The sequence below is a fragment of the Mycobacterium sp. Panama NTM2 genome, assembly GCF_054355555.1.
In genome coordinates this window covers 1-112,750 of sequence record NZ_JBTHXC010000002.1, presented here as the reverse complement: position 1 = coordinate 112,750, position 112,750 = coordinate 1, and the positions used below count along the sequence as shown (strand labels likewise).

The following is a 112,750-nucleotide window of genomic DNA, read 5'->3' as shown; positions in this document are numbered from 1 at the left end:
AGCACCTTCCTGTCACACATGAATGTATAGAACTGTTCACGTACTGACTCATTGTGTACGGTACGTCTGAGTAAGTGCAACCCTTTCCGCGTGTCGCTAACAGTTAGCACCGCTCCGGTCTGAAAGAGTCTGAGTTTATGGCGATTCGCAGCACACACAAGGGCGACCGAGCGCAACTCGGACCCCGCGTCGATCGGGTTGTCTACGACGCAGTGGCCGCCAACAGCGGTCAGTACGGAGCCGACGGCATACCCATGTCCCAGTGGGTTGCCGACCTCCTAGCAGCCATCGTTGGCCACCCCGAACTCATGCGCGAACTCGACGGCGAAGACGTCGCCCAGATCCTGGCCCGCGCCCTGGACAACCCAGAGCTGCGGCGCACCCACGGCCGCCGACGCGAGGAGGGCCTGCCGCTGGCGATGTAACACACCCAGCCCCTGACTAAAGAAACCTCGTGGCCGGCTAACAGGGGCTACACCCGAACATCTGAATACCGGATCGCGGTAAACCCCCGGAAATGACAAAAGCCCCCGAAGGGGCTCTGTCCCGGTTTCAACCGAAGTGTGCAGCTTCGGTTCGGATTACCGATATCCACATCCCCTCTGGAAGGGACTAGTCTTGATGGACTCGTCTCACGATAGCGCATATCCAGACCTTGTGCCAGACCCGGCACAGGCTGCGTTGGCAAATCGTGATCTTCGTAAAATCAGCCCCACTGGCCAGCTACCCACCCGCCCCGCGGCCGGTGATGCGCGGCCACTATGAGCGCTGCGCTACACACCACTCCCGCAGAGGTGCACCCCGCCGAGGTATGGGCTGGTCTGGCACCTTTAGCTGCGGCTCCAGGCCGCCACCAAATGCGCCTGTGGACCCCCGATACCGGCAAGTTCTCCCAGACCGCCAAACTCACCGCCAAATGGCCCACTCAGCCAGCGGCCGTGTACCTCTACTCAGCAAACGCAACAACCGTCCTTCTAGCGCTAGATTTCGACACAAGCCGAGGCGACGCCGCCGCCGTCGAACGCGACCTGCGCACCGCCGAAAACTGGCTCATCCGCTGCGGTGCCCGCGTCGTCACCGACTACACCGACGACGGCGGCCGCCACCTGCTGTGCCCCCTCGCCATCGGCACCACCGCCTCACTGCCCGAAGTCACCGCCCTCATGCGCGTGCTCGCCGGCCACCTCCCCACCCTGGACATCGCTCCTGCCCTCAACCCCGCCCAAGGCTGCATCAGCCTGCCCGGCACCCTCACCAAACGCGGCGGCTACCGCCATCTCGATGGCACCCTCACCGCCGCCCGAGCAGCCTTCATCGAGCGTTCAGAACCCGGCATGCTCCCCCGGCTCTACCAGCTCCTCGGCATGCTCAAACCCGCCACCCCAGACCCGTCACCTCCCGAGGAGCCACACGACGCCAGCGCGGCCGGCTACACCACCGGGGAAGGTGAAGACCGCCGCCTCACCCCCGCCTACACCCGCACCGACCCCCTACCCGACAGCATCGCCGCCTTCGCCACCCGCGGCGACACCGCCCCCACCGATCGCCCCCACTGGAAAAGTCCAAGCGAAGCCCGCTTCGCCACCGTCGTGGCCGCACTCGACCGCGGCCACACCGCGGCAACGCTGCGCGACCTCATCGCCCCCGACGGCCCATGGCACGACGGCCTCGGACACGCCTACAAACGCTACGGCCACGGCGCCGACCGAGCCCTACTCCGCGACATCGACCGCGCCTTCGACTGGCTCATCGCAAACCCCCTTCTATACCGACGCCCGCAGCACAAGCAGAAGTACACACAGGGGGGTTCTTTAACAACCGCTACTCACAAGAGCGGGTTCACAGGCCCCCCCGAGCTACGCCACTGGCTGGCCAACGCGTTCAGATGGGCCGACCTTGAATATGCTGGGCAGCGTTACCGCTGGACCGTGCACGCTGTGTTGCAAACTCTCGCCGTGCACGCCCTCAAAGCCGGCGACAAAAGCACGGGAACCTGGGTGGTAGGGGTCGGAGGACGAAGTCTTTCCCTCGGCGCTGGGCTACTCAGCCCCGACGCTGTGTGGCGAGTCCTGCGAGATCTCAGGGACCGTCAAGGATCACCGATCGTCCTCGTGCGCAGCCACATGGGTCTAGAGGCCGACTACTACGCTCTGACCAGCCAGAACAACGTAATCAGAGGCCTCAACCACCACTGCGAGCGTGTACGAATCGAAGCAGTCCACGACATATGGCACATCCTGGGACACCACTTACGCCGAATCTACGAACTCATCGCCCACCACGGCCTGACCCATCGCGAAGACATCTACGCCGCCGCTGCGGTATCCCGAAGCACCGGAGACGACGCGGTGCGCCAACTACAAATCCACGGACTCATCGCAGCCACAGCGCCCAAAATGCTTGGGCCAGGGCCAATCACCCCCCACACCCTGGCCGAAGCACATCAACTCCCCCACCTACGAGAACAACGCCAACAGACCTACCGTGAACAACGCGCGCAATGGCAACAATGGCTCGATATCCGGGAACGCCTGAAAAACGCGGACGTCTCTTTCGCCGCTGCGAGCGCACCGGGAGGCGACGCAGACCAATCATCTCCGCCGTACAACGCATTCGCTGACACTAAGGACTACCTGGAGTCAGTTCTGCGCACCGGACCTCCAGAGGACATCGAACGTTTAGAAGATCACGCGATCGGCCTGATCGAAACCATCATGGGGGCAACACTGCTCACTCGACGCGCAGCAGCCCCGCCGAAACCGTCACAGTGACGATACGCGGCCCTTGGAGATAGACGTGCCCAAACCATCACGAGGCGAGGGCATGCGACTGCGCAATGGGCTTGTCGGACGCCTGTGCGAGCATGAGCGCCAGAAGCTAAATGCTAAATGGGGAAAGGGGGTCTCACAGTGGACACCATCGTGATCGCCGTCGGGATGCCGTTTTGTCTCGCATTCTTGGACCAGCCCATCGATGAAGTCGTGACCCTCTGGGAGTCGTGGGTCGAGTCAGGCGAACTTGTTCGCGCGCGCCACGAAGACCCGACCCGCGATGCCGTCATACGACTACGGCCCGCCGTTCTGGGAGCAATGATCAGAACCTGTGGATGAGCCTCGGCGAGGCGGCGTGAAAGTGGGCGCACCTTCCCGAGGATGATCTGAAAGTCCAGTAGCTCTGATCAAGACCGGCGTTGGCGCGCTGGTTGGGAAGGTACGCCCATGCTCACCGTAGTTCACGATGCCCGGGAGGCCAACGACAAGACGGCCGGCCACCGGTCGTTGCTCGATGAGATCGTCCGCGACGGTGCCCGCCAGATGCTGGCCGCGGCGCTGCAGGCCGAAGTCGCCGCCTATGTGGAGCAGTTCGCCGACCAACTCGACGAGGACGGCCGCCGGCTGGTGGTGCGCAATGGCTATCACCAGGCCCGCGAGGTGCTGACCGCGGCCGGCGCCGTCGAGGTCAAAGCACCGCGAGTGAACGACAAACGGGTCGACCCCGATACCGGTGAGCGGCAGCGGTTTTCCTCGGCGATCCTGCCCGCGTGGGCGCGCAAGTCTCCGCAGATGAGTGAGGTGCTGCCACTGCTGTATCTGCACGGGTTGTCGACCAGCGATTTCGGGCCGGCGCTCGAGCAGTTCCTCGGGTCCGGCGCCGGGCTGTCGGCCACCACGATCACCCGACTGACCAGCCAGTGGCAAGACGAGGCCCGTACCTTCGCCGCCCGGGATCTCTCCGGCAGCGACTACGTCTATCTGTGGGTCGACGGCATTCACCTCAAGGTGCGTTTGGACCAGGAGAAGCTGTGCCTGCTGGTGATGCTCGGCGTGCGCTCTGACGGCCGCAAGGAGCTCGTCGCGATCACCGACGGTTATCGGGAGTCCACGGAGTCGTGGGCGGATCTGTTGCGCGACTGCAAGCGTCGCGGGATGACCGCCCCGGTGCTCGCGGTCGGCGACGGCGCACTGGGGTTCTGGAAGGCGGTCCGCGAGGTATTCCCGGCTACCAGAGAACAGCGCTGCTGGTTCCACAAACAGGCCAATGTGCTTGCTGCGTTGCCGAAGTCAGCGCACCCGGCCGCGTTGGCGTCGATCAAGGACATCTACAACGCCGAGGACATCGACAAAGCCCAGGTTGCCATCAAGGCCTTCGAGGTCGACTTCGGCGCCAAGTATCCCAAGGCGGTCGCCAAGATAGTGGACGACGCCGATGTGCTGTTGGAGTTCTACCACTATCCGGCCGAACATTGGATCCACCTGCGAACCACGAATCCGATCGAATCGACCTTTGCCACAGTGCGTTTGAGGACGAAAGTTACCAAGGGGCCTGGATCGCGTGCGGCCGGGATTGCCATGGCCTACAAGCTGATCGATGCTGCCCATGCCCGCTGGAGGGCCGTCAACGCCCCACACCTGGTCGCCCTCGTGCGCGCCGGAGCGGTCTTCCACAAAGGAAAACTGCTCGAACGACCCACCGACATCACCCCACCACAACCGACCTCAGACGGCGATCAGCATGCCGGAACGGAGGTCGCCTGAAACACCCGATCCACAGGTCTTGACAATTTCTCCGTTCTGGGTGTCGCGGAGTTCATCGCGAACGAGCCAGCCGGTCGACTCTTTGCGGACCGGATGCTCTGGTCGCTGCCATCCCTGATAGCGCTCCCTGGCGCTGCTGACTACGCACCGCAGAATTCCCACTATTGGACGCTCCAGATGAACGGATTTGCGGCGAGACCAGAAGTCGCCGCAGACGGGTCGACCGGCCTAGTTTTGTGCAGATGGGACTTCGGCCGGCTGTAGCCACGCGAACCAAGCGCCACGCTGAGGTGGGTGGTTCACCTCCAGCTCAGCCAAGGCCTGGCCCCTCCGCTTGCAGGTCGACTCGTTGCGTGCGGACCTGGCCACCCACCGACGGCAGGCTGACATAAGCCGTCGATGGCGGTCGAATTGCTCTTCGGGCGTCCCGGGCGGACGGGAACCGAGGGGAAGCGACCGAAGAGCTTGTCCGGCCCTCCCCCCCGTGCGGGCGCCGGGGCATCGAGGATCAGCAACCTTCGATCATGTCGCGCACGGGGCCCAGGTCTCGCCCGGAGCCCCCCCGGATCGGCCGAACTATGATCGGGGCGACCTTGGGGCTGGACACCGCCGGTGTGGACGCCTCCGGGCCGCCAACCTCGCCGCATGGGGCGCTGGAGGCGCTTGACCATCGGTCGCTCAACCAGCAAGTCGTGCGTCCCCATCTCTGGCCACGTTGACCCCCCACCCCAGCAGAAGGTTCCCCCCCGATTTCGCTCTCGGTTGGTACCTAAACAGCTTCGCTATCAAAATCCTCCGTCGCACACCGGTAGGCAACGGGTTAGGCGCTATAGGGCCACGTCATCGCTTTGCACTAGGCTCGCATCGCTCCATACTCGTTACTAACGTCACTGTGACGTAAGCCGCGCTAGCTAACTGTTGCCAGCGGCATATCTCCTGGTAGTCGCTGTTCACCGTGCCGTACAGCCATTCTACATTAGAACGCTAGAACGGTTGTACGATACATTCGTTAATTATTTAACGCTTCCAACGTACTATCGTTTCAGTCTTCAACTGTGATAGGCTTACAGCGTTTGATCGGTACAGCGTTTGATCGGTACAGCGTTTGATCGGTACAGCGTTTGATCGGTACAGCGTTTGATCGGTACAGCGTTTGATCGGTACAGCGTTTGATCGGTACAGCGTTTGATCGGTACAGCGTTTGATCGGTACAGCGTTTGATCGGTACAGCGTTTGATCGGTACAGCGTTTGATCGGTACAGCGTTTGATCGGTACAGCGTTTGATCGGTACAGCGTTTGATCGGTACAGCGTTTGATCGGTACAGCGTTTGATCGGTACAGCGTTTGATCGGTATCTCAATGCTTCGATAGAAAGACACAAACCAATGGCGAAGATTCTCGTCACCCACTCACGAAAGGGTGGCGTCGGAAAAAGCACCAGCGCGTACGAAGTCGCATATTCGCTCGATGCCGTCCTGGTGGACCTCGAGCACGACATCGCCGGCGTCACGTCGATATGGGGGGACCGGCCACTCGACCGAGCCAGGGTTCCAATCCTGGACGCACTTGCGACCGGCCGGACCCCGAAACCCCTCAAGGGGTACCGCAAGCCTCGGCTTGTGCCAGGGCACCCGCACCTTGACAAGGAAGCGCCCAGCCGCGAGCAGATGTCAGAGGCCCTGCTGAAATGGGCGGCGGAGTGGGACACCGATTGGGTCGTTGTCGACACGCATCCGGGGGCCGGTGAGCACACGCATGGTGCCCTTGCTGTGGCAGATGTCGTCCTGGCGCCTACAACCCTAGATCTCCTGGATCTTCGAGGGTTGGAGCAGCTGGTGGACGAGATGGTCGACTACCCGATTGTGGTGCTGCCGACCAAGGTCCGCGCAGTCCCGGCCGCAGTCGGGCTGAAGAAGCTTGAGCAGATCACCGCTGGAACTCCCGTTCAGATCGCACCGCCGATCCCGTTGGTCGCCGACCTGCCCAAACGAACCAAGCGGATTGCTATCACGTCTGAAGAGCCGCCCGCTAAGCCGTTCCGGCTCCTGGCTGAGCGCTACAAACTGGTGTGCGAATTCGTGAAGGAGTACGTGAATGAGTAACGGGATGGACATCCTCAAGGCGCAGCGGGACAAACGCAAGTCGGTGGGCAACGAGATGCCCAAGCCGATGCACGGCCCCCGGGCTACGCCGGTGAGCATCCCTGTCACGAGTGAAGGGGCGGGGGAGCCCACGTCGCCGTCTGTGCCGGCGGCGACGGAAACGCCCGCTTCGTCAGTGGCACTGTCGGCCCCGTCGACTGAGCCTGCCGTGACGCCGAGCGCCAAGGCGAAACGTCCAGCAGCACGGGACAAGTCGGACAAAGCTGCGCCGAGCCAGCCAGCTAGCAACAGCTCCGAGCTTTACCCGACAACGGCGTACCTGGAACTGGAAGAGGACAAGTACATACGTCGTGCGCTTGAAGCCGGGCGATACGGCAAGCCCAAGGTCACCTCGGCAAGCGCGGTCATCCGCTATGCGGTGCGTCACTTGGCCGAACACATGACTCCCGAACAGGTTGTCGCCGCGATCCGCGAAGCTGCGCCCGAAACGTCCAACCAGGGGAGAATCCGCCTTTAATCGCTCTACCGTTCTATCGATAGAACTCGCCGACGCGCCACGATCATCCATTGTGCACTGTTGCGCTATATGTATGCCAACAGTGCATGTAAACTCTGCGGCAACGTGGCGGCGCGGGCACTCACCACCACGTCCACTAAGTGACCACTGCGCAAGGGGACTGGGAGGCGATCATTACGGCCGTCGTGGACCAGGACCACCCCGGCGACCCCGATGTCGCCCTACTCGCACGCCACGTCAAAGCACGCCTACGTCGGCAGGGAATGTCGGTGCTCGCCGCATCGGAGTATGGAATCCTGTCGCGCTCGACGCTGACGGCCATCACTCAGGGTGCCGACCGGGTGCCGAGCTACCGGACGCTATCCAAGCTCGATGACCTGCTGAGCTGGGAGCCTGGATCAGCAGAGCGGGCTCTGCATGGCGGAGAACCGGTACCGCGCGAGGACGGCGTCTACGGCAAACTGCCGGCCCCACCTACCGACGCACCGGAAGAGGACGTCGCCGCGGCGACGGCAGCGCTCAACGATGTCTTCGACACGAGTTTCGAGGACCCGGCCGGCTGGGACTATAACCACCTGCTCCGGTGGATTGATCAGCGCCTACGCGAACTCAACATGACGAAATCCAAGTTCGCCGCCATTGGGGGACCGGCCCGCGCGACGCTGGCGACTCTAGGTAAGCGGGGCTTTGGCCCGAGCGCAGAAACCCTTGATCGGATCGACACATTCTTGCTGTGGGAGCGTGGATCTGCACTCACAGCTCTTCGCGGCGGCACGCCGGTGCGCAAAGGCCCCAAGGTGGCGCCGAACCCGGCACTGGTCCCGCTCAACGGTGCCCTGGACACACTCAATGCTGTGAAGGTGCGTCTGACCCGCCAGAGTCAGAGCCTTTCTCAGCTACATTCGGATGTAGACGAGGCGCTGGAGCGTGTCAGCGTCGCGATCAGTGAACTTGGTGACAGAGAACGCCTTGATGCGTTGCTGTTGTCGGAGATGGGCGACCCCGAACAGGGTGATGCCGCAGGAACGGGAGAAATCCATGACTAGCGGTATTGCAGTAGGGGAGCGCCGACTATGGCCGACACCGAGGACCAGGGTCTGTTCAGCGTCGAGGAATCGGAGCACAGTCACAGTGACCGAGTGGATGCGCCAAGCCGTCGAACAGGTGTACCGCCAACAGATCGGGACACCTCCGGGGTGGTCCCCGGAGCAGACAGAGCTGTTTCTGAGCCTGGTGACCCAGCGGCTGGACGATCAGGCCGCGGCCCTGGCACTGGAGCTGGGGGAGCAGGCGGTGCAGAGCTGGACCCAGCAGCACAACGGCCAGCCGGACCACGAGACGACAGTCGGCCTGCACGAGACGGCTCTACAGAACGCACGCGAAGCGATCGTGCGCCAGAGCCTGTACGACCTCATTCCGCAGCCACCGGAGGGACGCGACAGCCCGCCGCCAACACCGGCCGATATTCCCTGGACTCAACGGTGGCGGCATCTGATCTATCGGGCCGAGCCGAGCGAGCAGATCGAGGAACTCGCAGACCATCTGTGGCCGGACCGCAGCGCGATGTTCCGGGTCAAGGCGGCATTTCTGCTAGCAACCCGGCTGGAAGAAAACCGGGCGATTCCCACCGCCCCGGGCCAGCGCCTGACCCACGACCTGGGAGTCGAGGTCGCCGAAGCGATGACAGCCGAGGGGTATCCGGGCGAGTAGCCCGCAGGCGTAAAGCTCAACCTCTGGCCGAGGACGATCCGCAACTTGCGCTGTTCGCCGAGGACTCCTTCGACCTGCCGACCGATCCGCGCATCATCGACCCCGGTGGCGCTCCACTGCCGCCGCTCATACCGGCAGCACCCGACCAGGACAGCGCCCAACCCGACCACGGGCACTCAGCCGCTATCGATGCCCTGACCCTCAAGCGGCCCGCACGCACCGTACCGATCGGCGACGACACCACCGCCACTACGCTCACCGCTGCCTCACTGGCCACCGCCCCGGCCGCGACGGCGCAGCCTCCCGCAACCCCTACCGTCGCCGCCAGCGACGCGACCGTCAGTGACCCCGAGACGGGCGCATTGCCATTGCCGCCGGCCATCGACTACCGGCCCGGCACCACCATCGCGGTCCCGTCAGGCGCCAAGGCCCGGCTCACCGCCAACCTTGCCGCCATCGACACGCTTATCGCGCTCCAAGGCCAACAGCGCCACGCCACCGCCGCCGAACAAGACACCTTGGCCCGCTGGTCGGGGTGGGGCGCGATCCCCGAGGTCTTCGACACCCGCACCGACACCTACGCGGCCCAGCGCGACTACCTCAAAGAGGCACTGGGCACCGACCAATATCAGGCTGCCTCTAGAAGTACGCTCAATGCCCACTACACCGACCCCGCCATCGCTGAGCAGATGTGGAAAGCGTTGCAGCACGCCGGATTTACCGGCGGCCGGGTCCTGGAGCCCGGGTGTGGCGCGGGAACGTTCATCGGCCTGGCGCCCGAGGCGGCGCAGATGGTCGGCGTAGAGAAAGACCCCATCAGCGCCGCCATCGCCGCCCACCTCTACCCCTCAGCTCAAGTCCGAGCCGAAGGCTACGAAACAACCAACGTCCCCAACGGCTCCTTTGCCGCGGTAATCGGCAACGTCCCGTTCGGAAACTTCGCCCTACGCGACCCCGCCTACAACCCTCGCCGACTGTCCATCCACAACCACTTCATCGTCAAGTCCCTGGACCTCACGGCCCCCGGCGGCTACCAGATCGTTCTCACCAGCCGCTTCACCATGGACAACGCCGATCCCAAAGCGCGCCGCGAAATCCTGTCCCGCGCCGATCTCCTCGGAGCAATACGTTTGCCGTCCAACGCCTTCCGGCGTGTGGCGGGCACCGAAGTAGTCACCGACATCCTCGTGCTGCGCCGCCGCGAAGCCGACCGAGTTATCGAAGACGGCGCTGACGACTGGCTACACACTGCACCGCTGACCGTGGCCGCCGATGACGGCCCCGACACCGAAATCGACATCAACGCCTACTTTCACCGCCACCCCGACAACATCCTCGGCCAGCCCAGCCTCGGCCACGGAATCCACGGCCATCAGACCCTTAACGTGGCTGCCGACGAATCCAGTCCATTGGCCCTGCAAGTCGGGCACCGCCTGCGCGCCATCATCGACGGTGCACTGGATCGCGGCCAAGGGCTCACCGCCACCGCCGCCACGTTGACCGAGGTCAACGACGTCAGTTTCGATCCCGGCCTCATCACCGCCGCTACCACAAGGCTCCCGGCGCGCGACACCCTGCGATTCGATGAAGCATCCGATGAGTTCCAGACCTGGACAGAGGACACCTGGAAGACCGCGAAGGTCTTCAACACCCGCAAGCAGGAGACCATCCACCTGCTCAAGCTGCGTGACGTCGCCAACGCGGTCGTCTCATCGCAACGCGCGGGCCAGCCCAGCGATGTCCGTGAACAACTGCGCGGTGAACTCAACCGGCTCTATGACACCTACGTCGCCAAACACGGACCTATCCAACGCTTCAAGTGGAGCAAGCCGTCAGTCATCACCCAGGACCGCCACGACAAGACGCTAGCGAAATCCATCGAACGGTGGCGGCAGAAAAACCCCGAGCAGCACACTGTGCCCGCCGAGCTCCTCGAAACGTGGGACGAGCAGGCATGGGAAACACCCAGCCAGTACAAGATGCGCCCGCACATCGTCACCGCGCTGCGCAACGACCCCGGTTGGACCACAGTTCTGGCGTTAGAGGGCTACGACGAACTCACCGGACAGACACGCAAGGCACCGATCTTCTCGGTAGACCTGCTGAGCCCACCGCAGGTCCGAGACCGCGCTGAGACCGCCGAAGAGGCCCTCGCTATCAGCCTGGATCAAAACGGTGGCGTGGACATCCTGCACATCGCCGCCCTGCTGAACATCGACCCTGCTGCCGCGCGAGAAAAGATGCGTGGTCTGGTCTTTCCCTCCCTGCGCGACCCCGACATTCTCATCCCCGCAACGCAGGCACTATCCGGCAACGTCCGCCAGCAGCTACGACAAGCACAGGCAGCCGCCGAACACGACCCGCGCTTCCACGAGTACGTCGCTGCGCTGCGCGAAGTCCAGCCAGTCGACCGCGAAGCCAGCCAAATCAGCGCTCGCCCCGGATCACCCTGGATCGACGCCAAGTACATCGCCCAGTTCGCCAGCGAGACCTTCAAAGCCGCTGACGCGACACCAGTGGACGTCAAGGCCGACCACGTACAGGGAGTCTGGTCGATCGAATGCCAAAGCCGAAACACTGCCGCCATGACCGAGACCTGGGGTACCCGGTTCCCTAAACGCGATGCCATCTCCTTGCTCGAAATGGTCTGCAATAACCAAGAAATCGCCATCCGATACACAAAAGAGGAGACCGAAACCACCGGCCGGACCGGTGTCAACCGCAACGCCACCGTCGCCGCGCAAGCCAAAGCCACCAAGATCAGCGATGCGTTCCAGAACTGGGTATTCGCCGATGACACCCGCCGCACCGAACTAGTTGCCACCTACAACGAGCGCTTCAACAGCCTGCGCGCACCCAAGTACAGCGGAGCAGCATTAACGCTGCCCGGTCTGTCACACCGGTTCACCCCACACACCCATCAACGCGACGCGGTAGCCCGCATCATCGCAGAGCCCAACGTTCTTCTCGATCACGTTGTGGGAGCAGGGAAATCGGGAACCATGTTCATGGCAGCCATGGAACTGCGCCGCCTCGGACTGGCCCGCCAACCCTGGATCGTGGTCCCCAACCACATCATCGAACAAGTTGGTAAGGAAGCCAAGTGGTGGTACCCCGGCGCGGAAATCCTGCTCGGCACACCCGGAACCGATGCAGTAGGCCGGCGCCGATTCGTGGCCCAATCAGCCACCTCGGACTGGGATATGGTGATCGCCCCCGAGTCGTTGTTCATGGGTATCCCCGTCGGCCACGACGCCCAGCGCGACTACATCGCCCGAGAATCCAAGATGCTGCGCGAATCACTGGAGAACATCACCGGAGATAACGCCACCGCCGCCACCGTCAAACGGCTCGAGGCGGCACTGCAACGCTACGAATCCAAGCTCGAGAAACTCACCGACCAAGAAGGCAAAGACACCGGACTTCTGTTCGAACACACCGGGTGTGACTACCTGATGATTGACGAAGCCCACATGTACAAAAACCGGACCCGCCTGAGCCCCGTCAAGGAACTCGCCTGCCCGGACGGCTCCGACCGCGCCGACGACCTGGCCATGAAAATGGAACTCCTACGCAACCGCCGACGCGAGGACGCCATCGCCGCCGGCCGCACACCCACCCCCGCCGACGAGCGAGTCGCCACCTTCGCTACCGGAACCCCGATCGCAAACTCCCTCGGCGAGCTATACGTCATGCAACGCTACCTACGCCCCGACCTGCTCGAAGACGCCGGAGTGCTGCACATCAACGACTGGGCAACGACGTTCACCGCCACCGTCAACACCGTCGAAGTCAACGCGACCGGCACACAGCTCAAGCCAGTCACCCGAGTCGGAAAATTCTGCAACCTCCAAGAGCTGCTGCGTATCTCGTCGGTCTTCACCGATGTCATCACCCGCGACCAAATCGGCTTGAAACTGCCCGAACTCAGCAACGACGGCAAGCGCACCATCGTCAGCATCCCCGCCGACCAAACCCTTCGGGACTTCATCACCGACCTCGGCTACCGAGCCGGCACTCTCGATCCGAAAAACCTTGCCCGCGACAACATCCTGAAAATCTCCAACGATGGCCGCGAAGCCAGTCTCGACCCGCGCATGGTCCACCTGCCCGAACCAACCCACTCTCGGACCGCCGCAGTCGCTGAGAACATCATGGCCGTGCACCAGCAGTACGCCGACACGATCTACAAAGACCCCCAATACGGTCACGACATGCCCACACCCGGCGGGCTGCAAATCGTCTTCTGCGACCGCGGCACCCCCAGCAAAGGCAGCAAGAAAAAGAACGACTTCAACATGTACGGCGCTATCCGCGACGACCTGATCGCCCGGGGGATGCCCGCCGAGAAGATCCGCTTCATCCACGACGCCGAAAAAGCCGAAGACAAGCTGCGCTTGTTCGATGACTGCAACCGCGGCCAGGTCTCGGTGCTCATCGGCTCCACCGAGAAAATGGGCACCGGAACCAACGTCCAAACCCGCGCTGTCGCACTGCATCACGTCGATGTTCCATGGCGGCCGGCCGATCTCGAACAGCGCGAAGGCCGCATCATCCGGCAAGGAAACCAAAACGAGACCGTCAGCATCTTCAACTACGTCGTAGAAGGCTCCTATGACGTGGTGATGTGGCAGAAAATTGAAGCCAAATCACTGTTCATCGCGCAGGTCAAACGTGCCGACATCAGCGTCGATGAAGTCGATGACATCGGTGGCAACGAAATGACTGTCGCGGCCGCCGAAACCAAGGCGCTGGCCACCGGAGACCCCCGCTACGTCCGCCAGGTCCAGCTCCAAGACGACATCGAACACCTCGCCGCTCTCGAACGGGCCTACCACGACGGCATGGCGGCCCGCGACCGCGATATCCGACAGCGCCAGCGCCAACTGGACATCACCACCTCCCAACTTGACGCCCTCACACCCACCGTGGACGCCATGGCGTCCCGGCCCGCCGACGCCCCCGTCGACATCGTGGTCGAAGGACGTCGCTACCCAGAACGCAAAGACTGCGCCGCCCCCTTCGCCGAAGTCTGCCGCCGCGTGTACGGCTCGTTGAACAACTCGGCATCCTGGGATAGCCAGCCCCTGAACACCGCGATCAACGGCATGGCTCTACACGCCCGCCGCGACCACGTGGGCGATCGGCTCTGGATCACCCTCGAAGGCCCCTCGGCAGAAATCGCGTTCACCATCCAAGACCTGCACGACAGCGCACCCAAGGTAGGGGAGACCAACGGGGCCAGCAGCGCCAAAGCGCGCGGCCTGCTGACCCGAGTGGAAAACCTTTACAAAGACCTTCCCGCCCATCGCGATCGACTCCAGCTCCAGCACGACCACCTCACCCACGCACTCACCGATCTCACCAACACCGAGGTCGAACCATTCGACCGCGGCGACGAGCTGGCCGCCAAACGCGAAGAACACACCACCCTGACCACACTGCTGCAACTGGAGGCCCAGTCCGAAGCAGCCAAGGCAAAGGCCGCCGAAGCACAGCAGCGATTGTTGGCCGCCGGCCGCCAACCAGGCTGGTCACTGCACCTGAACCCCACCCCATTCCTGATCGGAGAATCCGGGCTCGCCACCGCCGACCAATACCGGTTCGCGCAAGGGCTCGCTGAACAGGCCCGCGCCAGCGAGTACCGAGACGCCCAGCGTGAGGACCACCAAGAGCGCAGTGACGATGGGAGGACATTGTGAGCGCCCCAACGCCGCCCTCAGCAGATCCATGGTGGAGCTACGCGGTCGGAACCGCCGCCGCCCTACGGTCAGGCAAGGAACCGCCGACCGTGGCTGTACACGGCCCATTCCTGAACTCCAACGAGGTCGCCCGACTGAGCAGCCCCGCCACCTACAGCCGTCTCGCCGCCGGCGACGGCAACTATGAACGCGCCCAAGCACCGTTCATGGTCAACCCGGTCCTGATGGCCGCCGCCATGGCCGGCCAAGGTGTCGTCAACAGCCGACGACGACGTGACGCGGACCGCAGCAGTCAACCCCAATGGACCAACTACCGCGACGCCGCTGTCTTGACCACCAACCAGCGGCTGATGTGCAGCCGCCCCCAAGGCGGGTGGACATCGTTCTGGTACAGCGAAATGGCTGAGTTCTACCCCGATCCCCACCGCCGGGCAGTCACCATGTCCTTCGCCGACGACCACACACCGCCACTGCAACTAGCCGGGCCCGCGGTCCCTGCTATCGCGCTCTGGGTCGGACACTCCGTCTACGGGGACCGATGGCACGAAGACCCCCGCTTGGCCGCCCTGCTGCCCAGCCAGGCATCCCAGGAGACCACCACACCCCAGCAGGCCGCCGAGCGCCCCGCTGCTGCAAGCGAGGACGGTCTCACCGCCGAGCAGCAGGCCTGGTGGGAGCGTCACCGCCCCCGCCACAGCCGCCACCACAGCTCCCAGGGCGGGCTGGAGCTATGAGCACCCGCACCCTGCCGCCGCTGGTCATCGCCGCCGAGCTAGGTCGCTACGCCAGCTCCCGATTCGACCACCTCACCGACGGGCGTCCGCTCTACATTCCCGGCTTTCGCGCCGAAGCTGACCCTGTGGTGGCCGCCGCGCAGGCCTCGCTCTACCACCACCCATACAGCGTCAGCCAACTACCGCTGCTTACAGTCCACTTCGACACTATGCTCGACCCCGAACCCGCCACCGCGTGGTTGGTCAGCCTGGCCCACCTTGCCCACCACGACTGCCCCGCATGCGTGAGCACCTGGACAGAAGCCGAGCGCTGCGCCCAGGAACTACCAACCGCCAGCCCTCAGTTTCACGTCGTGGAAACCCCGACCGCTGTCGTGCTGCTGCACTACGAAGACCACCCCTAGTTAGCGGTTCCCACCTTCGGGAAGATACACCGGATGCGACTCCAGCCCACGCGATGTGACAGCACAGCTGCATACTGCGCACCGACCTGCTGGGAGGCATCCGACATTCCCGGAGACGGCATGGACATCACGACCCCTTTCCGCTGGCCACCTTCGCCGGCAACACCACATCGACAGGAGAGCCATCGTGCGTTCGCCAGGTCGCAGTCATGCTGTCAGCGTTCACTTCCAAGATGCTGGAGATCTGCCCTGACAAGGCCGAAAGCCACGGTCCCTCCATTTGTCGCACGTTGAGGACAGCGTGCAGATCCAAGCTCCGCCCTTGCCGCAGCAAACGATTCAACATGGAGACCGTCTCCTCGGACTCCGCTCGTGCCACATAGCCTTCGCGCGTTAGAACTGGCGGGAAGCCGTCAATCAGGTGATCGTCAATGTCGACAACCACCACTACCGCAGGGACGTTCTCGCCCAGGTCGCGCTGCTCACCGGCGCGCGGTCTGTGCAATTCAGCGAAATCCCTTGCCCCAGCCTGCAATAACGTACGCGCTCGCTCTTCGATCAGGTGGTTGACCTGTCCAACTTCCCCCTGTGTGGTCAGCACCTCAACCCCACGCCGAGGAGGCCGTGCGGCCAGCGACTCGACCATCAGCTCGACTGCCCTGCAACGACCGAACCGCGACGCACCGATCACCGCCACGTGCGGACCGTCCCCCCCGGCAGCCATCTCCTCGATACCAACCCAGCAAGGACGACCAGCGGCCTTGCCGATCACGACCTGGAGGGCGCTGTCAGCGTGAGTGACGGCACGCAGAGCCACCGGATACGGCGTACCCGGGAACCGTCGTTGATGGTCGCGCGCTGCGCGTTTGCGTGCATTCGATGACGCCATGAAATCACGAATCCCTTCAAAGACACGTGTGCGTAGCTGCCCACATCAACCGACGCACGATCTTTGTCGGGAGCGCGTGACCCGGTGAGTCTGGTCCCCGGAAAGTAGTTCGGTTCGGTGGCAATTCCGATGTGGGCGGAACTGCGACGCGACCGGGGGAGTCCGCCTTCGCGCAATGGCGTTGCCTGCCAAGATACCTCATCGACTGCCTAATCTGGCGCTATGCGGTGGAGCCGTCGAGGGCCTGCTCCAGTTCGTCGGCGTAGTCGGTGATTTTGTCGCGCTCCGCGCCCAGCGCCCGCATCACGGCGCGGGCTTCCGCGCTCTTGAGGACTTCGGGCATCCGTGTCACCACGGCTCCCAACTGCTCGGCAGCGTTGCGCAGCCGGTATGAGCGCATCCGCGGGTCGGTCTCTAGCGGGAATACGAGGCTGTGGACCGGGTCCACCTCGAACTCGACGGGCGTCTCTTCGTTATGCCGAGGGTCATCACTACCGGCGATGATGCGTGCATAGGTGTGATCTAGGACAATCAGCCGCCGCATCTCGGACTCCATCCGCGCGACGAGGATCAGCAAGGTTCTCGGAATCTGCACATAGACGTCACTGACGGCATTTTCAGGTGAAAAGCCATACGCCCGAACCGTTTCGGCCGCCTCTCGCACCTCAGCGATCAGGTATCGCACACCAGCGACGTCACACCGAATGACATTCCCACCCTCGCGATCTCGGCGGATCTGCTCCACTGTCTCGCGACTCCATCCCTGAAAGCGTCCACCGACGACAGCATCCGGGGCAACAAAACGGCCCGCCCTGATCTCCGAGTTGAGTGCATCCCTGCTAATCCCCAGCTCATCAGCTACTTGCGTGCTGCTCAAATAATTCTTCATGGGCCAAGTATAGAGCTAAACACATTTGTGCGCCACAATTGTGCGACTACGTTGTAGTGTGTCCTCCACTCGGAGTGGTCGTTGCCGACAACCGAGCCCGAGACCTCGGTAAACGACAAATCTGCATCAGATCAAATGAGAAAGCCATGCTGTCCCCAGGCGTAGCGAGAAGGCCCCCGGGCAGATGGGCGACCGGGCATGCATGTCCGCCATGCCGACAGCTCGCGCCGCCCCCGCGGACGTTGCGTCACTGTGACGTTTTGGCCCAGTTTCAGTGCGTGCGGTAGGCGTGTGCGCGATGCTCGATCCGGCCGACGTAAAGCGTGTGGTCGTCGGGGAGTAGACGAAACGTCACCCGGTAGCTTCCTCGCCGCGCTACACGCCAGCCTTCCAGTTCGAACCGCAAGGGCTTGGACATGAGGTACGGATCTGTGGGCAACGTGGCGGTGATGAACTCGGCCATCGCTGCGGACACCTTGTGTGGCAGGCGGTCTAACGCGCGCATCGCGCCCGGCGACAGCTGAACCAACCATGGCTGTGGTTCGCTCACCGCAACCCGTACCGTTGCCGCAGGTCCGCACCTGACACGGCGTTGCCGGCCGCATAGTCGGCATCGGCTTGTCGAAGTTCCTCGACCAGTCCAGGTGTGCGCAGCGCGTGCAAGGTTTCATTCAGTGACTCCAGGTCGTCGGCAGACATGATCACGGCCGCGACCCGTCCGTGACGCGTGATCTGGATGATCTCGTGCGTCGTGTCGGCTTCCTCTACGAGCGCCGACAGCTTGTCTTTGGCTTCACTCAGCGGTACATTCCTCATGCGTCGAGTATAGCCAGGTTTCTGGCCTGTGACTAGCCTGATATTTGGCCGATAACATAGATTATGTCAGCCGAAAGACCGCGTATTGCATCCTGTGAATCAATCGGACGCTGCCCCATTTGAGCATAAGTAGCTCTGCCTCGAGGCAGCAATCCGTCTGCCGCGCCCCCGACCAGCGGCCATGGAACTAGGTACCAATTATCCGCTGGGACCGCTTGCCTGGGCTAACCGCTGGTCACCGCGTTACGTGCTGGAGATACTCGATTCGCTACACAGCGAATACGGCGATTCCCGATACCGCGCCAGCCAGCTGATTCGCTCGTCGAACCGCAGTAAACGCGGCCGCCTCATCGGGTGTGATGGAGAACGGAAACTCAGCTGACGACACTGTGTCCACGAAAAGTTAAGCGACGTAGGATAACACCCGGCGCCTCCTAATTCCGCGCCCAGTCCAGGCGTGCTCTCGTGGGCGAACGACGATCAGGAGTGCGCAAGTTGTCGGCTCACCATTCCGAGATTCGAGAGCTCTTTCTCGCCTCGGCGGATGCGTGCGCGAATCTCATCGACCACCCTGGCGTCGACGCGCCTGGCTGCGGCCTTCGGTCTTGCACAGCGCTTCGTGTGGCATATGGGCCTTGACCCCGGAGTGTGGACACGGGATTTGTATTACGCGGCTTCGGGCAGCGTAGCGGGTGTGTGGTTGTTTTCGTAGGTGGCGGGGCTGATATAGCGGCATCGGGAGTGCCGTCGTTTGATGTTGTAGCGGACCAGCCACAGGAATACCTCCCGGCGACAGGTGCTGGCCTCGGGCCAGGCGCTTCGGTCCTGCAGGACTTCGCGTTTGAGGGAGGCGTTGAACGATTCGGCCAACGCGTTGTCGGCACTTGACCCCACGCCACCCATAGACTGAGTGACTTCCAGCTCCTTGCAGAGTTTCGCGAAATCGGTTGAGGTGTACTGACTTCCGTGATCTGAATGGAACACCGCACCGGCTAGACTTCCGCGTAACGCGTCAGCGGCTTTGAGTGCATCCTCGACGAGTTCGGTGCGCATGTGATCGGCGATCGCCCACCCCGCCACCCGGCCCGAGTAGCAGTCGATCACTGTGGCCAGATACAGATTTGAGCCGGTCGCCAACGGCAGATAGGTGATATCGCCGACATAGCGGCTGTTGACCTGCTCGGCGGTGAAATCCCGTTTGAGCAGATCAGGGACCTTCTGCTTGGCGGGATCCGGCGTGGTGGTCTTGACGCGGCGTCTACGTCGATACCCGGCGATTCCGGCGCCCCGCATCACCCTGGCCACCCGCTTGTGATTGACCCGTTTACCGTCGGGCGCACCGTCGTTGAGTTCGGCGGTGATCCGCGGCGCCCCATAGGTGTTGTCCTCGTCGTGCACGGTGCGGATACGCGCCTCGAGCGCCTCGTCGGCGGCCTTGCGGGCGAGGCGGCCCTGGGCACCGGCCAGCCAGGCGTAGAACGACGAACGCGCGATCTCCACGACCGCGCAGAGCCACTTCACCTCAAAGGTGTGCAGGTGGTCGGCAACGAACTGGAAGCGGCTCACCAGTTCGTCTCCCCGGCGAAATATTTGGCCGCCGACCGCAGAATGTCGCGTTCGGTGGACAACCGGGTCTTGTCGGCACGCAACTGTCCGACCTCGGCGCGTAGTCGGGCCAGCTCCTGGTCAGCGGCCTCCACGCCTGCTGCGGGCCCACCGACTGCGGTGGGGTTGCGGTGCCGGATCGGCACCCCGGCGGCTTTGCACCAGGCCGATAACGTCACCCCGCTGATGCCGAGCTCAGCGGCGATCTGGGTGATCGTCGCGCCGGCAGTGTCTCGATAGAGCGTGACTGCGTCACGTTTGAACTCGTCGGGATAATTTTTCCTTGCCATCGTGGTGGATCATCTCGCTTCCCCCGCCAATCTTGCGGGATTAAGCGTGTCCAACACACGGGGCCAAGGCCCTATGAGTGTCAGAGCCGGACTATCACAGCCTTTGACTGTGTATAGCTGTGAAGCGCCTCGATCCCTTTCTCACGCCCATAGCCCGACTTCTTGAATCCGCCGAACGGCACTTCGACCCCGCCGCCGGCGCCGTACGTGTTGATGTACACCTGGCCTGCGTCGATGCGCGACGCGAGACGATGAGCGCGCGGCAGGTCCTTGGTCCACACCGAGCCCATCAGCGCATACGGAGTCCCATTGGCCAGTTCAATCGCCTCGTCGTCGTCTGCGAACGAGTTGACCACGAGAACGGGTCCGAATATTTCTTCCTGCGCGATGCGGGACGTCGGGTCCACACCATCCACCAGAGTAGGTGCAAAGTAGGCGCAGGACGGGAGCCCGTCATGAGGAGCGGACCCGCCCGTCACGACGGCACCGGTCTTCAGATCCTCGAAGAACGACTCGACGCGGACGCGCTGTTTCACCGACACCAACGGCCCGAGATCTCGATCGTCAAGGCCGGGACCGATCGTCGTGCGCTCGAAGATGCGGGCGACCCGGTCGACGACCTGCCGGCGTCAGCCGCATCGTGGAACGGTGCAGGCCGACGACGGTGCAGGCGCGGCGCTCAGAGACCCCGAACCGCTCACGCAGCGCTATGACGGCGCTGCGCTTGCGATTCGGGGTCAGAAGTTTCCCGCCGAAATCTCCTTCAGCATGTCGATGTCGAGGGCCTGGTTGGCGACCAGCTTCTTGAGCCGGGCGTTCTCGGCTTCGAGCTCCTTGAGGCGTTTAGCCTCGTTGGCCTTCATGCCGCCGTACTGGGCAATCCAGCGATGCCACGTCGACTCGGTGATCTCCAGGTGCCGGCACACCTCAGCCAGCTCCTGGCCGGTCCCGAGCAGCTTGTTGCCCTCGGCGAGCTTCCGGATGATCTGGTCCGGGGTATGCCGCCGGCGCTTGTTCGATGCCATGTCGTTGTCGATTCTTCCTTGCCCGCAGACCGGGCAACAGAGTCGCATAACAACTTGATCTGGCCCCGCCGTTTCGAGCCGTGGTTATGCGAGTTGAGGGATCGAATTGGTGGACATATAGAGCGCTTCGAACTCTACGGGGCTGATGTTACCGAGATAGCTGTGGCGTCGTTCGACGTTATAGAAGTTGTCGATGTAATCTGCCATGGCGGCGGCCAATTCGATGGTGGTGGCCCACTTGCAGGTGTTGAGTAGCTCGACCTGCATCCGTGCCCAGAACGACTCCATGGCGGCGTTGTCGAAGTCTCCCACGGTACCGAATGAGCCGAGCAGTCCCCACCGGCGCATGTTCTCCCCGAAGCTCCAGGACGTGAACTGACTACCGTGGTCGGCATGCAGAATCGTTGGGCCACTTCGGTTTCTGCTGTCGGCGGCCATGTTGACGGCGTTGTTGACCAGGGCGGTGTCGGGAGTGGTGGAGAAGGTGCGGGCCACGATCATCCGTGAGAAGCAGTCCAGGATCGCGCAACAGTAGACCTTGCCGTCACGCGCGGGGTGTTCGGTGATGTCGGTGCACCACAGTTCGTTGGGCCTGGTGGCGGTGAACCGCCGGTTGACCAGGTCAACAGAAGTGTAGACACCGATCAGGTTGGGTTTACGTCGCCCGGGACGAGGCAGCCCGTAGAGGCCGTGCTCGGACATGATCGAGTTGACCAGCTTGTGGTTGACGTTCATCTCGTAGTCGGCCAGCAGCGCAGCACGGACCCGCTTGCGTCCGTAGGTGCCGCGTGATCGCTGATAGATCTCAGTGATCGTGTCGGCGACGATCAACCGCCGCACCTCACGGTCCGGAACTGGACGCCGCCGATGGTATTGCAGCAGTGATCGCGCTAATCCCGTTATACGACAGGCGGACCGGGCCGAGTGTCCTCGCGCGATCAGCCCTTCAGTGATCGCGCGACGGCGTTTTGGGGGCACCACCGCCTGCTCGTCGAACAATTCGCACGCGTCCCGGGTCAGGACCAGCTCTGCCTCGAGCTGCGCGATGCGCTTGTGCGCCGCGGCCAGCTCGTCGGCCTCTATGCTCGGGGTGCCCTCCACGACGCCGGCGTCAATGAGTGCTTGGCGTTTCCAGCGGAACAGGGTCGCTTCGCAGATCCCGGTTTCGACCGCCACGCCGGCTACCGGTTCACCCGCTCGCAGCCGGGAAACTATTTGCCGACGCACCGAGGATGAGTACTGACGGGGCATGTGACCTCCTGCTGATCACTCTGCCCTCGACTCTCACAACCATGGACCAACAACACGGGTACAGATCAACTGGACCACTCCGAAGGGCTCACCTCAGTAGACCCGGCGACAGTGCATAGCTTTTCGTGTACGTCACCCGCTCAAGTCACTACGCCACTCTCATATCATGGATAATTGCTATTATCCATGATATCCGACGGATGCCACTACCACCTCTCTACGCACCTAGAGCCCATTGGAGCCGTAACCGGTTGTTGGGCAACATGTTCCGCGAACGTGAAACTACGATAGAGGCCCACTCGGTGGGTCGCACCAACTCCTGTCAACGCTCGCAATGACGGGCGAGCGGACGAGTGCTCGCGCCACGTTCCTACTCGCCGGCACGAGCCTCGACGAGGCCTCAGGGGACGTCGGCGGCCAGCTTGGAGATGTCGGCGAGGGCGCCGACGTCGACCAGGCCCCAAAGTCGTAGTGGAGGCAATCAAGGAGATTGAATTAGACTGTGCCACTTTTATAGAAGATCTGCTCACCGGTCCGCTGATCGTAAATAATTGCTGTCACTTCGGGCGTGCCACCTGTTGCCTCCGTCCGCTTCGGCGCGGAAGAAGTCGCGGAATGAAATGACGTGCGGCCGGTTGACGAGGAGCTTGAGCGTCGTCCCCCAAAACCCACCCGGAGCGGTCATCGATGCTCCGGCGTCGATTCGCGGCCATTGATGTACTGGTCGAGGGCATGCGCAGTAGCGACCCGCAGTGCGCGACTCGGCGTCTCGAAGGCGGCCGCCTGTCCGACGATCTCGACGATCGACGCGTGGGCTGATGCGATGTGACCGGCGTCAGTGGCGATCGAGCCCGCAACGACGAGTGTGGGAATTCCGTGCTTGCGTGCTTCCGCTAGCACGCAGCCCGGCCCCTTGCCGTTGATGGACGTGTGGTCGAACGCCCCCTCTCCGGTGATGACGAGGTCGACCTCCCGCAGAACCTCCCACAGCCGCAGGTAGTCGGCGACCACCTCGACACCGTCGCGGATCGTCGCGCCCGCCGCGTACAGCGCGCCAGCGAGACCGCCCGCCGCGCCTGAACCCGGCACGTCGCGTACGTCGATTCCGAACCGGTCGAGCCACTCGACGGCATCCGCACTCAGCCGGCGGGTCAAGCGCTCGATGAGTTCAGAGTCCGCTCCCTTCTGCGGCCCGAACACCTCTGCGGCCTGCAGGAAAGGGGTGGACGTGTCGACCAGTACCTCGACGGTGCCGTCGGCGAACGGAACGTCGGACGTCAGCGCCGCCAGCGCGCCCCGGCCTCCGTCGGTTGTCGCCACGCCACCCATCCCGACGAGGATCTTGGTGGCTCCGAGTTCAACTGCTTCCCTGATTAGTTCGCCGGTTCCGATGGTCGATGCGGCCCACGGATCGTTCTCGGCCGCGCCGCCGACGAGCACCAGGCCCGAGGCGGCTGCCGACTCGATGATCGCTGTACGGTCGTCGAGCCGCCATAGCGCTCTCGCCGTACGGCCCAGCGGATCGGTCACCGTCGAGGTCTGGTTGGCGCCCCCGAGTACGGCTACCGTGCCGTCGCCACCGTCGGCGATCGGCAGCTGCTCGATGACGACGGTGCCTGCCCCAAATACGTCAGCGACGGCCGCCGCCATCGCATCCGCCGCCTCGGCGGCGGTCAGCGTGCCCTTGAACTTGTCGGGTGCGATGAGCACCCGCATGGGTTCAGCTGGAGACATACATGACCTTCACCTGAGCAATGATCAGAACCTGTGGATGAGCCTCGGCGAGGCGGCGTGAAAGTGGGCGCACCTTCCCGAGGATGATCTGAAAGTCCAGTAGCTCTGATCAAGACCGGCGTTGGCGCGCTGGTTGGGAAGGTACGCCCATGCTCACCGTAGTTCACGATGCCCGGGAGGCCAACGACAAGACGGCCGGCCACCGGTCGTTGCTCGATGAGATCGTCCGCGACGGTGCCCGCCAGATGCTGGCCGCGGCGCTGCAGGCCGAAGTCGCCGCCTATGTGGAGCAGTTCGCCGACCAACTCGACGAGGACGGCCGCCGGCTGGTGGTGCGCAATGGCTATCACCAGGCCCGCGAGGTGCTGACCGCGGCCGGCGCCGTCGAGGTCAAAGCACCGCGAGTGAACGACAAACGGGTCGACCCCGATACCGGTGAGCGGCAGCGGTTTTCCTCGGCGATCCTGCCCGCGTGGGCGCGCAAGTCTCCGCAGATGAGTGAGGTGCTGCCACTGCTGTATCTGCACGGGTTGTCGACCAGCGATTTCGGGCCGGCGCTCGAGCAGTTCCTCGGGTCCGGCGCCGGGCTGTCGGCCACCACGATCACCCGACTGACCAGCCAGTGGCAAGACGAGGCCCGTACCTTCGCCGCCCGGGATCTCTCCGGCAGCGACTACGTCTATCTGTGGGTCGACGGCATTCACCTCAAGGTGCGTTTGGACCAGGAGAAGCTGTGCCTGCTGGTGATGCTCGGCGTGCGCTCTGACGGCCGCAAGGAGCTCGTCGCGATCACCGACGGTTATCGGGAGTCCACGGAGTCGTGGGCGGATCTGTTGCGCGACTGCAAGCGTCGCGGGATGACCGCCCCGGTGCTCGCGGTCGGCGACGGCGCACTGGGGTTCTGGAAGGCGGTCCGCGAGGTATTCCCGGCTACCAGAGAACAGCGCTGCTGGTTCCACAAACAGGCCAATGTGCTTGCTGCGTTGCCGAAGTCAGCGCACCCGGCCGCGTTGGCGTCGATCAAGGACATCTACAACGCCGAGGACATCGACAAAGCCCAGGTTGCCATCAAGGCCTTCGAGGTCGACTTCGGCGCCAAGTATCCCAAGGCGGTCGCCAAGATAGTGGACGACGCCGATGTGCTGTTGGAGTTCTACCACTATCCGGCCGAACATTGGATCCACCTGCGAACCACGAATCCGATCGAATCGACCTTTGCCACAGTGCGTTTGAGGACGAAAGTTACCAAGGGGCCTGGATCGCGTGCGGCCGGGATTGCCATGGCCTACAAGCTGATCGATGCTGCCCATGCCCGCTGGAGGGCCGTCAACGCCCCACACCTGGTCGCCCTCGTGCGCGCCGGAGCGGTCTTCCACAAAGGAAAACTGCTCGAACGACCCACCGACATCACCCCACCACAACCGACCTCAGACGGCGATCAGCATGCCGGAACGGAGGTCGCCTGAAACACCCGATCCACAGGTCTTGACAATTTCTCCCTTCACCTTGGTGAAGAAGTCCTGTGCCGCATGCCCGATCGAGTAAGGGCCTAGTCCGCTGGCGCCGGCCCCTCCGAACGGGACGTGCGCCTGACTAGAGGTGCCGTGGTTTACGTGAACCATGCCGGTGTCAAGTTGGTTCGCATAGCGCAGCGCGGTCGCGATGTCGCGGGTGAAGATGGACCCTGCCAAGCCGTACTCCGAGTCGTTGGCGACTCGGATCGCCTCACCGGCATCAGCGACCCGAATCACCGCGAGCACGGGGCCGAAGACCTCTTCCCTGGCGACGGTCATGTCGGGCGTCACCCGGTCTAGGAGCGTCGGCGCGAGGTACGGGCCCGACGGCACCTCGGTCCGCTTGGTGACCACTTCCGCGCCCTCTGCGATCGCTCCGTCTAGGTACGCGGCGACCGATTTCCGCGCGTCCTCCGAGACCAGCGGACCCACGTCCACGGAATCGGTCCCGGGGCTCGGATGCATTATTTCGACGAGGGATCCGCCGATGGACAGGTGGTGCTGCTGTTGCACGGTGAGCCATCGTGGTCCTACCTGTACCGGCACATGATCCCGGTGCTGGTCGACGCCGGCCTCCGCACCGTCGCGATCGATCTCGTCGGATTCGGGCGAAGCGATAAGCCAGCAAGCCGTGAAGACTACAGCTACGCAGCGCACGTCGCGTGGATGTGGGCCGCGTTGGAGGCGTTGCAATTCAACGCGATCACGCTCGTATGTCAGGACTGGGGCGGCCTCATCGGGCTACGCCTGGTGGGTGAGCACTCTGACCGATTCGCCCGGGTGGTTGCTGCCAACACATTTCTTCCGACCGGTGACCACGCTCCCGGCGAGGCCTTCCTAGCGTGGCAGCACTATAGCCAGACCGCACCGGAGTTCGCCGTCGGCAACATCGTTGACGGCGGATGCGTGTCCCAACTAACGCCCGCCGTGCGCGCCGCCTACGACGCGCCGTTTCCGGATGACAGCTTCAAAGCCGGTGCCCCGCAGTTCCCGCTTCTCGTGCCGACGATGCCCGATGATCCCGCCGCCCAGGCTAACCGTGCGGCGTGGGAGGCACTGCGCCACTATGACCGCCCGTTCCTCTGCGCGTTCTCCGACTCCGACCCGATTACCCGCGGCGCCGAACAAGCACTCCGCGAACACATTCCGGGTGCCGCGAGCCACCCGCCGGTCACCATCACCGGTGCCGGTCATTTCCTGCAGGAGGACAAGGGCTCAGAATTGGCGCGGGTCGTGGCGGACTTCGTTGCCAGCACCACGGATGATTCCTGACCTAGACTGAGTAGCAACCAATTCGGACCCGGGTTCGGAAACGCCTGCGCCCATCCACGCCAACCCGGATGCGTAGTTATCTACGTGTTGTTCCAGCCGCTCAGCGCGTCCAGCAGGCGATTACGAAAACCGGCTTCGAGCTCATCAGCATGGAGCGCTCCCAGCGTTCGCACGGTCACCCGGAACTGCTCGAGATAGTTGCAACACCCATCGCAGTCGACCATGTGGCTGTCGAAGCGGGCTTGCGTTTCCCGGTCCATTGCCCCGTCGAGGTAATCGGTGACCAACTCTACGAATTCGTTGCAATCCAACGCTTCCCGGCTCATTCATCCCCTCCTTTGAGGTAGCTTTCCAGGGCTTGGCGCACCGCCGCGCGGCCACGGTGTAGTAGCACGCGCTGATTACCGGCGGTGATGTCCAGCATCTCCAAAACTTCTGCCGAATCAAATCCGAGCATGTCGCGCAACGTGACCACCATGCGCTGCGCTTCGGGGAGAAGATCGAGTTCGGCACGCGCCACGGCCATGAGTTCACCACTGAGAAGAGACCCTTCCGGTGATTCCGGGAAAGGCGAAGGTGTCTCGGTGTCCTTCCAGTGGCCGGACCACTGCTCACCCTCGGCGCGGAACCGTGCGGGATCAACTGTGCCGCCGGTGTATGCCGCGATCGCGGTATCGCGATCGCGGCGTTCGCGGACTCCGCGCTTCTTCGCGATGTTGATCATCACGGTGAAAAGCCAACTCTTCAAAGAGGACCGGCCCTCGAAACCGGCGAGCCCCTTGATGAGCGCGATCCAGGTGTCCTGGACGACCTCCTCCGCGATCTCGACACTTGGGACATAGCCGCGCGCCACACGCAACATCGACGGGGCATAAGCGTCGACGAGATCGGCGAAGACACGTTGGTCGCCGTTGCGCAACGACGAGATCAACGCCGCTTCATCCACTGTCTTACTCATCGATCACAATTCTAACGTGAAGCCAGACGCTGGTAGGTTTTTAGCTCGTCCGTTCTTGTGACCGATCCAGTCTTGAGGTGCCGCCGCGTAACCGCCCAATAAAGGCATCCGAACCCAGCAAGTGCAGGCACAGCATGACGTAACCCACCGTCAGCATCGTCATCACAGTCACCACCGCGATTATCAACGGACTGACCGCCGCTGCGGCGATTGGATGTCAGGAGTTCGCTGAAGGTTTACAAAGGACTACTTCGAGTGCATGGTTGAGTGATATCTCGAGCGACTTTGTATCGTCATGCACTGCGGACATGAGCACTCCACCTTCCGGCTTCGCCCGCACCCGAGTCTTTTTCGCTAAGTGCGGCTGCGCCGAAGAAGCGCGGATCCGCGACTACTACGAACCTCCGGCGACGATATGATCCTGTTCCGCAAGGACCTAACCGCTTACACACATGACCGACCTCGCCGTTCAGGACGCTCTCCTCATCGGCCTTGGGTTGCAGGTCGCCACGAGTCACCGATGACCGATGACCTATTGACTGCCCTGGGTCACTGGGCAACGAACGTCAAGCACCGTGGTTGGAAGGTAGTTGGCTGGGAGACGGCTTCTTGGCCGTGCACGGTTGCTTGTGCCTCGGCCCCGTTTCTACCTGGTGGACGCCGCAGTCGGGCTCGTTGAGCCGAGACTCGGCTACCGAGGCCATCAGTGGCCAACCGATGACCCGCTCTTGACCAGGCAAAGTCCGATCTCTGTCCGTGTGGTTGTAACGGTCGGCGGTCGCGCAACCACGACCTCAGGAGAGCAAGAAAAACCGACGACGATGCCGCTGTCTCCCGAAGCCTTCGTCGCACATCCAGAGAGGGAAAGCCGATGTCACGTCCACACCGCCTAGTCAGAGCTGGCTTGTTTGCATGTCGTCACATTGAGCACGCGGAGGTCGGGCAAGGATCGGCACAAGACAACGGCGTCGTTCGCTGTCAGGAGTTCGTCGAACTCGTCACGGACTACCTCGACGACTCCCTCGATGCGCCCGCGCGACAGCGCCTTGACGGCCATCTCGACGATTGCGCGCCCTGTAGCGCCTATCTTGAGCAGTTTCGTTTCACCATCGCCGCTATCGCCCGTGTCGAGAACCCACCGGTTGATGCGTTGAGAAGTCGCCTCCTGGCCGCGTTCTCCGTCGTGAATGACCGGATCTGACCAGTACCGGCGCGTCTTCGCGAACGGACCACGGTGTGGATATCGTGACAGGTGGCTCATCGCGCTTCTCTTTCACAGCGAGTGCATTGCAGCCTCTACATCCTGAGTGGACTATGGAGTACAGTGACGGTGCGGCAGCGGCCGAGCACAGAGATCGACAACGGCGTTGGGCCCTCTGAGTTAGGCCGTTGTGTCTAAACCGATTGTAGTGCTTCCCGTTCCGGAGGCGATCGTCTTGCAGGCGGCGCTGCTGGCTCCGCGTATCCATGACTAGAGGAGAGTGAGTCGTCGTTGATCGAGGAGCATTTCGACATCGTCGTAATCGGTGCCGGCCCTGGCGGCGAAGTCGCGGCCGGGCGCCTCGCCGAATCCGGTCTCACCGTGGCGATCATCGAAGCTGATCTCGTCGGTGGCGAGTGCTCCTTCTGGGGATGTATGCCCTCCAAGGCATTGCTGCGGCCTGCCCAAGCGCTGCATGAGAGCATGCGGACTGCCGGGGCGCGCGAAGCGGTGAGCGGCTCGGTCGCCGTCGCCGGGGTACTGCGCCGCCGCGACGAGCTGGTTGGCCATCTCGACGATGCGGGCCAGGTGCCCTGGCTGGAGGCGCGTCAAGTCAAGTTGTGGCGCGGACGAGGTGTGATCGTCGGGAAGAAGCAGGTCCGCGTCGGTGATGCCCTGCTGAGCGCCAGGCGCGCGGTAATCGTGGCCACCGGCAGCTCGGCTGCGCTACTGCCCATCCCAGGTCTGGCGGACAGCCAGCCCTGGACGAACAGGGAAGCCACCACCACAGCGACGATTCCGGACAGCCTCGTCGTCTTGGGCGGTGGAGTCGTCGGCAGTGAGCTTTCTCAGGCCTTCCAATCTTTGGGCTCCGCAGTGACTTTGGTTGAACCTGGCCCACGATTGCTGGGCCGCGAGGAACCCTTCGCCGCCGAGCAGGTCGAAGCGGCCCTCGCCCGCGACGGTGTCGACGTCCGAGTTCAGACGACCGCCACCAGCGTGCACCGCACCGAAGCCGGCGTCACCGTAGAACTCTCCGATGACAGCACCGTCACCGCCGAGAAAGTTCTTGTCGCGGCCGGCCGCCGAGCGAACACCGTCGGGTTGGGGCTCGAATCAGTCGGTCTGAACCCCGACGGACCGATCGCCACCGATGTGCACCTGCGCGCGATCGGCGCCGAAGATTGGCTCTACGCCGTCGGTGACGCAAACGGACGGGCGCTGCTCACCCACCAGGGCAAGTATCAAGGCCGCATCGCCGCCGACCACATTCTGGGCCGCTTCAACCCGTCTATCGTCTACGGCGGCGCGCTATCACCTCGCGTCGTGTTTACCGAACCTCAGGTCGCGGCGGTCGGACACACGTTGGCTTCCGCACATGCCGCGGGTATTGACGCACGCGCAGCGGATGCGGACATGAATTCCACTGCGGGATCTGCATTCGTCGGCCGCGGTGAACCCGGTACAGCCCGGATCGTGGTTGACGAGAATCGCCGGGTTCTGGTCGGAGCGACCTTTACCGGAGCCGAAGTGACGGAACAGATCCACGCTGCGACCATCGCCATTGTGGCCGACGTCGCCATCGACCGTCTCTGGCACGCGGTGCCGAGTTTCCCTACCCGCAGCGAGATCTGGCTCAAGCTGTTAGAAGCCTACGGCTTGTAACAGTTTGCCGCCGACCGGGTCAGTCGCAACCCGGTCGGCGGTCGGCGGGAGGCCCGCCGCTTCACTGCTGCAGGGGCGGCGGCACGAAGATGGCCTTGCGCGAGCGGAGCAGCCCCGCCAGCATCAGCGCACAGTAGGTATACGGAAGCAGCATGACCGGCTGGCCGGTGGCCTCGAAGAATCGGGTCGCCATCGCCGCGTCGTGAATGCCCACCCACACAAGACAAAACGCCAAAAACCACCACGCCCACCGATGCCCGGCGCGAAGGCCAAACCACGCCACCACGCTCACCGCCACGGCAGCGGCGACGACGTTCACGCCGCCGACAGAGCCCGTCAGCTCGACAAAAGGTTGCGTCTGGGTCCCCGCCTGCCTCAGCGACGTGTACGAGAAATCCAGGCTCCCCGCGCCGGTCCACCAGAAAGTATCGGGGCGCGCGACCGCGAGCCAGCTGGTCACCAACGTCATGACACCCGCGATCAGCGGAACGAAACCTGCTGCGAAGTTCAATTTCCAGCCCGGGGTCGGCGTCCCCCCCGTTGCGGCGACTCGACTGGCCCCGTCCGTCCTCATCGACTTGCTCGGCATCATGGTCATCCTCTCGTCAGAAACCCGGGGCGCGTTCAGCACCATGTGACGGGTTAAACCGTTGTGTCTAACGGCTACTCAAGGACGTGTCGCGTCGAGAGCTTGTCGTTACGGGCTGAGGCCCTTCAGCGAGAGTCAGCTTCAGCGCTTTCAGACCCGCGGAAACCCATTGAGCGAGACCACCGTGCGCGCCGTACGGCAGTTGCCGCGACGTAGCACACCACACTGATCAGGTAGAAAGCCGCGACAAGCATCAGCCACCGACCCCGGTAAGGCTCCTGTGTCAAACCTGTCGCGGCCTCGTAGGTGAACGCGCCTTGTCGGATGATCCCCGGCAGAAACATCAGCAACAGCAGGCCCGAGGCCATAGTCGGAACGCGCACGTAGTTCACGACGGGAACACGAAGGAAACTGGCTGCGGGCGCTTCACCCATGCCCCGCTTCGCGGCGCGGGGAATGAGCCGGTCAAGCAACGAGTACAGGGGGAACAAGACCAGATCATGGGCGATGACAGCCACCGCGAACCAGACCGCTATGGATTGCCACCACGTCGACGGATTGAACAAATTGTCGATGCCGAGCGTAGCCACAGCGTAGACGCCGAAAGCCAATGCCACCAACACGACGAACAGGTGGAACAGGCGGTCGCCGTAGAGTTGCCCGGCCCGATCGACCAGTGCGCGCATCACGTCGCCCGGAATTCGATGCCGGACACCCACTTGGTGCAATGCACGCCAGGCAACGCCGGAACGATGATTCTTGCCGGATACCCGTGATCCGGGGACAGGTCGGCACCGTTGACTTTCAGGGCCAGCAACGAATCCGGGTCGAGAACCTGGTTGGCCTGCAGCGTCGCCCGGTTGAATGCACCGTAGCGTTCGACCGACGACACGAAGGCTGAGCTTGGTGCCGGGCGACCGGCCGCAGCGGCCAGATCAGCAAGCCTGACACCCGTCCACGTCTCTGTCGTCGACCACCCCTCGACACAGGCGATAGGAAGAACGGCAGTGTGCTGGGGCATCGCCTCCAACGCCGCGCGGTCCAACACGATCGGTTGACCTGCGCCTGTCAGCGTGAGCCGCCATTTTTCCCCGGTGAGTTCGGGTGTGATGCGTGCTGACCTAGCGGTTCGGTTCACTTGGAAGTCATTGGGGCCGTTGCCATAACTTCGGCCACGCGGAAGCAGCACAGCCGCGTCGCGCGCGAAGCCACCCAGGGTCTGCCCCGCAGTGAGGATGGCAACCAGCAGCGATCCACCTCCCACCACAGCGAGAACGCCACGCCGACTCAACGTCGGCGGGTCGGGATCGGCAGGTACTAAGCCGTCTGCGTCGGGTGGTTCCGGAACGGTATCGGCCCGATTGGTCGTCAACACGCTGCGCATGCTCCGTGAGCGCAGACTACGGATCATCGTCGGCAGCTTGAGGCAGACGTGGGCAACAAACCCGGCGATGAACACCCAGGCTCCAAAATAGTGAGCGGTGTAAAAGCTGAACCCAAAGATGTAGTCGTACTGGATGTTTAGAACGCCGGTCACGATCTCGAACAGAATGCCGCCCACCAGCATCAGCAGCGTGATCCGTTCCAGCACTTGGGATACCGAGCGTGCGGGAGGCCAGACGAAGAGCTTCGGAATCACCGACCACAGCTTGGCCAGGACCACCGGTATGAGGATCAGCCCGACTCCGACGTGAAGCCCCTGGGTCAGCCGGTAGAGCCACGACGGCTGCGTCGGCCAATCAAAGGTCGGAAGCTTCAGCCAACCCACGTCACGCGGGATCGCCTGCCCGAAACCCGGACCGTAGGCAATGTAGGACAGCAGGCCGGTGATCGTCACGATCGGCAGCCCTATCAACAACACCAGCCCGAACACCGACGTCAACCATGGTCCCCGCAGCGGACTGCGCCACCGAATACGGGCCAGTCCCGGAGGCGGGTGACTCTCCAACGTCCTCCAGAGGCCCCCCGGAAAGCCCACCCGTGGCTGTGTGTCCGTGGGCGGAGGTCCATCGGCGTGTTCAAGACTGGCGCCGTCAACCGACGGTGTAGCGGGTGAATCGCCGGGTTCGGTGTGGGGTGGCGTCATCGTATGGGTCGTTCCTCCACAGCGGATTGTTTGGCACCAGCGTAACCCGGGTGGCACTGGTCGGCTCGATGCACGATTAGTGCCACGATTAATGCTCCGAGGGAGGCTGTCACTGTACTCAGAGGTACACTACCCTTTCCTGCACTGGGTCCGCTCAATTCACGGAAAAGCGTCCAACTTCGTCAACTCTCCGCCTCCGCTTCGGTGACCACGCTTCCATGGTTTGACGTGACCACGGACAGAAGATCGCCGGTACAGGCGGCAGACTCGGTCGCGGCGTTTTTGACTGAGAATCGCAAGCTCTATTTGCGCCAAACTATTTGATCGATCCGGGGATTTGCCGCTCGACCAAGCGCTGATGCAACCAGAGTTGGGACTTCGCCGCGATTGGACTGCCCCTCCTTCGATGCCTTGGCCACACCGGTCAATAAGGCTCGAGAACGACACCGGTGGCGGCTCGACGTGGCATGCAAGCCAGGCGTTGACGACGAGTTCACGTGCTTTGGACGCCCCGCTTCCACGAATGTCGTTGCGCGGCAACGGTCGCCGCGATCCCGGACATACGACCGGGTTGCACATTGGGTTCGATCAGGTCGAAGCGACCACCGTGGCAGCGTTACTTGTGTACTGTGCGGTACAGAGGACCCGACACTCGTCGGTTGGTCAGCCCCGCCGGCACGGCCAGGTACGTCCCACTAGGCACGGAAACGAAGGAACGCCATGACCGAGTTCGCCGTCATCGATCCCACCTCCGGCGACACGCTGGCGACGTACCCCACACTCAGCGACGACGAGTTGCAGGCAGCCGTCGCCAAGTCGGCCGACGCGTACGAGCGGTGGTCGGCCACCAGCATCGACGATCGGATTCGCATCATCGGCGAAGTCAGCGAGTTGCATGCCGCCCGAAGTCGGCAGTTGGCCGACATCATCGGACGCGAAATGGGCAAACCGGTCACGCAAGCGCTTGGCGAAGTCGAATTGTGAGACCGCAACCTGCGATGTTGTCGCTGTGCTGGTAGCTCTACTCGATAATGACCGCTCGCCTGTCGTGTTTTGTGATGACAAGTTCGGCGTGGTCGATACCTGCGGCGCGCAGGTGAAGTATGCCACCGGTCATGTAGGACAGAAGTTCTTGTAAATCCATGCCGGTTAGCTGAATGCGGGTCACCGGCAGAGCGCGGCGGGTGTCGGCGGAGCTCATGAGTTCGCGGACCACGTCCCCGGTCGGGCTGATGTCGATCGAGCGGAGGTCGACGACATCGAGATATATTTCGTCCTGGGTGCGGTTCCGGCAGGCTGGTACCACAACGAGGCCTACTGCGATCCAATCTTGAGGGTTCAACCCTGCTAAACCCTCAAGGCATTGCCCACGTGAGATATCCACTTGCACGGCCGCGGTACCGAACCAGTCGTGAAATCCATTGCGGTGGTTTGTAAATCGGTTCGGGTGCAATGTGTCGGGTCCTTCTCGCATTAGCTTCAACTGCCCAGCTCGCGTGGCCCAGACGGCGACAGCCCGATCTGCGTCGTGGCGGACCGGGCTGTCGTCGCGGGTCATGCTCTACTGGTGGGACTGTTGGCGTGCTTCTTCGACTTTCGCTTCGCCGCCGGCCTTTTCGGCTTCGGCCTCTTTTTCGGCCGCCTCGCGTTGGACCTCGGCCTTGTCCTGCTGGGCCTTGCCCTCTTCGGTCAGACGTCGCGCCCAGTGACGGTGCCAGTGACCTCTTTGGCCTTGCCCTTGACGTCCTCGACGGCACCCTTGATGGCTTCGGTGGGGCCACTGTTCTGATCAGCCACTGCGTGTTCTTCCAATCATCTACTGGGACGGCATGCACGCCGCTCAGGCGCGGTGTTCCCGGTTTACCGAGTTCGCAAAACTCGTCGGTGTGAAACGCCTTGCATAGGTCGAGCACGGTGAGACCCCCCCGCGGTGAGACCGTATAACGAACGTTGAATCCGCCCTGTGATTTGGCCACGGGCCGCGCGGCCGAACAGGGCAGATGCTCGGACCCGCCGAGGGCTGATCGGAGCGCCGGTCGTCGTTACAAGGTCGTAGTGGCCATTAGGGATCGTTGGACTCTTTGCCCCACCCCTGTTTTTGAACGCGGCACTGCTAGGCGTGATGCCTCAGATCAAGATGCCCGCGAAATCTGATCCATGCCTCAGGTAAGAATGCCCGCGAAACGGCGTTGGGTCAGGAGGCCTTGATCCGGATGCCTTTGCGGGTGTCGGGTAGGGCGGTGGGGATGCTGGCGAGGTAGAGCTGTTCGGTTTTCTCCTTGGCCAGCTGGAGAAGTCGGTTCTGCAGGTCGGCGATCTGGCGTCCCATCGCGGCCGGGTTCAGGCTGTCGCGGTAGGTCAGGAGCTCCGATTCTTGGGCTGGTGAGAGGACGCCGGCCGCCAGTAGCCGGTCCAGTGGGGTCTTGGGCTGGTCGTAGAGACGGCGGCGCCGGCCGTCACCGCTGCTGGCGTAGCCGATGGGTTTGATGGTGGGGGTCAGGTAGTTGAGCCGGTCGTTGACCAGAGGCCAGAGCCGGTTGAGCACCGCACGTTCCTCGTCGGTGTCGTAGCGGTAGTAGAACCCGTACTTGCGGACGAGATGGTTGTTCTTGGACTCGATGGTGGCCTGGTCGTTCTTCTTGTACGGCCGGGAGCGGGTGAAGAAGATCTCCATCTGCCCGGCCCATTTGATGACGGCTTTGTTGAGGAACTCGGTGCCGTTGTCGAAGTCCAAACCAGTTACCTCATACGGTATTTCATGCACACCTGCTTTCAGGGCGGCCAGGATGTGGGTGTGGGCGTTGTTGCGCACGGTCCGCGTGAAAGTCCAGCCGGTGTGCACATCGGTGAGGTTGAGGGTGCGGGCGAACTCGCCCTTCAACGTCGGCCCGCAGTGCGCGACGGTGTCTCCTTCGAAAAAGCCTGGCGCAGCTTCGATTTCGTCGGTGGCCTTGCGAATCTTGACCGACGAGCGCAACAGCGGCGAGGGCTTGGTGGTGGACTTGCCCTTGATCTGGTCTTTGGCTTTCACCGGCGCCAGATAGCGGTCGATTGACGCCGCGCTCATCGCCAACAGCTCCTCGCGCACCGTCGGGCTGTAACGGTCACGGCCAAAGACCAACTCGCCGTGGCGCTCCAACCCGTCGAGCTGCAGGGCCATCGAAGCAGCCAGGTACTTGCCGCACTGCCCACCCGAGGCGGCCCAGACCTTCTGCAGCACCTTACGGGTGTCATAGCTGTACTTCGGCGAGCGCGGTTTGCGCGGCCGTTTTGCGACACTGCGGCCCGCACCCGGCGGGCGCCTGGCCGCTACCGTGAGCCGCCGGCGGGCGTTATCACGCGACCAGCCGGTCACCTCGACCACCTGATCCAGAATCCGGCCCCGGTCCTTCTTCGAAGCCCTCACATACGCCTTGGCGTACCTGGCGGTGACCTCGGCACGAGACGCCATCGACAACCCACTTCCCATGCTCCACGACGATCACCATTTCGCGGGCATTCTTACGTGAGGCACCGAGGGCGTTTCGCGGGCACTTTTCGTGAGTCAAGCCGCTAGGTGGCGCGCTGCCTCGTCTGTAGGGCATTATGGCTTCACGCCGTGCCACGCCAAGGGCGATGACGCATCCTAGTGCCGCGCCGTTTGAACAAGCTGAGTCCCCAGCCGCCGCCATCGTCGGTGGTGTCGTGTGAACGCATCACCCGTCCCGGGTTGGCGCCATGGCGCGACGAGCCGACCGACACGAAGGTCAGATATTGACTGAGGACCTGCCAGCAAGCAATACAGATGCCGTCTCGGGTCGAGATGGGCTCGGCGTCGACGACCAGTGGTTCGATCAGGTGGTGGTGTTGGCCGTCTCGGGCTCAGTGGATGCGCTGACCGCCCCCCAGCTCGCGGTGGCCATCAGTGCAGCCCTCGGAAGCTCCCCAGCCGGGATCATCATCGATTTGTCCAAGGTGGACTTTTTGGCCTGCGCCGGGATAAACACCCTCCTCGCTGCGCACGCCGACGTCACGCCGGATACACGATTCGGGGTCGTTGCTGATGGCCCCGCCACCAGCCGCCCGCTCACGTTGCTGGGTGTGGACCGGGAGCTCGGCCTGTACCGGTCCCTCGACGATGCGCTGAAGGCCGGCAGGGACGATGTGTCACCGATGTAGGTTGTGGTTTTGGAGCGGGTACACAGGCTGTGTGCACGGTCAATGGTCAGGTGAACCGCTGACGGCCTTCGGCCGCCGATCCCGCTACGACCGCACCCTGACCGCGGACGCAGCCAGTGCCACCCACACCCGGATTGACTTTGCTGCCTGGCTACAACGACATTTCTGGCTTCGTGAGCAACAACTCAGCGACATGGTGCTGGCCGTCAACGAAGCGCTGGCCAACGCCGTCGAATTCGCCTACCTCGATACTGCAGGGGCCGGCACCGTTGCGCTGGCCGCCACCTACACCGACGACACCGACACCCTCGCCGTCACCATCACTGACGGCGGCCGCTGGGCGGCCAGATCCGCGACGCCGAGGCCAGGTCACCGCGGCCGTGGACTCATCCTCATGCGGGCGCTGGCCGATGACACACAGATCGACACCTCCGCCTCAGGGACCCAGGTCTTGCTGAGGTGGACCCACCTAGTCACGCATGGCTCGTGACGGTTGTCATGGTCATGAGCGCCGGGGTGGTTCCGGGGCAATCCACGCACAGCCCCTTCAACCGGGGCCTTTCAAGTTCGGGTGGGACGTTGCAGATGAAAGGAATACATGACAGGTCATGACGGGCGAACGATGTCACACCGTGCCACCAGCCGCCCTTGGCATCCGATGAGCCGCGCCCCGAGGCGACCTGACCCGCGGGCCAGTCGCGACGCCAACTGGACGGCGGTGAGGACAGTTGTCGACGGCGGCGTTACCTACAGAATTCTGTGATCAGCCGAGTACTGCGTGTACATCGGGCTGTGCGACTCATACCCACAGTTGTCCTGGCGAGCGGAAAACGAAGATGATGCACTCAACGGAATTCGCCGCCAAGCCAGAGCGCGACCCGCGCAGCGATGAACCATGAACAGGTACTCCGAGAAAAGTCCGCTGGCGTACCTCAGTGGTTACGGTAAACCGAACCCCGTCGCATCGAGTCCCCCTCATGATGCGGCGGGGCCCGCGCATACGCCGAGCGGTTACGTCTGTACCGAAGGCTGCGTTTCGTCAAGTGATTTGGCCCCACCGCCGTCAGGCGGATTCCAGTCAGCGTCGCAACGGGACGGGTTGCACACTAGTCGGGTGAGTGTTTTGCCGGAGACTGACGTGGCCCGAGTGCAGCGGTGGTGCCGTGACAGGGTGCCCGAGCATGTCCGTGATGAGGTTCGGGTCGAGGTGGATGTCGCCGCACGGCATGTGACAATCGTGGAATGCCGGCCGCCGTGGCGGGCGGACATGGGTGAGGACTGGACCCGGTTCCCCATCGCCCGACTGCGCTATGCGAAAACCACCGGCGTGTGGTCGTTGTATTGGCGCGACCGCAACCTGCGGTTCCATGCCTACGATCGAGTGGCGTCTACGGCCAGCGTCGAAGAGCTACTCGCTGAGGTGGATCGCGATCCCACGGCGATCTTTTGGGGTTGACCGGCTCTCGTTCACGCCGTCCTGATGGACACACCTGCGATCAGGGCTGCGGGCCGGGCCCAGCCCAGTGTCTTGCGGGGTCGGTCGTTGAGTTCGTCGGCGACGTGCTGCAGTTCCGCGGGCGATATGGTGCTCAGGTCCGTGCCTTTGGGGAAGTAGTCGCGCAGCAAGCCGTTCATGTTCTCGTTGCTGCCCCGCTGCCACGGTGAGTGTGCGTCGCAGAAGTACACCCGTGCGCCGGTGTTGGTGGTGATCTGCTGATGCAGCGCCATCTCCTTACCCTGATCCCAGGTCAGCGTCCGCCGAAGGTGAGGCGGCAGGCCACCCAAGGCACCGGCGATGCCGTCGCGCATGTTCTCAGCGGCCGGCCGCCCCGCAGGTAGGTGGACGAGTATCAGGAATCGGGTCGTGCGTTCGACAAGAGTGCCTATGGCCGAACGGTTTCCGCTACCCATGATGCAGTCACCTTCCCAATGCCCGACCTGTACCCGATCGTCGACCTCGACGGGGCGATCGGCGATCATCGTCATGTTGGTGATCCGACCCCGTCGCTCCAGGCCCTGGACGTGACGGCGGCGCCGTCGCCGCCGCCGCTTGGCCGGGCGGTTCACATCGATCCGCGGATCGTAGATCGCCTGATAGATCGACTCCACACACAGATGACGCTCAGGTTGATCAGGAAAGTGCGACCTGAGTTCGTGGCTGACTTGCTCGGGGCTCCACCGCTTGCCCAACAACGCAGTTACGACACCATGAAGCTCGTTGTCGCGCAACATGCGTCGCGTCCGCACCGCCCGGGATCGCCGCTCAACGCTGAGCCGCTGCGCGGTGGCGGGAAGATAGCGGCCACGACCATCAGCGTTGCGACGAAGCTCCCGCGACACCGTGGAAGGTGCCCTGCCCAGCTCCTCGGCGATACCGCGCACTCCGACGCCCGCACGGTGCAGATCAGCAATCACCGTGCGCTCGGCCAGTGACAGATATCGAGGATGAGGCGCTGTAGGCGCTGTGACTCTCACTGGCAGATAGTGCACTGCCTCACCAGCGGTGTTGCGGATGGTGCGCCCGTAACGCCAGCGGATCCCCGTTTTGCGGTGGATTCCCACGATCCGGCACGCCTCGGCATTACTCACCCCCTGCGCGACCAGCCGAGCGAACCACTCCCGCTCTTCCACCAACAACACGCCACCGCGAGTCTTCCGTACAGCAACCACCGCAACCTCCCAACAATCACGATGTTGCGACGTTCACTGGAATCTGCCTCACGAATTTTGGCCCCACCTGGTTTAGATGCCGTGTTTGGTTCGGGTGGTGGTCTTGCTGGTGCGTAGTCGGTAGGACTTGGTGCCGGTCTCGATGATGTGGGCGTTGAAGGTGACACGGTCGACGATGGCTGCGACCAGGCGGGGATCGGGGAACACGGTGCCCCATTCGCTGAAGGGCAGGTTGGTGGCGATCGCCACGGAGGCGCGTTCTTCGCGTTCGGTGATGATCTGGAAGAGCAATTCTGCTCCGCGAGGGTCGATTTGGACGTAGCCGAGTTCGTCGAGGCAGAGTAAGTCCAGGCGTCCGTAGCGGGCCACGACGCGGGAGAGGACCCGGTCGTCGGCTGCCTCGACGAGTTCGTTGACCAGTTGGGCGGTGGTGACGTAGCGGACTCGGCGGCCTTGTTCGCAGGCCGCCAACCCCAGGCCTATGAGCAGGTGGGACTTGCCGGTTCCGGAGTCGCCGAGCAACACGACCGGCTCGCCGGCATCCAGGTAGTGTCCGGCGGCCAGATGTCCCAGGATGGCGGGCGCAACGCCGGGCACGGCGTCGATGTTGAAGTCCGCCAACCGTTTCAGCCTCGGGAACTTGGCATCGTTGATGCGCCGGGCGCGGCGCCGTTCGGTGCGGTCGTCGACCTCGGCGGCCAGCACTTCGGCGAGGTAACGCAGGTGGGTGTGGCGTTCCCGGCTGGCGATCTCGGCCAGGCGGGCTGCTTCGGTGCGCACGGTGGGCAGGTGCAGCTCGCGTGCCGCGGCGCCGATCGAGGCTTGTGCGGCGGCATCGACGGTGGCCGGCTTGCTGCTGGTGGTGGTGGTCATGATTCGCTCCCGGTGAGCAGGTCGTCGTAATCGGTCAGAGACGGTGGTGGTCGGTCGTAGCGAGCCAGACCGCCGATGGGGACCGCGGGTGTGAGGGCACTGATGTGGCGGCGGGCGTCGATGATCACCGTTTCGGGGTCCAGGCATCCTGAGGTGACGGCCCGGTCCATCGCCGTGATCAGAGCCGCGGCAGCCATGGTGCGGTGCGCCAACAGGATGGCGATCAGAGCGCGGGTTCCGGCGGCGTCGCCGCGGGCCCGGCGGGCCGCGTCCCAGTAGGACTGGTGGGTGATGGTGAACACCCCGCGGGCCTTCGCTTGGGCCAGCGCGGTCGCCCCGGGTAGTCCACCAGGTTTGGTCTTGAGAACCTCGAGGTAGTGGTCCAGGCACAGCACTTCGACGTAACGTCCGACCGCCCGTTCGTGGGAGGCCACCAGCCGGGGCCCGTCATATATCTCGACGGTCCGTGCGGCCAGGCGCACTGGTAGACGTCGCCCGGCGTAGCGGGCCGGCACAGAGTAGAAGCATTGCCGCACAGACACTCTGGACCGGTTGTCGACCCGAGCGTGGAGCAGCCTTGCGCAGTCGAACGGCTCGGCCGGCAAACCCATCAACATCGGCGTCTCGGCGGCGAACGCGGCGCCGATGGTGATCGGGCGGCCGGTGATCACCCGGGTGTCGTCGACCAGGTCGGCGTCGGCGATCAGATCGTTGAGCTCTGCCAGGGAGGCGACCGTGGGGACCGGGACGAGGTGGCGACGTCGGAAGCGGCCGATCTCACCTTCCACGCCACCCTTCTCATGCGCCCCGTCGATGCCGGGGCGGCAGAAGAAGGAGTCGAACCCGTAGTGGCTGCGCAGCGCGGTGAACCGTTCGGACTCGGTGCGGTCGCGTCCTTTGAGGACCCGGATCACGGCGGGTTTGAGATTGTCGTAACGGATCCGGCCAGGGACGCCGCCCAGATAGGCGAAGGCCAAGACGTGGCCCTCCAGGAACGCCTCCTGCGCTTGGGTGGCGAAGGCGACGTGAAACGCTTTGCCCGAGTGCGACAGTCGCATCACGAACATCCAGCACTTCACCACTAGTCCGGCGATCGTGGCGTAGAACTCGCCGAAGTCGACCTCGGCCTCCGCGCCGGCCTCATGTGTCTGCGGGATCGACACCTCCTGCCGGAGCAGTCCCAACTCGATCCGACGGCGCGCGACGTGACGCGACACCGTCACCTCCGAGCACGTGGCCTGGTGCTCGGCGACCAGTCGCTGCCAGATCCGCCGGGCGGTGTGTCGTTGTTTGCGGGGGGCTTTCTCGTCGGCGATGAGCCACTCATCGATCACCGCCACGTACTCGTCGATCGCTGGGCGTGGGCGCGCCGGATAGGCCTTTCGCGGCGGCGGGACCGCGTCCTCGAGGGCTTGGCGCACCGTCCGACGATGCGTGCCATGACGATCCGCCAACTCGCGGATCGACACCTCACCGAGACGGTGGTCTCTTCTGATCTTCTCGAACAGCTCCACGCGTGACCGCATCCTGACCGACCTCCCTGACGGCCGCCAGAGACGACGGACGACAGGAACGATCTGAACGAGGGTGGGGCCAAAATTGGTGACGACACACCGCGCCCCACCTGGCCGGAATGATCACCACCCCGGGGCCAGAATTCGTGAAGAACGACGACCGAAGTGGGGCCAAGTCAGGTGACCACACGCAGAAGGCAATATTCGTACCAGTTGGCTTCGCAGCGTCGCACGCCAGACTGACCCAGTCGCCTCGTCTGGCCGCCACCGGTGAACCCGTCAGCGGGGGCTCGTTCGGCCGGGCGACGACTTACCGCTATTGGCCCTGGATGCCGAATTCGGAACCGTTCCATGACCGGCGCACCGCCATTGGGCTTCTCGGGTGGGATGATGGTGTGACCGCCCCCACAGCCACGTTGGAACCAAACCGGTCGAGGTGCTGCACCAGATCTGTCGGACGTTCCGGTCGCCAGCCCGGTGCCCGTTGCGATGCACCGGGCACTCGCCGTTGCCCTGGTAACGCCGGGCGCCGGTCGCCTCGGTGGCCTCGGCCTCGATCAACGCCTGAAGCCTGGCGCGGATCAGCTCGGCGAACACCTTTCATCCCAGTCGACTAGGGCAGATGCCGCGGCCTGTCGACAGCGCCGGTCACCACTGTGCTTCACAGCACGCGCTAACACTCGTCAGCCGCCGGAGAACGCCCAGTGGGTAAAGCATTTTCCCCTCGGTTAGCGCTGCCCCCGTCTTCCCTATTTCGTCACTGTGACGTTTTTGGCGTGACTCAGAGACGTGCGCCCCTCTCGCAGATATCTCATGGATAATCTTCATTATCCATGATATACTGGCCGTGTGAGAGTGCGCTCTTCGACGACCGACGTCGACGCGGATGCCACTCGGCCGGCATGGTTCGAGGCATTCCTGGCCGACCGCGGCACCCGCAAACCGTCGGTCCACACCATGAAGGCCTACCGCCAAGACTTCGACGCAATCGCCGCACTCATCGTCGGTGACGAGCAGCCCGTGGCGGGCATGCCCATGAGCGCGATCACCACCGATCTGCTGCGCACCGCGTTCGCCCGCTATGCCGCCACCCACGAAGCAGCCTCCATTCGTCGGTGTTGGTCAACGTGGAACGTGCTGTGCACCTACCTGTTTACCGCCGAGCTGATTCTCGCGAACCCGATGCCTCAGATCGGTCGACCCAAGACCGCTAAGACCATGCCAAAAGCGTTATCCACCAACGTTGTCACGGAGCTGGTCGCGTCAATGGACGACGAGATCGAGCAGCGCCGCAGCGACTGGCCCGAACGCGACCGGGCCATTGTTTTCACCGCGCTGCTAGCCGGCCTGCGATCCGAGGAGCTCATTAACACCAACATCGGCGACATCCGCCGCAGCGCCGACGGCGCAGTCATCCACGTGCGCGGAAAAGGCATGAAGGACCGACGCGTTCCCATCGAACCGGCGCTCGTCGAGGTCATCGACGATTATCTCAACAGTCGCCATACTCGATTACCGCCCAGGGCTAAACGTCGCTCCCCCAGCGAGGGGGTGACGGCGTGGTCGCCCAACGCGCCACTTTTCGTGGGCACTGATGGTGAGCGTATTACTCGCGGGACTCTGCAGTATCGGGTTCTGCGCGCCTTCAAGAAGGCCGGTATCAATGGAGAACGAGTCCGCGGCGCCCTAGTGCACGGATTGCGGCACACCTTCGCTACCGAACTCGCGAACTCTGAAGTCAGCGTCTATTCGTTAATGAATCTCCTTGGGCACGAATCGATGTCGACATCGCAGCGCTACGTCAGCGCCGCCGGCAACGAGACCCGCCATGCAGCCGCCAAGAACCCCCTCTACGGGATACTTGACAAAAGCGAGTGAATGCACACAGCCGCAATCGCACTCAAAGATCCGTACAAGTCGGTCTGCCAGAATCTGCCGGCAAGTAATGGCGCGCCCGCGGATTGGAGAGACTTTGTAAACACCGGATGATTGGTGCCGTCGACCCGAATACTCCAGATCCTCCCGGCTCAACACAGTTGGTGGCGATTGAGTGACGCCCTAAAGGTTGATCGCCGATAGCGCGGCGCTCGAGTAGTCAGAGGCACGCCGAAGGGTTCAGCCGAGGCTCCGAGCTCTCCTTTGCGCCAGACCCACGCTGTCAGCTTCTCAGCCCAGGAGCCACCCATAGTTGCTTTCCTGGAACGATGGAGTGCGGTCAGCCTCTCCAAACCCACACAGGAGTCATCATGCCCGAACCTCAAATCGTGGCATCTTTCGAACACTTGCACGAGTCGCCCACGGTGCGAGCACTGATTGAAGCTGCGCTGGAGAATGCACGCTCGCTGATATCGACCCGATAGCGTCCCGTGGAGTGGTGGACTTCGGATCTGGCGTGGTTCACGCGTTGTGATCAACGAGTCATGTTGAACGCTAGGCGATTTGGTGTTGTTTGGCAAGTGCTGCCGCAGCGTGTTTGGCGGCAATGACGGCACGTAAATCGTCCATGGAGACATCGGAGAGATAGCGGCGGGTGACCTGCCACTCGTCGTGGGATTCGATGACCACCGCAGTCGCCAGCCGCAGGAACGCCGCCGGATTCGGAAAGATCTCCACGACATCAGCGCGGCGCTTGATCTCCTTGTTCAACCGTTCGATCGGGTTGTTCGACCAGATCTTCTGCCAATGCGCCTTCGGGAACGCGGTGAAGGCCAGCACGTCGGTCTTGGCCTCGGCCATCATCGCGGCCACCTTCGGGAAGCTGGCCGCCAAGGTATCGGCGACGCGGTCCCACTGGTCGGCGACCTCGGCGGGGTCGGTGTGGGCGAAGATGGTCTTGACCGCCGCGGTGACCGCCGGGGCGTGTTTGGCGGACACCGCGGTGTGCAGATTTCGCATGAAGTGCACTCGGCACCGCTGCCACGATGAGTTCGCGAACTGTTGTGCCACAGCCGATTTCAATCCAGCATGCGCATCAGAGATCACCAGGTGCACACCACTGAGCCCGCGGACCCTCAGCGAGGCGAGGAATTCGCGCCAGAACTCGTAGGACTCGCTGTCACCGACGGCGGTGCCCAGCACCTCGCGCGTGCCGTCGATGGACACCCCGGTGGCCACCACGAGCGCCTGAGAGACCACGTGCGCCCCGATGCGCACTTTGCAGAACGTGGCGTCGCAGAACACGTACGGGAACTCGGTGTGGGCCAGGCTGCGGGTACGAAACGCCTCGATCTCCTTGTCCAGGCCGGCGCAGATCCGTGAGACCTCCGACTTGGACACGCCGGTCTGCACACCCATCGCGCTCACCAGGTCATCGACGCTGCGCGTGGACACCCCGTGGACGTAGGCCTCCATGATCACCGCGTGCAGCGCCTTATCGATACGGCGGCGCCGTTCCAGCAGCGACGGGAAGAACGATCCGGCCCGCAGCTTGGGGATCTGCACCTCGACGTCACCGGCGGTGGTCGAGATGGTCTTGGGTCGGTGCCCGTTGCGGTGGACGGTGCGTCCGTCAGTCCGCTGATAGCGGCCGGCGCCGATGGCCGCCGTGGCCTCGGCCTCGATCAGCTGCTGCAACCCGGCGCGGATCAGCTCGGCGAACACCGCGCCGACATCGGCGGACTTGAGCGCATCGAGTTGGGCAAGCAGGGCAGAATGATCCTGGGTCATCGCGTGGTGTGTCTTCCTGTTGAGTCACTTGGTAGGTAACTCACTGACCACTACGCGATGGCCCACCCCAACAGCGTCAACGACACACCCAGCACCGTCGTCCCCGCCCCCCGAAACTCCACCACGCTAGGGGACTTATCCATCGACCCTCCCCCCACCTGACCCAGACAACATCCCTATCGCAACAGATGGCGGCCCGAACTATGCCACGAAGGGCCTCGGCTTTCGCTTCGGCAGCGCTCTACAAGAGTTCGATGAATCCGAGGATTATTAGCCCGGTCCGCTTGAGAATGGCGCGGACGCACGATTGTCCAGAGACGTCGCTAGAGTTGGCGTCGCTCTGATCGCTACACGGCTGCCACTCGTCGTGCTTCTGCGCGACAATAGTTGCAGCCCAGATCATTACATCAGGCGCCGTTTGCCGACTCACTCACGCAGCGCCAACCGGCCGATGCCTCGCCCCCTGGCGATACGCGCGTTCTTGACGCCCCCGTCGCTGGCGGCCATCACCTAGGCAACCCGCGACACTTCTGCAACCGCAGCACGAACGCAGGAGCAAACCTCACCTTCTGATGTGCAACACCTCCAGAACCTGCGACCTGGCACTTCGATGTGAACTAGCCGTCGATAACGTTGTACAACAACATCTTTCATCGGTAACAGAGATTATGTCAACCTGTCAGATAGCCCCATGTCCGACACCCGAATTCGCGCGGCAACAACAATAATTGTCCGGACTCGGTTGCATCTGGCGGCTTTCGCAATGAACCTGGCGGTCGCGGAAATGAGGCGGGTGTCTCGATTCGAGTTGGCAGGGCCGGCCTTCGGCATGGGCAGCAGCCGTCTCGGTTGCGCTGTCGGTGGGTAGTGTCATGATCGCGTACGTGGTGACCCTGTCTTCGTCAGTGCTACGACCCTCCTTCTGGCTGGTCGCAGGCTTAGCCTGGTCGGGCGATGCACTGAGCGGAGCTCCATCGGCTATCGCTATCGCCCCAGACGCTTTGCAAGTCCAACTGCTCAGGACGCCGACACGCCAGGTCTTGGACCTCGCGCGCTACTTCGCGAGCCACAGCCAATACCGCGTTGTATTCCTCGCCGAGCTGACTCGCTGGCTCGACCACTTTGGACGCACGTGGTCCTCGGATGGAATCGACTTTGACCAGGCTCTCTACGACATCACCGAAGTGCTACCCGGGCTCTACTTAGGACTTGATCATCGCTCGTACTGCATTGTCTGCGACGCCTCCCGCCAAGGCATGGTCATCCATTACCCCGAGAGCCGAGAACAGCTCACAGAAGCCGACCGCAACACAACCCGACTCGGGCTTACTCAAACAATCACCGAGAGCTGGCCAGCCTACATCCAATCCATCCAGGGCGACTAACGCCGACACGCGGGCTCGATCCGCCATCTCAGATGAGACGGCGACCCAGGTATGCGCCTCAGGCGAGCTGGCGTACCTGCATCAGGCCGCCAGGTCTGTTGAGAACAGACAGCCGCCGCCGATCCACCGGCTACCGCAACAGGCTCGACGCCAACCCCCGGAACGCTCACGCTCAGGTTCTACGACGGGGGCTGGCGGTGTCGGTAGGACGCGGTCGCGGGGTCGGGTTACGTGGCCAGGTCCTCAGCGTGCTCGGTAAGCCCTGGACGGGGCCAAATCCCGTAGTGCCGGCGCACTGCTCGAATGGCGTTCAAGTAGGCCTGCTCGTCGGTGCGCCGTTCTTTGGGCGAATCCCAATTCTTGCCGAAACGTAGATCTGCGGCCTGGATGTTCAGTATTTCCAGCGGGTACGGGTGTACCCCGCCGGGTGACGACCACAGGTCGATGCGATATTCACCGCGGTGGTCTGCCCCCACCCGGCGCAAGTTCGCATCAAGTAGCGGTTGGCCGTAGTGGCGGTCCAACGTGTAGACGAGGATTCGCTCACCGGTGTCGAGGTTGTCGAACTGGGCGCCGGACAGGCTGAGGTGCTCCGGGTCACGGACAGTCGCTGGTAGGGGGATGCCGTTAGTCTTGGCAACCGTGCCGCTCGCAGCAGTTTTCGTGTGGGTCCACCCACTCGCTGGCCGTGCCAGCGGGCCGTAAACAGCTTCTACCTCAGCGGTGACGTATTCACGCTGACGGTCATCACCTAGCCGCATGTCCGAGCAAATCGTCGGGTACATGCCCGCGTCGACGAGATCGCCCACCCGATTACGCGAAACGCCGAGAGTTTCACCGATCGCTTTATCGGTGAGGCCCTGTTCGCGCAGGCCCCACGCCAGGGCGCCAGCGATGCAACCCGCCGCAGTCCGTGCGAGCTCTTCGCGATACTTAGCTTCGGCCAAAACATCCCGCGCTTGGTCGATCATTGTCGTCCGCCGCTTGTCTGTGTTCTCCACACCAACCATGAAAGCACACACTAGATGCAATGCACCAAGCGTTTGCAGTGCACACATTGAGTGCACGATGGAGCGCTCAACGATCCGTGGCGGTGGGACTCTCCGCCGAACTTTTCCAACATGGGGACTACTCATGCTGCGCGACGCCCGCCAAGCACGCGATGTCAGACCTCGGTGGCGTCAATATGGCACCGCGCCAATGGTTTTAGCGAGTTCTCACTCCCCTACCCGGTGCCAGCCAAGTTGACCGGCTGTGGTTGGCGGGTGGCACAGCGTCCAGGGCATAGACCTCAACGCAGCGGCGTTAACTGGGGGTGGGTGAAGGAAACGAACCCGAGACCCGAGATATGTACTACACAACTACACGGTTGTGTAGTACACTACTGGGTATGGCCATCGAGTTCACCGAGAGTCCGCTGATTGAAGTCATGGCAGAGGTCATCCCGCCGTCAACCGTGAGGATCTTCCATGTCATGGCTGTTCGCGTGAAGTTCCTCGACCGACTCGATCAAAAGGAGGGCGACCGATGAACATCGACCAGGAGGACCGATACAACAAGCTTGCGGATTGGGCCGAAAGTGCCGACCGCGGCATTCATCCCGAGCGCGGCGAAACGGGCACTGAGGCAACGCGATCAAGCCGTGAACTGATCCGCCGGGCCGGTGGTCGGCCCAGCGTTGACCCCGCCTCCGAACCGGGAGCAGTCTCGCCACGCCGGCAAGTTCGGCTGCCCCGTGCGCTTAGCGAGCGTGTCGACCAGCTAGCCGACCGCGAGAACCGAAGCGCCAGCGATCTCATGCGCGAGGCCATCGCCCAATACGTCGCTACGCACGATGAGCAGCGAGCCGGAGACGAGAAAGGCGGGAAACTCGTGAAAGACCCCGACGTTAGGGCGACGGTCGAGCGTGCACTTGAGGCGGGCCAGCGGCGCGAGGACATCGACATGGTTGTGCGGGCTCGGTACACCTACGAGTGGGGCGGCGGGGATGCGTTGCACCTGGAGCTGGCGGATGAAGTCGAGCGACTGCGCACCCTCGTCGGCAAGCCATAGTCCGCGAAACGTACCAAGAGGAAGAGAGCGATAGGTGAGTGAGGACAAGAACAATGAGGACCGAATCGAGTTTGAGATGAGCACGACCTCCACCAACAGAAACACGCTCGTCCCCGATGTAGAGGGCGTGCTCGACGCGCAGCTCGCCGCCATCTGTGTTGCTCTCAACCAGCGGCCATCCGTGGAGCCACGTTTGACCGCAATAGCCGCAGCCTCGCAATACCGCGAAAAGCTGCGTAAAGCGATGGCGCGCCAGGCGGACGAAGACAGGGAGACCGAGAAGACACAAGGCGCGGCGCCGATGCCTCCGATGCCTCAGGTTCCGTGTTCGGGCGACGACCCCGCTCAGCCCGCAATAGAATACGGAGAGAACGGAATTCGTGCATGACTGGATCCGGCTTCGACAGTGGGCGGTGTGAATCTGCATCGGAGAGGTTGCCACAGCAGCAGGGGCGGTTGCGCTTCGGCTATTCCGACCTGGTTGCAGAGCAAGGAGATTCGTCAAACATGAGACTTGAACGCCCGAGCCCATGGCCTCGGGCGCAGCGACTCGGTGCACCGGCGAAGTGGGCCATTCTTGCCCTCGCCGTGTTTGTGGTGGCGCTCGGCGGCGTAGTCGCTGTTCAGAGGATCACGACCACGACATCGCCTCCTAGCCCGTCGCTGCCGGCCCAGTTCGCTGAGTGGATGTCGGCGAATACTAGAAGCGACATCCAGATCAGCAGAGTCTCCTGCCTAGACCCCGCCGCTGGCGGAGCGCTCGTCACATGTCAGTTCACCGCGACGGTCGACTCTCCCGGCGGGACGTCCACCTATTTTCACGACTTCAAATGCCCAGCCACTCTCGACCTCGCAGGCAAGGTCACGCACGTGGAATGCCCGACCGACAGTGCGTGGATGTTCTCGGAGACCACTGCTGTACCCGCAGTATGAACCGTGCTTGGAATCCCCCCGGCTTTAGCCGTGGGGAGGACCCCTGGGAAATCTGAAAGGCGGAACGCGTTGCCGGACAAACAGGCTTGGCTAGATGAACGCGCGGCGGTCCTGATTGCCCGCATCAGTGATCGTGGCATGGTGCTCTCCCACGAGGCGGCCTGCACGCTCCTTGCTGAGCGCCACGCCACCGTGGCCAGCCAGCTAGGTATCAGCGAACGGTCCGCACAGCCTCTACTCGATCACGCCGCCCTCGATGCTCTCGCCGACGAAATCGTCGCCTCATTCACCGATGAGGAACCGGGCGAGAATCTCTTCGCCCTTGCCCGGACGGTGCACATCAGCGTGTCGGTGTTCGGACGCTTGATCAGCGGCCTGGCCGAGACGTTGCTGTTCTACCAGAGCACGACGGCAACCACCGCCGCAGAACGAGCCGCGCGCCAACGCGAGACGGCGCAACTGCTGTCCATCGCAGGCATGATTCAAGCCGAGCACACCCAAGGTCCCATCGCCGCTCCCCCGGCGCTGCTTGCCCGCATAGCGCGGACGTTGACCACCGCAGCCGATCTGACCGACAACGACGCATTAACCCAGGCGCTGCGCCGCGATGCCACCCGAGCACGGACCGCGGCCACCGCGGCACGTCCCTCGCATTGAGTAGCGCTTTAAGTACAGAGCCCGGCAGTTCCTGCCGTTGCCTTTTGTTGAGCGAATGTGAGTGTGCTCGTTCATTAGGCAGCCTCGCCTTGCGGTGAGGCGGTCCCCGTCTGGTCCACCGGGTGGTGGTGCGGGGTTGACGTTTCATCGCCCGCTGCGTCGCCCGCTGGTGCGGGTTCGGTCTCACGCGTGGCTCCACGTCCTGCCACCGGGCCACTCCCGGCGGGACTCTGTTCACCCTGATGTGTGGGTACGCCGAGTCGGGCGAGGTTGGTCGCGGCACCCAGATCGCGATCGATCCGCATACCGCAGTCGTCACATTCGAAGACTCGATCGGCCAGGGTGAGGTTTGACTTTCGCCTCCCACAGGCCGTGCACGTCTTCGATGACGGGTAGAACCGATCGGCCTCCACTAGATGGCTGCCGTACCAACGTGTCTTGTATCCGAGCATGCGCCGGATCTCGGCCAGGGCGGCATCAGCCAAGGCGCGGTTGAGCCCGCGCTTGCGAGCCCCGCCCTTGGCGCGCATGCCCGCGGCGTTCAGAGTTTCGACCACCACCACCTGGTGCTGCTGAGCCAGTGCAGTGGTGGCCTTGTGCAGGACATCGCGACGCACGGCCGCGGCGTGGACGTGTGTGCGGCCGATCCGGGCCTGGGTGCGCCGCCACCGCTTCGACGGCACCTGCTTGGTCTTGGTCGCCGGATCGTAGGGGCCGTGCTGGCGGGCGGCGCGGCGCTGCAGCGCCCGCAACCGGCCCTGCGCAGCGGTCAGCGACTTCGGCGCAGCAACGCGATCGATCTCGGTCCCCCCGGGGGTCGCCACGACGAGCAGGCTGTCGGCTTTCACCCCGACATCGACACCCACAATCGGATGGATTGACCGCCGCGCGTGCGCGGGCCGGGCCTTGACCGCGACGATGACCTGCAGAGCGCAGTACCAGCGTCCGGCACTGTCTTGGCGCACGGTGGCCGACAAGATCCGCGCCGTCCCGGCCTCTATCCGGCGGGCCAGTTTGCGCGTCGATTCATGGCTGCGGACCGCGCCGAGTCGCGGCAACGTGATGTGGCGACGATCGGCCTCGCACCGGATGACACCGGTGGTGAACCGCACCGAGCGCGGGGCGCGGGCCGTTTTGAACCGCGGAAAACCGGCTGCGCGGCCGGCCCGCTCACCTTTTCGGGACTTCGACCACGCGTCCAGACCGTGGGCCAACCCATCCAGGCCGGTGTTGTAGGCCTCCTTGGAGTTCTCGGCCCACCATGGCGCGCACGACGGTTTGCGCTGATTCCACACCTTGCGCAAGGCCGGCAACGACCACCCCAACACCGAGGTCAACCGATCCTCAGGGACGCCGTAGCTGCGTTCGGCGACCCGCTGATCCATCACTGCCTTCACCAACGCCAACATGTGATTGTGGGCAAACCGCGCAGCACCAGCATGAGAAGCCAACGCCCGCAACTGTGTCGGTGTCGGATCCAGTGCGTACCGGTAGGCCTGCGCGGTCCAACCCTCGGGTATCTCGAACTTAGCCACCACCAACCACCCCGACAGGCTCAGTCTGTTTGGTGGCCGTCACCGCCCGCATCGCACGGTTGCGCGCCCCCCGGCGTCCGTACAGGCGCGCGCACATTGAGGTCAGCACCTCAATCATGTCGCGCACCAAATCATCGACGGTCTCGCCTTGGTCGGCGACGATGATCGTGCGGCCCTGCGCAGACAACGCGGCTTCGAGATACTCAACCCCGAAGCGCGCGAGCCGATCACGGTGTTCCACGACCACCACTGAAGCAGACGGGTCTGACAGGATCCTACGCAACTTGGGCCGCTTGCCGTTCAGACCGGACCCGACCTCGGTCACGACCTCACCGACCACATACCCGTGCGACGTAGCCCAATCAGTCAGCCGTGCAACCTGGCGGTCCAGATCGGCCCGCTGATCATGCGACGACACCCGCGCATACACCACAGTCCGGCCAGCCACCCGGCTGGCCGGAGCATCGACCCAGATCGTCCCCGACTCCAACCGGCGAGCAGGCACCGGCATCCGACCCTCACGAAACCACCGATACGCCGTCTGCGGATGCACACCACTCGCACGCGCCCACTCAGCCAACTTCACACACTCACTAAAACACACATTCGATCACGAATACTCACATTCTCACGAACAGTTCAGTACCCCTAAACTTCGCGATCAAACGACACCGAATCTCATTCCTGCACGTAAACCTGCGGCGGCGAGTCTTCTGCGTTGAAGCCAGGCCACCACCGCTACTTCCACGTTGCCCCCCCGTAGTTCCTGGTTCCTGGTACCTGGCTCAAAGGTGCGAATCGCTGGCTGCCCATGTTTCGTTTCGTTACGTTCCGTTTCGTCTTTCGTTATGTGCTATTCGGTGACGAAAGTGATAAGATGGCGGTATGACTGATGCGAACGCAGCCGCGGCGACGGCCGTTGACCGCTGTCACTACCCCGGTTGCTCTCGTCCTCGCCGCCCAGACCCGGCCACTGGCCGTCCTTCTCGCTACTGCGAGCGGGCCGACGACAGTGGCGGGCCGGTTCACAACCGCGCGAACGCATGGAAGGCACGCCGCACGCAGGCCCCTTCGGGCGAAGCGCGACACACTGAAACCGAGCAAGCCGATGCACCGGTCTCGATGGCGCGGGCGACCCTTGAACAACGTCTTGCCGAGTTCCCTCAGAGGGTGTCTGAGATCCGCCAATATCTCGATGACGTGCTGGTCGGGATTCGCGCGGCCGGCGATGTCGAAGCCGCCGGGGCCGAGGTCGAGGACGCCCACCGTGACGCCCTTGCCAAAGTCACCGAAGCCGAGCGCCGTGCCACCACTGCCGAGCGCACCGCGCGGGCCGCCGACGAGCGAGCAGCGCAGGCACACCAGGAACGCGAGGAAGCCGACGCGCTCGCCGAAGACGCTCTCACCGAGGTTGAGCGACTCCGCAACGCTACCGAGGCTGAAATGGCCGAACTGCGCTCGCAGACCGACTCAGCTGTCGCAGCGGCAGAAGCCAGCCTTGCCGATGCTCGCGCTCGGTTCGGCGAGCAACTCGCAGAACGGGACCGCCACGTCGAGACCGCCCGCGAGGCAGCCAAAGCCGCACAAATCGAGGCCAGCGCAGCCCAAGCAGCACTGGCCGCGGCGAATGAATCGGCCGAGCGTGAACGGCAGACCGCGGCGCAGTTGCGCGGCCAACTCGACCAAGCTCGAACGGATTCCGAGGAAAAGCAGTCCACCCTGCGCAGCCAGATCGACACTGCGCGCGAGGAAGTCCGCGCGGCCACGGCAGACGCTGCGGCGCTACGCGTCGAACTCGCTACAGCTCAGGCACGCGCCGAGTCGGCAGAACGAGCCGCAGACACCGAGCGCGCCACAGTGTCCACCCTTACCGCCGAACTTGATCGTGTCCGCGTCGAGCAACGATCCGAACGTGAACGCTTGCAGACTGCCCACGCTGAGCAGCTCGCACTCGTACAGCGCAGCGCAGATGACAGAGTGCAAGCCCTCACCGACGCGCTCACCCTCGCGCGGCAAGCGACCGGAACCGCCAGCAGCGATGGCCCCGCCAGCCCCGAGAAGAAGGCACCCCGGGAACGTCCTGCGAGCAAGAAGACGCCCGCCCCGCAGGCCCCGCGCGAGTAGCTACCGGCACTGCTCCCCTGCCGAAGGAAGGCGCGTGAGAAACAGCACATGATCCCGAATCAGCTGCCCAGCGTGTGGCTCGGTGAGGCCCGTGCGAACCTGCATGCCTCGGTGAGGGCAATGGCTCAACCGCGACTGCGGATCGTCCACGCCCGTAGGGCCTGGACTTTCGCCATGTACGTCATGGTGAATGAGGCCGACGATGCCCAACCCTCTGAACTCGACGCTGCCACCGTCTTTGCCGACGAAGCTGTCGGCCACATCACCGCCGCGCACGCCGAACTCGACGGCCCACATCCCTCAGGCGTGCGCAACTAACCCTCTTCTCCTCGGCCCCGAGAACGCCGGCGAGCTGCGGCAAGTGCGCGGTCGCGGACCCATGCCGATACGGCCTGTCCGTCGGCTTCGGCTGCGGAGTCGATGATTTCGCGCTCTTCCTCGGTGAACCGGACCGGCACGGCAGCGCTTCGGCGTTGCCCCGCCTTCAAAGGCGGTCTTCCGGGAGACGGCATACGTCGATGATAATCGACTACACAATCCCTATCCGCCGACTTCATTAATCGACTACACTAAAAGCCATGAACGCAGCCGACCAAGACGACCGTGCCGTGGGTCGACTCACCGTGACTGACCTCGCCGGTGTGGTCTATTCGTCGGGCAGAGTGTTCGACGGACTGTCCACCGGCCGGCTGGACACTGAGAACTTCCTGCGGACCGGCAGCCTTGACGGCGTGGCATCGCGCGCTGACCTGGCACTCCTGGAAGATCTACGCGATGCGGCCCAGTTCGTCATCGACCACGCCGCGCATCGAATCGACGCCGGATTCGTGCAGGCCATTAACGCCACCCTCACCCGCAGCGCAGCCCTGCATCCAGGACGGTTACGAACCCAGGAACAGGCCATCGGTGTCACTACGTCCTACGGTCGCCACGCCCCCGACGCGCTCACCGAAGATCAGCTCCAAGTCTTGCTGGACAACGCGACCCGCAGCCCCGACGCCGAAGAAAACGCACTGGACTTGTTCGTGAACCTCGCTAAAGCGCAGCCGTTCGAGGACGGTAACAAACGCACGGCCGTGTTTGTCGCCAACAGCCTGCTCATCGGCGCCGATGCCGGTGTCTTGCTCACGATCCCGGTCGATGACAACGACCCAGGTGTAGCGAGAGCATTCAACGACCTCCTGGCCAGGGCCTACCTCTACAACGAACACGAGGCAGTGAAAACACTGCTACGCCGCGGTGGGCTCACCCAGATCAGCAGGTAACCCCGCACAACGGTTCCTGCGCCATGCCTGGTACCGACACCGCGACTCAATACCCAACGGATACAAGGAGACAGAGTGACATGGGAGCTGACGGAGCTACGTCACTGTGGACGTTCGAAATTGAAGGTCCAGGATACCCAGGCGGGTACTACACCCCGGCCGAGGAATGGGTGAAAGCCGAGTCCGCCGCCCGGTGGCTCGCGCTGGCACTTCACGACTTTGGCGCCATTGCAGGTGACCGCGAGAATGAAACCAAGCAACGCGCGCGTGAGTTTGCACCGCTGATCGAGCAGGTGACGACTACGCATTCATGGGTTGAGGGCGGCCACACGATAACGGTAATCAGAATGGATTCCTCAGCAAGCGACCCCAGCCGCATGGGAACGATGGCAGTCCGTCGGCGGATTCGTCAACGACAACGAGATCTGGCCAGCTCGGGAGGCGGCCCCGACGACACCGCTACCGTTCATCCGTAACACCTCGCAGCAGAGCAGAAGGGACAAAGTCACATGGACAATCAGAGCAGCAAACAACCGCACGTCGCCGGTGAAGTATTCGAGGCGCGGTCGCCTGTGGGTGCCGAGGCGGTGCGGGCGGCGTTGGCGGGTTCGTCGGTGTCTGAGTCGTATCAGAAGGCTGGGGTTACGTTGCCTCCTGCGGGGACTCCGGTGACGGAGCCGATCCCGCCGACGAAGTTGCAGGCCGGTGATGTCGGTATGTGGAAGGACCACCAGGTGATGGCCTTGGGCAACGGCAAGGTGCTGGTCTCAGGTCAGGAACAGCCGTTGGAGAGCGTCAGCTCAGGGCCTGACTTCCTGGGCTGGTTCGACCCCACCGCAACACAGAGGGGTGCCGACAATGGCTAGCAATCCGGTCACGCGTGGGCTGGATCAAGCGGAACGCTGGACGCAGCGTTGGATGTTTACCCGCATCGGAACGCTATTTCTCCTCGCGATGTGCACGGCATGGGCGATAGCGTTTGTAGGCACGCACAAGGGCGCCTGGAGCCCAGTGGTCATGATCGCTGCGACCGTTACCATGGTCGCATTTTTGTGGCTGTGCTCCTTGCGGCGCATCTGGCGCTCCATGCGCTGGAAGCCCGAGGCCCACGAACATCGATCGTAGGCCCGACCGTGCGGCCAGTTCCCTCAAAGGCGTCCTATGCCTAGATTCCATGTCGGGCAATCTCATCCGGCACGATAGCCAGGTTCCCGCATGTCCCAACCCATAGTCGAAGACTCGACGCGACCGCTGGGCGAGCTCATTGAGGACTTCGACGTGATCGCTGACCAATTGATTCCCTACAGTCAGCTTCCACCACGCCTGGCCGCATACGCCAAGATGTATCCAACGTGGCGTGATATCGGTGCTCACACCGTCAAACACCTTGCTGCGCAACCGGCCATCGGGGCCAGTGCTCTCGACGCGATCGTCGGCGCTGCCCGCCGCGCGATTCGCAGCGCAACAGCCGGCCACCCCGATACCGCCCCTGGTGCGGCGGCCAAGCTGCTTGACCAACTTGACCCCGAGACCCGCACCATCGTCGCTACCCGCGTCACTCCACTCGATCCACAGTCGACCGGGCAGGTGGCAGCGATGCTGGGCTGCGCCAAAGCCAGCGTCTCCCGACGGACTCGGCGGGCCGAACGCAAACTCACCGGACTCCTTGAGCACGCCGAACACGAACCCCTGCACCGCCACGCGCAGCTGCTCGCCCAGCGACTTGGCCCCTATGTGCCCGCCCACCTGGCCACCAAGGAACTTGGCCAGTCAGACCAGTCACTTGCGTCCGACACCACAGCGCTGCTGCTGTACGTCGCCGGACCGTACCGCCGCCATCGCCAATGGCTGGAGAACACCGGACTTTGCGGCCGTGAAACCATTGATCGCGTTGCCGCGCAAGCCCTTACAACAGGTGCAGGCGCGCTGCGGACTACCGAACTGACCGCCATCTTGCAGGCCGCGGGGATGCACCCTGACGCGATCGACGCCTACCTCGATGAGACCTACCTCCACACCACCATCGCTGGCCGACGCATCACCCACACCGCAGAGACCACGGCCAAGATGGCGGCGGCGGTACTGCACGCACACCAACGGCCACTCACCGTCGATGAGCTCCGCGCTGATATCGGCATTCCCGCCTCGCCCGGCTCGGTGACAACCGTGCTCTCGGCCCACAAGGAATTCGCGCGGGCCAGCCGCACCACCTGGGCGCTGCGCGCATGGGAGCTACCCCAGTACACCAGCATCAACGAAGCCATCGCGAGATACATCGATGACCATGGCGGGCACGTCCCCACCACCGAGCTACTCAATGACCTCCAGGCCGCATACCCCGACATCAGCGCACGATCCCTGCGCACCTACCTCGCCACACCCCGATACATCACCCGAGACGGCTACAGCCGCCGCCGCACCGCCGACGACCCTGCCCCATCCAGCAGACCCCTCAACCAGGCCCGGGGCGTGTACCGCACCAACACTCAAGTCATCCGGCTTGCACTACCGGTCACCACCGATCTACAACGGGGGTCTGGCCGCGGTATTGCCGTGTCCGTCGCGCGGGCCGCGCACATCACTCTCGGCGGGCACCAGACTTTCACCAATCCACGCCATAGCCCGATCACCGTCACCTGGGTTACCAACGCGAGCAACAACGCACGCATCGGCTCGCTCCGCACCCACGCCCACGAGCTGAACGCCACGCTCGGGGACACACTGATCATCACCTTCAACACTCACCGCCGCACATACTCGATTGCCACACTCGATCCGACAGCACCGGCCACCGAACAGATCGCTCAACTCACCGGGCGCGATCCCCGAGACCCCAACGCTGCCATGTCCGCCGCACTGGATAACCCGCAAGCAAGCCCTGAGCACATCCTTCGCCGACGCGGCGACGGCGACGTTGCCGATCTACTCAAGCGGGCATGCGCGGAAGCCAGCACTGCCGCGCACCGAACCGAGCACTCATGACACCAACTTCCGACGACGCGCCCACTGGTCCCCTTCCCGAACTCAGCCAGTTCTTCACCTGGTCTGCTGCCGACGACCCACACCCGTACCCGCCGCCGGCCACTGACCTCGGCGTGAGCGCTGCCGCCCACGGCACATCCGTCAGCGCCCAGGACTCACATCTGGGCGCGAGCTTCGACCACACGATCGCTATCACCCCGAACCGACGCCAACCGCGTATGCAACGACCTCTGGTTATCCTGTGGTCGATCTTTGCCGTTGTTGCGACCATCGCGGTCGTGCTGTGGGTGATCCTTCTATGGCCATCACCAGCACCGCCGCAGACCACCAGCGCCCCGGACACCGCCACCGACACCACGACGGTCGCTGTGGAACTCCTGCGCCGCAACCTGCCACCTGGATATCGACCATCCGACTGCACTCCCACCGTGGAGCCCGCGCCAACCCTGGCTGGCCTGCGCTGCGGACCACACCCCGCCATCGCCGAGGCCACCACCGCGCACTACACGCTCTATGACGCCACGACAGACCTCGATGCCGCGTTCGCCGAAGTCACCTCCTCCACCACCGCGAAGGTTTGCCCAGGTGGCTACCAGTCCCCGGGCGCGTGGCGTCGTAACGCCAGCCCCGAACGTGTCGCCGGAACCCTGCTGTGTGGCACCAACCCTGCCGGTCAACCCATGGTCGCCTGGACCACCGCATCGACACTCGTGCTGGCGACGATCCACGCCGACACACCGCAAACACCCACTCTGGAACAGCTTTATACCTGGTGGTCAAGCCACTCCTGACCAGGCGCGGGATCACCCACTCAGACCCGAGGTGGCACCTGCGTCGCGTCGTCCAACAGTCCGCAGCCCAGGTAACCGACCTGCGCGGCGTTGAAAACCCCCGACTCGCCCAGAACGGGGTCGAGGACCGCCCCAGCGTGCACTGCAAGGTTCTGAATCCCGGCCTGTAGAACCTGATTACTCGCCGCTGGAGTCACCACCAGTGCGCTCACGCGCAACGAAGTACCATCCTCGGACAAGAGGGCATCACTGATATGGCGCCGCTCCGTGGAGTCATCCAGCCGGCACCACACCTCAGCCGTTACCCGGCAGAACCAAAACCGACCCGGCATATCTGAGCGCAACCGTCCGGCCACCGACAGCTCCAGCGGCAGGCGTGCAGCAATATCCGTATGGGGAAATCCCCGCAGACTATGAAGCACCAGGGCCACGCACCGAGCATACCTCCTGCAACCGTCACCGGGCTGGAGTCGGCCGCAAACGAATCAGCCCCCGAACCCGTTCTCTTGCTGCGTCATTCGACATGATGTCGCGAAACCGTTCACACAGCCCGTATTTATCGACTACACTAATTGTTATGAGTTCATTGGATATGACAGTCCTGCAATTGATTTCACACGATCAAGCCGACGACTGGGCCGGTTCCCGGCTCACGTCAAGTCAGCTCGAACGCCTTTCCGCGGCCATCCCGCATTCATCGATACCCGATGCCATAGCAACGATCATCGACGGATTCGACATCAGCGACGACGACGCTGCGTGCCGCGACCCGTTCGATGAAGGCTGTCGCGAATCCCTTGACGACGGGCAGGGCTGGGCCGGGTGCTGCGGCGGGTGCGCAGACCGCATGGAGGGGTTGCACGCCGGAAGCGAGTGGGGTGATGACTGCCAGCCATCCGAAGACCACCGCGGGTGCATCACGTGTCGCTGAAAAGCCCGCGCTCAACGAGATACCGCCCGCCGCGACAACAGTACTAGGAGACACCATGATTGACCGCTCTGCCTATCCATTGGAATCCGTCGTCAGAAACGGTCACCATGCCCTCATGACCGCCCGATCTGCCTCCGGCCGCGCACTTGCTGCACTCCTGGGCGCGGCCGCGATAGTGCTCGCTGGATGTCACAGCCCTTCATCGTGGACGGCGCACACTGCCACTACCGCCACTTATCCGCCGATGCCGGCCACGGATGTGATCGACGGTCCGTTTCCTGTGGTACGCGTTATCGACGGCGATACGATCGTGGTCGAAATCGACGGTACGCCAACGACTATCCGCATGATCGGCGTCGACACACCCGAACTCCTTGACCCGCGAAAGCCGGTTCAGTGTTTCTCGCGTGAGGCATCCGAGTACACCAAGTCCCTGCTCACTGGCCAGTCGGTCTACCTGGAATACGACCCCACCCAAGACCGTATCGACCGCTACGGGCGCGGCCTGGCGTATGTCTGGACGACCGCCGAGCGACTTGTCAATCTCGACCTCATCGCCGAGGGCTACGCCAACGAATACACGTACAGGACACCCCACCGCTACCAGGCGGAACTTCGAGCGGCCGAAAGCGCCGCTGCCGATGAATCCCGTGGACTGTGGTCACCTGAGACCTGCCCAGCGTGATCATCACCAAACGCCGCGCACCAACCCAACATGGGTGGTTATACACCGCCACTAGCGGTAGGCTATAGCCAACAAATATGGAATGGAGGCTTTTGATGTGTATCGACCAGCCAGCATCCGCCGCGACATGACGTATACCTCCGAACCCGAATGGCATCTGCCTCCGTGGACCGACGACGAAGTCGCGAACATCAACGACTACCAGCGGTCTGGAGAGATGCACCCGCTCACCTGCGGATGCGACCCGGCCATCTCCGCATCGAACACCGAACCCCACCAAGATGATTGGGACTTCTGATGCGTGTACAACTGGGTGATTGGTGGACCCGAGACGAAGCTGGAAAGACAACAGCCCAAGTAAGGGAAGGCCGTGGCTCACGCACGCACTCTGGTAGCCTTTCGCCCTCCACCGCGCGTATGCTGTCGGCAAGAAGTCGCGGCGTCATCACCGCGAGTGAAAGGACCACAGCCGATGTCTCCTACCCAGGCCAGCACCACCGCCGAGGAACGCAAACGCGCCGGCGTGGTCGCACGTGAACTGCAAGCTCAAGCCGACCGCGCGCTCCTGGCGCGCATCATGCCCGTGGTCGGCCGCAACATCGCACAGCGGCGAGAGACACTCGGTCTGTCCCAGCGCGCCCTCAGTGAGCAGGCCAGCGTTGATCGCATTTTCCTGCGCGGCGTGGAAGCCGGCGAACGCACTCCCACCGTGGTGTTTCTGGCCAAGATCGCACCGGCCCTGCAGACCACCGTGGCTGCATTAACCAGGGGCATCGAGCAAGCGATGGCCATGCCGTCCCAGGACTCTTGACTTCGCCCCAGCGCGGTCGCGGTCCCCGAACGAAACGGTAGTAACAACATGGACCCGTTCGACTCCCCGCCAGACCGCAGCGCTCAGGTACCCGCCAGCTCTCCCCCCTACGTGGCGGCCGTGCGGCCCTTCCACGCGGTCAGCGCCGACGACAACCACCCCGTTGCCCGAGTGCGCCTCACCAACGGCCTGACCTACCTCAGCTGGCACCACGTCCGCCACGATGACCTGGCCGCCGTCACCCACCGGCCAGTGACCTACTGGCTTCACATCGACCACCACGCCCGTGGCGTTGTAGCCCGCATCCGCGAACTGACCGCCACTGGAGCGCTGCCCCAGGTCGTGTGCTTCACCGAACTGCGCCACCACATCGACCCCAACAGCGGATGGACCCCGGCTATCGCCGCCCTCTCACCCGAGGATTGGACCGCCGTGCAGCACCGCGTCACCGACATCCTGCGCAGCGGCTAGCTCGCTAGGTCGGAAGCGGGCGCAGTGTCCTCTCTGGTGCCTATCGGACCCAACCCATCAGTCCGCCCCGCATTCATGGCAGCAGGCATACCCACAGTCGTCCATCCACGCGCAACCGGGGACATGTCCGCACGCGTAGCAGGGCTTGTGCCAGGTGCTCTCGTCGGTTGGGTCGCATGTCGCGTTCGCGCAGCGGCTGCACATGTTGAGCGCGCCTGTCCCCTGCTGCGCTTCGCACGCCGAGCAGGGCGCACCAACACTCATGGGCTGATTCACCTCAGGAAGGTCCAATTTCAGTGGCTCACTGGTTGACATACGAGGCGACACCTTTCTAGGGAGTGGTGGTCATAGCCTACCATCGATGGTATGTTATAGCCAACCGCTATGTGCGGTCACCAGGTCCCCCTCCCACGCGAAAGGCGCTATCTCCCATGGACACATACCCGTCCGCTGACTCCCCGATCGACTACACCCTCAGTGACGAGCACCCCGACTCGCCTATCGACTACGCCTTAACCCCGGCAGGCCTACGGGCAGCGATCCGCCCCGCAGTCGGACACCACCGGCTGTTCTGACCCCGACCGAACTGGAGAATCTACAATGACTGTCATGAGCCAGCTCCAGCGCCGACCGGTGTCCTACACACCCGAGGAAGCGTCGTCTCTGGCGATCGCGGCCGCCGGCCTCGCGGGCTTCCCCGACAGCGACTCGGTTCGTGAACTCCTGGCCCGTATGGACAGTGGCGAACTTGACGAGGAGCAGGCTGCCGCAGAGGTGGTCGCGCGCTTCACCCAGCCGGGATTCTGTGAGAGGTGACGTCCTACGACACGTGGGATAGTTACTTCTGGCCTGATGCACCAGGTGTACTCAAAAACAAATTCGGCATCAAGAACTACCCCGACCTAGCGGTTGCCGAAGCACACGCTGTAGCGCCTCGCATGCGCGGAATTATCCTCGATGACCCGTCCACGCTTCCCGCGACCGTCGACCTCGATTACTACCGACGCGTGCACCATCGCCTCTTCCAAGACGTCTACCCGTGGGCCGGCACCACCCGCGTCGTTCCAGAAAATGCGATGGCAAAGCAGTGGCGCGATGTCGTCAACTTTGCACCCGACGACCGGTCCGCCCCGTGGATCACCTATCGGTACCCAGCGGGACGCCTCGTAGAGGAACAAGCCACAGCTGTATTTGCCCGACTCCAGCAGGCGTTGAGCGACCCGGCAAACCTTGCCCCGCAATCATTTATCCCGACGATCGCCCAGCATTGGGGCCAGCTGGATCAGGTCCACCCCTTTCGCGAGGGCAACACCCGCAGCCAGACCATGCTGATGGCCACCGTATGCCGCAAGTACGGCTACGCACTCGATGGCGTGCAACTTCTTGCACGGCGTGAAGAGTTCATCGGCGCCCGCTACCACGGGCACAGCACCGGACACTACGGCCGCCTCACTGCCCTGCTGCTGGACACCGTAGAACCACGCACTACAGAACAGGTCACTGACCAAGAACGCCAGTGGGCGCAGTCGCTCATCCCGCAGAGCCGCGGTCTGAGCCTCTAACTCTGGGGCGGTCTCCTGAGATGGAACGCGACCCACTGGCTGAGGCAGCGTCCGAACGCGCATTCGTGGGTCCGTCGGTGGTCGCAGACTCACGGTCCGCGCGCAACGAAGCCTTCGGCGTCCTGGTATCCCGCTCGGCGTTCGGCTCCCCACGAATCGATCTCGTATCGGACTCGCCGGCCGACCTATCCGCCGCCGTGTTCCCGCGGCGCTCCCCTGCGGCGCGGCTTCCCCGCGTGCCCGATCGGCTCGCTCTCACCATGGACTCCTCGGCTCCAGCTGTGGTGCTGGTGGTCTCGCGCGCATCGGCGTCCCCGGAACCCTCGCCTGTCTGCTGTGCAACAAGACGGTCCTCAATGGTGTCGGCCGTGGACGCCGCCAGCTCGCTTGGGGCAGATGCTTGCTCGGTCGCCGCGCCCGGTTGGTTCGCCGGTTCGGCGTCTGCGGTGACTTGGGGTGCGCTGGTGCCGGGGGTGATGTCGAGCGTGATCGTGGTGCCCACAGCAGCAGGTGTGTCCGTGATCGCGGGGGTCCGAGCCCCCGAGGTGGACACGGGACCTGACGAAAATTGGTTGAGGCCTGGTCTCTTATGGTGACGTCCGATGGCCGAGAACGCGCTGCCGCGGATTTGGGAACGCCGCCGCGCGCCGAACTGCATCGTTCCGCGCTTGCCGACGGTATGTACACCAATTCGGCGTACACTTCTGGTGTGGAGACGAAGAGTGGTCGCTGGCACCTGCGCGTGACCGCGGCGCAAGATGCGGTGGTGCGACGTGTGCTCGACGTCACGGGCGAGTCGCTCAACGACTATGTGGTGCGTCACGCCGTTCAGGCCGCCGAGGCCGACCTCGCTGATCGGAGAGTGTTCGTCCTCGATGACGCCGCCTGGACCGATCTTCAGGCGCTGCTCGACCGTCCGCCAAGCCCCAAGCCCGAGTTGGCGCGCCTGCTGGCGAATCCGTCGATTTTGGAACGGTGAGCTACGAGGGGCCCGTCCTCTTCGGTGCCGATCACATCGTCGACGACTTCGACTGCGGCAACGACGTGCTCAACGAGTGGCTGCGTGGCCGGACGGCCCCAGCTCATCACGGGCAACACCCAGGTGCTGTTCTCCGGGATGGGACGGTTGTCGGAAAACTGCGTCCTCAACGTCAAGAACAAATCGCACTCGGTGACCGCCGAGATTGTGGTGCCCGACGCCGGCGCTGAAGGGGTGATCGTGGCCCAAGGCGCCAGTATCGGCGGCTGGAGCCTGTACGCCACCGGCGGCAAGCTCAAGTACTGCTACAACCTGGGCGGGATCACCCACTTCTACGCCGAATCCACCGAGGCGCTGCCCGCGGGTGAGCATCAGGTGCGCATGGAGTTCGCTTACGCCGGTGGCGGTCTGGGCAAGGGAGGCGATGTCACGCTTTACATCGACGGCCAGAAAGCCGGCGAGGGACAGGTTGAGGCCACTTTGCCCAACGTGTTCTCGGCCGACGACGGCTGCGACGTCGGGGTAGACACCGGATCCCCCGTCTCACCCGACTACCCACCGGGCCGCAACGCGTTCAACGGTCGCGTTAAAGGCGTGCAGCTGGCCATTGCCGATGCCGCAGAGGCCGACAATCATCTCGTCTCACCAGCAGATGCGATCCGGATCGCGCTGGCCCGCCAATGACCCCGACCCGAACCGACGAGAGGAAATCACCGATGAGGCTGACACTGAACCGACTCCGGGGTGCCGGTGCGCTCGCGCTTGCCGCCGGCGCTCTTCTCGGTGGCGCCGCCGCCCAAGCGGAGCCACCCGCCGAGCCGCCGCGCCCACCCCATTGTTCTGCCGCCGATATGGCCGGCATCGCCTCCGGGGTCGCGGCGGCCACCTCGGCCTACCTGTTCACTCACCCCGAGCTGAACGGATTCTTCACCGACCTGCACGGCCAGCCGCACGAGGAGGTGCCCCCGTCCACCAGAGGCTATTTCGACACTCATCCGCAGGAGCATGCGGAGCTGCAGGGTATCCGCCAGCCGCTCGTCGACTTCCGCAACCGCTGCGGTTACAGCGCCCCGAACGCGTTTGAAGGGCAACAATCGTGAACAGATCCCGTCGGTCGATCCGGGCCCGCGCCATGACGGTCGCTCTCGCGTTCCTGACGCTGCCCGGCGTCATCGTGTTGGCCGCGCCCGCCGGGACGGCCCTTGCAGACGTGTGTGCCAGCGCCGGGCGCCGGATCTCAGTGGGGGGATGTGTCAACATCGCCGACGCGGTGGCCCCCTACGTCCCGCCACCGGCCTACTACGCCCCGCTGCCCGAAGACCCGCCACCACCGCCGCCGCCACCGCCTGGCTCGAATGTCAGCGGCTGCATCGGCTACAACGGACGATGGGTCTCCGCCGGGGGCTGCAACTGAGGCCGAAGATGGCCACGGCAAATCCCACTCCCACGGACCAGCATGGGAAACCGGACCGCGAAGCCGTAGTCCCCACGACAGCATCGGCCCGGCTCAGGTCGAATCCCCCGGGGTCGTGCAAGCCGTAGGCAAAGGGCGATACAGGTTTGAGTGAGGCGACCTTTCCTGGCGCGGAACCCGGCCAAAGAAGTATCGAGCGATGTGGGTGGTGTCGCGCCGCACGAGGGGGTTCGCCCGGCGCGACACCGGCCAGATGGCATGTCCCGTCTCCGAAGCTAGTCCGGCCGTCCAGGACGCCGCGGTGATGAGGCGCTAACGACTAACCGGATCGGTGGTACCGGTCTTGCGCTGCGTGCGGCCCAGGGCCGGTTCGCTCGCCGGCGGCGGGCGTGTTTGGTTGTGGCGCAGGCTCGATGACCTCGGTGAGAAGCTGACGCAGACGTGGTTCGGCGCTCTGGCCTCGGTAGCAGTCCAGCCAGCTGGCGGTGGTGGCGACCAGGTCGTGGTTGAGAGGAATCTGGTTGCGTGCGATGGCGGTGATCAGGGCCTCGATCGCGGCGAACGTCTCGCCGATACCCAGTGTGATGTAGATGCGGTCGGCGTCGACTCTGCTGAGATACGGGTGCGCGGTGGCGGCCAGCTCCCAGGCCAAGGCGGCATCATCGGGTGCCTTGCGCACCGGCGTTTTGCGCGGCGTGGACACCCGGCCTCCCTTTCGCCGACGGTCTGGTTTATCCGGTACCTACGGTAGCGGGTGGGCAGGCCGGGCGCGCGGTACTCGACTCGGGTACCGCGCCGACCAGGGACACCGCATGGGGCAACGCCGATCTGTTTGCCTACCATTCACTTTCCGTACGATTCACTGGCCGCCAGCGGGACCGAGGTGCGCCGGCCGGCGCACGGGTGATCGCACCTGCATTGGCAATCAAGCGCGACACACGTGCACCGGCTCCCGCGCCCGCATCACCCCATGCGTCACTATCGTCACTGTGGTCACAGTGAAGGAACACGCTCTCCGACCCACACGGACCGACGACAGCCGTGCCAGTCATCGGGACTCGGGGCGGCAGGCTCGCATCGCGATCCAGACCCAAACATCGCGCGACACGCATGATATCACCAGTTCAGGACCACTTATACATGTATAATTCGAGGATGCTAAGCAATGAAACATTGCCGACCCGACACACGGCGCGCCTCCGAAAGGGTGTAGGAAAAACCGTGCAGTATTTCCGCCATGGTGGTTCCGGTGGAGCTGGCGAGACAGCTCGTGGCCCTGCACCGTCTCGCGTTGGCGAGACTGCTCGGCGAGATCGGCGTGGCATTCGACGCGTCGCTGGCGCGGTGGTTCCGCGTATTCCCCGACCCGATGCAGATTCAGGGCGGGACGTTGTGTCAGGACGTACGCAGCCACGTGCTGGCGATGAACGGCATCGACGCGCAGAGCACGAAGGCCCCGACGCCGCCACTGGCGCCAGAGGGTGCCTCCTGCGGACCGGGGTCGACGTTGCGGATGTCGACGGGCCCGAGTTCGTCGGTGCGCATTGGCGATGCGGGGATGGCGTGGGCGCGGGTGCGTCACATCAGCCCGCAACGGGCCGCCGATATCGGTGCGCTGCCCCCGCAGTCGATGCCGCAGTCCAAGCCGGGCAAGCAGATGGCGCTCGACGCCGGCGAGCCCGAGGATCAGCGGGTGTTCGGCCCGGCGGGGATCGGCGACGATTACGAGCTGGTTGTGTACTGGTGGGAGACCCCGGGCCGGTTGTCGGTGGGTGGTGGCATCTTGGCGGTGGTGGCCGATCTGGACACCAACGAGGAGCGGATTCTGGGGTTCGAGCCGTTACCGCTGGCGATTCGGCCGAAGACCGTTGCCGAGCAGCAGAGCGCGGCCGAGGACGACGACGAGGATGTGCGCGAGGACTTCGAGGAATTCTTGCCCAGAACTGCTCCCGAGGCCGGGGAAGCCGAGGCGTAGACGATGAGCTGGTACCGGCCGGGCGCGTGTGGGGACGAGGTGGTCGGTGATGGCGTCGGTAGAGGTGTTCGGCACACGGGTCCGCCAAGCCCGGGTGTTGCGACGACTGTCAGGCACCGCAGTGATGGATCATCTGGGTTGGCGCTCTCCGCGCCAGACGCGGTTGGAGCAGTCCGAGACCGCGGTCCTCGACGGTGCCGATTTCGATCGGCTCACGGCGTTGTTGCGTTTCCCGCCAGCATTTTTCACGACCGCACCGGCGTCGCGGGTGACGGCGCGGGATCTGTTGTTCCGGGCGCCCAAGTCCACCACGGTCACCGAGAAGGAGTACTTGGCGGTGTTCGCCAACGTCGTCGGTGATCTGCTCGGGCAGCTCAATGCGGTGGCCAAGCTGCCCCCGGTACTGCTGGAGCCGTTGCCGGCGGGCACCGATGTGGTGACCGCGGCCGCCCAGGCCCGGCGCTGGCTGGGAGTGGCACCAGGGGTGCCGATCAAGTCGCTGACCTACGAGCTGGAAGCTGCCGGGGTGCCGGTGGTGATGCGGATGAAGCACTCACGTTCCACCGGAGTGGTGGACTGGGACACCGATGAGGACGGGCCGGCCGGGTTGTTGACCGAGAAGCATCTGGGTTGCTCGGCGCGGACCGGGGAGTATCGAGAACGTCCGTTGGTGTTGTTGCGGGCGTTGGATTCTTGGGAGCGCACCCGCTGGACGATCGCCCACGAGATCGGGCACTTGTTGTTGCACCGCTATGGCGATGTCAGCGATGACCAGGAGCGCGAAGCCTCCCGGTTCGCCTCGGAGTTGTTGGCCCCGACCGAAGTGCTCGCCAAAGAGGTGCCGCCGGTTCCCACGCTCAGCGATCTGGTCGACGCGAAGGTGAAGTGGCGGATTTCGTTGGGGGCGTTGATCATTCACCTTCGCGAGTCGAAGCTGATCGATGAGGTCCGCGCCGATACGTTGCAGCGCCAGCTCTACACGCGGATCAACTCCGAGACCGGGCACACCTGGGGCAAGACCGAACCGGGCTGGAATGCCCGCACACCGGAGCGGCCCCGGCTGCTGCGCCGGTGGATGGAGGAATGCTACGGCTCGGTCAGCGTGGAGGCTTTGGCCGCCCACGACCTGATCTATCCCACAGACTTGTTGGCCGACATCCTGGCCGGCCAGCGCGGCGCCCCCGCGAAAGTTGCCGCGGCCCCGGACACCGCTTCGGCGGTGCTCGATGACGGGGCGATCCTGGACCGCGGGGACACGGTGGTGGCGCTGCGCCGGCCTCGCCGGCAGGCCTAACAGGGAATTGCGGGGGCGGATCGGGGATGGCACGGACACAACGGGTCGCGCTGACCGGCGCCCCGGACACCTACACCGTGCTGGGCCCTGATCACCTGCCGATCGAGGCGGCCGAGGAGTACCTGCAGTTCCTGCGCGATGACGGGGCCTCACCGAACACGGTGAAGGCGTATGCGGCCGGCCTGGCGGCGTGGTGGACGGTGCTGGAACACACCGGCACCGACTGGCAGGACATCAGTACGAGCCTGTTCGGGCAGTTTCTGGCCTACCTGCGCACCGGGGACCTGCCGGGCACCGCCCGGATCGGGGCCCCCGAGGTCTGGTTGGGCCCGGCGAGCACCCAGCTGCGGGCCGCGGCGGTGCTGGCGTTCTACCGCTACCACGCTGATGCCCATGGGCTGGCCGGCCCGTATCAGCGGCTGTTCACCAGCCGCGGCAAGCGATCACGGTCACGGTATATCCCGATGCTGGCCGGCGTGGGCCGCCCACCACGGTCCAAGGACCGGCCCATCTACACGGTGCGCAGCGGCAACAAGTCCGCCACTCCGGTGCTGCTGCCCACCCAAGTTGCTGCGATCCTTGATGGCTGTGCCACCCAGACCGGACAGGACTGGTCGGGGCCGCCCTCAGGGCTGCGCGACCGGCTGTTGTTCGCGGTGCTCGCCGAGACCGGGATGCGACTGGGTGAAGCGCTGTCGTTGCGGCACCACGATTTTCACATCGGCGCCGGCGGGACACCGTTCATCGACGTGGCCGCCCGACAAGACCATCCGCGCGGGGCCCGCGGCAAGACGCTACTGGCACGGCGCATCTACATCGGTGACGATCTGGAGGCGCTGTATTCGGCCTACGTGTGGCATCTGGTCGACCAGGGCGCCGATCTGGACGTGCCCGACCTGGACACCCATTTTGTGTTCGTCAATCTCTCCCACGGGGTGCGTTTCCGTCCCATGCGTGCCGAAACCGTCTACGCCAAAATCGATTCGGTGACCAAACGTGCCGGCGGGGTGCTGCCCGATCGGTGGTCACCGCACTGGCTGCGCCACACCCACGCCACCGCGCTGCTGCTCTCCGGGGCCCCGCCGCACGTGGTGATGCGTCGCCTGGGCCACGCCGATATCCAGACCACGCTCTCGACCTACGGATGGGTCACCGAGGACGCCGAGATGCGCACCCTGGCGCAATGGCGCAGCTACGTCGCTGGCTGGAAAGGGCTGCACCATGACCACACCGACTGACCCGCCCGCACCCACGCTGGCCCCCGCCCCCGCACTGGGGTCATGGGCGACTCAATGGGCGCAGGTCCCCGAGGCGTGGCGCCGGCCGATCTATGCGATCTACAGTGCTCCGTTTGATCAGGTGTTTCTGCGCAACCAGTTCTACCTGCAAGCACACCGCGCCGGAGCCGGCCACGATTTCACTCCCGAGGCCCCTGCTCGATTCGGCGACGAGATCGCCTGGTGGGTCTGGACGTGCTGGGACCAGCAGCTACGCAAGATCGAACCCTCCCTGCTGGCCTGGCTGACCCGCACCCTGCCGGCCGCGATCGCCGAACACCGCGCCCGCACCGGAAGGGCACCGGCCAGCATCGCCGACCTGGACCCCAATGCCGTGCTCCGCCAGGCGGTCCTGACCTTTCAGCGCCGCAACATGCGGCTCCCGTCGGCGGGATCGCGGCGCAACATCCGCCATGTCATCGAGCATCTGCACCTGTGGGTATCGGTGCGCTGCACCGATACCCCGTGGTGGGAGCACGACATCTGGGATCTGCGCACCGACCCACGCATCCCGCGCCGCGACCACGAACCCCGCCACGACACCGCCGTGCGGCTGCGCGATATCGAACCGGCGTGGCTGCGCGAAGGGCTGCGGTTCTGGCTGCGCAGCGCGTTGACCTACGACCTGCTGGTCTGGTCCTCGGCCGCCGACCGGGCCCGCAACCTGGGCTCGCAGCTGGGCCGGTTCGCCCGTGACCACGGCTATCATGATGATCCGCTGATCAGCACCGATCCCGATCAGCTGCGCACCGTGTTCCTCGACTATCTCGAGTATCTGCGTTCCCCCGCCGCGGCCACCCAGTCCGAACACCTCACCGCCGATACCGTGGCCACCCTGCAAGCCCAAACCCAGGCGTTCTACACCTTCATGCACGACAACGCCGCCGATGCGGCGACCGCGACGGCCAACCCCCGCTGGCGCGATATTACGCTGACCCACACCGCGCTGTGGTCACCGCTGCACGCGCCCAAACAGCGCCGCCGCGAACGCGAACTCACCTGGTATGCCACCGCCGACCTGCAGCGCATGCTCACCTACCTCGACGTCCTGGCCGCCCCCGCCGGGCACAAAGTGGTGCTGACCAAAGCCGACGGCACGATCACCGTCGCCGCCGGCCTCGGCGACCCCCAGGCCGCACGGATCTGGCTCCTGCAAGCCCTGACCGGGCGCCGGGCCTCAGAAATCCTGATGCTCGACCATGATCCGCTGCAAGCCATCCCGGGTCAGGAACGCCCCACCGACGGCGACCCGGACACGTTCGTGGCCCGGCTGCGCTACCAGCAGACCAAAGTCGATGACGTCATCCCCACCATCCTCGTGGAGCAAGCCATCGTCGACATCATCACCGAGCAGCAGAGCTGGCTGAAGACGACATACCCCGACCTGGCACCCCGATACCTGTTCCTCGGCGTGAAGAATCAGCACCGCGGCCAGCAGCCCCGCTCCTACAACACCTACCGCACATCGCTGGCCAAGCTCGACGACTGCCACGACCTCACCGACAGCGCCGGCCGACCACTGCGCTTCACCCAAACCCACCGCCTGCGCCACACCCGGGCCACCGAACTGCTCAACGACGGTGTCCCGTTCCACGTCGTACAGCGCTACCTTGGTCATAAGAGCCCTGAGATGACCGCCCGCTATGCGGCCACCTTGGCGGCCACCGCCGAGGCAGAGTTCCTCAAGCACAAGAAGATCGGCGCCAACGGCACCGACATCTCCATCAGCCCCAGCGACATCTATGAGATGACACAGCTCGGTGCCCGCACCGACCGGATCCTGCCCAACGGTGTCTGCCTGCTCCCTCCGCTCAAACACTGCGACAAGGGCAATGCCTGTCTGGGCTGCGGTCACTTCGCCACCGACGCCACCCACCTCAATGAGCTACGCCAGCAACACGCTGCGACCGAGGCGCTGCTAGCCGCCCGCCGTGACCAGTATCGCCGACGTAGCGGACGTGAACTCGGCGAGGACAACATCTGGGTGATCGAACGCCGCCGCGAACTGCGCTCGCTGGAAGCGATCATCGAACGCCTGTCGGCAACCGCAGACCAAGAGGCGGTATCCGGTGCCGGCACCGGGGCAGGAAGGCGACTGCCGCTGCTACAGATCCAGACTCGCGGCGCCCACCAGTCCGCCCTCGACAAAGCCCAGCAACCCCGCACCACGGATCAATGACCGCTGCCCGCTCCACCGCCGGCCTCAGAAAAGCCAGCACCAAAAGCCGCAACGACGCCCGCCGCAAAATCAAGAAGGCGCTACGCGAAATGCAGCGCGCCGGAATGAATATCAACCCCAATGCAGTCGCCCGCCACGCAGGGGTCGCCCGCAAAACGATCTACAACCACACCGACCTCTTCGACCAAATCCGCGCTGCCTCCGCTACACCACGGCCCCAGATCGCCGACCCTGAACCGACAGCATCAAACTCCCGTTCGCCAGTCGATGCTGCGTTGCGCCAACAACTACGCACCCAGAAACGCCAGTACGACGACGATATCGCCGCCCTCAAATCAGAAATCAGAGACCTTCAACAACAGCTCGCCGCAGCCCACGGCGAGATCCACCGTCTACGCGGCAACGGCAACAGCGGCTGATGAGCCATACCAATCGAATCGCATGGGGTACCCCCAAAAAAACGGGCTCGCTCGTCAGTTACACCGTTACAGATAACACTGTGTTCCTCGTAGATCCCGCGCATTCAAACGCACCTCGGTAACTGTCTTACACACAGCTATTACCGTTACAGATAATGGCGCGCGGGCTGAAGGCGATGAAGGATCGCGGCGACCTGGTGCACACGGCGAAACCGGCGCGCCTGGCCGCCATGGTCATCGCCGCCCTGCAGGGCGGGATGTTGCTCGCCCGTGTGCGCGGAAACGTCACCGTGCTACGCGACACCCTCGACGGCGCGGTCACCGAACTTCACCGCTGGGCGGCTACTTCAGCACCCGCCAAACCCGGATCGGCCCGCCGCAAGCGCCAAACCCGTTGAGCCGTCAGAACTCTCGCTGGCCTGCGCTGAGGTAATCCTCAAGACTTTGACGGATCGCTGCGCGTCCGCGGTGCAGCAGCACCCGTTGATTGCCCGCGGTGATGTCGAGCACCTCGCAGACCTCCGCGGCGTCGAACCCGAGAAGGTCGCGCAGGGTCACCACGGCGCGTTGTCCCTCGGGTAACTTGTCCAGCTCACGCCGGGCAACCTCCAACAACTCGCGATGCAGAACCGAGCCCTCCGGGCTGTCCGGGAACGGCGCCGGCGGCTGTTTCCACGAGCCGGCGCCGGGCTCGCCGGGACGGTGAAAGCGCGCTGGATCCACGGTGGCCGCACCGAAGTCGGTGAGGGTCTCGTTGCGCCGATGATCGCGAACCCCGCGCTGCTTGGCGATGTTTGTCAACACCGCAAAGAGCCACGTCTTGAGCGAGGATCGGCCCTCAAAACCCCTAATGCCCTTCACCACGGCGATCCAAGTCTCTTGCACCACGTCCTCGGCTGTCGGGTGATCGGAGACGTAGGCGCGTGCGACACGCAACAGGGCGGGCGTGTGCTCGTCGACCAGTTGAGCAAAGGCACGCTGATCACCCGCGCGAAGCCCCGTGACCAACGCCTGCTCACCGGCGATCCGGGTTACCATGAGCCCGCCGTCTCGGCGAAGGCGGCCAGCAGCCGGGCGCGGTAGACCGGATCGAGGTGCTCCTCACGGATGCCGCCCAGAGTGCCGACCGTGGCGTGCAACTGGTCCAAATAAGCGGCGCAGCCCTCACATCCGTGCAGATGCGTCTCAAAGCGCGCGCGATCGTCGGCATCGAGCGCGTCCTCCAGATACGCCGTGACCAGCTCGACCATCTCCTCGCACCGCAGCGGGCGCGACCGCATCACCCCGCGCCGCCGCCACCACCACCGCATCCGGCCAGCCTTAGACGTCATTTCTCGCCCTCGACAATCATCGGGTCCCCAGATCCCCGGTCGGCGCGGCGGAATGCCGGGCCGATGAATTCAGCGTGACACGGCCAACGGGTCGTTGCCACCAGCCGTCACACTTTCGTCACGGCGCCACCTTGAGCACCTCGTGGGCGAGGAGCTCGCCGCGATCCTCCTGCAGGAAGTGCGATGCGCCTTCGATGCGCACCTGATCGATGGCGCCGGGGATGAGGTCACAGAACACCTGACCAGCTCGGGGGAAGGGGAAGATGGGGTCCTGGTCGGAGAACGCCACCAGGGCCGGCTTCTGCCACCGCGACAGCTGGTCGATGACCGCCCGCATCTCGTTGGCCCCGACGTCGTCGCCCGTGATGGGGACAAGCAGCGGGAAGCGGGCCGCCCCGGCTTTGGACTCGGGCGTGGGGAAGGGCGCGTCGTAGGCGGCGACGACGTCGTCGGCCAGGTCGGTGGCCGTCGCACCCTGGATCACCATTCCGACCGGGAGGTCGGGGTTCTTCTCGGCGAACTCGCGCCAGGACAGGAACCCTTTGGACACCCGCCCCGTGAACAGCCCGGTGTTGAAGATCGCCAGTGCAGCCACGCGATCGGAGTGCTCGACGGCCCAGCGCAGGCCGATCGGGCCGCCCCAGTCCTGCACCACGGCCGTCGCCTGCTGCACGTCGAGGCGATCGAGCACCGCGCTGACGATCTGCACGTGCCGGTCGAAGGTGTACCAGTTCGGGTCAGTCGGCTTGTCCGAGCGCCCGAAGCCGGCGTAGTCCGGCGCAATGACACGGTGGCCCGCGGCCACCAGCGGGCCGATCATCTTGCGGTACAGGTAAACCCAACTCGGCTCGCCGTGAAAACACACGATCGGCGTGCCCTCGCGCGGGCCCTCGTCGAGGTAATGGATCCGCAGACCGTCAACGTCGACATAGTGCGGCGTGAAGTCATAGCCAGGCAGGTGGGCGAATCGGCCCTCCGGGGTCCGAAAAACTTCAGGCAGGCCAACGCTCATCGGGCAGCTCCAGGTGTGAGGCAGGTGATCGTGATGTAGTGTACCGAACGGTAAAGTCAGACTTTCGGCGGTCGGAGCGGCGATGACACGGACGGATCGGGCCATTCTCATCACGGGCGCGAATTCCGGGATCGGCAAGGAGATCGCACGGCAACTGGCACTGCGCGGCGCATTTTCGACAATCTTCCTCGCGTGTCGCAACCTCACGCGAGCCGCGTCGGCACGATCCGACCTCGAGCGCGCCACGAACACCGCGCTGTTCGAAATCCTGCACATGGACGTCGCCGATCCCGGATCTGTGCAATCGGCCCTCGACACGATCACCAAACCGCTGCACACCGTCGTCTTGAACGCTGGCGGCCTCGGCGGGCCAAAACCATTGGCGCTCAACGACCATGGTGTCACCGAGGTCTTCGCCGCAAACGTGCTGGGGCACGTGATGCTGCTGGAGGCGCTGATCCAGCGTGAAATGTTAACCGCCGCCGCCGTGCTGACCGGCAGCGAGGCTGCCCGTGGTGTTGTTCAATTGCGCATCCCACCCCCAACCTTCGCCCACCATTCCGCCGACGAGTTCGCCGGCGTCATCGACGGATCCTTCTACACCGGCAGGCGCGCCACCGCGATGCTGGCTTACGCCCACGCGAAATATCTTGGTGCACTGTGGATATCGGCCCTGGCACGCCGCCATCCCGACCTTCGTCTGCTCACCGTGAGCCCGGGCAACACCGCAGGCACCAACGCGTTCGAGCACACCAACCCGATAGTGAGGACCGTCATGAGCCGCGTCGTGATGCCCTACATCGCACCGCTGTTCGGCCTTGCGCACAAGCTCGACGTCGGCGCGCGACGTCTGGTTGACGCAATCGTCGATGACTCGTACCGCAGCGGAGTGTTCTACGCCAGTGGCGCCGGGAAGCTCACCGGGCCCGTCGTCGACCAGGCGACGATCCTGGCAGACTTCGCCGACACCACGATCCAAGATCGCGCCGACGAAGCCATCCACCGATTTGTCGCCGCCGCTCGCTGACTACCGATCATCGGTGACAAGCGCCGACGGGTCGGCTGCCACGATCGCCTCCACCTCGATGCGCAGCGCGTCGAGGTGGTCGCGGGCGGCCCCGTCATAGTCGCGTGCGTGGTCATCAAGAACACACACCGTCCCCACCACGTGCCCGCCGGCGTCTCGGACCGGCATCCCGAGGTAATTACTCAAGCCGAACTCGGTCTCATCCTCGTTGCCCGCGAAGGTGTCATCGAGGCGGGAGTCACGCACGAAGATCGCCTCCCCGCCGTCGACCACCCGTTCGCAATACAGCGGCACCCGATCCGGTGCGGCGCCGGCCTTGGAGCCTGCGGCGCCCACCCGATAGAAGGCGGTGCCCGGGCCCGCCGTCGCCGCGACGACCATGGAATCGGGGTCCGAGCGCATGACCAGAACGGACTTGACACCGAGTTCGTCGGCCAGTTCTTCCAGGCGGGGCGCCACCGGGGCAAGAGAAGGTGTGGTCGCCGCTGACGTGGCCGCGCGGCCAAGAACACGGTCGACCGCCGCCAAGATGTCTTCAGGCTCGGTGCGCGTGGCGTAATTAGGATGCACGTCGATCCACCGCAACACCGACTCGGCATCGACGATCGCCACCGTGGGCATCGGCAGCGCAACGGTGCCGTCGGCGTTCACCGCCGCAAGATCAAGCCCCAGCTGCTTCTGCGCGGCCTGCGCTTCGTCGCTGGGCGCGATAACGATGCCCAACGCGGCGGCGATGCGGTTGCCCGGATCGGAGAGCACCGCGAAGCTCAGCTCATTGGCCTGCTGCATCGACACCGAACCATCCGGGCTCTGCGGGCTGATGGCCACCAGACGAACGCCGCGGGCCTCCAGCGCCGGCACCAAATCCTGTTCGTAAACGCGCAGCGCGATGTTGCAATACGGGCACCACGCCCCCCGATAGAAGACCACGACCGTGGGTGCTCCGGCCAGCACGTCGGCCGACGAGACTGACGTCCCGTCCGCCCCAATGAGCTCAGCGATCGGGAATCGCGTCCCAGGCACGGCCACCGACGCCGGCACCCCGGCCGCCTGGAGCTCGCGCTGGTCGGCGGCGAAGACCTCGAGCACCTCAGGCGGAGCCACGCCGGCCAACTGCTCCGCCAATTCTGCGACCTTCTCGCTGAAAGTGGTGAACTTAGAGCTTGTCATAGCACGCCTTCCCCGTCGGTGGTGTCATCGAGCCTGTCGACAGCGATCTCGCCTAGTGTACCAAACAGTACAGACGATGAACTCGCTTGAGCACCAAGCCCTGTCGGGTCCGAACGCACAACTGGCGGGGACTCGAGTTTCGTTGTCCCCCGCGCAGCCATGGGCCATCATCGGCGGCATGCGACGTTCGGGGGCATCGAGTTCGGCGTGGATTTGCACACGATGGCCCTAGCTACGGCCCCGCCGTCGCAGCTCGGCGACCAGAGCGTCGAAGTTCGCCGGGCGCACCTGCACCGCGTCGTCGCGCGCGGCGGCAGTGATCTTGACGGTGCGGCGAATCTGGTCGATGAAGACTCGGCAGGCTTCGCAGCCGCGTCGGTGTTGTTCGAACCGGCGCAGGTCTGTGTTACTCAGTGCGTCATCGAGATACGTCGTGACCAGCTCGATCACGTCGCTGCACGCCAGTTGCAGTTCGTTGGTGATGAATTCGTCAGTCATCGAGATACTCCTCCAGCGCAGCCCGCAGGGCGGCGCGCCCACGATGCAGCAGCACGCGTTGATTGACCGCCGAGATCCCCAACGCGTCGCAGATTTCCTCGCTCGTCCAGCCCTCGACGTCGCGCATCGAGACCACCTCGCGTTGCGCGTCTGGCAGTTTGGCCAAGGCGTGCGAGATCAAGGTGCGCACTTCGCGAGAAAGCAGTCGTTGCTCTGGCAACAGGTCCCACCTTGCGGGCACGTCAGACCAGTGGTGGGCACCCAGTTCGGCGTGAACCATCCGGTTGGGATCTACCGACGGGTACGGATCCGCCTCCGGACCTGCGACGGCAAATGGCACGGTGCGCCCCTGTGTTCGGGCCAGCGTCCGTATTCGGTTGAGCATGATGCGGAACACCCACGTCTTGACCGTCGAACGACCTTCGAAGCTCCCGATCGTGCGAACCACCGACGTCCACGTGTCTTGCACGGCATCTTCTGCAATGGACGCCGACAGGTAGATCCGCGCCATGCGGACCAGGGGTGCATGCATCGTGTCGACCAGTAGGCGGAATGATTCGGTGTCCCCGGCCCGCAACGCGTCGACGAACTCGTCCTCGCTAGCCCACCGGTCGTCGACGACCGTGCGGATGTGTTCGCCCATTACCCAGCACCGCTCCCCAGCCGAAATTGCGGCCCGTGTAACAGATCAGCTGCACGGGCGTCTAACCAGTGGCCTCATCGATCTGGCATGCGGTGTAAGGCCATCAACCCGAACAATACTGGAGGAGAACCAATGAGCACGCTGTCCCTTGTCACCGACGCCGACGCGACCAACGACCAGGCCGAGGCGTTGGCCTCCGTGCAGCAGGCATTGGGCACGATTCCCAACCTCACCCGCGCGATGGTGCACAGTCCGGCGCTGCTGCGCGGATATCTCGGTTTGGCCGGCGCTCTCGACCGCGGAACGCTGCCGGGCTCCACCCGCGAACGCCTCGCCATCGCCATCGCACAGGCCAATGGGTGCTCGTATTGCCTGTCCGCACACAGCTACCTGGGTGAAAAGGCGGCGGGACTCAGCGCCGATCAAATCGGGTCGGCGCGCAAAGCAGATGCGGACGACCCCAAAACCGCCGCGATCCTTGCATTCGCGGTGGCCGTCAACGAACACCGCGGCCACATCGATGACGCCGATCTGGAAAACGCGCGCCGCGCAGGTCTGACCGACGCCGAGATCGCCGAAGTCATTGGCCACGTGGGCCTTAACGTGCTGACGAACTACTTCAACAACGTCGCGCACACCGAAATCGACTTCCCAATCGTGCAGCCGTGAACCGCACGGCCTGGCGGGTCACGCGACCGCGGCCCGCCAGGCCAGCCGTCACACGACACGTGCGGTGCCGGGGTCATCCTCGAAGACCGCGGCAGGGCGGCCTCTCCGATGTGAAACGGAGAGGCGCCAGAATCCGAGCCCGATACTTGACGGCGACGGCTATCACGCCCACGTCGTCACACGTCCATCGTGTCGCGGCGAGTGGGCCTGAATACCCGCTCCATGACGGAAGCGACTGCAGCTGAGGCGATTTCCGGTCAACCTGGCGGGCGCCGCTGTGGTCAGCGAGGCCAACACCTTGTCCTGACAGTCGATCACCAGCCGCCGGGGATCACCTTCGGCTGTAGGCTGTTCACCTTCGGTTCGAAGGGCAGCTGCGGGAACAGCGTCTCAGCGACCCGGTAGCACTCCTCGAGGTGCGGATACCCGGAGAGGATGAACGTGTCGATGCCGATGTCGTGGTACTCCATGATCCGGTCACGGACCTCCTCGACACTGCCCACCAGCGCGGTGCCGGCCCCGCCGGTGACCAGACCGACGCCTGCCCAGAGGTTGGGGCTCACCTCGAGGTGCTCCCTCGAGCCACGGTGCAGGGCCACCATGCGGCGTTGGCCTTCCGACTCAGAGCGGGCCAGCGCCGCCTGGGAGGCGGCGACGTCCTCGTCGCGCACGTAGCGGATCAAGTCATCGGCGGCCGCCCACGCTTCTCTGCTCGTTTCCCGCACAATGGTGTGTAGCCGGATGCCGAAGGTGACTCGTCGCCCGGCAGCGTGTGCCTTGGCCCGCATCTCGTCGAGTTTCGGCTGCACCTGCTCCGGTGGTTCGCCCCACGTCAGCACGGTGTCGATCCATTTCGCGGCGAACGCTTGCCCAGCGCCAGAGGAGGCGCCGCACATCAGCGGAGGGTGCGGCTCCTGCAGGGGAAGGTAGTGAAGCTGCCCCCCTTCGATGCGGACATATCGGCCGTTCATGTCCACGGTCTTGCCCTGCAGCAGGTCGGTCCACGCCTGGATGTACTCGTCGGCCTGCTCATAGCGTTGGCCATGCGACAGGAAGACACCGTCGCCGGCCAGTTCGACCGGATCGCCTCCACAGACCACGTTGACGGTGAGCCGACCCCTGCTGTAGCGGTCGAAGGCCGAGGCCATTCGAGCCGTCATCGACGGGGTCGACTGCCCGGGCCTGACAGCGACGATGAATCGCAGGCTCGTGGTCTCGGGTGCCAGAAACGACGCGGTGATCCATGCGTCTTCACACACCGAGCCCGTCGGGACCAGCACTCCGACATAGCCCAGATCGTCTGCGGCCTGCGCGATTTGGGTGATGTAACGCAGGTTAGCCGCCCGCGCCCGGTGCATCGTCGACAGGTGTGGGCCGTCGGTGTGGGTGGGGATGTACCAGTAGATGTCCATTCCTGCCTCCTTGATGCAAAACAGTGAGGATCTGGGCGCGGAGGGCCTGAAGTGCTGGGTCCGCCACGTCCCGCGGGCGGGGCTGGGGGTGCGCCATGTCGGCGATGATCCGTCCGGGTGGACCAGCCATCACAATCACCCGGTCTGCCAGTAGCACGGCCTCGTCGACGTCGTGGGTCACCAGGATCGCGGTGAGCGCCTCGTCGAGGATGATCCGCTCGAGTTCGGTTTGCATTTGACTGCGCAGCAGGCTGTCCAGCGCGCCCAGCGGCTCGTCGAGCAGCAGGATCTCGGGAGTGGTGACCAAGGCGCGGGCCAAGGAGGCTCGCTGCGCCATGCCGCCGGAAAGCTGATTCGGCCACGCCTTGCCGAAACCGGCCAGCCCGACCAGGTCGAGCGCATGGACGACTTGCTTTTCGATTTGGGCGGCCGGTCTCCGGAACGGCAGCGCGTAGGCGACGTTGTCAGACAACGACATCCACGGCATCAGTCGGTGCTCCTGGAAGACCAGGCCCCGGTCCCGGCCGGGTCCCCGAACGAGTCGACCGAAGGCCCGGATTTCGCCAACGAACGTGGTGTCAAGGCCCGCGATCGCGCGCAGCAGCGACGTCTTGCCAGCTCCGCTGCCACCCACGATGCCGACAACCTCTTGACGGCGGACGTCGAAGTTGACCTCGCTCAGCACATCCAGGGGACGCTTGCCGACCGTGACCCGTTTCTCGCGAATTCGTACTTGCAGGGCCGGCACCTCCGCGCCATTCACGTCAGCCACGGTAGGAGCGGTCCCAGCGGGTGAGGTAGCGGCCGAAGCGGGCGAGAAGCCCATCGGTGGCCTTTCCGAGAATGCCGATTGCGAGCATTCCGGCGATCATGGCAGCGGGCCGTGCGAAGTTGCGCGAATCCCAGATGAGCCATCCCAACCCGTTAGCCGACGCGATGACCTCCGCCGCGACCAACAGTGTCCACGACAGCGCCATCGCAACGCGCGCCGATGCGACAATCGACGGAGCCGCCGACGGCAGCAACACCGTCCGCAGCACTGTCCAGCGCGACTTCTCGTAGAGCTGCGCGACCTCCACGAGATCTTGCGAGGCAGAACGAATCCCCGCAGCGGTCGCCAGGATCAGCGTGGTGGCGGACCCGATCGCCACCAAGGTCACCTTTGAGAGCTCTCCGATGCCAAACACGATGACCAGCACCGGAATCCACGCCACCGCCGGGACCGGAATCAACGTCAAGGCGGTGGGCTCCAGGATTTTGGCTGCCAACGGGCTGGTGCCGATCACCGCCCCTGCCAGAATGCCGACCGTGCTGCCGATGGCAAAGCCAATCGCTATGCGGCGCACACTGACCCACGCGTGCTCGATCAGCGTTCCATCCATCGCCAGCCTGACGAACGCTTCGAGTGAGTCGAGCGGTCCAGCAACGAGCGTGTGCGGCAGGACGCCGCTGACCACCGCGACGTGCCATGCCACGACCAGTCCGATCGGTACGGCCAGCGCAAGTACGCAGCTTGTCAGACGATCGAAGAACCGCCGGCGTCGACGGGGCGCATTTGTCGCCACGGGCGCAGTCACCATCATCGTCATCGCGGAGGTCCGACCAGGTCCTTGACATCGACCTTCTGCTGAATGAAGCCAGCATCGGCCAGGAAATCGGCCTTCGCCTGGATGTCGGCAATGACCTCCTGAGTCAGCGTGGCGGTGAAGTCGTGGCGCGGCCAGGCCAATTCGACCACCTCCGGATCGACCCGAACTTCAGTGGCCACAATCGATTTCGCTTCTGCCGGTGATGCGCGGATGAACTCCTTTGCTTTGCCGATGGCAGCGACCAAAGCGGAGTAAACGGCCAGTGCATCTTCGGCCAGCCCGGGCCGTGCAACCGCGATGGACTGGATCGCAGCATCGCCTGCCGGTAGCAGCCTGGCGGTCTTCTGGACAAGCTGCTGCTGCACGAACGGCGGCCACACCGCCCACGCATCCAGGTGACCTGATTCGAACGCCGCCTTCGCGTCCGGCGGGGCCATATCGATCACTTGAATTAACTTGGGATCGACGCCGGCATCCTTGGCGATCTTGATCAAGGCGTAATGCGACGACGTACCCGCTAACACACCGACGCGCGCTCCGCCCAAATCGGCAGCGCTCGCGATCTTGCTGTCGATCGGTACGAGGATGTCCTGGACCAGGCTCGCGCCCAGAGCCACAATCCTGCAATGAACTCCCGCCGCCGCGGCGATTAGAGCCGGCGGCTCGGCCATGAAGACCATGTCGACCCGGTTTGTCGCCAACGCTTCTGTGACGGCTGGCGCCGAGTCGAATTCCACGTAGTCGACTTTCGTGCCGGCGCCGACGGCGGATTCGAACAACCGTTGCTTGCGCGCGATATAGAACGGTGCGTAATCGACTGCGCTGGCGAAAGTCCCAATCCGGACTGTATCCGGGGCACCACCGCCCCCGCCACAGCCACCTACGAAGAGCACGAGTGCCACAACAAATCCAATGCGGCCGACCAACCGGGCTAGCCGGCCGCCGCGAACTCGGAGCGTCGACATTCTGCAGACTCCCTTGCTACCAATCTGTCGCACGATAGATATTCCTGGTTATGGATCCATTACGTAGCTGTAGCGCACTCGTATCGCTGAACCGGATCAACAAGCCCGGCTCCAAGGACTTCAACCCTCCGAGGCAGACGGGTCTGCGCAATCGGGTCTGCGCAATGAACTGCGCCTGCTGGCACCGCATTCCCGTCCCGCACAGCGCTCGATGACCTGATAGACGATCCGGCCACGCGGACGTCGCAGTGCGGTGGGTATCGATGTTCTCCTGCATCGTCAGAGTCCATGCGCCCACCCGACAACAAACCGTGGCGCCCGCACAATAAGTTTGCAGTTCCTGTTGCGAGCGGCCACCGTTATGATCACCGCGAGTCGAAACCCGGCCTCGTCCACCGCCCTGCACTGCCCTAGAAATCTGCGGGGTTCGCCACCACAAGCAACACAGACGCCCCTCCCGCAAGCTTGAACAATGTCTTACCGCGGGCCTACGGAGAAGCGGAAGTAGTCGGGCTGGTATCGACGTTCACCGAGTCGCCCCCAGACACGCCACCACGGCCAGCCCGGCCTGGCTTGCCGGGCGAACGACAGCAACAAAAGCGCCAACACCGAGGACAGCATCGGAATCCCGACCGCCGCCTCCTTCAGCTGAGCGCGAACGTCCGCCGTCCGCTGACCATCATCACAGTGGCTTCGAGTGGGATGCGGTGTGAACAGAACGCCTGTGCCAGTTCGATATCCGAATCGGACGTGCACATCGTGACGGTGACGCCGATGACACGGTGGATACTGGACTTCGCGGCAGCCGCGGTATGGTCTAGCGGCACAAGGAGATTGGTCTCGGAATCGGGATGCCGCGGCGTTGCCCCGTGCAGGGGGGAATAGGCGACCACGTTAAAGTCCTTCGCGCCGCGCTCCTGCAGCTGGCCGTCGCCGTTTGCGAACCCGGACGCTCTGTCGCCGTCTTCGACTGCCGAAAAGCCATGCTGTCTGCAAGATCGGCCTGTCGGCCGCGACCAAACATGCTTACGCCCGCTTGGACACCAGCCCCCTGTGCGACCTCATCCGCTGTTCGTTCAAAAATGTGCACGCCGCCAACTCGCCAGCGCCGACGGCACAATCAGCGCATCGCGCCCGACCGCTAAGGATTTTAGGAGCGCCAGTACTTTCGGCCCCAGCAGTCACCACCACGGCGGCGACACAGCCGTTGGGCGTGAGGACTTCAGACGGAATCGGCGCCGAAACGATGAAATTACACCCTTGGGTTCCGCGGTTTTGCGGCCTTGCCGCTGCAGGACCCGGCCGGGGCGGCGGTCGAGCTGGAACGCTGCGTGCGACAGCTCGGGTTGTCCGGGGCGCTGGTCAATGACTGCATCCACAGACCGGGCGGACACTGCCTGGATGCACCCGAGTACGACGAGGTTTGGGCCGCCTTGGAAGCGCTGGGCGTAGCGCTGTATCTGCACCCGGGCGCCCCGCCGGCCGATCGGTGGCATGCCCTGGACGGTCGGCGCGAACTGTATGGCCCGACGGGGAGTTGGGGCGCCGCGGTCAGCGGCCACGCCCTGCGGATACTCTTCGCCGGAGTTTTCCGACCGCCATCCCTTCGGCCACCCTGATCTTGGGCCACATGGGCGCGTTCTTGCCGTTGCAGCGCAGCAGGCTCGACTCGCGTGTCCGCACCATCCAACCCGGCACACCGCTCAAGCAACCACCATCGGCCTACATCGGCACCAACATCGTGTTCACCACCAGCGGGGTGTTCTCGCCGGCGACCCTGACCGGGGCGGTGCTGGAGGTGGGCGCCGATGCTGTCATGTTTTCCGTGGACTACCCGTATGAGTCCTCGCAAGAGGCCGTCGCCCGGCTGCAGCGAACAACGCTCAGTGCCGGTGACCGGGCAAAGATCGCCCACGCCAACGCCGAACGCATCCTCGCGATCTCAGCCCGTTGAGCCGCACCTATCCATCCAAGACGGTCGCGGCACAACAGCGTCGGGTTGGCCGTGGCGTCGCTGCCGATCCGAACCAGCCTCTCGGGTGGGGCCGCCCTGCCGGCGAGCTGACGTCGACTGAGTCGCAGGCTGCTGGCTGATCAGCGCCGTCGCGCCTATGGGTTGCGCCGGTAAGCACTGACGTGCCCGAGCGCCATGTTCAGGGCGAGTTCGACGGGGCGGGCGCTGCGCATGGTCTGCGCCATCAGCAGACCGCCTTGCAGCGCGCTCATCATTGTCAACGCGAGCTCGGCCGGGTCGGCCTCGGCGGCCAGTTCGCCGTTGTCGCGCATGGCCACAAAGCCCGCGGACAGATACGATTCCCATTCGGCAAAGCACTGCGCGAGCACGTGTCGCGCAGTCTCGGATCGCTCAGCGAGTTCACCGACCAGCGAGCCAAGGGGGCAGCCGCCGACACCCTGCCTCGCGCGGGTCATGGCAACGAGGTGATCACACCAGCGCTGCAGACCCTCCCACGACGAGACCTCGCGAAGGTCGGGCTCCTGGGCGGCGATCACGCGGCCGAGCTGGATGGTGATCACCTCGCGAATGAGCGCGTCCTTGTTGGCGAAGTAGTGATACAGCTGCGACTTGCTGGTGGCGGTGACGGCCATGACATCGTCCAGGCTGGTTCCGGCCACCCCGTGCTCCTGCACCAGCGACGCCGCCGCCGCGACGATGCGGGCTCTAGTCGCCGCGCCGCGAGCCGTCAGCCGCGAACCAGCAGGGCCCTCCGTTGACACCATGACCGCAGCCTACCGACACTGGACTTGCCAGTCCACTCCTATGTCATCATGATGGACCGAGTAGTCCACCCAACCCCTCGGAAGGATGCCGATGTCCCGACTCGATTATGGTCAGCTGTTTCCCCGGATCGAGGTTCCCGCCGTCGGCGGCGCCACGATCTCCCTGCCCGGCGATCTCGCCGGGTCCTACGGCGTCATCTTGATCTACCGCGGGTCGTGGTGCCCATACTGCAATGCCCAGCTGGCCGGGTTCTCCCGCGCGCTCGACACGCTCAGTGAACTCAACGTCAAGGTGATCGCCTTGTCGGTGGATGATGAGCAGACCTCGGCTGCGCTGGTCGCCAAGCACAAGCTGCGTTTCCCGGTTGGCCATAGCGCCGACGCCGACGCGATCGCTGCGGCGACGGGTGCCTACGTCAACGACCATCCCCGTTATCTGCAATCGACGGGCTTCGTGCTGGCACCTGATGGGACGGTGCGGCTCGCGGTGTACTCGAGCGGGGCCATCGGGCGGCTGGTTGCCGACGACGTCATCGGTTTCGTCCGGTACCTGTCCGAGCACCCCGACGCGCGATGAGCAACGCCGCACACCGCTGCAGGCCGCTGCCGTGCCGCCAGACCAGCCCGACGGAACACATGCAGCCGAGCCGCCTGGTGCCCGCCGCCTCTTCCCCGGCCAAGCGGCGCGGGCGGTGAGGATGTCGAGCCCGATCCCGGCCAGCATCCGGGTGCTTATTGACGGACCGAATTACGCGCACCTGTCCACAGTTTCGGCCGGCGGTCATCCCCGCAATTGGGTGGTGTGGGTCGCGCGCGAGGACGACAACGTCCTGATCTGCACCCATGCCAAGGCCCCGAAGGCCAAGGACATGCGCCGCGACCCTCGCGTCGGCCTGTCGATCACCGCGTTCGACAACCCCTACCGGATGGCCGCCCTGCAGGGCAGGGTCATCGCAGTCCGCGACGACGCCGCCTGCCACTACATGGACCCGATCTCAATCAAATACACCGGCGCCGCCTTCCCGAGCCGCGGCCCCGGACGCGTGTGCTTTGTCATCGCGATCGACAACGCCAACCAGCACACGCTGGACTTCACCCACAACCCAACGGAAGCCGGATGAGCACCGCAACCAAAGCAACACATCGGGGCAAGACACATCGAAGTGCGGTGTGGCCCTAGCGGAAAGGGGCCGGGTCCGAACGTGGTCGACGACGACGACGCGGGCGTGGACCCTCCGGCCCCCCAACGAACTCCCCGCCCGGCACACTACGAGCCGACGAGGCGAGTGAACGCCCGCCGGCACCGAATTGATCGTCGACGGTGGGCATCTGCTCGCCCGACCTGACCATCGGCCCATCAGTAGAAGGAGATCATCATGGCCCGCACGGCCCCAGCACGATCCAAGCGCGTCACTGTCGGCGAGCAGTTCCCCACCCTGCTGCTTAGGGGACTCAACGACGAACCCGTACAGATTCCCGACCCCACGGGCGCGCTAACGCACCTGCAGTTCCGGCGTTTCGCAGGCTGCCCGGTATGCAATCTGCACCTGCGCTCGATCAGCGGACGAATCGAGGAGATCAACACCGCAGGCATCCGCGAAGTGGTGGTGTTCCACTCCACCGCCGCCGAGCTGCGCAAATACCAAGACGATATGCCCTTTGCGGTGGTCGGCGACCCCGACAAGGATCTCTACCGCCGATTCGGGGTGGAAGCCTCGACAAAAGCCCTCAGACTCGCGGCCTGGCGCGCGCTGCCCGGCGGATACTGGCACGCCATCAAGACCGCGATCGCCAAACGCCGCTCACCACTGCCCGCCTCACCGACCAACGGCAACCTCGGACTGCCCGCCGATCTGCTCATCGGGCCCGATGGACGAATCCTCGCCGCCAAGTACGGCAGCCACGCCTACGACCAATGGACGGTGGACGAAATACTCGCCACCGCACGCCAACAGTGATCGCCATCAACAACGCCCACCGGGCGCGCAGGACTTCACCCACAACCCCAAGGAAACGCGATGAGCACCCAAGCCGACACTTCGCCACGCTTCAGCGTCACACGCACCACCCCTGCACTGTGGCGGGTCACGTTCGACAACCCGCCCATCAACCTCGTCGACCCGCTGATGGTCGTCGAACTTCACCAACTCCTCACCGAAATCGAACAAGACCACCACGTTGCCGTCATCGTGTTCGAAAGCGCCAACCCCGACTTCTTCCTTAACCACGTTGACGTCGCAGCCGACCCCTCACCACTCACGGCGCTGCCCACCGCGCCCTCGCCGTTTCATCACTGGACCAATCTGCTGATCCGGATCAGCAAATTGCCAGCCGTGACGATCAGCGCCATCCGCGGCCGAGCGCGTGCCGCCGGCAGCGAGCTAGCGCTGGCCACCGACATCCGCTTCGCCAGCCGCGAACGGGCGATCCTCGGACAATTCGAAGTCGGCTTCGCCGCCATCCCAGGCGGTGGTCCATCCAGCCGGCTACCCACGATAGTCGGCCGCGGACGGGCCCTGGAGATCCTCCTCGGCGGCCACGATTTCACCGGTGAGCTGGCCGAGCGCTACGGATACGTCAACAGGGCCATCCCCGATGCCGAATTCGACGCATTCGTCGACGCATTCGCACATCGGGTGTCACGCTTCGACCTGCTCGCCCTCGCCGACATCAAACGGTTCGTGAACAACGCGTCACTACCTGCCGACGCGACCCTGCTCTCCGAAATGGACACACTCATCGGGGCCTTTGCGCGCCCCGCCGCCGCATCGATCATCGCCCAAGCACTCAAAGACGGCTTCCAACAGCCCGGCCCACTCGAGCTCACACTCGGCGACTACATCAACGACGTCCGCGCCGCGCCGGGCACACTGCCAACCCGGTGACCTGTAAGCTCCCAGCGGAGATCGAGCATCGCGGCGGGCAGCTTGGGGCTGAGGGTGAAGTCGAAGTCTTCGAAGGTGTTGTGCTGTTCGAAGCGAGCGCGACCGACTCGCCGTGCCAGGGCCGCGGTCATAGGACTCGGGTGCAAAGGTTTAATCAATAGTGGAGTACGAAAAGGAGCCGTGACGAGGAGCTATGTGACGGCGAGGCCGCCGTCCACGGCGAGAACTTGACCGGTGACCCAGTCCGAACCGGGATCGGTCAGCTTGATGATCCAGGCTGCGACGTCGTCGGGGACGCCGCGCCGCCCCAGCGGAATGGTTGCCGTCTCCAGGGCTTTGACTTCCTTTATCGCGTCCTCGCTGAGTCCCATCCTTTCCTTTAGAAATGCCGTTTCGACAGGCCCCGATGCGATCGCATTCACCCGGATGCCTGTGGAGGCCAGTTCAAGCGCCCAGCAGCGCGTGAGATGCTCGACCGCGGCTTTACTTGCCGCATAGTGAGACAAGCCAGCAGCAGGTTTCGACCCGTATGTACTGGACACATTGATGATGCTGCCGTGTGATCGGGCCAGATGCGGAAGGGCCGCCTTAGCCATGAGAGTAGGGCCGATCACGTTGATTCGGAATGTGTTGAATATTGCTTCGATCGAAACGTCGGCGAGCGCGGCGAGGACGCCCGCTCCGGCGTTGTTCACGATGACGTCTAGGCGCCCCCACCGCGCCATCGCGAAATCGATGGTCCGATAAACGTCGTCAGCATCGCCAGCATCGGCGACGAGCCCCACGATGGCTCGGTCATCGCGTGCGATGTCGTCGAGTCTGTCCTGTCGGCGGCCGGTGATAAGAACGTTGGCCCCCTGGGCGGCGTATAGTTTAGCAGCGGCGAGACCGATGCCCGCGGCGCCACCCGTGATGATCACAGTCTTCTCGGAGAATTTCGGCATAATACTTTCCCATACTTTCGAAAGTGCAAGTCCAACAACAGACCAAGCGCTGACCCCATGGTCGCGACCCGCGCGGTCGACGAGGTGATGAATGATTCAGTGACCGCAACGTTCTCGCCAGGGGTCGGCACATGCCTAACCGACCATCGGTTCCTCCATTCCGCACCGTCGACGGATCACGCATTAAGTCGAGCGTCCATGGCTCGAGATATCTGATCGACATCGAGTTCCCCGGGTTGGGAAGGATCCTGGTGGTTCATGCTCCTCCATGACGATGTTGCGGAGCTCGCTTTCCTTCTTCTTGGTGTGCTCACGCAACGGGAACGCGGTGTTGTCATACAGGCTCATCGAACCGAACAGCGCGCCGTCCTGGAACATGACGCCGAACAGTGTGCGGATGTCGTAGAGCTCCTTGGCCGAGCACTCGATGATGTTGGTGCCGTCGACGATGATCTTGCCGCGCTCGGGGCGCAGCAGACCGATCAAAGACTTCAAGTACACCGATTTACCGGTACCCGAGCCCAGCAGGACGCTGACCTCACCGGCGGGGATCTCCATCGTGACGTCTTCCCAAATTCGCTGGGCCCCAAACGACTTCGTCAACCCCTCAACCGAAACATCAATACCCACCGGACATCCCTTCGTGCATGGCGCCTATCCTCAACCGCCTTACCACCAGTTGCCTTGTGTGCTCACCCGTGAGCCACATCGGCGATGCCGATGGTGTCGCCGATCCGGGGACGACCACCGGCATATGTGGCTCTTCCTGAGTCAGATCCACGTCGTCCTCCAGTTCCGGAACGATTGGTATGAACTGGCACAAGAACGTCGCCGCCAACGAACACGGATTATCGGTGTCGGCGCGTGCCGTAGACGGCGCCGCGCATGTGAGAATCGTGGCGAGCGCACCTGCGGTAGTGGCGGCCGGAGTTCGTCCGCGCCGGAGTACTTGGGCCGCCCGGTTGCGATCGATGGTCATCGGATGGTAGCGGTCATGTCGGGGGCCATGGCTGCCAGCTGGGGAGCCCAGCTGTTCCAGTCGTGTTGCCCACCCTGGGCAATGTCAAAGTGCCCGTTGCGTCCGCCTGCGCTGCGGTAGTGGTTATAAAAGGATCGATTCGAGCCCTGCGCCTGATCGCAATGGCCGATCATCGCCGCCGGATCACTGCATGTCAGAGTGGATGGGCTGTAGACCCACAACCGGGTGTCATTGTCGACAAGCAGCGGTACGTGCACGTCAGGGTCATGCCACTTCCAACGACCTAACTGCGCGGCCCCCCACATGGCCTGGTGTTGGACGTCTCGTCAGGTGATGACGGTGGAGGGGTTTCTCGTCACTTGTGCTGAGGATGTGGTGGGAGAGGGGGCGACCCTCAAACCCGCGTTGGACAAACTCAACGGCGTACTGGCGACGCTGGACAACCGAAAAGCTGAGATCCAGCAGTCGATCAAGGGACTGAACTCCTATGCGATGAGTTTCGGCGAGGTGTTGTCCGGGGGGCCCTTCTTCAAGGCCTACATCGCCAATCTCATTCCAGGCCAATTCATTCAGCCATTTGTCGACTCCGCATTCTCCGACCTCGGGTTGGACCCCAACGTCCTGCTGCCGTCGCAACGCACCGACCCGCAGACGGGTCAGCCGGGAACCCCGGCTCTTCCGGCGCCCTACCCGCGCACCGGGCAGGCTGGCGAACCGCGGATGACGCTGCCCGACGCGATCACCGGAAACCCCGGCGACCAGGCATGTGGTCCGCCCGCAATTGCGCTACCTGGTCCCGGCTGCTATCCCTACCGGGAGCCGTCACCCGCGCCTGCGCCTGGCGGTCCACCTCCCGGTCCACCGGCGAAGCAGGTACCCGATCCCAACGCATCAACGCCGCCGACGCCAAGCCCGGTGTTCGTACCCGCACCCGGCGAACCGACGGCCTCCAGTGAGGCGGGCAATGATCAATAACCGCAGAGTCAAGGCAGCGCTGACGGCGGCGCTGGTCGTCCTCGTCGTGGTCGGGGGATACGTTGTCGTGCAATTCATTCGAGCTTCGAATCGCACGCATGTCGTTGCCTATTTCGACAACAGCAACGGCATCTTCCCCGGTGACGATGTCCGCATCCGTGGTGTCAACGTCGGCAAGATCGACAAGATCGAGCCAGAACCCACCCGGGTGAAAATCAGCTTCTGGCTGGACAGCGAGTACGCGGTTCCCGCCAACGCCAAGGCCGTGATCGTATCGCCGACGTTGGTGACCGCACGTGCCGTCCAACTCACCCCGCCCTACACCGGCGGCGCCACCCTGCAGAACGACGCGGTCATCCCCCAGGAGCGCACCGCGGTTCCGGTGGAATGGGACGACGTCCGCGTTCAGCTTGAACGCCTCACCCAGGCGTTGCAGCCCACCGAGCCTGGCGGCAGCAGCACCTTGGGAGCGTTGGTTCACACCGCCGCGGACAATCTCCGCGGTCAGGGCCCAGCGATCCGGGACGCGGTCATCAAACTGTCCCAGGCACTTTCGGCGCTCGGCGATCACAGCGGCGACATCTTCACCAGCGTCAAGAACATCGCAACGCTGGTGACCGCGCTGAAGGACAGCGCCGGACTGCTCGAGACCCTCAACGGAAACCTCGCTTCGGTCACCGGACTGCTCGCGGACGAGCCCGGCGAGGTCGCCGGCGCCGTCAAAGACCTCAATGATGTGGTCGGCAAGGTCAGCAGTTTCGTTGCAGACAACCGCGAAGCGCTGGGCACCACCTCCGACAAACTCGCATCGGTTTCGACTGCTCTGAACGAGAGCCTGGACGACATCAAACAGCTCCTGCATATCCTGCCGACGACGGCGGCCAACGCCGCCAACCTCTATCAGCCCGCACAAGGCAGCCTCACCGGCATCGCCGCGGTCAACAACTTCGCCGACCCCATCAATTTCCTGTGCGGCGCCATTCAGGCGGCATCACGCCTGGGTGCCGAACAGTCGGCGAAGCTGTGCGTGCAGTACCTGGCGCCGATCGTGAAAAACCGCCAGTACAACTTCCCGCCGCTTGGCTTCAACCCGTTCGTCGGCGCCACGGCACGCCCGAACGAGATCTCCTACAGCGAGGACTGGATGCGCCCGGATTACGTTCCGCCGCAACCGGCTCCAGCTGCGCCGCCCGCCCCACCCGGCCCCCCGTTGGCCGCCGAACAGGCAGCACCCACAGATGCGGCGGCCATAGTCGGCGGGCCGGCGCCGCAGACCACCGACCCGGCAGCCGGGCTGGCGGGAATGATGCTGCCTGCGGGGACGGGGTCATGACGATGCGCAGCTGGCGACGGATACCGGCCGCTGTCCTGACGTGCATCCTGGCGGCCACCGCGGTCGCAGGCTGTGGGTGGCGAGGGCTGAATTCCCTGCCACTCCCCGGAACCGAAGGCGGTGGGCCCGGGGCTTACACCATCCAGGCGCAGATGCCTGATGTGAACAACATCCAGCCCAATTCACGCGTGCGCGTCGGTGACGTCACGGTGGGCACAGTCACCAAAATCGAGCGCCAGGATTGGCACGCGCTGGTGACCATGAAGCTCAACGGCGATGTCACGCTACCCGCCAATTCGACAGTGACACTGGGCCAGACGGCATTGCTGGGATCGCTGCACATCGAGCTGGCGCCGCCGACCGACGAAGCGCCTGAGGGCAGGCTTCATCAGGGCTCGCTGATACCGCTGTCATCGGGAAAGGCCTACCCATCGACCGAGCAGACACTGGCGACCGCCTCGTTGCTGCTCAATGGCGGAGGTATCGCCAAGGTACAGGACATCACCACCGCGCTGAGCACCGCGTTATCCGGGCGGGAGGGAGACCTCCGCAGCCTGATGGATCAGTTGAACACATTCGTCACCCGGGTCAACGATCAAACCGGCGACATCATCGCGGCCAGCGACAGTCTCAACCGCCTGCTGGGCCAATTCGCCGAGCAGAAGCCGGTTCTCGACAAGGGCCTTGACACAATCCCCGACGCCCTGGCGGTGGTCAATCGAGAACGGGAGAATCTCATCGACGCGGTCGACCAGTTGGGCAAATTCAGCGCGCTGGCTGCCGATTCGGTCAACAAGACCAAAGCACCGTTGGTCCAGGAACTCAAAGACCTTGGGCCGGTGCTGGAATCACTGGCCAACGCCGGCCCGGCGCTGACACATGCGTTGGACCTGATACCCACGTTCCCGTTCCCGAAATCCACCTTGACCAAGTGGTTCCGCGGCGACTACGCCAACGTGAGTCTGGTCGTCGACCTGACGCTGAGCCGGATCGACAGCTCCATCTTCACCGGAACCAGATGGGAATGCGATCTGACATGGCTGGAGATGCAGTGGGGCCGAACCATTGGCCAGCTGCCCAGTCCGTGCACCAACAGTGCGCCGCCCAACGGCGCCGGTAACCCCCTACTGGCGCCCTACCGCTACAACCAGGGACCGTAACCGTGTATCTCAGCAAGCTGGTCAGACGCCAACTGTCGGTCTTCTCCGTCGTCGCAGTCGTCGCCGGAGGCACGATGGCCATCGGATACCTCGACCTGCCCAAGGCGCTGTTCGGAATCGGCCACTACCAGGTGACGGTGAACCTGCCATCGTCTGGGGGGCTGTACAAAGACGGCAACGTCACCTACCGCGGGGTTGAAGTCGGCCGCGTTGAGGACGTTCGGCTCAACGGCGGCGGAGTCGACGCGGTGCTGTCATTGAAGTCTGACACCAAGATTCCCGCCAACGTCGACGCCAATGTGCACAGTCAGACAGCTGTCGGCGAGTTGTTCATCGAGCTCGTCCCCCGCTCCGGCGACGGCCCCAAGCTCAAGGACGGTGACGTCATACCTGCCGACCACGCAACGCTGCCCCCCGATATCAACACCCTGCTGGCTCAGACCAACGCCGGACTGCAAGCCATCCCCCACGGCGATCTCAAGACTGTGATCGACGAGTCCTACACGGCGATAGGAGGATTAGGGCCAGAACTGGCGCGCATCGTCAAGGGGGCAACTACCCTTGCCGCCGATGCGCGCGCAAACCTCGACTCGCTGACCACCGTGATCGATCAATCCAAGCCCGTGCTGGACAGTCAGATCAACTCCTCGGACTCGATCCGGGCCTGGGCGGCCAACGTCGCTGAGGTCACCCGCCAACTGCAAGAACAGGATCCCGCGCTGAAAGGCGTGCTGGACAGAGGGCCTGCCGCAACAACCGAAGCACGCCAGCTGATTGACCGGCTCAAACCCACGCTGCCCGTGGTCCTGGCCAACCTCGTCAACCTCGAACAGGTGGCAGTCACCTACCAACCCAGTCTCGAACAGATCCTTGTCCTGTTCCCCAAGGACATCGAAATGCTCCAGGCGGCCCAACTCGCCAACCGCGATACCAAGCAGGACTACAAGGGACTGTTCCTGTCGTTCAACCTCAACGCCAACCTCCCTCCGCCGTGCACCACCGGTTTCCTCCCCGCTCAACAGGTACGCTCGCCCAGCGAAGTGGACTATCCCGAACGGCCGGCGGGCGACATGTACTGCCGGGTGCCGCAAGACTCGGCGTTGGACGTGCGCGGTGCGCGTAACGCCCCATGCATCACACGCCCAGGCAAGCGTGCACCCACCGTCAAGTTGTGCGAGAGCGACGAGGACTATGTGCCTCTCAACGACGGCTACAACTGGAAGGGCGACCCGAATGCCACGCTGTCCGGCCAGTCGGTACCCCAGCAGCCGCCGGGGACGCCGCCACCAGCCGGTCCCCCCGCACCGCCACCCATCGCGGTCGCCCAGTATGACCCCGCAACCGGCACGTACACCGGGCCCGACGGTAAGCAGTACACGCAGACCGATCTCGCTCGGGACGGGCGGCCGCGCGCGTGGCAGGACTTGCTCATCCCACGCGGTGGTGACTGATCGATCCGACGTGGAGCGCAGCGCATGCGAGCTACACCAATGTTCTAGGTAAAAACGTGAGATGTGTTGATGGGCATTAATACCCAATCGGTCGAAGACGCTCTTTGGACGCCGGAGGTGGCTAACCGATTGCAGGTCGAAACCCTGACCGGCACCCCTCGTCTAAACCTACGGCCACATCAATCCCACACGATTCCAGATCGGGTAACCCCTTGAAAAGGACGAGTAAACCATGAGCTATGTCGCCGCGGCCGGCGAATTCAATCGCGACACCAACTACATCAGCAGCCGCATCACCGCTGACGGCCGCGACGGCTATCCCGTCGAACCAGGCCGCTACCGCCTGATCGTCGCGCGGGCCTGTCCGTGGGCCAACCGCACGATCATTGTGCGACGACTGCTCGGCCTGGAAAAGGTTCTGTCTATTGGCTTTTGCGGACCAACGCACGATACACGCAGCTGGACCTTCGACCTCGACCCAGGTGGCCTCGACCCAGTGCTGAAGATCCATTTCTTACGCGACGCATACAACAAGCGCATACCGGACTATCCGAAGGGAGTCACGGTGCCCGCGATCGTGGACGCGCCGACGGGCGCAGTGGTCACCAACGACTTCGCCCAAATGACCGTGGACTTCTCGACGCAGTGGACCCATTTCCATCGCGAGGGCGCCCCCCAGCTCTATCCCGAGCGACGGCGCGACGAGATCGACGACGTCGCTCAGCGCATCTACACCGAGGTCAACGACGGCGTCTACCAATGCGGGTTCGCGAGCTCACAGGATGCATACGACAGAGCCTACGACCGATTATTCAGCGCACTCGATTGGCTTTCTGAGCGCCTACAGACCCAACGCTATCTCGTAGGCGACACCATCACCGAGGCAGACATCCGGCTGTTCACCACACTGGCCCGATTTGACTCCGTATATCACGGCCACTTCAAATGCAATCGGTCGAAACTCACAGAGATGCCGACGCTGTGGGCCTACGCGCGGGATCTGTTCCAGACACCGGGCTTTGGCGACACCATCGACTTCGTGCAGACCAAGCAGCACTACTACATCGTGCACACGGATATCAATCCGACACAAGTCGTGCCGAAGGGTCCTGACCTGTCAAACTGGCTCACGCCGCACGGCCGGGAAGAGTTAGGCGGTAGGCCGTTTGGAGACGGCACACCACCTGAGTCGACTCCCGAGGGGGAACACATGCCCGACGGGCCCGAAGCCCGATAGTGTCAGACGGTCTCGACACACCAGACAGCACGGCGTACCTGCTCCAGCTCACAGACCTCGTCCTCGCACATACAGTCCTCGCGGCCGCGCATTCGAGCTGTCTGAGTCGCGGTCATAGCGCTTCACTGCCACCACACACTCCTCGGGCGTGGTATGCCAGCCACCGTAAAGCGTTAAATCCCAGAGCCCACCCGCGAATGGGATGCTCTTGATCCGAATGGGATGCTCTTGATGTTGTCGGCGTTCCAGTCCTTGGCTACCTCATCGGCCCTGACCAGTCGGGTGACACCGGGCTCCACCGAGAAGTTGACGATGTCGGCGGGCTTGCGGTCGACAACGGCGCGCGGCTGATCACCCGAGGCGCCGTAGTAGAACGTGGTCACGGCCACTCCCCTGCCCTCCGGCGTGGCGGCGAAGGCGTGGATGGTCTTGCTCCAGCCGGGCTTCGGCGCGGCGTGGGCACCACGCGTAGCGTCGTCTCACCGGTCGGCCGCTTGTCGCCACCGGCGACATCACCTGGCGGCCCCCCGCCGTATCCCGCGAGCAGGGTTGCGGTAACGGCCAATGCGGCTGCGCTGCCCCATGACTTGCTGATGTGCCTCATGAACCGCTCGATGTGGTTTAACGGCAGCGGCCGCCCGCCGCGTCGCGTGCCCGACAGCAGCAAGGTTATTCGGGGTAGGGCAGTGATTCGGCGGCACGTTCGATCTGCAGCAGGCTGCGGCTGGTTGTCATGCGAGTCGATTCCTCACTGCTGAGCGCGCGCACGGTTTCGATCTGCACCTGCACGACCACTCCCTCCTCGGCGGCCAGCCGCGCGGCGGCGGCGAGGGTGTCGGGGTCGCTGACGTTGACCGCCAGAGGGGTTTTGGTGCCTGACGGGGTGAGGTATAGGCTGCCGAGGCTGCGGCGGAAACCGTCGATGGTGCCGATCGCCCATCCGCGTTCGCTGTCGTAGTTGTAGTTTTTCAGTTCGCTGCCAAGCAGCGCGGCTCCGGCCTGGGTGAAGGCGACTTCGGTAGATCCGAGGCCGCGCTGGCGTATCTGTCCGGCGATGTCCCATCCAGCTGTTCTCATTGCGGATGTGGAGCGCAGCAGGCCTCGTCGCGCTTTGATCGGTAGGTCACGCACGTCGCTGCCGACTCCGGCGGCACTGGAGCTAGCGTTGGTGAACAGCCGGGCGATTGTGCGCAGCGCCTCCGAATCGGGGCTTGAGGCGAATTGGCTTGTGCCGCCGAGTGGTACATGCTTCGCATCTCCGTCAAGTGGGGCGTCGGCGCGCAGCACAACCCGCACCGAGCCGGGACCGAGCCCGTGTATGAGAAGGTTTCGATTCAGCGCGTTCAGTTGAAGTCTCTCTCGAACGATCGCTTTGGTGGCGTCGTTGACTCCGGCGACGAAGGTTGCGAGTTTGTCCGCGCGGGTGGCATGGCCCCGCACCCCGGCGCCCTCCAAGTGCAGGTCGAGCTCGACTTGTTCAGGCGCGGTTTCTTCGGCCCAGACGCGTTCTGCGGCCGGATCACCTTGTACCGTGCCCGAATACAGCTGGCCGAGTGCGAAATCCGCGGTGTCGGGGAAATGCTCGTATTCATAGCGGATGGCGGCTCGAAGCAGGTCGTCGTCGCTGAGGCCGGAGAGGTGGCCGAGACCGGTCATTGATCGATCACCTCCACGAAGCCCTTTGTCGCACTGTCGATTATCTCACCATCGGGGCCGATCACCCGTGACCACCACCGGCGTTGCCGCTCAACGGCATATGGGTTGTCGCGGTTCACCACCAGGGCGTCGGTGAGCCCGCCCATGCAATGCAGCTTGTCTGTCTGCACAACCAGGTCACTGTGCCCGAGGGTGCCGGTGACCGAGCCGAGAGTCCACAGCGGCAGTGCGGCATCACCGTGTACCTGCTCCAACGCGTGAGCTGGCACCAGACAGGCGAAATCGCCGTCGCCGGGCGTGTCGTCTTTATAGGTGCAGAAGCCGCCGCTGAGCCAAATCGTGATCTCGTGACGATAGAACAACTGTCTGACAAGGGTGATGTGAATCCGGATCGCATCCAGAATCAAGCCACGCCGCTCGCGCGTGTGATCGGCAGCGTCATCGACGAATCGAGAGCGTACCTCGTCCAACGTCGCCCGATGGATGCCCGGCGGTAGTGTTCCGTGCTCGCCCATGCAGCGCGGAAGCATGTCTACCCCCCGTCGACGTCGATCCGCTCCTTCGTCCTGGTGCGAATGTACGCAGGCCAGGGGTCCCCGGCCGCGGCGGCCTCGTCCAGTTCGGCGTCGGTCATCTCCTCCGGCGGCTTGCCGTGCCAGGACGGAGGCATCGCGCTGGTGTTGCTCAAAATGTCCAGCGTCTCGTCGATGCAGCGCATCGCATCCTGTGCGGCGGCCACGAGTTGGCCCGTCGCGGGCTGAGCAACGTCGACCGCGCTCAACGCGGCCCCAAGCCGTTGCCGCGCATCGACGAGGTTGGTCAGGTCGCTGCGGGTCGCCACCGCGCCGGTGTCGTCGGCGATGAATGCCCGAATCAGCTCGTCGATCGCCTTGCACTGGCGGGTGTTCATGCGCTGGGCCTCAGACGGCGGCTCATACCCCACCGCACCCGGCGCCCTCACCCCAGCCGCCGCGAACGCGGTATTCTCCGACACGTCGGCCAGGTAGGCGATCGCCCGAATCGACGCATCCGAGGGCCGGGTGGCATACGTGCCCTGCCGCAGCCGGTTCAGCGTCGCGTGCGAAATGTCATGCCCGCCGTGTTGCGCCAGCTCGGCTAGCCTGCGCCCGGACGCCCCACCGTAACGTTGCGCGGCGACGTCGATCAAATCGATCAGCGATCTGCTGGTCTTACCCATAGTCAGCCCACCGCCCATTAGCTCGGTCTGTTGACGCGTCTGTATGTTCGCGCGACACCTAGTGTTCTGCCACTTGTAACGTGAGTCAAGCGCAACACACCGCATCGGCGGGCCTGCAATCGAACTACAACCCTGTAACCTGCCTCACGTGTCAGACGCCACTCGCCTTTCGGGTGGTCGCTCGGTGCTTGGAGCGGGGGCGGCTTTGCACGTCGTCACGTTCGGGCCACAGCCGTCGGCCCAGGGCCTGTTCCAGGCGGGCCAGGGAGCCGATGTCGCAGAGCACGGTGCCGGCCAGGATCCGTCCGATGGTGGTGTGGGCCACTCCGCTGGTCGCCGCGAGTGCTCGCTGGCCGGTGGCGGTCTCGGTCATGGCTGCGCGCAATGCACGCGCGAGCTGCTGCGCGGCAGGTGCCGACGGTGGCGCGTCGGGGTCCAGGTCGGCGTCCGGCCAGAACCCCCGCAAGACGTATGCGCTCGGTGGGCGGTCACCATTGCTGCGCGACACAGGCCCACGATATCCCGCCCCACCGTCGCCGCAGGCCGACGTGTCGGACCCCTCTGCTCCAATGGTGCATACACGCACCACTTGGGAAGGGGTCACCATGATGATCCAGCTGTCATCAACGGCGGCGCCGCATGCTGAGGCCCGGGGTGCAGCTGCTGCTGCCGCTGCAGTGGGGGCCGGCCATGGCTGACGGGAGCCTGGCCGCGGCGGTGCAGGCGGTGACCGGTGCGTGGATCGCCGATGGGGTGCTGGCCGCGCAGACGCTGGACAAGTTCGGTCTGCTGATCCGCCGATTCAGCCGATTCGCCGCAGTGCACGACGTCACCACCCTCGCCGCAGTCGATCACGCGCTGGTCGCGAAATTCGTTGCGGCCAAAGGCCGTACCCGCCACGGTGTCGTATCGGACGCGGCGGTGGCGACCATGCACAACCGCCGTGCGGCGCTGCGCGCGTTCTTTCGCACCGCGCGCCGGCTGCGGCTGACGCTGGACGACCCGACTATCGACATCGCCGTCCCCGCCCGACAGTCGTCCTGCCAGCGCCCACTGTCCGAGGATGAGGCCGCGCTGGTGCGGTTGTTTTCCGAACGCACCGCCCCGACTCGGCACGCCGCGACCGCGGCGTTGCTACTCGCCGGCGCGCACACCTCCGAGCTGGGACACATCACCGCCGCCGATCTGGATCCACAGGCCGCAACCGTGTGGATGCACGGCTCGAGCAAGTATCGCCCCCGCACACTGACGCTGGACCGCTGGTCGATGCGAGTGCTTTCCGAGCGCGCCGCCCACCTCACCCGCCCGCTACCCAGCCCCAAACCCTCGCCGGTGTTGTGCACCGGCGCCGGCGGAAGCGACGCACATAAGCAGGCCCGGGTGTGCGTGACCGTGCGCGAAATCCTCTCCCGCGCCGAGCTATCCGACGACTCCGGGGTGCGGCCGGCATCGCTGACCGCCTTCGCGGCGCGCCGCGAGTTCGACCGCACCGGCCGCATCGAAGACGCCGCGCGTCTCATCGGCTCACCCTCGCTGGACACCACCGCCGCCCTCATCGGCTACCACTGGCATGACCGGGCGGGCCCGTTATGAACCCCAAAGACCGGTCCCGTAAAAAGGCCGGCGCCTACGGCGCCGAACGCATCAAGCAACGCGAGCTGCGCCGGGTCGAAACGCCAATGGATCTCACGCTGCTGGAGATCGACACCATCGAGGCGATCGCCTCCCACGAGGTCATCTATCAACTCGCCGCGGTCCTGCCCGTCCACGAGCCGGGAACCCCGGGCCGGCGTCCGCACTACCCCCCATGGGTGCACGTGCTGCACAAGGCCCTAGCCGGGGTGCTGGGCTCGCACAGCAAGGCCGCCCGCGCGATGGCCCACCCCACCTACTGGCGCACCATCCGCCACCGGGCCGCCAAACATCAGCCACCAAGGGCGCCGCGGCGCCCACCACAGCGCTGGCACCACAACTACGCCCAACGGCTACTCGACGAGTACACCGACAAGCTGCTTGACACGTTTCGCCTGCTCGCGCGGCGGCTCGCGCGCGAACTCGGTTGTCTCGACCCAGACGCTGGGGTGTCCCACACCAGCCCGGCGCGCGGGCAGTACGTCGTCGGCGATGGCACCGTTGTCGCCGCACCAGTGCGCAAGGCCACCGCCGACCACTGGGCCGAACAAGGCGGACGCCACGTGCACGCCGGCATCGAAGCCCAAAACGGCGACAGCGACACCGAATTCCGCTACGGCACCAAGTTCGCCATGCTCAGTACCCGCCCCGACACCATCCGCAACAACAGGGTCATCCTCGACGTCGACGCCGTGCCAGCGGGCAAGGGCTACGGCGGTGAAGCTCGTGTCGCTCTCGACATGATCGACCGCGTCGTCGCCGACGCCGACGTACGGTGTGACGGCGTCTGCTACGACGGAGCGTTCCGCGGCAAGCACATCGACCGCGCCATGAAGCTCGGGTTGACCGTGCTCTCACCGATGCACGACAGCACCCGCGTACCCACCGCATTCGCCCGACTCGAGTGCTCGTGCGGCGACGTTCATGACCTGTGGACCGAAGATGGACGGATCTGCGAACGCCAGATCCTCGACGCCGGCGACAGACACATGCAGCCCTGCCCGGTGGCCAAGATCTACCCGCGCGGCAACGCCGACGACAGCCACCGCTGGTACATCGAGTTCGCCACCCCATCCTGCGGCACGGTGCATCGTACGCGTATCGACACCACCGACGCCGACCGCAGCTGCGGCTACAACCGCGCCGAGCACCTACGCCAGCACGTCAAGACCGACGACCGCGGCAGCGTCTACGACCGTTGCTATGGCTGGCGCGAAGACAGCGAAAGCCTCAACAACACCCTCGACCGCACCCTCTATGGCGGGCGGATGATCGCTTTTGCTGCGGTTCGCCAGTTGACCGTGATGCTCGGATTCGCTTTGGGCCGAAACGCAATAGCGGCTTACCTGCACCGCCGACGACACCCCGAAGAGCGAACCGCCTAACGCCGCCACCACGACAGCGAGGCTCACTCAGGCCGGCCACGGACGCCAGCGCGTCGCGTGGCTATCGTCGCGCCCGCTACACTCACACCCGCTACTCCCCGACGACCAGCTAATTCGCCGGGAACAACACCAGGACGCCACGAACACCGCCGAAAACCACCCCGCGCTCCCACCGGCTAGGTTTTAGTCAGGTATCCAAAGACGTCCCGGTGGACACCACCGCTGGCGAATGTTGTGCGCTGTCGCTGGTCGATTCCAGGGCTGGTGGCGAGTCGATCGGCTTGAGATTGAAGATGCTGCGGATGCCGTTGTTGATGCCATCGCCAACCTCGTTGACAAGTCGGTTCGCGTCGAGCATCGGCCCGTTGAGGTCCACTCCGAGGCCGGTCATTGCGCCCAGGCCGTCATCGATGACCTTGTTCACCTGCCCAGTGGCCTCATCGAGCGCCTTCGCGAGCGGGGTGAGCCCACCCTGCACGTCGTTGATGATCGGATTGAGCGTGTCGCGTACTTGCTCCAGCGCCTGCGATATGAGCTGCGCGACGGCGACGCTGACTGCGTTGCGGTAGACCAGGTTTCCGATCTCTTTGTTGCCGAAGATCTCGAACTCGCCTTTGTCCGGATCGAGAAGATTGGTCTGCAGTCCGGTGATGATCGAGTTGAAGACGGTTTGCGGGGTCTCCAGGCCCATCTGCCAGGTGATGGGGTTCTGCCAGAACTTCGCCTGGGTGCCGGCCATGTCCCAGCCGCGGGTGAAGGTGGCCACCCCTTCGGCGTCCACGGTCATGTTGACGTCCTGGTAACCCTGGGCGACCAGTTGGGTGAGCACATCGGCGAAAGAGTCCGACAGAGTGGTGGAGAATCCGAATCCGGGCAGGTAACTCAGTGTGCGGGGGATGAATTGGATGGGTTCCAGCAGCGGCAGACGACCCGAGTCGTAGGTGACATACAGGTTGCCGTCCGCGCCGACGTCGACGTGCAGCAGGCTCATCAGGTCCGCCGTGTCGAGCAGGTGATTGATCGTCCCGGCGCTCAGGTTGCCACCGGTGAGATCGCTGATCACTTCGAAGAACGCATCGACGTTCGGGGGCAGCAGATAGGTCGGCGCGACCTGGCCGACGCCGCTGTTGAACCACGCCAGCGGGTTGAGCAGTGTGGACGGGGCATCGGAGATGATGTCGTATGCGGCCCCGAAGTCCCACACCGTGACGTTGCCGTCCATGACGGTGATCGGTATACCCCAGTTGTTGGTGTCCTTGTGCGACGCCGTTCCGTCGGCATTCGACAGATTCAGCCCGACCGTAGACGACAGCGGGTCCAGCAGCGAGAGAATCCCGCCGCCGGTGCGGCTCGGGTTGCGCAACGCGATCGCCAGGATCGCGGTCTTGGCGAAGGCTGGATCGTTGAGCAGCGTCGGTGAGGCGAGCGCGAAGTTGGTGCCGCCCAAGCCGATTGCCGGGACGATAGCGAACTTGCCGGCGTCGGAGAAGAACGGCCCGTCCCAAGTGCCGGGAACGTTCAGCGGCAGGTCTCCCACGAGGGTTTCGATGATCTCGGTGTCGATGCCGGTGATGTCGCCGAGCAGCCCGATGATGACCGCGGCCGCGTCACCGGCGGCCAGCGCGGTCTTGAGCGCCGACAGCGTGCCCTGAGTCAGGGTCGACCACTGCAACGTGTTGATCTGGTCGACGGTCCCGGCCGGCCCCATCGGCGGCACGGCGATCTCCGGGATGGAGATGTTGCCCAAGATCGGCAGATTGACACCGGACTGCAGTGCGGCGACCAGGGCGGCGAGGTTTTCCACCGTCTGCTTGAGGCCTTGCCCCGCCTCGCCAGGGACGATCTGCGCCAGCCCCGCCATCCCGTTGAGGAAGTCCTGCGCGGTACCCATGCCCAGGGTGCGGAACGCCTGCGGGATGGGTCCGATCGGATAGACGCCAGTCGAAGCGGCGAGGTTCACCTGCGCCTCAACGAGCCGTGTCGGGGCGGGTGGCGGCGTGGGGACGGCTGCCGCGGTGGTCAGCGCGGTGACGGTGGCCGCGGCTACGACCGTGGCGGCCAAGCGGCGCGAGGTGGTGGACATTGACGCTCCTAGAGGGTGTTTGGCTGGGGCTGTTCAGATACCGGCAGCGGACATGAGCTGCTCTCGGGTATCGGTGTCCAAGGCGGTCAGCATCGTCGTGAGCCGCCGCACATCGGGGTCGTGCGCGACCTCTAGCCAGCGCAATTCGGAGTCCAACCATTCCCCGTAGCCGCTTTCGGGACTGGTGAAATACTCGCTTCGGATTCCGAAGAACTCGGCGATCATCTCGACCGTTTGCTCAGAGGGCCGCTTTCGCTCGCCTGTGCGAAGCTGCGACAAGTACGGCGCCGACAAAGCCAGACCGCGCATGCCCAACCAACGGACCAACTCTTGACTGGTGTACGGCCCCCGACCAGGAGGGTAGATGCTGGAAAACAGCCGATTCAGCTGTGCGGCAAAGCTGTCCGACCGAGCTGCTGCGTCCGCAGCGGTCTGTGTTGTCGTCATTCGGGACCTCTGTTCTCTAACTGGGATGCGGGATCTGTCTCCGCGGTGTTCGGGGCGGCCCGCCGGATCACCACTTCGAGGTCTGCGTCGTCGCCGAAGGCGGCAACCATGCGCTGAAAGACATCGCCTACATGGTTGTATTGCGTTGTGTCGTTGCCGAATTCGCCGCAGTTTGTGATGTGGCTGTGGTAGCGGGCCACTCGCGGTGCCCGACCAGACGGCGCGTCGTAGGCGAAGTGGGTTCGAATCATGATGACGGCGGGCGCAGATCGGTCGCTGAACCGTCGTTGCTCTCGGGGTGGCCGTTCGGAGTCAGCCATGCGACACCCTCCGCTTACGGCCGACAGTGGCCGATGAGGGTCCCTGCTGGCGATGAAACAGGCGCATAGTCCAGGTGGAATAGGCGAGCACCCATACCCAGGCGACGATTGCCAAGGTGGCCGGCCACAACCAATGTGGCGTTCCGATGGCGGCAGCGAGCGCCCGGTCATCGATGGGCGGGCTTGCGAGGAGGTAGGGCACCAAGACGACCAGCAGTGCCAGCACCGCCCCCGCGACGGAAACCGCAAGAGCGAGAAGCGCGGGCCCCAACACCTCGGTGCCTTGGCGGTAGCGAGCAAGGATCGCCATCGCCGAAAGTATTGACACGACCAGAATCACGACCGAACACCACGGCCCTACGCCACTGATGAACGCGGCGCCGCTCACTTCGACGCCTTTCGATGCCGCGCCCACAGCACCGTGAGGATCGCTGTGCTGGCGGCGACGGCGAGAAAGAAAGTGACCGGCCCGATCACGAAGTGTCCCCTTGCGCCACAGTGCTGTCAGGGCGAGTTTCGGGTGCCTGCGCGCCGGTCGGTGAGCGGGGCTCGAAGGAGTCAATGCAGTGGCGGATGTGGGCCGAGGCTGCCTGAGCCCGGCGACGCGCCTCCCAGCACAGGAAAAGCACGCCCGCGCCACCAACTAGCCAGGCCAGCGCTGTGAGGGTCACGATTCGGTTCCTGAATCTCTCGTGGTGCGGGAAGTGTCCGCGCGCGGTGCCGATGTGGAAGTGGCGCGGTCGCTGCCGCTGCCGGGGGATCCGGACCTACTCGACACACTGACCGTCTTCGGGGACCGCGGCCGCGACACCGCTTCGGAGCTCGCGGCCTGCCTGGAGGTCCGCATGTGCGGGCGCGTGCTGGTGGTGGTCACACGCGCGTCGGCGGGTGTGACCGCGGTGTCGTCGTGGCCTGTGGGGAAGTCGCTGCCGCGAGTAATGCTCGTCGCGTCTTCCTGCGGGCCGGGTGGGCCCGTGGTGCCTGGCTCGTCGCTGTCGGCATCGAGATCATCGGCGGGAGCGGTGGCGGGTTCTGACAGTGGGTCCTGTGTGGCCGGTGCGCTGGAGGAGGAGGTCGGCTCACTGCTGGTTTCGCCGAGTGTTTCCGTATTCGACTGCGACACTGCGGGATCAGTGTCTGGTACTGGATCAAGACCCGGCTCCTGAGAGTAGGACACCAGCGCGGTCTGCGATCGTGATGGCGATCCCGGGTCATGGTCTGCACGGCTCGCTGCCGCCTGGTCGCCGGCGTCCCCCACCGCATCGACAGCGGTCGCCGTACCGGGCCGGTGCGCAGCCTCAATGCGGCGCAAAACCGTTCCCACGCCTTCGGCCACCCTGCTCAAGCCGTTGACGACCACGCGCACCATCGATTGCACCACCCGCGCCAGGACGGGGGCACGACCGGGCTCGTAAGCGGAGTCAATGATCGGTTTCAACTTCCGGTGCCAATCATTGAGCAGGCCTTCGTCTACACCGAGCGCCTGCAACGGCCGCAGCAACGGCAATAGCCCGGTCGCCCGGATCAGGTAGGTCGTGGTGGTTGCGCCGAGCGAATTCACGGTCGTGGTGATATCGGCCAAGGGAAAGTTGGCGAGATCCACGGCGTAGCTGTTGGGATTGTGAAAGGTGAGGGTGCCCAGGACCGCGTTGAGGACAGCGAGCACGTTGAGCTGATTAACCGGCCAGTGGCCGAGCCCGTCGTATTCGTGGTTGAGCACGATCTGATCGAACGGGGATTCGTCTGGCCGGGTGACGAATGAAAGTCCAGGCAGGTTGAAGCCCCAGTTGCGGCCCATCACCCCGGTGTCCCCGGACGGGCCTGCCATCCGCACGAACAGCACGTCGCGGGCCTCGCCCGCCGCGAGCAGCGCCTGCTCCAACAGGCTCAGCACAATATCGCCCTGCGAGACCCCGATCAGCACCAGCCGATCTCCGGGCGGCGCGGCCTCCAACGCCGCTACGAGGTTCGCCAACCCCTCGGCTACCGAGGCGTTCAACGCGGTCGCGCCCTGGAACGGAAACAGTGCCGCTGCGTAGCCGATCTGCAATGCCTGCTCACCGAAATAGGTAAAGGCCGCTCCGATGTCGGCCAGATCGATCATCTGCTGTGGTGCGGGATTGTTGCGTGTGCCCGAGAGGTAGAACACCGAGTCAGCGGCCTGCGCGGGTGTAGGACTGATGACCACCGTGGGCGCCGCGATCAGCGCCGCACAGACCGTGGCCCCTGCCCACCGCTTGGCCCAGTGCGTATTTCGGCGGATGTGGGGAGTCGTCATTTGCCGGTTCCGGTCCGGCTGTTGTCACGTCCCGATCCCCGTGGGGTGGACCGTTGCTCGGCGCGGTCGGCCCGGTCCGTGGAAGCCCGCTGCCGTGATGGCGACGTGGCCGTGCGCGGTCCGCGCCGCGGCGAACGGTCAGACTGCACGGCACCGTCTTCGCTGCTGGCTTCGTCTGTGCGCTTGCCTGCCTGCGTGGCGTTGTCGACGCCTGACGTGTGCCCCGTATCGGGCTCAGCCTCGGTCGTGGTGTCGGTGTCGTCAACCGGTTCATCGGTGCTGACCGTTTCGGTCTCGCCTGTCGAGTCGCCGCTGTCTGTCGCGGTATCGGGTTCGCTCGGTTCAGTCGGGTCGGCGATGGGTTCGGTTTCCGCGACTGGCGCGGTCAGGGATTCCCCGACGTCCACCGGATCGACTGTCGTCTCCTGTGCGGTGTCCGGGTTCGTCGTGCTGACCAGATCGTGGCCGCCGTCATCATTGGGCACGTTGATGAGCTGGGCGTCTGCATCGTCGGCTAGCACCGCAGTGGTTTCGCCACCGGGGTCGCCGGCCGTCTCGCCCGTGCCCTCCCGGTCGGCGGCATTCTCTGCCACACCTGTTGTCGTTTCGTCTGTTTCATCGTCGGTGGGCTCTGAGACGGGCACTGAGGGTTGCGGCAGTGCGCGGATCACCAACCCGAGTGCTGCCTCCATGACCGGCGTCACCGCGATCGCGACCTGAGCCACGACCGCCGACACCGCGTTAGCCACGGCGGTGAACGCCTGCCGCAGCGGACCTGGCATCAGGTTGTAGATCACGGCGATCGCAGCGTTGGGAATAACGAGCGCCTGGTTGGCCAGCCCAAAACCGACCGAGGCGAGCTGCAAGTACAGGTCCCGTGCGGCCGTCATGCGCGGTGCGGTGTAGTCGGGCAGTTCACCGACACCGCTGGCCGCGATCAGTTCGGCAAGCACCTGCGCGGCGGGCTTGGGCTTACCGTCGGAGGTGAAGAGTCCGAAGTTGTACTCGTGGTTGAGAATCCCGGTCTGCGCGTCTTGAGAGGTGTACACAAACGCCGGACCCGTATAGGGCAGCTTGGACCACGCGGTGAGGAAGTCGCGCAGCAGCGCGGCCTGCTCGGCCTGGGTGACACCCCATCCGGGTGTGGTGGCTGTGCCGTACTCGGTGGCCCAGATCTGCTTGTCGCCATCGCCGTTGGCGACCATCAACTCGTAGAGCTTGCGCACCTGGTCCAGCGGTGTGTTGGCTGTGCCCGCCCCGGCGGAGAATGGCAGTGTGTAGTGATACGGGTGATACGACAGAGCATCGAAATAGCCTGCGGCGCCCGCGGCGTACATGTCAGCCAGGAATCGCTGCGGGGTCACCGAGATCCCGGCGACATTGGTTGTCGCCCCCAGCGATCCTGCGAGTACCATTGCGTCCGGGTTGGCGGTCTTGATCGCGGTGTACGCCGCTTTGAGCATCCGGGTATATCCCGCGGGATCGACTGGGGCGTAGAAGATTACGCCGTTCGGTTCGTTCCACACCTCGTACGCTGCAATCTGCGACCCGTACCGGGCGGCGACCGCTCCGGCGAACGCGGCGTAGGTGTCCGGATCCGGGGCACCGGCCAGCGGCAGGCCCGCCCACGTCGGGGTCGCCGTCACGCTGCCGGTCAGAGTGAAACCCAGCTCGCTTGCCGTGGACACCAGGGCGTCCATCTTCGCCCAGTTGTAGGTGCCCTTGACGGGCTCCATGTACACCCACGGCACCGCGATCCGCAGATCCGTGACGCCCAAGTTGCGCAGCTCGGTCAACCGTGCCGCTAGCTCATCAGGACCGAGGTCGTACAGATGCGAGTCGGCGACACCGAACACTGGTGCGGCACTGCTGGTTTCCGCCAGCAATGAGATGGCCACCTCGTGGACTGGGCGGGCTCGGTCAGTGGTGGTAGCGGTTGCCGGCGCGGTGGTCAGCACCGAAGCCAGCGTGACGGCTGCGACTGTGCCTGCGGCGATCTTGGCCCGCAACAGCGGGATCGGAGTGGTCATTGTCGGGTCCCCTGCCCAGAAAGTGATTGTTGACGGGGACGGTAGCAGTGTATTCAACATGTTGGCAACGCATCATCGGGCAAGCGCTCACATCCGCGCCCGGCGAAACCTAGGCCGGGCTCAGCCCTACGTCGGAGTCATCCACCAGATCAGTCGCCAGCGTGGACAGTTCGCACGAGATCTCGGCGGCAATATTGCGCTGCCCAGGCGGCATTCCAGGTAGGCCGCCAATGGCGGATATGACCTGCTCGGAAGCCTTCTGTACCGCTTCGGCCTGGGCGTTGGACACCTCGGATGCCCCTTCGGCGAAGGCCTCAACCGCGAGTCGGGCCAAGGCGAGTCCCGCCGCCGCGAGGTCGAGGGTGCGGCCGGCTGTTTGGCTGGCTACACCCTCCTGGTCGGGTAGGTCGACAGACATGGCCACCCCCTTGCTGGCGTCTGACCAGCGGAGTGTATCAAGTGTATTGGTTACACGTCGCTACGGTTCCGCGGACGCGTGTAGTTCGGCCAGTCGTCGCACCACGCCAACGAGGCGGGCCCGCTTGGACTCGTCCGGAAGCTCGCGAACCGCTGACGAGAGGGACTCCATCGAGACTTCCAACTGTTCACGAACCAGTGCGCTCCTAGCGCGCCGGGATGCCGCGGGCATAGCCGCGACCGCCTCCAAGGCGACTTCGGCGAACCGCACCACAGATTCGGCGCACAACACCAAGGCTTCTGTCGGGGCAACCTCGCCGTGGCGGCTCACTGCCGCCTCCAGTTCCGCCTCTGACGCCCTGTACATCTTCGCAAGCTTCGGCACGACCGAACGTGGAGGCTTATAGCGGCCCGTTTCCCAACCCGACACCGCAGCCGGAGCCACTCCAAGAGCTTCCGAGACCGCGTGCTGCGTATAGCCGGCCACCATCCGAAACAGCTTCAAGGTCCATGACGGACGTTCGGGGAGATCGAGATAGTCTTCCGGTGTCCCCCCAAGGACCTCAACCATCTTCACCAACAACTCCGTGGACGGTGCACTGCGTCCGCTACGAACGGCACCTAATGTCGTCCGATGAACCTCAAGCCGGGACGCCAACTCCTTCCACGTCACACCGGTCTGTGCAGCCCGAAGGGTGAACTTGGCCGCTGAGAACACCTCCGCTGTCGAATCGGCCATCCCGAAACGGTAGCAAGCGTGACCGCGCGACATCGCAGCCGAACTCACCGCAGCACATGCGGCGTGAAAGCCAGGAGTCACGGGTCGTCCCTTTCGCGCCGAGTCGACCTTTGTCGACTACCCGTTGGCGTGGAGTCACCCTCTTGCACCCACCCCGCCAGGGGGCGGTCTCGACTACGCATGAGCCTGGCCCGCCTCACCCAACCGCCGACGCGGCTGCGGTCATGCACTCTGGCGCACCCACCACTTGCCCACAATCCACCGGGGTCCCGGCCTGCGTACCCCTCAGCAGAACTACGCCTGGATAAGAAGAAGGTCACGGACACCGCACCCCTGCTCACGCCGAGCCCGCCACACCCTTAGACGCACAGAAACCAGCAGCTCAGAGCCATAATCAGGTTGACACCGCCTCTCCGTGATGGTAGGCTATGGCCATCCACTTAGAAAGGCAGGCG

General features: G+C 64.3%; 113 protein-coding genes and 10 pseudogenes. 64 read left to right on the top strand and 59 right to left on the bottom strand.

Features of this window, described 5'->3' with window-relative positions; translation table 11 throughout:
- Positions 1–137 precede the first annotated feature (137 nt).
- The 10 genes from ACXYX3_RS27170 to ACXYX3_RS27125 all read left to right on the top strand — a co-directional run bounded on the left by ACXYX3_RS27170 (position 138) and on the right by ACXYX3_RS27125 (position 15,705).
- Entirely contained in the window at positions 138–425 is a 288-nt protein-coding gene (locus tag ACXYX3_RS27170) for a hypothetical protein (RefSeq protein WP_068920385.1), read from the top strand.
- A gap of 432 nt (positions 426–857) precedes the next feature.
- Positions 858–2,771 carry a hypothetical protein gene (locus tag ACXYX3_RS27165; protein WP_107529117.1) on the top strand — a complete coding sequence of 638 codons (1,914 nt, stop codon included), beginning with the start codon at positions 858–860 and terminating at the stop codon, positions 2,769–2,771.
- Positions 2,772–3,218: 447 nt separating this feature from the next.
- A complete protein-coding gene (locus ACXYX3_RS27160) occupies positions 3,219–4,535 on the top strand; it encodes an IS256 family transposase (RefSeq protein ID WP_054430305.1) in 1,317 nt (438 codons plus the stop codon).
- Between the two features lie 1,386 nt (positions 4,536–5,921).
- Positions 5,922–6,638 (top strand): ParA family protein, encoded by a 717-nt coding sequence (locus ACXYX3_RS27155; protein ID WP_083129138.1) that lies wholly within the window; start codon positions 5,922–5,924, stop codon positions 6,636–6,638.
- Positions 6,631–7,155, top strand: a complete 525-nt coding sequence (locus ACXYX3_RS27150; RefSeq protein ID WP_133259165.1) for a ribbon-helix-helix domain-containing protein — start codon at positions 6,631–6,633, stop codon at positions 7,153–7,155. Before ACXYX3_RS27155 ends, ACXYX3_RS27150 begins: the two co-directional genes overlap by 8 nt.
- A gap of 140 nt (positions 7,156–7,295) precedes the next feature.
- Positions 7,296–8,201 carry a hypothetical protein gene (locus ACXYX3_RS27145; protein ID WP_068920380.1) on the top strand — a complete coding sequence of 302 codons (906 nt, stop codon included), beginning with the start codon at positions 7,296–7,298 and terminating at the stop codon, positions 8,199–8,201.
- Between the two features lie 85 nt (positions 8,202–8,286).
- Positions 8,287–8,865 carry a hypothetical protein gene (locus ACXYX3_RS27140; RefSeq protein WP_159229546.1) on the top strand — a complete coding sequence of 193 codons (579 nt, stop codon included), beginning with the start codon at positions 8,287–8,289 and terminating at the stop codon, positions 8,863–8,865.
- A gap of 362 nt (positions 8,866–9,227) precedes the next feature.
- Positions 9,228–14,567 (top strand): helicase-related protein, encoded by a 5,340-nt coding sequence (locus ACXYX3_RS27135; RefSeq protein WP_234809908.1) that lies wholly within the window; start codon positions 9,228–9,230, stop codon positions 14,565–14,567.
- Between the two features lie 89 nt (positions 14,568–14,656).
- Entirely contained in the window at positions 14,657–15,301 is a 645-nt protein-coding gene (locus tag ACXYX3_RS27130; protein ID WP_234897317.1) for a hypothetical protein, read from the top strand.
- On the top strand, positions 15,298–15,705 hold the full coding sequence (locus ACXYX3_RS27125; protein WP_083129141.1) for a hypothetical protein: 408 nt from the start codon (positions 15,298–15,300) through the stop codon (positions 15,703–15,705). The genes ACXYX3_RS27130 and ACXYX3_RS27125 overlap by 4 nt, the downstream gene beginning before the upstream one ends.
- A 127-nt stretch (positions 15,706–15,832) precedes the next feature.
- On the opposite strand, the gene ACXYX3_RS27120 is transcribed toward ACXYX3_RS27125, so the two are convergent.
- The 4 genes from ACXYX3_RS27120 to ACXYX3_RS27105 all read right to left on the bottom strand — a co-directional run bounded on the left by ACXYX3_RS27120 (position 15,833) and on the right by ACXYX3_RS27105 (position 18,299).
- Complete coding sequence (locus ACXYX3_RS27120) at positions 15,833–16,522, bottom strand: hypothetical protein (protein WP_083129142.1); 690 nt, start codon at positions 16,520–16,522, stop codon at positions 15,833–15,835.
- Between the two features lie 292 nt (positions 16,523–16,814).
- A complete protein-coding gene (locus ACXYX3_RS27115) occupies positions 16,815–17,483 on the bottom strand; it encodes a hypothetical protein (protein ID WP_133056251.1) in 669 nt (222 codons plus the stop codon).
- Between the two features lie 271 nt (positions 17,484–17,754).
- Entirely contained in the window at positions 17,755–17,988 is a 234-nt protein-coding gene (locus ACXYX3_RS27110) for a type II toxin-antitoxin system RelE family toxin (protein ID WP_234897325.1), read from the bottom strand.
- Positions 17,989–18,029: 41 nt separating this feature from the next.
- Positions 18,030–18,299 carry a type II toxin-antitoxin system Phd/YefM family antitoxin gene (locus ACXYX3_RS27105; protein WP_039584126.1) on the bottom strand — a complete coding sequence of 90 codons (270 nt, stop codon included), beginning with the start codon at positions 18,297–18,299 and terminating at the stop codon, positions 18,030–18,032.
- Between the two features lie 181 nt (positions 18,300–18,480).
- Here ACXYX3_RS27105 and ACXYX3_RS27100 point away from each other — a divergent pair, with 181 nt between their 5' ends.
- Complete coding sequence (locus ACXYX3_RS27100) at positions 18,481–18,681, top strand: 3-hydroxyacyl-CoA dehydrogenase family protein (RefSeq protein ID WP_458612321.1); 201 nt, start codon at positions 18,481–18,483, stop codon at positions 18,679–18,681.
- A 284-nt stretch (positions 18,682–18,965) separates the two neighbouring features.
- On the opposite strand, the gene ACXYX3_RS27095 is transcribed toward ACXYX3_RS27100, so the two are convergent.
- From ACXYX3_RS27095 to ACXYX3_RS27075, 5 genes and pseudogenes are all read right to left on the bottom strand, one after another.
- Positions 18,966–20,194 (bottom strand): IS3 family transposase gene (locus ACXYX3_RS27095; protein ID WP_458612320.1). Its coding sequence is split into 2 segments (ribosomal slippage): positions 18,966–19,876 and positions 19,876–20,194, totalling 1,230 coding nucleotides; the frame shifts between segments, so codons are not numbered across the junction.
- Between the two features lie 80 nt (positions 20,195–20,274).
- Positions 20,275–20,775 carry an aldehyde dehydrogenase family protein gene (locus tag ACXYX3_RS27090; RefSeq protein WP_458612322.1) on the bottom strand — a complete coding sequence of 167 codons (501 nt, stop codon included), beginning with the start codon at positions 20,773–20,775 and terminating at the stop codon, positions 20,275–20,277.
- A gap of 7 nt (positions 20,776–20,782) precedes the next feature.
- A pseudogene (locus ACXYX3_RS27085) lies at positions 20,783–21,219 on the bottom strand (transposase); the annotation flags it as partial.
- Between the two features lie 84 nt (positions 21,220–21,303).
- Positions 21,304–22,470, bottom strand: a complete 1,167-nt coding sequence (locus tag ACXYX3_RS27080; RefSeq protein ID WP_458612319.1) for an IS3 family transposase — start codon at positions 22,468–22,470, stop codon at positions 21,304–21,306.
- A gap of 681 nt (positions 22,471–23,151) precedes the next feature.
- Positions 23,152–24,186, bottom strand: coding sequence for a glycerate kinase (locus ACXYX3_RS27075; RefSeq protein WP_458612318.1), 1,035 nt, complete (start codon positions 24,184–24,186; stop codon positions 23,152–23,154).
- A gap of 167 nt (positions 24,187–24,353) precedes the next feature.
- On the opposite strand from ACXYX3_RS27075, the gene ACXYX3_RS27070 reads away from it, so the two are divergent.
- The gene (locus tag ACXYX3_RS27070; protein ID WP_054430305.1) at positions 24,354–25,670 is read left to right on the top strand and encodes an IS256 family transposase; all 1,317 of its coding nucleotides are present in this window, start codon (positions 24,354–24,356) and stop codon (positions 25,668–25,670) included.
- Here the strand turns inward: ACXYX3_RS27070 and ACXYX3_RS27065 are convergent.
- Entirely contained in the window at positions 25,632–26,231 is a 600-nt protein-coding gene (locus ACXYX3_RS27065; protein WP_458612317.1) for an aldehyde dehydrogenase family protein, read from the bottom strand. The genes ACXYX3_RS27070 and ACXYX3_RS27065 overlap by 39 nt on opposite strands.
- On the opposite strand from ACXYX3_RS27065, the gene ACXYX3_RS27060 reads away from it, so the two are divergent.
- The gene (locus ACXYX3_RS27060; protein WP_458612316.1) at positions 26,214–26,990 is read left to right on the top strand and encodes a haloalkane dehalogenase; all 777 of its coding nucleotides are present in this window, start codon (positions 26,214–26,216) and stop codon (positions 26,988–26,990) included. The two genes, ACXYX3_RS27065 and ACXYX3_RS27060, sit on opposite strands and share 18 nt — an antisense overlap.
- An 80-nt stretch (positions 26,991–27,070) precedes the next feature.
- Here the strand turns inward: ACXYX3_RS27060 and ACXYX3_RS27055 are convergent, their stop codons facing one another.
- Positions 27,071–27,316: an anti-sigma factor family protein gene (locus tag ACXYX3_RS27055; RefSeq protein WP_033718750.1), complete on the bottom strand. Its 246-nt coding sequence runs from the start codon at positions 27,314–27,316 to the stop codon at positions 27,071–27,073.
- A complete protein-coding gene (locus ACXYX3_RS27050; protein WP_033718749.1) occupies positions 27,313–27,948 on the bottom strand; it encodes an RNA polymerase sigma factor in 636 nt (211 codons plus the stop codon). Before ACXYX3_RS27050 ends, ACXYX3_RS27055 begins: the two co-directional genes overlap by 4 nt.
- Positions 27,949–28,819: 871 nt before the next feature.
- Here ACXYX3_RS27050 and ACXYX3_RS27045 point away from each other — a divergent pair.
- Together ACXYX3_RS27045 and ACXYX3_RS27040 are read left to right on the top strand one after the other, a co-directional pair.
- Positions 28,820–29,149 carry an anti-sigma factor family protein gene (locus ACXYX3_RS27045; protein WP_080691771.1) on the top strand — a complete coding sequence of 110 codons (330 nt, stop codon included), beginning with the start codon at positions 28,820–28,822 and terminating at the stop codon, positions 29,147–29,149.
- A gap of 291 nt (positions 29,150–29,440) precedes the next feature.
- The gene (locus ACXYX3_RS27040; protein ID WP_458612315.1) at positions 29,441–30,814 is read left to right on the top strand and encodes a dihydrolipoyl dehydrogenase family protein; all 1,374 of its coding nucleotides are present in this window, start codon (positions 29,441–29,443) and stop codon (positions 30,812–30,814) included.
- 61 nt (positions 30,815–30,875) lie between these two features.
- Here the strand turns inward: ACXYX3_RS27040 and ACXYX3_RS27035 are convergent, their stop codons facing one another.
- The 3 genes from ACXYX3_RS27035 to ACXYX3_RS27025 all read right to left on the bottom strand — a co-directional run bounded on the left by ACXYX3_RS27035 (position 30,876) and on the right by ACXYX3_RS27025 (position 33,285).
- Positions 30,876–31,448: a hypothetical protein gene (locus ACXYX3_RS27035; protein ID WP_033718748.1), complete on the bottom strand. Its 573-nt coding sequence runs from the start codon at positions 31,446–31,448 to the stop codon at positions 30,876–30,878.
- Between the two features lie 80 nt (positions 31,449–31,528).
- On the bottom strand, positions 31,529–32,089 hold the full coding sequence (locus tag ACXYX3_RS27030) for a hypothetical protein (RefSeq protein ID WP_033718764.1): 561 nt from the start codon (positions 32,087–32,089) through the stop codon (positions 31,529–31,531).
- Positions 32,089–33,285, bottom strand: coding sequence for a molybdopterin-dependent oxidoreductase (locus ACXYX3_RS27025; protein WP_458612314.1), 1,197 nt, complete (start codon positions 33,283–33,285; stop codon positions 32,089–32,091). Before ACXYX3_RS27025 ends, ACXYX3_RS27030 begins: the two co-directional genes overlap by 1 nt.
- 924 nt (positions 33,286–34,209) lie before the next feature.
- On the opposite strand from ACXYX3_RS27025, the gene ACXYX3_RS27020 reads away from it, so the two are divergent.
- Positions 34,210–34,473: an aldehyde dehydrogenase family protein gene (locus ACXYX3_RS27020; RefSeq protein WP_033718746.1), complete on the top strand. Its 264-nt coding sequence runs from the start codon at positions 34,210–34,212 to the stop codon at positions 34,471–34,473.
- A gap of 37 nt (positions 34,474–34,510) precedes the next feature.
- Here the strand turns inward: ACXYX3_RS27020 and ACXYX3_RS27015 are convergent, their stop codons facing one another.
- From ACXYX3_RS27015 to ACXYX3_RS27005, 3 genes and pseudogenes are all read right to left on the bottom strand, one after another.
- Positions 34,511–35,047 (bottom strand): hypothetical protein, encoded by a 537-nt coding sequence (locus tag ACXYX3_RS27015; protein ID WP_369322808.1) that lies wholly within the window; start codon positions 35,045–35,047, stop codon positions 34,511–34,513.
- Between the two features lie 3 nt (positions 35,048–35,050).
- Positions 35,051–35,286, bottom strand: a pseudogene (gene mbp1 / locus ACXYX3_RS27010) (microaggregate-binding protein 1).
- 397 nt (positions 35,287–35,683) lie between these two features.
- Complete coding sequence (locus tag ACXYX3_RS27005; RefSeq protein ID WP_176215952.1) at positions 35,684–36,940, bottom strand: integrase catalytic domain-containing protein; 1,257 nt, start codon at positions 36,938–36,940, stop codon at positions 35,684–35,686.
- Between the two features lie 266 nt (positions 36,941–37,206).
- Between ACXYX3_RS27005 and ACXYX3_RS27000 the strand changes: the two genes are divergently transcribed.
- The 3 genes from ACXYX3_RS27000 (at position 37,207) to ACXYX3_RS26990 (ending at position 39,103) form a co-directional block, all read left to right on the top strand.
- Positions 37,207–37,647, top strand: coding sequence for an STAS domain-containing protein (locus tag ACXYX3_RS27000; RefSeq protein ID WP_080691779.1), 441 nt, complete (start codon positions 37,207–37,209; stop codon positions 37,645–37,647).
- Positions 37,648–37,678: 31 nt separating this feature from the next.
- Positions 37,679–38,137 (top strand): ATP-binding protein, encoded by a 459-nt coding sequence (locus tag ACXYX3_RS26995; RefSeq protein ID WP_458612313.1) that lies wholly within the window; start codon positions 37,679–37,681, stop codon positions 38,135–38,137.
- A 624-nt stretch (positions 38,138–38,761) separates the two neighbouring features.
- Complete coding sequence (locus ACXYX3_RS26990; RefSeq protein ID WP_458612312.1) at positions 38,762–39,103, top strand: DUF3024 domain-containing protein; 342 nt, start codon at positions 38,762–38,764, stop codon at positions 39,101–39,103.
- A gap of 11 nt (positions 39,104–39,114) precedes the next feature.
- Here ACXYX3_RS26990 and ACXYX3_RS26985 read toward each other — a convergent pair whose 3' ends face one another.
- From ACXYX3_RS26985 to ACXYX3_RS26970, 4 genes and pseudogenes are all read right to left on the bottom strand, one after another.
- Positions 39,115–40,317: an IS30 family transposase gene (locus tag ACXYX3_RS26985; RefSeq protein WP_458612311.1), complete on the bottom strand. Its 1,203-nt coding sequence runs from the start codon at positions 40,315–40,317 to the stop codon at positions 39,115–39,117.
- A gap of 72 nt (positions 40,318–40,389) precedes the next feature.
- The gene (gene istB, locus ACXYX3_RS26980; RefSeq protein ID WP_458612310.1) at positions 40,390–41,190 is read right to left on the bottom strand and encodes an IS21-like element helper ATPase IstB; all 801 of its coding nucleotides are present in this window, start codon (positions 41,188–41,190) and stop codon (positions 40,390–40,392) included.
- Positions 41,187–42,716, bottom strand: a complete 1,530-nt coding sequence (gene istA / locus ACXYX3_RS26975; protein WP_458612309.1) for an IS21 family transposase — start codon at positions 42,714–42,716, stop codon at positions 41,187–41,189. Before istA ends, istB begins: the two co-directional genes overlap by 4 nt.
- Before the next feature lie 459 nt (positions 42,717–43,175).
- Positions 43,176–43,301, bottom strand: a pseudogene (locus ACXYX3_RS26970) (IS256 family transposase); the annotation flags it as partial.
- A gap of 252 nt (positions 43,302–43,553) precedes the next feature.
- On the opposite strand from ACXYX3_RS26970, the gene ACXYX3_RS26965 reads away from it, so the two are divergent.
- Positions 43,554–44,582: a tyrosine-type recombinase/integrase gene (locus tag ACXYX3_RS26965; protein WP_369322809.1), complete on the top strand. Its 1,029-nt coding sequence runs from the start codon at positions 43,554–43,556 to the stop codon at positions 44,580–44,582.
- Between the two features lie 552 nt (positions 44,583–45,134).
- On the opposite strand, the gene ACXYX3_RS26960 is transcribed toward ACXYX3_RS26965, so the two are convergent.
- The gene (locus tag ACXYX3_RS26960; protein WP_458608991.1) at positions 45,135–46,370 is read right to left on the bottom strand and encodes an IS256 family transposase; all 1,236 of its coding nucleotides are present in this window, start codon (positions 46,368–46,370) and stop codon (positions 45,135–45,137) included.
- 872 nt (positions 46,371–47,242) lie between these two features.
- Here ACXYX3_RS26960 and ACXYX3_RS26955 point away from each other — a divergent pair.
- Positions 47,243–47,755: a hypothetical protein gene (locus tag ACXYX3_RS26955; RefSeq protein WP_083129144.1), complete on the top strand. Its 513-nt coding sequence runs from the start codon at positions 47,243–47,245 to the stop codon at positions 47,753–47,755.
- 227 nt (positions 47,756–47,982) lie between these two features.
- On the opposite strand, the gene ACXYX3_RS26950 is transcribed toward ACXYX3_RS26955, so the two are convergent.
- Positions 47,983–48,765, bottom strand: a complete 783-nt coding sequence (locus tag ACXYX3_RS26950; protein ID WP_083129145.1) for a hypothetical protein — start codon at positions 48,763–48,765, stop codon at positions 47,983–47,985.
- A gap of 380 nt (positions 48,766–49,145) precedes the next feature.
- On the opposite strand from ACXYX3_RS26950, the gene ACXYX3_RS26945 reads away from it, so the two are divergent.
- From ACXYX3_RS26945 to ACXYX3_RS26930, 4 genes are all read left to right on the top strand, one after another.
- The gene (locus ACXYX3_RS26945; RefSeq protein ID WP_165799859.1) at positions 49,146–49,286 is read left to right on the top strand and encodes a hypothetical protein; all 141 of its coding nucleotides are present in this window, start codon (positions 49,146–49,148) and stop codon (positions 49,284–49,286) included.
- The gene (locus ACXYX3_RS26940; RefSeq protein ID WP_083129146.1) at positions 49,283–49,807 is read left to right on the top strand and encodes a CopG family ribbon-helix-helix protein; all 525 of its coding nucleotides are present in this window, start codon (positions 49,283–49,285) and stop codon (positions 49,805–49,807) included. The genes ACXYX3_RS26945 and ACXYX3_RS26940 overlap by 4 nt, the downstream gene beginning before the upstream one ends.
- A 34-nt stretch (positions 49,808–49,841) precedes the next feature.
- Complete coding sequence (locus ACXYX3_RS26935; protein ID WP_083129147.1) at positions 49,842–50,195, top strand: hypothetical protein; 354 nt, start codon at positions 49,842–49,844, stop codon at positions 50,193–50,195.
- Between the two features lie 614 nt (positions 50,196–50,809).
- Complete coding sequence (locus tag ACXYX3_RS26930) at positions 50,810–51,397, top strand: hypothetical protein (protein ID WP_083129148.1); 588 nt, start codon at positions 50,810–50,812, stop codon at positions 51,395–51,397.
- Between the two features lie 74 nt (positions 51,398–51,471).
- Here the strand turns inward: ACXYX3_RS26930 and tnpB are convergent, their stop codons facing one another.
- A complete protein-coding gene (tnpB, locus tag ACXYX3_RS26925) occupies positions 51,472–52,932 on the bottom strand; it encodes an IS607 family element RNA-guided endonuclease TnpB (RefSeq protein ID WP_458612308.1) in 1,461 nt (486 codons plus the stop codon).
- Positions 52,925–53,518: an IS607 family transposase gene (locus ACXYX3_RS26920; protein WP_083129149.1), complete on the bottom strand. Its 594-nt coding sequence runs from the start codon at positions 53,516–53,518 to the stop codon at positions 52,925–52,927. The genes tnpB and ACXYX3_RS26920 overlap by 8 nt, the downstream gene beginning before the upstream one ends.
- 299 nt (positions 53,519–53,817) lie before the next feature.
- On the opposite strand from ACXYX3_RS26920, the gene ACXYX3_RS26915 reads away from it, so the two are divergent.
- Positions 53,818–55,056, top strand: a complete 1,239-nt coding sequence (locus ACXYX3_RS26915; protein ID WP_176749604.1) for a coiled-coil domain-containing protein — start codon at positions 53,818–53,820, stop codon at positions 55,054–55,056.
- Between the two features lie 48 nt (positions 55,057–55,104).
- Positions 55,105–55,374, top strand: coding sequence for a hypothetical protein (locus ACXYX3_RS26910; RefSeq protein ID WP_083129150.1), 270 nt, complete (start codon positions 55,105–55,107; stop codon positions 55,372–55,374).
- Here the strand turns inward: ACXYX3_RS26910 and ACXYX3_RS26905 are convergent.
- The gene (locus tag ACXYX3_RS26905) at positions 55,371–55,568 is read right to left on the bottom strand and encodes a plasmid mobilization protein (protein ID WP_159229547.1); all 198 of its coding nucleotides are present in this window, start codon (positions 55,566–55,568) and stop codon (positions 55,371–55,373) included. The two genes, ACXYX3_RS26910 and ACXYX3_RS26905, sit on opposite strands and share 4 nt — an antisense overlap.
- A 111-nt stretch (positions 55,569–55,679) precedes the next feature.
- Between ACXYX3_RS26905 and ACXYX3_RS26900 the strand changes: the two genes are divergently transcribed.
- The 5 genes from ACXYX3_RS26900 to ACXYX3_RS26880 all read left to right on the top strand — a co-directional run bounded on the left by ACXYX3_RS26900 (position 55,680) and on the right by ACXYX3_RS26880 (position 60,094).
- On the top strand, positions 55,680–56,321 hold the full coding sequence (locus ACXYX3_RS26900) for a Fic family protein (protein WP_458612307.1): 642 nt from the start codon (positions 55,680–55,682) through the stop codon (positions 56,319–56,321).
- 80 nt (positions 56,322–56,401) lie between these two features.
- Positions 56,402–56,797, top strand: coding sequence for a hypothetical protein (locus ACXYX3_RS26895; RefSeq protein ID WP_133056253.1), 396 nt, complete (start codon positions 56,402–56,404; stop codon positions 56,795–56,797).
- Between the two features lie 33 nt (positions 56,798–56,830).
- The gene (locus ACXYX3_RS26890) at positions 56,831–57,187 is read left to right on the top strand and encodes a hypothetical protein (RefSeq protein ID WP_068920347.1); all 357 of its coding nucleotides are present in this window, start codon (positions 56,831–56,833) and stop codon (positions 57,185–57,187) included.
- 412 nt (positions 57,188–57,599) lie between these two features.
- On the top strand, positions 57,600–59,303 hold the full coding sequence (locus ACXYX3_RS26885; RefSeq protein ID WP_458612306.1) for an RNA polymerase sigma factor sigma-70 region 4 domain-containing protein: 1,704 nt from the start codon (positions 57,600–57,602) through the stop codon (positions 59,301–59,303).
- Complete coding sequence (locus tag ACXYX3_RS26880; RefSeq protein ID WP_165799860.1) at positions 59,300–60,094, top strand: hypothetical protein; 795 nt, start codon at positions 59,300–59,302, stop codon at positions 60,092–60,094. The genes ACXYX3_RS26885 and ACXYX3_RS26880 overlap by 4 nt, the downstream gene beginning before the upstream one ends.
- A 20-nt stretch (positions 60,095–60,114) precedes the next feature.
- Here ACXYX3_RS26880 and ACXYX3_RS26875 read toward each other — a convergent pair whose 3' ends face one another.
- On the bottom strand, positions 60,115–60,525 hold the full coding sequence (locus ACXYX3_RS26875) for a hypothetical protein (protein ID WP_176749603.1): 411 nt from the start codon (positions 60,523–60,525) through the stop codon (positions 60,115–60,117).
- A 450-nt stretch (positions 60,526–60,975) separates the two neighbouring features.
- Between ACXYX3_RS26875 and ACXYX3_RS26870 the strand changes: the two genes are divergently transcribed.
- The 11 genes and pseudogenes from ACXYX3_RS26870 to ACXYX3_RS26820 all read left to right on the top strand — a co-directional run bounded on the left by ACXYX3_RS26870 (position 60,976) and on the right by ACXYX3_RS26820 (position 66,947).
- Positions 60,976–61,710, top strand: coding sequence for a thermonuclease family protein (locus ACXYX3_RS26870; protein WP_234809912.1), 735 nt, complete (start codon positions 60,976–60,978; stop codon positions 61,708–61,710).
- A 127-nt stretch (positions 61,711–61,837) separates the two neighbouring features.
- Positions 61,838–62,008, top strand: coding sequence for a hypothetical protein (locus ACXYX3_RS26865; RefSeq protein WP_165799862.1), 171 nt, complete (start codon positions 61,838–61,840; stop codon positions 62,006–62,008).
- A 174-nt stretch (positions 62,009–62,182) separates the two neighbouring features.
- Positions 62,183–62,521: a helix-turn-helix domain-containing protein gene (locus tag ACXYX3_RS26860; RefSeq protein WP_083129153.1), complete on the top strand. Its 339-nt coding sequence runs from the start codon at positions 62,183–62,185 to the stop codon at positions 62,519–62,521.
- A gap of 48 nt (positions 62,522–62,569) precedes the next feature.
- Positions 62,570–62,992, top strand: coding sequence for a hypothetical protein (locus ACXYX3_RS26855; protein ID WP_070354488.1), 423 nt, complete (start codon positions 62,570–62,572; stop codon positions 62,990–62,992).
- Positions 62,993–63,423: 431 nt separating this feature from the next.
- On the top strand, positions 63,424–63,567 hold the full coding sequence (locus ACXYX3_RS26850; protein ID WP_458612305.1) for a hypothetical protein: 144 nt from the start codon (positions 63,424–63,426) through the stop codon (positions 63,565–63,567).
- A 34-nt stretch (positions 63,568–63,601) separates the two neighbouring features.
- Entirely contained in the window at positions 63,602–63,808 is a 207-nt protein-coding gene (locus tag ACXYX3_RS26845) for a hypothetical protein (protein WP_125939772.1), read from the top strand.
- Positions 63,805–64,554 carry a Fic/DOC family protein gene (locus ACXYX3_RS26840; RefSeq protein WP_068920339.1) on the top strand — a complete coding sequence of 250 codons (750 nt, stop codon included), beginning with the start codon at positions 63,805–63,807 and terminating at the stop codon, positions 64,552–64,554. The genes ACXYX3_RS26845 and ACXYX3_RS26840 overlap by 4 nt, the downstream gene beginning before the upstream one ends.
- Before the next feature lie 589 nt (positions 64,555–65,143).
- On the top strand, positions 65,144–65,533 hold the full coding sequence (locus ACXYX3_RS26835) for a type II toxin-antitoxin system TacA family antitoxin (RefSeq protein ID WP_023363545.1): 390 nt from the start codon (positions 65,144–65,146) through the stop codon (positions 65,531–65,533).
- Between the two features lie 84 nt (positions 65,534–65,617).
- Positions 65,618–66,217 (top strand): annotated as a pseudogene (locus ACXYX3_RS26830) (arylsulfatase); the annotation flags it as partial.
- Between the two features lie 32 nt (positions 66,218–66,249).
- Positions 66,250–66,633, top strand: a complete 384-nt coding sequence (locus ACXYX3_RS26825; RefSeq protein WP_074362287.1) for a heme-binding protein — start codon at positions 66,250–66,252, stop codon at positions 66,631–66,633.
- Between the two features lie 32 nt (positions 66,634–66,665).
- A complete protein-coding gene (locus tag ACXYX3_RS26820; protein ID WP_074362286.1) occupies positions 66,666–66,947 on the top strand; it encodes a hypothetical protein in 282 nt (93 codons plus the stop codon).
- Positions 66,948–67,266: 319 nt separating this feature from the next.
- Here ACXYX3_RS26820 and ACXYX3_RS26815 read toward each other — a convergent pair whose 3' ends face one another.
- On the bottom strand, positions 67,267–67,650 hold the full coding sequence (locus ACXYX3_RS26815; protein ID WP_074362285.1) for a hypothetical protein: 384 nt from the start codon (positions 67,648–67,650) through the stop codon (positions 67,267–67,269).
- Positions 67,651–68,184: 534 nt separating this feature from the next.
- On the opposite strand from ACXYX3_RS26815, the gene ACXYX3_RS26810 reads away from it, so the two are divergent.
- The 6 genes from ACXYX3_RS26810 (at position 68,185) to ACXYX3_RS26785 (ending at position 74,489) form a co-directional block, all read left to right on the top strand.
- Positions 68,185–68,922, top strand: coding sequence for a hypothetical protein (locus tag ACXYX3_RS26810; protein WP_260758375.1), 738 nt, complete (start codon positions 68,185–68,187; stop codon positions 68,920–68,922).
- 49 nt (positions 68,923–68,971) lie between these two features.
- Entirely contained in the window at positions 68,972–70,216 is a 1,245-nt protein-coding gene (locus tag ACXYX3_RS26805; RefSeq protein ID WP_283616684.1) for an ImmA/IrrE family metallo-endopeptidase, read from the top strand.
- 26 nt (positions 70,217–70,242) lie between these two features.
- The gene (locus ACXYX3_RS26800; RefSeq protein ID WP_074362282.1) at positions 70,243–71,454 is read left to right on the top strand and encodes a tyrosine-type recombinase/integrase; all 1,212 of its coding nucleotides are present in this window, start codon (positions 70,243–70,245) and stop codon (positions 71,452–71,454) included.
- Positions 71,438–73,672, top strand: coding sequence for a tyrosine-type recombinase/integrase (locus ACXYX3_RS26795; protein WP_074362281.1), 2,235 nt, complete (start codon positions 71,438–71,440; stop codon positions 73,670–73,672). The genes ACXYX3_RS26800 and ACXYX3_RS26795 overlap by 17 nt, the downstream gene beginning before the upstream one ends.
- Positions 73,669–74,091, top strand: a complete 423-nt coding sequence (locus tag ACXYX3_RS26790; RefSeq protein WP_074362280.1) for a transposase — start codon at positions 73,669–73,671, stop codon at positions 74,089–74,091. The genes ACXYX3_RS26795 and ACXYX3_RS26790 overlap by 4 nt, the downstream gene beginning before the upstream one ends.
- Positions 74,092–74,246: 155 nt before the next feature.
- Positions 74,247–74,489 carry a hypothetical protein gene (locus tag ACXYX3_RS26785; RefSeq protein WP_074362279.1) on the top strand — a complete coding sequence of 81 codons (243 nt, stop codon included), beginning with the start codon at positions 74,247–74,249 and terminating at the stop codon, positions 74,487–74,489.
- Between the two features lie 4 nt (positions 74,490–74,493).
- On the opposite strand, the gene ACXYX3_RS26780 is transcribed toward ACXYX3_RS26785, so the two are convergent.
- From ACXYX3_RS26780 to ACXYX3_RS26770, 3 genes are all read right to left on the bottom strand, one after another.
- Positions 74,494–75,129, bottom strand: a complete 636-nt coding sequence (locus tag ACXYX3_RS26780) for an RNA polymerase sigma factor (RefSeq protein WP_023363431.1) — start codon at positions 75,127–75,129, stop codon at positions 74,494–74,496.
- Positions 75,123–75,422, bottom strand: coding sequence for an anti-sigma factor family protein (locus ACXYX3_RS26775; RefSeq protein WP_306341108.1), 300 nt, complete (start codon positions 75,420–75,422; stop codon positions 75,123–75,125). The genes ACXYX3_RS26780 and ACXYX3_RS26775 overlap by 7 nt, the downstream gene beginning before the upstream one ends.
- A gap of 118 nt (positions 75,423–75,540) precedes the next feature.
- Positions 75,541–76,434 (bottom strand): haloalkane dehalogenase, encoded by an 894-nt coding sequence (locus tag ACXYX3_RS26770; RefSeq protein WP_033718784.1) that lies wholly within the window; start codon positions 76,432–76,434, stop codon positions 75,541–75,543.
- Positions 76,435–76,516: 82 nt separating this feature from the next.
- Here ACXYX3_RS26770 and ACXYX3_RS26765 point away from each other — a divergent pair, with 82 nt between their 5' ends.
- Positions 76,517–77,461, top strand: coding sequence for an SDR family NAD(P)-dependent oxidoreductase (locus ACXYX3_RS26765; RefSeq protein WP_023363435.1), 945 nt, complete (start codon positions 76,517–76,519; stop codon positions 77,459–77,461).
- Here ACXYX3_RS26765 and ACXYX3_RS26760 read toward each other — a convergent pair whose 3' ends face one another.
- From ACXYX3_RS26760 to ACXYX3_RS26750, 3 genes are all read right to left on the bottom strand, one after another.
- On the bottom strand, positions 77,462–78,631 hold the full coding sequence (locus ACXYX3_RS26760) for a redoxin family protein (RefSeq protein WP_023363437.1): 1,170 nt from the start codon (positions 78,629–78,631) through the stop codon (positions 77,462–77,464).
- 228 nt (positions 78,632–78,859) lie between these two features.
- Entirely contained in the window at positions 78,860–79,129 is a 270-nt protein-coding gene (locus ACXYX3_RS26755) for an anti-sigma factor family protein (protein ID WP_023363439.1), read from the bottom strand.
- A complete protein-coding gene (locus ACXYX3_RS26750) occupies positions 79,122–79,772 on the bottom strand; it encodes an RNA polymerase sigma factor (protein ID WP_458612304.1) in 651 nt (216 codons plus the stop codon). The genes ACXYX3_RS26755 and ACXYX3_RS26750 overlap by 8 nt, the downstream gene beginning before the upstream one ends.
- A 132-nt stretch (positions 79,773–79,904) precedes the next feature.
- Between ACXYX3_RS26750 and ACXYX3_RS26745 the strand changes: the two genes are divergently transcribed.
- Positions 79,905–80,441, top strand: a complete 537-nt coding sequence (locus tag ACXYX3_RS26745) for a carboxymuconolactone decarboxylase family protein (RefSeq protein WP_023363443.1) — start codon at positions 79,905–79,907, stop codon at positions 80,439–80,441.
- A gap of 314 nt (positions 80,442–80,755) precedes the next feature.
- On the opposite strand, the gene ssuD is transcribed toward ACXYX3_RS26745, so the two are convergent.
- The 5 genes from ssuD to ACXYX3_RS26720 form a co-directional block, all read right to left on the bottom strand.
- Positions 80,756–81,853: an FMNH2-dependent alkanesulfonate monooxygenase gene (gene ssuD, locus ACXYX3_RS26740; RefSeq protein ID WP_023363445.1), complete on the bottom strand. Its 1,098-nt coding sequence runs from the start codon at positions 81,851–81,853 to the stop codon at positions 80,756–80,758.
- Positions 81,777–82,616, bottom strand: coding sequence for an ABC transporter ATP-binding protein (locus ACXYX3_RS26735; RefSeq protein ID WP_063840604.1), 840 nt, complete (start codon positions 82,614–82,616; stop codon positions 81,777–81,779). The genes ssuD and ACXYX3_RS26735 overlap by 77 nt, the downstream gene beginning before the upstream one ends.
- Before the next feature lies 1 nt (position 82,617).
- Positions 82,618–83,442 carry an ABC transporter permease gene (locus ACXYX3_RS26730; RefSeq protein WP_023363448.1) on the bottom strand — a complete coding sequence of 275 codons (825 nt, stop codon included), beginning with the start codon at positions 83,440–83,442 and terminating at the stop codon, positions 82,618–82,620.
- The gene (locus tag ACXYX3_RS26725) at positions 83,439–84,407 is read right to left on the bottom strand and encodes an ABC transporter substrate-binding protein (protein ID WP_023363450.1); all 969 of its coding nucleotides are present in this window, start codon (positions 84,405–84,407) and stop codon (positions 83,439–83,441) included. Before ACXYX3_RS26725 ends, ACXYX3_RS26730 begins: the two co-directional genes overlap by 4 nt.
- A gap of 644 nt (positions 84,408–85,051) precedes the next feature.
- Positions 85,052–85,300: a hypothetical protein gene (locus tag ACXYX3_RS26720; RefSeq protein WP_023363451.1), complete on the bottom strand. Its 249-nt coding sequence runs from the start codon at positions 85,298–85,300 to the stop codon at positions 85,052–85,054.
- A 378-nt stretch (positions 85,301–85,678) separates the two neighbouring features.
- Between ACXYX3_RS26720 and ACXYX3_RS26715 the strand changes: the two are divergent.
- Positions 85,679–86,026, top strand: a pseudogene (locus ACXYX3_RS26715) (amidohydrolase family protein); the annotation flags it as partial.
- Between the two features lie 11 nt (positions 86,027–86,037).
- Complete coding sequence (locus tag ACXYX3_RS26710; protein WP_023363454.1) at positions 86,038–86,361, top strand: amidohydrolase family protein; 324 nt, start codon at positions 86,038–86,040, stop codon at positions 86,359–86,361.
- A gap of 155 nt (positions 86,362–86,516) precedes the next feature.
- On the opposite strand, the gene ACXYX3_RS26705 is transcribed toward ACXYX3_RS26710, so the two are convergent.
- Entirely contained in the window at positions 86,517–87,146 is a 630-nt protein-coding gene (locus tag ACXYX3_RS26705) for a TetR/AcrR family transcriptional regulator (protein ID WP_023363456.1), read from the bottom strand.
- A gap of 91 nt (positions 87,147–87,237) precedes the next feature.
- Here ACXYX3_RS26705 and ACXYX3_RS26700 point away from each other — a divergent pair, with 91 nt between their 5' ends.
- The 4 genes from ACXYX3_RS26700 to ACXYX3_RS26685 all read left to right on the top strand — a co-directional run bounded on the left by ACXYX3_RS26700 (position 87,238) and on the right by ACXYX3_RS26685 (position 90,031).
- Positions 87,238–87,723: a peroxiredoxin family protein gene (locus tag ACXYX3_RS26700; RefSeq protein ID WP_033718792.1), complete on the top strand. Its 486-nt coding sequence runs from the start codon at positions 87,238–87,240 to the stop codon at positions 87,721–87,723.
- 121 nt (positions 87,724–87,844) lie between these two features.
- Positions 87,845–88,267: a pyridoxamine 5'-phosphate oxidase family protein gene (locus tag ACXYX3_RS26695; protein WP_023363460.1), complete on the top strand. Its 423-nt coding sequence runs from the start codon at positions 87,845–87,847 to the stop codon at positions 88,265–88,267.
- A gap of 255 nt (positions 88,268–88,522) precedes the next feature.
- Entirely contained in the window at positions 88,523–89,104 is a 582-nt protein-coding gene (locus ACXYX3_RS26690) for a peroxiredoxin-like family protein (RefSeq protein ID WP_023363462.1), read from the top strand.
- Positions 89,105–89,164: 60 nt separating this feature from the next.
- The gene (locus ACXYX3_RS26685; protein WP_023363464.1) at positions 89,165–90,031 is read left to right on the top strand and encodes an enoyl-CoA hydratase/isomerase family protein; all 867 of its coding nucleotides are present in this window, start codon (positions 89,165–89,167) and stop codon (positions 90,029–90,031) included.
- Here ACXYX3_RS26685 and ACXYX3_RS26680 read toward each other — a convergent pair.
- The 4 genes and pseudogenes from ACXYX3_RS26680 to ACXYX3_RS26665 all read right to left on the bottom strand — a co-directional run.
- Positions 90,022–90,159 (bottom strand): annotated as a pseudogene (locus tag ACXYX3_RS26680) (ATP-binding protein); the annotation flags it as partial. The gene ACXYX3_RS26685 and the pseudogene ACXYX3_RS26680 sit on opposite strands and share 10 nt — an antisense overlap.
- A gap of 63 nt (positions 90,160–90,222) precedes the next feature.
- Entirely contained in the window at positions 90,223–90,975 is a 753-nt protein-coding gene (locus ACXYX3_RS26675; RefSeq protein ID WP_023363468.1) for an SDR family NAD(P)-dependent oxidoreductase, read from the bottom strand.
- A gap of 246 nt (positions 90,976–91,221) precedes the next feature.
- Positions 91,222–91,605: pseudogene (locus tag ACXYX3_RS26670) on the bottom strand (ATP-binding cassette domain-containing protein); the annotation flags it as partial.
- A gap of 345 nt (positions 91,606–91,950) precedes the next feature.
- Positions 91,951–92,274, bottom strand: a pseudogene (locus ACXYX3_RS26665) (alpha/beta hydrolase-fold protein); the annotation flags it as partial.
- A gap of 70 nt (positions 92,275–92,344) precedes the next feature.
- Here ACXYX3_RS26665 and ACXYX3_RS26660 point away from each other — a divergent pair.
- The 5 genes and pseudogenes from ACXYX3_RS26660 to ACXYX3_RS26640 all read left to right on the top strand — a co-directional run.
- A pseudogene (locus ACXYX3_RS26660) lies at positions 92,345–92,929 on the top strand (mammalian cell entry protein); the annotation flags it as partial.
- Positions 92,919–94,262 (top strand): virulence factor Mce family protein, encoded by a 1,344-nt coding sequence (locus ACXYX3_RS26655; protein ID WP_074362278.1) that lies wholly within the window; start codon positions 92,919–92,921, stop codon positions 94,260–94,262. The pseudogene ACXYX3_RS26660 and the gene ACXYX3_RS26655, both read left to right, overlap by 11 nt.
- Before the next feature lie 2 nt (positions 94,263–94,264).
- Positions 94,265–95,422 (top strand): virulence factor Mce family protein, encoded by a 1,158-nt coding sequence (locus ACXYX3_RS26650; protein WP_079457956.1) that lies wholly within the window; start codon positions 94,265–94,267, stop codon positions 95,420–95,422.
- Positions 95,423–95,424: 2 nt separating this feature from the next.
- On the top strand, positions 95,425–96,873 hold the full coding sequence (locus ACXYX3_RS26645; RefSeq protein WP_023363477.1) for an MCE family protein: 1,449 nt from the start codon (positions 95,425–95,427) through the stop codon (positions 96,871–96,873).
- Positions 96,874–97,105: 232 nt separating this feature from the next.
- The gene (locus tag ACXYX3_RS26640; protein ID WP_023363479.1) at positions 97,106–98,110 is read left to right on the top strand and encodes a glutathione S-transferase family protein; all 1,005 of its coding nucleotides are present in this window, start codon (positions 97,106–97,108) and stop codon (positions 98,108–98,110) included.
- A 48-nt stretch (positions 98,111–98,158) separates the two neighbouring features.
- Here ACXYX3_RS26640 and ACXYX3_RS26635 read toward each other — a convergent pair whose 3' ends face one another.
- The 6 genes and pseudogenes from ACXYX3_RS26635 to ACXYX3_RS26610 form a co-directional block, all read right to left on the bottom strand.
- The gene (locus ACXYX3_RS26635; protein WP_418887908.1) at positions 98,159–98,314 is read right to left on the bottom strand and encodes a deazapurine DNA modification protein DpdA family protein; all 156 of its coding nucleotides are present in this window, start codon (positions 98,312–98,314) and stop codon (positions 98,159–98,161) included.
- Positions 98,311–98,714: pseudogene (locus tag ACXYX3_RS26630) on the bottom strand (sulfate ABC transporter substrate-binding protein); the annotation flags it as partial. The gene ACXYX3_RS26635 and the pseudogene ACXYX3_RS26630, both read right to left, overlap by 4 nt.
- A 65-nt stretch (positions 98,715–98,779) precedes the next feature.
- Positions 98,780–99,766: a hypothetical protein gene (locus ACXYX3_RS26625; protein ID WP_023363483.1), complete on the bottom strand. Its 987-nt coding sequence runs from the start codon at positions 99,764–99,766 to the stop codon at positions 98,780–98,782.
- Positions 99,763–100,281: a DUF6932 family protein gene (locus tag ACXYX3_RS26620; RefSeq protein ID WP_023363485.1), complete on the bottom strand. Its 519-nt coding sequence runs from the start codon at positions 100,279–100,281 to the stop codon at positions 99,763–99,765. The genes ACXYX3_RS26625 and ACXYX3_RS26620 overlap by 4 nt, the downstream gene beginning before the upstream one ends.
- Before the next feature lie 17 nt (positions 100,282–100,298).
- Complete coding sequence (locus tag ACXYX3_RS26615) at positions 100,299–100,964, bottom strand: hypothetical protein (RefSeq protein WP_023363487.1); 666 nt, start codon at positions 100,962–100,964, stop codon at positions 100,299–100,301.
- Between the two features lie 151 nt (positions 100,965–101,115).
- Positions 101,116–101,472: a helix-turn-helix domain-containing protein gene (locus tag ACXYX3_RS26610; RefSeq protein WP_023363488.1), complete on the bottom strand. Its 357-nt coding sequence runs from the start codon at positions 101,470–101,472 to the stop codon at positions 101,116–101,118.
- Positions 101,473–101,603: 131 nt separating this feature from the next.
- Between ACXYX3_RS26610 and ACXYX3_RS26605 the strand changes: the two genes are divergently transcribed.
- Together ACXYX3_RS26605 and ACXYX3_RS26600 are read left to right on the top strand one after the other, a co-directional pair.
- Positions 101,604–102,557 (top strand): site-specific integrase, encoded by a 954-nt coding sequence (locus tag ACXYX3_RS26605; RefSeq protein WP_225332378.1) that lies wholly within the window; start codon positions 101,604–101,606, stop codon positions 102,555–102,557.
- Entirely contained in the window at positions 102,554–103,981 is a 1,428-nt protein-coding gene (locus ACXYX3_RS26600; RefSeq protein WP_023363492.1) for a hypothetical protein, read from the top strand. Before ACXYX3_RS26605 ends, ACXYX3_RS26600 begins: the two co-directional genes overlap by 4 nt.
- Positions 103,982–104,168: 187 nt before the next feature.
- Here ACXYX3_RS26600 and ACXYX3_RS26595 read toward each other — a convergent pair whose 3' ends face one another.
- From ACXYX3_RS26595 to ACXYX3_RS26560, 8 genes are all read right to left on the bottom strand, one after another.
- On the bottom strand, positions 104,169–106,064 hold the full coding sequence (locus tag ACXYX3_RS26595) for a PE-PPE domain-containing protein (RefSeq protein WP_083128747.1): 1,896 nt from the start codon (positions 106,062–106,064) through the stop codon (positions 104,169–104,171).
- 33 nt (positions 106,065–106,097) lie between these two features.
- Positions 106,098–106,511 (bottom strand): hypothetical protein, encoded by a 414-nt coding sequence (locus ACXYX3_RS26590; protein WP_068920337.1) that lies wholly within the window; start codon positions 106,509–106,511, stop codon positions 106,098–106,100.
- Positions 106,508–106,831, bottom strand: coding sequence for a hypothetical protein (locus tag ACXYX3_RS26585; RefSeq protein WP_083128752.1), 324 nt, complete (start codon positions 106,829–106,831; stop codon positions 106,508–106,510). The genes ACXYX3_RS26590 and ACXYX3_RS26585 overlap by 4 nt, the downstream gene beginning before the upstream one ends.
- The gene (locus tag ACXYX3_RS26580) at positions 106,824–107,246 is read right to left on the bottom strand and encodes a hypothetical protein (protein ID WP_068920335.1); all 423 of its coding nucleotides are present in this window, start codon (positions 107,244–107,246) and stop codon (positions 106,824–106,826) included. The genes ACXYX3_RS26585 and ACXYX3_RS26580 overlap by 8 nt, the downstream gene beginning before the upstream one ends.
- 252 nt (positions 107,247–107,498) lie before the next feature.
- The gene (locus tag ACXYX3_RS26575) at positions 107,499–108,980 is read right to left on the bottom strand and encodes a PE-PPE domain-containing protein (RefSeq protein ID WP_458612302.1); all 1,482 of its coding nucleotides are present in this window, start codon (positions 108,978–108,980) and stop codon (positions 107,499–107,501) included.
- A 125-nt stretch (positions 108,981–109,105) separates the two neighbouring features.
- The gene (locus ACXYX3_RS26570; protein WP_165799852.1) at positions 109,106–111,139 is read right to left on the bottom strand and encodes a cellulase family glycosylhydrolase; all 2,034 of its coding nucleotides are present in this window, start codon (positions 111,137–111,139) and stop codon (positions 109,106–109,108) included.
- A 109-nt stretch (positions 111,140–111,248) separates the two neighbouring features.
- The gene (locus ACXYX3_RS26565) at positions 111,249–111,557 is read right to left on the bottom strand and encodes a hypothetical protein (protein WP_125939771.1); all 309 of its coding nucleotides are present in this window, start codon (positions 111,555–111,557) and stop codon (positions 111,249–111,251) included.
- A gap of 60 nt (positions 111,558–111,617) precedes the next feature.
- Positions 111,618–112,295, bottom strand: a complete 678-nt coding sequence (locus ACXYX3_RS26560) for a helix-turn-helix domain-containing protein (protein ID WP_068920331.1) — start codon at positions 112,293–112,295, stop codon at positions 111,618–111,620.
- Positions 112,296–112,750 lie beyond the last annotated feature (455 nt).

Excerpts from the sequence above, each read along its gene's own strand:
- ACXYX3_RS27170 (WP_068920385.1), top strand. The coding sequence starts at position 138 with ATGGCGATTCGCAGCACACACAAGGGCGACCGAGCGCAACTCGGACCC.
- ACXYX3_RS27165 (WP_107529117.1), top strand. The coding sequence starts at position 858 with ATGCGCCTGTGGACCCCCGATACCGGCAAGTTCTCCCAGACCGCCAAA.
- ACXYX3_RS27160 (WP_054430305.1), top strand. The coding sequence starts at position 3,219 with ATGCTCACCGTAGTTCACGATGCCCGGGAGGCCAACGACAAGACGGCC.
- ACXYX3_RS27155 (WP_083129138.1), top strand. The coding sequence starts at position 5,922 with ATGGCGAAGATTCTCGTCACCCACTCACGAAAGGGTGGCGTCGGAAAA.
- ACXYX3_RS27150 (WP_133259165.1), top strand. The coding sequence starts at position 6,631 with ATGAGTAACGGGATGGACATCCTCAAGGCGCAGCGGGACAAACGCAAG.
- ACXYX3_RS27125 (WP_083129141.1), top strand. The coding sequence starts at position 15,298 with ATGAGCACCCGCACCCTGCCGCCGCTGGTCATCGCCGCCGAGCTAGGT.
- ACXYX3_RS27115 (WP_133056251.1), bottom strand. The coding sequence starts at position 17,483 with ATGAAGAATTATTTGAGCAGCACGCAAGTAGCTGATGAGCTGGGGATT.
- ACXYX3_RS27110 (WP_234897325.1), bottom strand. The coding sequence starts at position 17,988 with ATGCGCGCGTTAGACCGCCTGCCACACAAGGTGTCCGCAGCGATGGCC.
- ACXYX3_RS27105 (WP_039584126.1), bottom strand. The coding sequence starts at position 18,299 with ATGAGGAATGTACCGCTGAGTGAAGCCAAAGACAAGCTGTCGGCGCTC.
- ACXYX3_RS27100 (WP_458612321.1), top strand. The coding sequence starts at position 18,481 with ATGGAACTAGGTACCAATTATCCGCTGGGACCGCTTGCCTGGGCTAAC.
- ACXYX3_RS27080 (WP_458612319.1), bottom strand. The coding sequence starts at position 22,470 with ATGCCCCGTCAGTACTCATCCTCGGTGCGTCGGCAAATAGTTTCCCGG.
- ACXYX3_RS27075 (WP_458612318.1), bottom strand. The coding sequence starts at position 24,186 with ATGCGGGTGCTCATCGCACCCGACAAGTTCAAGGGCACGCTGACCGCC.
- ACXYX3_RS27070 (WP_054430305.1), top strand. The coding sequence starts at position 24,354 with ATGCTCACCGTAGTTCACGATGCCCGGGAGGCCAACGACAAGACGGCC.
- ACXYX3_RS27055 (WP_033718750.1), bottom strand. The coding sequence starts at position 27,316 with ATGAGCCGGGAAGCGTTGGATTGCAACGAATTCGTAGAGTTGGTCACC.
- ACXYX3_RS27050 (WP_033718749.1), bottom strand. The coding sequence starts at position 27,948 with ATGAGTAAGACAGTGGATGAAGCGGCGTTGATCTCGTCGTTGCGCAAC.
- ACXYX3_RS27045 (WP_080691771.1), top strand. The coding sequence starts at position 28,820 with ATGTCACGTCCACACCGCCTAGTCAGAGCTGGCTTGTTTGCATGTCGT.
- ACXYX3_RS27035 (WP_033718748.1), bottom strand. The coding sequence starts at position 31,448 with ATGGTGCTGAACGCGCCCCGGGTTTCTGACGAGAGGATGACCATGATG.
- ACXYX3_RS27030 (WP_033718764.1), bottom strand. The coding sequence starts at position 32,089 with ATGCGCGCACTGGTCGATCGGGCCGGGCAACTCTACGGCGACCGCCTG.
- ACXYX3_RS27020 (WP_033718746.1), top strand. The coding sequence starts at position 34,210 with ATGACCGAGTTCGCCGTCATCGATCCCACCTCCGGCGACACGCTGGCG.
- ACXYX3_RS27015 (WP_369322808.1), bottom strand. The coding sequence starts at position 35,047 with ATGACCCGCGACGACAGCCCGGTCCGCCACGACGCAGATCGGGCTGTC.
- ACXYX3_RS27005 (WP_176215952.1), bottom strand. The coding sequence starts at position 36,940 with ATGGCGTCTCGTGCCGAGGTCACCGCCAGGTACGCCAAGGCGTATGTG.
- ACXYX3_RS27000 (WP_080691779.1), top strand. The coding sequence starts at position 37,207 with ATGGCGCGACGAGCCGACCGACACGAAGGTCAGATATTGACTGAGGAC.
- istB (WP_458612310.1), bottom strand. The coding sequence starts at position 41,190 with ATGACCACCACCACCAGCAGCAAGCCGGCCACCGTCGATGCCGCCGCA.
- istA (WP_458612309.1), bottom strand. The coding sequence starts at position 42,716 with ATGCGGTCACGCGTGGAGCTGTTCGAGAAGATCAGAAGAGACCACCGT.
- ACXYX3_RS26960 (WP_458608991.1), bottom strand. The coding sequence starts at position 46,370 with ATGACCCAGGATCATTCTGCCCTGCTTGCCCAACTCGATGCGCTCAAG.
- ACXYX3_RS26955 (WP_083129144.1), top strand. The coding sequence starts at position 47,243 with ATGATCGCGTACGTGGTGACCCTGTCTTCGTCAGTGCTACGACCCTCC.
- ACXYX3_RS26950 (WP_083129145.1), bottom strand. The coding sequence starts at position 48,765 with ATGGTTGGTGTGGAGAACACAGACAAGCGGCGGACGACAATGATCGAC.
- ACXYX3_RS26945 (WP_165799859.1), top strand. The coding sequence starts at position 49,146 with ATGGCCATCGAGTTCACCGAGAGTCCGCTGATTGAAGTCATGGCAGAG.
- ACXYX3_RS26940 (WP_083129146.1), top strand. The coding sequence starts at position 49,283 with ATGAACATCGACCAGGAGGACCGATACAACAAGCTTGCGGATTGGGCC.
- ACXYX3_RS26915 (WP_176749604.1), top strand. The coding sequence starts at position 53,818 with ATGACTGATGCGAACGCAGCCGCGGCGACGGCCGTTGACCGCTGTCAC.
- ACXYX3_RS26910 (WP_083129150.1), top strand. The coding sequence starts at position 55,105 with ATGATCCCGAATCAGCTGCCCAGCGTGTGGCTCGGTGAGGCCCGTGCG.
- ACXYX3_RS26905 (WP_159229547.1), bottom strand. The coding sequence starts at position 55,568 with ATGCCGTCTCCCGGAAGACCGCCTTTGAAGGCGGGGCAACGCCGAAGC.
- ACXYX3_RS26895 (WP_133056253.1), top strand. The coding sequence starts at position 56,402 with ATGGGAGCTGACGGAGCTACGTCACTGTGGACGTTCGAAATTGAAGGT.
- ACXYX3_RS26890 (WP_068920347.1), top strand. The coding sequence starts at position 56,831 with ATGGACAATCAGAGCAGCAAACAACCGCACGTCGCCGGTGAAGTATTC.
- ACXYX3_RS26880 (WP_165799860.1), top strand. The coding sequence starts at position 59,300 with ATGACACCAACTTCCGACGACGCGCCCACTGGTCCCCTTCCCGAACTC.
- ACXYX3_RS26870 (WP_234809912.1), top strand. The coding sequence starts at position 60,976 with ATGACTGCCAGCCATCCGAAGACCACCGCGGGTGCATCACGTGTCGCT.
- ACXYX3_RS26865 (WP_165799862.1), top strand. The coding sequence starts at position 61,838 with ATGACGTATACCTCCGAACCCGAATGGCATCTGCCTCCGTGGACCGAC.
- ACXYX3_RS26860 (WP_083129153.1), top strand. The coding sequence starts at position 62,183 with ATGTCTCCTACCCAGGCCAGCACCACCGCCGAGGAACGCAAACGCGCC.
- ACXYX3_RS26855 (WP_070354488.1), top strand. The coding sequence starts at position 62,570 with ATGGACCCGTTCGACTCCCCGCCAGACCGCAGCGCTCAGGTACCCGCC.
- ACXYX3_RS26850 (WP_458612305.1), top strand. The coding sequence starts at position 63,424 with ATGGACACATACCCGTCCGCTGACTCCCCGATCGACTACACCCTCAGT.
- ACXYX3_RS26845 (WP_125939772.1), top strand. The coding sequence starts at position 63,602 with ATGAGCCAGCTCCAGCGCCGACCGGTGTCCTACACACCCGAGGAAGCG.
- ACXYX3_RS26835 (WP_023363545.1), top strand. The coding sequence starts at position 65,144 with ATGGTGACGTCCGATGGCCGAGAACGCGCTGCCGCGGATTTGGGAACG.
- ACXYX3_RS26825 (WP_074362287.1), top strand. The coding sequence starts at position 66,250 with ATGAGGCTGACACTGAACCGACTCCGGGGTGCCGGTGCGCTCGCGCTT.
- ACXYX3_RS26820 (WP_074362286.1), top strand. The coding sequence starts at position 66,666 with ATGACGGTCGCTCTCGCGTTCCTGACGCTGCCCGGCGTCATCGTGTTG.
- ACXYX3_RS26810 (WP_260758375.1), top strand. The coding sequence starts at position 68,185 with ATGGTGGTTCCGGTGGAGCTGGCGAGACAGCTCGTGGCCCTGCACCGT.
- ACXYX3_RS26805 (WP_283616684.1), top strand. The coding sequence starts at position 68,972 with ATGGCGTCGGTAGAGGTGTTCGGCACACGGGTCCGCCAAGCCCGGGTG.
- ACXYX3_RS26800 (WP_074362282.1), top strand. The coding sequence starts at position 70,243 with ATGGCACGGACACAACGGGTCGCGCTGACCGGCGCCCCGGACACCTAC.
- ACXYX3_RS26795 (WP_074362281.1), top strand. The coding sequence starts at position 71,438 with ATGACCACACCGACTGACCCGCCCGCACCCACGCTGGCCCCCGCCCCC.
- ACXYX3_RS26790 (WP_074362280.1), top strand. The coding sequence starts at position 73,669 with ATGACCGCTGCCCGCTCCACCGCCGGCCTCAGAAAAGCCAGCACCAAA.
- ACXYX3_RS26785 (WP_074362279.1), top strand. The coding sequence starts at position 74,247 with ATGGCGCGCGGGCTGAAGGCGATGAAGGATCGCGGCGACCTGGTGCAC.
- ACXYX3_RS26780 (WP_023363431.1), bottom strand. The coding sequence starts at position 75,129 with ATGGTAACCCGGATCGCCGGTGAGCAGGCGTTGGTCACGGGGCTTCGC.
- ACXYX3_RS26775 (WP_306341108.1), bottom strand. The coding sequence starts at position 75,422 with ATGACGTCTAAGGCTGGCCGGATGCGGTGGTGGTGGCGGCGGCGCGGG.
- ACXYX3_RS26770 (WP_033718784.1), bottom strand. The coding sequence starts at position 76,434 with ATGAGCGTTGGCCTGCCTGAAGTTTTTCGGACCCCGGAGGGCCGATTC.
- ACXYX3_RS26765 (WP_023363435.1), top strand. The coding sequence starts at position 76,517 with ATGACACGGACGGATCGGGCCATTCTCATCACGGGCGCGAATTCCGGG.
- ACXYX3_RS26760 (WP_023363437.1), bottom strand. The coding sequence starts at position 78,631 with ATGACAAGCTCTAAGTTCACCACTTTCAGCGAGAAGGTCGCAGAATTG.
- ACXYX3_RS26755 (WP_023363439.1), bottom strand. The coding sequence starts at position 79,129 with ATGACTGACGAATTCATCACCAACGAACTGCAACTGGCGTGCAGCGAC.
- ACXYX3_RS26750 (WP_458612304.1), bottom strand. The coding sequence starts at position 79,772 with ATGGGCGAACACATCCGCACGGTCGTCGACGACCGGTGGGCTAGCGAG.
- ACXYX3_RS26745 (WP_023363443.1), top strand. The coding sequence starts at position 79,905 with ATGAGCACGCTGTCCCTTGTCACCGACGCCGACGCGACCAACGACCAG.
- ssuD (WP_023363445.1), bottom strand. The coding sequence starts at position 81,853 with ATGGACATCTACTGGTACATCCCCACCCACACCGACGGCCCACACCTG.
- ACXYX3_RS26730 (WP_023363448.1), bottom strand. The coding sequence starts at position 83,442 with ATGACGATGATGGTGACTGCGCCCGTGGCGACAAATGCGCCCCGTCGA.
- ACXYX3_RS26725 (WP_023363450.1), bottom strand. The coding sequence starts at position 84,407 with ATGTCGACGCTCCGAGTTCGCGGCGGCCGGCTAGCCCGGTTGGTCGGC.
- ACXYX3_RS26710 (WP_023363454.1), top strand. The coding sequence starts at position 86,038 with ATGGGCGCGTTCTTGCCGTTGCAGCGCAGCAGGCTCGACTCGCGTGTC.
- ACXYX3_RS26705 (WP_023363456.1), bottom strand. The coding sequence starts at position 87,146 with ATGGTGTCAACGGAGGGCCCTGCTGGTTCGCGGCTGACGGCTCGCGGC.
- ACXYX3_RS26700 (WP_033718792.1), top strand. The coding sequence starts at position 87,238 with ATGTCCCGACTCGATTATGGTCAGCTGTTTCCCCGGATCGAGGTTCCC.
- ACXYX3_RS26695 (WP_023363460.1), top strand. The coding sequence starts at position 87,845 with ATGTCGAGCCCGATCCCGGCCAGCATCCGGGTGCTTATTGACGGACCG.
- ACXYX3_RS26690 (WP_023363462.1), top strand. The coding sequence starts at position 88,523 with ATGGCCCGCACGGCCCCAGCACGATCCAAGCGCGTCACTGTCGGCGAG.
- ACXYX3_RS26685 (WP_023363464.1), top strand. The coding sequence starts at position 89,165 with ATGAGCACCCAAGCCGACACTTCGCCACGCTTCAGCGTCACACGCACC.
- ACXYX3_RS26675 (WP_023363468.1), bottom strand. The coding sequence starts at position 90,975 with ATGCCGAAATTCTCCGAGAAGACTGTGATCATCACGGGTGGCGCCGCG.
- ACXYX3_RS26655 (WP_074362278.1), top strand. The coding sequence starts at position 92,919 with ATGATCAATAACCGCAGAGTCAAGGCAGCGCTGACGGCGGCGCTGGTC.
- ACXYX3_RS26650 (WP_079457956.1), top strand. The coding sequence starts at position 94,265 with ATGCGCAGCTGGCGACGGATACCGGCCGCTGTCCTGACGTGCATCCTG.
- ACXYX3_RS26640 (WP_023363479.1), top strand. The coding sequence starts at position 97,106 with ATGAGCTATGTCGCCGCGGCCGGCGAATTCAATCGCGACACCAACTAC.
- ACXYX3_RS26625 (WP_023363483.1), bottom strand. The coding sequence starts at position 99,766 with ATGACCGGTCTCGGCCACCTCTCCGGCCTCAGCGACGACGACCTGCTT.
- ACXYX3_RS26620 (WP_023363485.1), bottom strand. The coding sequence starts at position 100,281 with ATGGGCGAGCACGGAACACTACCGCCGGGCATCCATCGGGCGACGTTG.
- ACXYX3_RS26615 (WP_023363487.1), bottom strand. The coding sequence starts at position 100,964 with ATGGGTAAGACCAGCAGATCGCTGATCGATTTGATCGACGTCGCCGCG.
- ACXYX3_RS26605 (WP_225332378.1), top strand. The coding sequence starts at position 101,604 with ATGCTGAGGCCCGGGGTGCAGCTGCTGCTGCCGCTGCAGTGGGGGCCG.
- ACXYX3_RS26600 (WP_023363492.1), top strand. The coding sequence starts at position 102,554 with ATGAACCCCAAAGACCGGTCCCGTAAAAAGGCCGGCGCCTACGGCGCC.
- ACXYX3_RS26595 (WP_083128747.1), bottom strand. The coding sequence starts at position 106,064 with ATGTCCACCACCTCGCGCCGCTTGGCCGCCACGGTCGTAGCCGCGGCC.
- ACXYX3_RS26590 (WP_068920337.1), bottom strand. The coding sequence starts at position 106,511 with ATGACGACAACACAGACCGCTGCGGACGCAGCAGCTCGGTCGGACAGC.
- ACXYX3_RS26585 (WP_083128752.1), bottom strand. The coding sequence starts at position 106,831 with ATGGCTGACTCCGAACGGCCACCCCGAGAGCAACGACGGTTCAGCGAC.
- ACXYX3_RS26570 (WP_165799852.1), bottom strand. The coding sequence starts at position 111,139 with ATGACCACTCCGATCCCGCTGTTGCGGGCCAAGATCGCCGCAGGCACA.
- ACXYX3_RS26565 (WP_125939771.1), bottom strand. The coding sequence starts at position 111,557 with ATGTCTGTCGACCTACCCGACCAGGAGGGTGTAGCCAGCCAAACAGCC.
- ACXYX3_RS26560 (WP_068920331.1), bottom strand. The coding sequence starts at position 112,295 with ATGGCCGATTCGACAGCGGAGGTGTTCTCAGCGGCCAAGTTCACCCTT.